Below are 111306 nucleotides of genomic sequence, written 5' to 3' on the forward strand. Positions count from 1 at the left end.
TACTCCAAGCTGTGCCTGGTGCAACTGGCGATGCCGGGAACCAGCGACGACGAGGCCGTGCTCGTCGATCCGATCGAGGGCGATCTGGACCTCGAGCCGCTCTATGCGCTGTTCCGCGATCCGGGCGTCGTCAAGGTCTTCCATGCCGCGCGGCAGGATCTGGAGATCTTCCAGACTGCCGCCGGCGTGATCCCGCAGCCGCTTTTCGACACGCAGGTCGCGGCGATGGTCTGCGGCTACGGCGAGCAGGTGGGCTACGAGACCCTCGTGCGCCGCATCGCCAAGGCCGAGGTCGACAAATCCTCGCGCTTCACCGACTGGTCGCGCCGCCCGCTGACCGATGCGCAGAAGCGCTATGCCCTGGCCGATGTCACGCATCTGCGGCAGGTCTACGAGGTGCTGTCGGAGCGTCTGAAAAGCACGGGACGCGGGGCCTGGGTGCAGGAGGAGATGGCGATCCTCTCCGATCCCGCGACCTACCACACGGAGCCCGAGGAGGCCTGGCTGCGGGTCAAGACCCGCAACACCAGCCCCCGGTTCCTTGCCGCGGTGCGCGAGCTTGCGCGCTTCCGCGAGAGCTATGCCCAGAGCCGCGACGTGCCGCGCAGCCGGATCTACAAGGATGATGCCCTGGTCGAGCTTGCCTCGACCCGGCCGACATCCGAGGCGGAACTGGGCCGCTCGCGTCTGCTGCTGCGTGAGGCGCGGCGGGGCGAGATCGCCGAGGGCATCCTGTCGGCGCTGAAGGCTGCCGCCGAACTGCCGGCCGAGGCCATGCCCAAGCTGCCGCGGGCGCGCAGCGATCAGCCGCAGGTGAACCCGGCGCTGGCCGACCTGTTGCGCGTCCTTCTCAAGGCGCGGGCCGAGGCGGAGAATGTCGCGCCCAAGCTGATCGCTAGCAGTGCCGACCTCGACAGCATCGCCGCCGGCGGCCGCGATGTCGCGGCCCTGACGGGATGGCGCCTCAAGGTCTTCGGGACCGAGGCGCTCAAGCTTTGCGAAGGCACCGTGGGCCTGGCCGTGAAGGGCACATCCGTCGTGACGGTTGATCTGGCCGAATAGAGACGGAATACAGGTCCTTAGCGGGTGATGCTAAGGCTCTGGTTCAACCCTTCGACGGTGATCTGGCGCAGGCCCGCCAGCTCGCGCCCGTTCAGGGTCAGCGCGGTTTCGATACGCCGGGTCTCCGGCGATCCAACCGGCGTCGATGCGGTCGGCGCAGCCGCGACAAAGCGGTACACCCGCGCGCCGCCCTGCGTCAGAACAGGCTTCAGTTCCGCGTCATACCAGCCCTGGCTGGCGGCCACCCCGGTCGCATGCAGGATCGCGCCGGTCGCGCTCGGCTCCAGCCTCAGGGCGGTAAGCTGCGCGATGGGCTGGCGCGGATCGGCAGCCTGCGCCCCCGCCTGCGGCACCAAGGGCTCGCGCGGGCCACCTGCGACGGGGGCGGGCGGCGCCCGGTCCAGCAGGTTCAGCGGGTTCAGCGCGGAGAGGCGGTCGCAGCCGCCCAGCGTCAGGACAAGGATCAGGGGCAGGGCGACGCGCGGCATCAGGGGTCCTTCACTCTCGGTCGATGCCCCCTCGCATAGCGGCCGGGCCCGGTCTTGGAAAGCCGCCGCTCTGGCCAAGGCGGGCGCCGGGCCCTAAGATCGCCGGCGTTCAGCGACAGGAGAGCATCATGGCCAGCCCTGCCTTCGAGGCCGTCGTCGAGGATTTCGAGTTCCTCGGTGACTGGGAAGAACGATATCGCCACGTCATCGAGATGGGCCGCGCGATGGATCCGCTGGAGGATGCGCTGAAGGTGCCGGCGACCAAGGTGCAGGGCTGTGCCAGCCAGGTCTGGCTGGTGCCGCGCGTTGATGGCGAGGGGCCTGAGGCCGTCTACCATTTCGCCGGCGACAGCGACGCCCAGATCGTGCGCGGGCTGATCGCGGTGCTGCAGGCGCTTTACGACGGGCAGCCGGCCGAGGCGGTCGTGGCCACCGATGCCCCGGTCCAGCTGGCGCGCCTCGGCCTCGATTCGCACCTCTCCTCGCAACGGTCCAACGGCCTTCGCGCCATGGTGCAGCGGATCCGCGAAACAGCGGCTGCGGCGGCCGCCGCAGCCTGAGACGGCGTTTGCGCCTGTTCTGCTAATGTTCTACCCTCGCGAATGGCGAAGCGAGGGGAGAGTCGCGATGCAGGCGGCCGAGAAGCATTATCCCGATACCCTGCCGGCGGAGCGTCGGCGTGGCCGCGGCACGGCCAGCAACGCCGCCGGGCGGTTCGAGCGTCACCAGCGCGAGGCCGTGGACGATGGCTGGGATCTGGAAGAGGATCTGCCGCCCCTGCGTACCGAGGTCGCGCTGGAGCGGCCGCGCCATGTCATCACGCGCAACACCTCGCCCGATGTCGGATTTGATCGCTCCATCAACCCCTATCGCGGCTGCGAGCACGGCTGTACCTACTGCTTCGCGCGGCCCAGCCACGCCTATCTCGGCCTCTCGCCCGGCCTCGATTTCGAGACGCGGCTGATCGCCCGCCCCGAGGCGCCGGAGGTTCTGGCGCAGGAGCTTCGCAAGAAGGGCTATGTGCCGCAGGTCATCGCGATCGGCACCAATACCGATCCCTACCAGCCGATCGAGAAGGAGCGGCGGGTGATGCGCGGGCTGCTCGAGGTGCTGGCCGACTTCGGTCATCCGGTGGCCATCGTCACCAAGGGCGCGCTGGTCGAGCGTGACATCGACATCCTCGCGCCCATGGCCGCGCGCGGGTTGGCGCGGGTCGGCATCTCGGTCACGACGCTCGATCCCAAGACCTCGCGCGCGATGGAGCCGCGGGCCCCGGCGCCGGCGCGGCGCATCGCCGCGATCCGCGCCCTCAGCGAGGCGGGGATCCCGGTGCGGGTCATGGCGGCGCCGATGGTGCCGGCGCTGACCGATCACGAGATGGAGGCGATCCTCGAGGCGGCCGCCGGAGCTGGCGCCAAGGCCGCCAGCTTCATCCCGCTGCGCCTGCCGCGCGAGGTCGCGGGGCTGTTCCGTGACTGGCTGGCCGAGGCCTTTCCGGCCCGGCACGAGCGGGTGATGAATCGGGTGCGCGAGCTGCATGGCGGGCGCGACTACGATCCCGACTGGGGCACGCGGATGACCGGGCAGGGGCAATGGGCGGAGCTCATGCAGCAGCGTTTCGCGCTGGCCTGCCGGCGGCTGGGGCTGACGCGCAGCTTGCCGCCGCTCCGCAGCGATCTTTTTCGGGTGCCGCCGCGCCGGGGCGACCAGCTGGAGCTGTTCTAGGGCGTTCCGGCGGCTGACCGGGCGAGGCGTAGCGCGAGGTGCTGCAGCAGGAGCACCGTCTTGGCGTCGCGGATCGCGCCGGTCTCGATCATGCCCAGCGCCTCGTCCAGCGGCAGCTCCAGCCGCTCGATATCCTCGCCCTCGTCCTGCAGCCCGCCGCCGGGGCCAGTCAGATCGCCAGGGGCGTAGGTGCCGATGAAGTAGCTTTGCAGCTCCGTCACCGTGCCGGGGCTGGAGTAGAGGTCGAAGAGATGGGTCATCGCCGTGACGGTGACGCCGGCCTCTTCCTCGAGCTCAGCGCGCATCCGGTCCGCCGCTGCCGCCCCCTCGAGCCGCCCGGCGGGCACCTCGATCAGCGGGCCCGCCTCGCCCTGCACGAAGGCGGGCAGGCGGAACTGGCGCACCAGCAGGACGCAGTCGCGGGCGGGGTCGTGCAGCAGGGCGCAGGCGGCATTGCCGCGATCGTAGGTCTCGCGCGTCAGACGTTGCCAGCTGCCGTCCCGGCGGCGTAGATCGAAGCTGTGCTTGGTCAGCACCGCCCAGTCGTCCGCCAGAACCTGCCGGGCGTGGGGGCGGAACAGCGCCGTCTCGCGGGCGGCGTGATCGGGCATGCTTCAGGCCCGCGCGCGGCGGCGGCCGCGGCGCAGCGGCACCGAGGGCGAGCCGTCGGTGCCGTCCCCGGCCGAGGAGAAGGCGCCCAGCGCGGCGGCGATCTCCTCGAGCGTGGGGCGCGGGCCGGGTGCAGTCTCTTCCAGCGCGGCGCGCATGGCGCGCAGATGCTCGGGCGTGGTGCCGCAGCAGCCGCCGATCAGGCGCGCGCCGGCATTGCGGGCCATCACCGCGTAATCGGCCATCAGCTCGGGCGTGCCGTCGTAGTGGATATGGCCACCCTGATACTTCGGGATGCCGGCATTGCCCTTCGCGACGAGCGGAAGCTCGGCGCCGGCGGCGGTAAAGCCCAGCACCGTGCGCAAGAGGTCCGAGGCCCCGGTGCCGCAATTGGCGCCGAAGGCGAGGGGGGGATGCTGCAGCTTGCCCACCAGCTTGACCATCGCGGCCGAGGTCACGCCCATCATGGTGCGCCCGGCGGTGTCGAAGCTCATGGTGCCGACCCAGGGCATCCCCGCCAGCATGAAGCCTTCGGCGGCGGCCTTGAACTCTTCCGGCGCGCTGATTGTCTCGAGCCAGAGGATATCGGCGCCGCCTTCCTTCAGTCCCTCGGCCTGCTCGTGGAACATCGCGACGGCGCTGTCATGGCCCAGGGTTCCCATTGGCTGCATGATCTCGCCCGTCGGGCCGACGCAGCCGGCCACGATGACCGGACGCGCCGCGGCATCGGCGACCTCCCGGCCCAGCGCGGCGGCAAGACGGTTGAGCTCGCGCACCCGGTGCGCGGCCTCGTGCAGCTTCAGCCGCGAGGCATTGCCGCCGAAGCTGTTCGTCAGGAACAGGTCCGAGCCCGCCTCGACCGCGCCGCGGTAAAGCGCGCGGATGCGGTCCGGTTCGGTCGCGTTCCACAGCTCCGGCGCCTCGCCCGAGTCGAGGCCCATGTTGAACAGGGTCGTGCCCGTGGCGCCGTCGGCCAGCAGCCAGCCCTGCTCGGCCAGCCTTCGGGTAAGCGGATCGGTCATCGCGTCGGCCCTTCCGGTCGGTTGCGCGCCTGGCGCATCGGAACGGGGCGTAGCGCCCAAGCTGCGCCGCGCTCTGGCGCCTTGTGCACGGGTGCCGGCGGGCTGTCTAGGTCGGCGGCCCCCTCGGCGAGGCCGGTGCAGGGCGGCAGGATCGGCGGTTCCCGGTGCAGCGGCGCCGGGCGGCGGACGGCGAGGGTAATCTCCAGCGCCGCCCGCAGCAGGGCCAGCCGTCCCGGCGCGGCGAGGTAGAGCGGCCGCCAGGCAGGGCCGAAGCCGCGCTTGAACTGGAGAAGGCCGGGCGCGGCCAGCGCCTCTGCCCGGGTCTGGCCCAGAAGGCGGGCGAGGGCGCGCTGGAGAAGCGGCGGCAGATTCGGCACCGCGTCGAGCGACAGCCTAGGCGCGCCGGTCCTGCCAGCCTCGGCGATGCCTGCGGCGACCAGCAGCGCCATGGTGCCGCCGGGCGCGCCGGGGGCCTGCCGCATGAGGTCCAGGGTCCAGCCGCTGGCCGAGGCATGGAAGCTGGCAAAGCCGATCAGGCGCCCCTCGCGCCGGGCCAGGAAGACCTCTTGCCGGTACAGCAGGCGCGGCTCGAACCGGCCGATGGAGAAGCCGCGCTCGCCGCCGTGGCGGGCGGCCCATCCTGCCGCGAGCGCCGTCATCTCTTCGATAGGCAGGCTGCGGGTGGGACCTTCGATGCGGACACCGGCGCCCTCGGCCTGCCGCAGCTTGCGCCTGAGCTGGCGGCAGGCGGGTGTGTCGGGGGACCAGCTGGCCGGATCGAGCACCGCCTCGCGCGCGATGCGCAGCACGCGCCAGCCGCCGCGCCGCGCCTGCGCCGCCTGCGCCTTGGGGCAGCGGTAGAGCGCGGGCGTCAGCCCGAGCCGGGCGGCAAGATCGCGCAGATCCTCCAGCCGCGGGCGCCCAGAGGCGCGGCCCAGCGCGGCGAGCGTGCCGCCGGCGCGGCGGGCCAGCCAGCCCGCGCCGCGCCCGTCGAGCAGGATCGTGGCCCCCTGATGCGCGAGGCCCCAGCCGGCCTCGGGCGCGGCCTGAAGCGCGCGCAGCCGGTCGGAGCCCTCGAGCGGCCTCAGCGCCGGGGCGGGGCCGGGCCGCCCGCCGCGCAGGAGCAGCGGCAGCACAAGGGCCGCGGGCAGCAGGTGGTGAACGAGGCGGTAGGCCAGCACCGCGCCCAGAAGCTCGGGCTCCGGGATCTGCGGCAGCAGCGCGAGCAGCGTCAGCTCGAAGGCGCCGAGGCCGCCGGGACTTTGCGACAGCAGCCCCGCGCCCAGCGCCAGCGCGTAGGCGGCGAGGAACTGGGCCGGGGCCTCGGAGGCAAAACCCGGCAGCAGCACCGCGAGGACGAGACCGGCGGCGATCATGTCGGCGGCGGTCCAGAGCAGCATCGCCCCGCCGATCCGGGGCCCCAGACCGGGCAGCGCGCCGCCCGTCAGCGCCGGGCGGAGGCGGAAGATCAGAACGCCCAGCGCCGCGGCGAAGAGCAGCGCGAGGCCGATCTGCCCGCTGCGCAGCAGGCCGGCGCCGGTGACCAGCGCCCCAAGCGCGAGGATGAAGGACAGCGAGACCATCGCCGAGAGGCGGGTCAGCGTCCAGAGCCCCAGCTCCGGCAGCAGGCGCCAGCGCACCAGCGCCCCGCTCAGCGCGCCGAACCCCACGGCCTGCGTCACCGCCGCCGCGGCCATGCCGCAGCGCTGTGCGCGGCCCGGCGCGATGCCGGTGCCAAGCGCCCGGTGCAGCGCCACGTCGTAGCGGCCGACGGCGGCAAGGCTGAGCAGCGTGAAGAGGGCCGCGCCGGCCCAGGCGGCGGCGGGCAGGGCCCTGACCGAGGACAAGACATTCGTCACCCCGGCTTCGGACAGGCGTCCGGCCAGCAGCACGAGGCCCAGCGCCAGCGCAAGGATCGGCAACAGGCGGCCAGCCTGCCGGCGCAGGCGCGCAGACAGGCCCTGGCCCCGGTGAAGCGGGGGGTTCTGGGGGGGCATCGGCATCCTCTCCGGCAGACGGAGCCGGGATACTGCCGCGGCACCTGTGTCTGTGCCGGTCATAGCCAAGGGTGCCTGAAGGGCCGGTTAAGGGGCTGCGCCGCGCGGCCCGGGATGCGGGCCGCGGGGCGTCAGGTCAGACCTCGTCGCTGAGCTGCGCCTTCGCCTGCGCCGTCATTTCACGCATCTTGGTGCGGATCTCGTCCTCGCTGGCGCGGCCGTCGAGATCGGCCTTCAGCTTGCGGAAGACATCCTCGTCTCCGGCCTCCTGGAAGTCGGACTTGATGACCTCGCGCGCGTATTCGGCCGCGGCCTCTCCGTCATGGCCCATGACGCCGGCGGCCCAGAGGCCCAGCAGCTTGTTGCGGCGCGCCTCGGCGCGGAACTGCATTTCCGCATCATGTGCGAACTTGGCCTCGAAACTTTTCTCGCGGTCGTCGAAATCGGACATGAGGGGCCCTTCTGTGGCATGGCTGTTTGCCCCGACGATATGGTCGCGCAGGGCGATCCGATCAAGGCCGGGCCGCAGGCGGGCACGGGCCCGGCAGGCGTGCTTCCATTTCTCGCACGGCGGGCGTATACGCCGCGCAACGCGCTTGCGGCCCGGCCGCCGGCGCCGGACCTCATCGCTGGCATCGGAGAGCTTCATGGCGCGGCGCAAGAAACTGTACGAGGGCAAGGCCAAGATCCTTTACGAAGGGCCTGAGCCGGGAACGCTCGTGCAGCATTTCAAGGACGACGCGACCGCCGGCAACGGCGAGAAGAAGGACGTGATCGAAGGCAAGGGCGTGCTGAACAACCGCCTGAGCGAGTTCTTCATGACCGGCCTCAACGCCATCGGCGTGCCGACGCACTTCATCCGCCGCCTGAACATGCGCGAGCAGCTGATCCGGCAGGTCGAGATGATCCCGCTCGAGGTGATCGTGCGCAACTTCGCCGCCGGCTCCATGGCCAAGCGGCTGGGCCTTGAAGAGGGCGCCTCGCTGCCGCGGCCGATCATCGAGTTCTGCTACAAGGACGACAAGCTGGGCGATCCGCTGGTCCCCGAGGAATACGTGATCGCCTTCGGCTGGGCGAGCCAGCAGGATCTGGACGACATCGTCGCGATGGGTCTGCGGGTCAACGATTTCATGTCGGGCGTCATGCATGGCGTCGGCATCAAGCTGGTCGACTTCAAGATCGAGATCGGCCGGATCTGGGACGGCGATTACCCGCGCCTCGTCGTGGCCGACGAGATCAGCCCCGACAGCTGCCGGCTCTGGGATCTGGAGACCGGGCAGAAACTGGACAAGGACGTGTTCCGCCGCGACCTGGGCAGCCTGACGGATGCCTACACCGAGGTCGCGCGGCGCCTGGGCGTGCTGCCCAGCAATGTCACCCACAGGCCCCGGCCCACGCTCATCAACTGAGCGCGGCGAGGGGCGGCACGATGAAGAGAAGGCGGCGCGCATGAAGGCCCGGGTCGAGATCATGTTGAAACAGGGCGTCCTGGACCCGCAGGGCGAGGCGGTGCGTCACGCGCTTTCGGCGCTGGGGTTCGACGGCGTCGGCGGCGTCCGTCAGGGCAAGCTGATCGAGCTGGAGCTCGAGGACGGCCTCGCCGATCCCGAGGCGCTGGTGCGCGAGATGTGCGAGCGGCTGCTGGCCAATACGGTCATCGAATCCTACCGGATCGAGATCCCGGGGCAGGAGGGCCGCGCGTGAAGGCTGCGGTCCTCGTCTTTCCCGGATCGAACTGCGACCGCGACCTTGCCGTGGCGCTGAAGGGTGCCGGGGCCGAGGTCGAGATGGTCTGGCACAAGGACACGGCCCTGCCGCGAGGCATCGACCTCGTCGCGGTGCCGGGCGGCTTTTCCTTCGGGGACTACCTGCGCTGCGGCGCCATCGCCGCCAATTCGCCGGTCATCCGGTCGGTCGTGCAGCACGCGCAGCGCGGCGGCTACGTTCTGGGCGTCTGCAACGGCTTTCAGGTGCTGACCGAAAGCGGGCTGCTTCCCGGCGCGCTTATGCGCAACGCCGGGCTGCGCTTCGTCTGCCGCGAGGCCGCCCTGCGGACCGAGACCTCTGACAGCGCCTTCACCCGCGCCTATACCGCCGGCGCCGCGCTGCGCCTGCCGGTCGCGCATCACGACGGCAACTATGTCGCCGACAGCGAGACGCTGACGCGACTGGCCGCCGAGGACCGCGTCGCCTTCACCTATGCCGAGCCGGTCAACGGCTCGATGAACGACATCGCCGGTATCCTGAGCGAGAACCGCCGCGTGCTGGGCATGATGCCGCATCCCGAGCGGGCGGTGGATCCGGTGCAGGGCGGCGTGCACGGGCAGGCCCTGTTCCGCGGCCTCACCGCGGCCTTCGAGGCTGCCTGACCGCGGCTGGCCGCGGGATCCCGCGCGCGCAGGGCGGGTGAGGCGCGGCGCGCTTGCCCCGCGCCCCGGCGCAGAGGTACTCTAGCCGCCATGACGAGGTCACCCGATGCCCCGAAGCGCGACAGGCGCCGGTCCAGGCCGCTTTGGCCGCGGCTGTCGCTGGTGCTCTTCTGCCTCGTCGCGCTGGCTGTCGTTTGGGCCACCAATGTCTGGCTGACCCAGCGCTTTACCGAGAGCACGCGCAACCGGGCCGAGGTGCGGCTGACGCTTTACGTCGGCAACCTGATGGCCGAGCTGCAGCGAAACTCCATCGTACCGCAGCTTCTGGCCCGCGACGCGGAGCTGATCGGGGCGCTCAGCTCGAACGATTACTCCCGCTCGACCGCGCGGCTGCTGTCCTTCGTCGACGAGATCGGCGCCGCCTCCCTCATGCTCTATGACCGCGAGGGGCGCATCGTCGCCGCCACCGACCGTGAGCGGCTGGGCGAGACGCATCGCCGTGCGCCCTATTTCAGCGAGGCGATCGGATCGAACGCCACCGTCTTCACCAGCTTCCGGCGCGAGGGCGGGGCCTATGCCTTTCTCTATTCCCGCCGGATCGAGAGCCAGGGCAACACGCTGGGCGTGATCTCGGTCGAGGTCGATCTGGCCAAGCTTGAGCGAAGCTGGGCGGGCACCACCGATGCGGTGATCGTGACGGATGCCGAAGGCGAGGTGATCCTTTCGACCGAGCCGCGCTGGCGGGGCTTCCCCGAGGCCGATGCCCTGCGCCGGCAATCGGCGCCCGGCGCCATCGAGCGGGCGCTGCGTGTCACGCAGGATTGGGCCGCGCTGCCGATCGACGCCTACCTCAGCGGCGAGGCCGTGCTGCGCCGCGAGATGCGGGTGCCGTTCCAGGGCTGGACGATGATCGGCTACACCGCCTATTCCAGCGTGCGCGAGAAGGTGAACGGCGTTCTGGCGCTGGAGATCATGGGCTTCGCCATCCTGCTGGCCGGCGCCTTCTGGCTGTCCTCGCGCAAAAGCGCGATGCGGCTGGTCCTCGTACGGCGTGAAAGCGACCAGCTGCGGCAGCTGAACATGCGCCTGCAACGCGAGATCGCGCAGCGCCAGAAGGTCGAGCGCAACCTCGAAAGCGCAGAGCAGACCATCGCGCAATCGAGCAAGCTGGCCGTGCTGGGCGAGATGTCGGCCGCCGTCAGCCACGAGCTGAACCAGCCGCTGGCGGCGATGAAGACCTACCTCGCCGGGGCGCGCCTGCTGCTGCAGCGCCGCCGCCACGACGAGGCGCTGTCGAGCTTCCAGCGGATCGATGACCTGATCGACCGCATGGGCGCGATCACCCGCCAGCTGAAAAGCTACGCCCGCAAGGGGCAGGAGGCCTATGCCCCGCTCGACGTGCGCAGCGCCGTCTCTTCCGCGCTTGCGATGATGGAGCCGCAGCTCAAGACCCGCTCCGTCGGGATCGAGCGGTCGCTGCCGCCCGAGCCGGTGATGATCCTCGGCGACAGGCTGCGCCTCGAGCAGGTGATCATCAACCTGCTGCGCAACGCGCTCGACGCCACCAAGGAGCAGGCCGATCCGGTCATCGGCATCGAGCTGACGGCCGGCGAACGCATGGTCTTGACGATTCGTGATAACGGCCCGGGCATCGAGGATCTGGATGCTCTCTTCGAGCCGTTCTACACCACCAAACAACCCGGCGACGGCGTCGGTCTCGGCCTAGCGATCTCTTCCGGCATCGTGACCGACCTGGGCGGGCGCCTTACGGCGCGCAACGCCCGGGCCGGCGGCGCGATCTTCGAGGTCGAACTGCCGCTGATCGAGCAGCATGCCGCCGCCGCAGAATAACAAGGAGAGGCCATGAGCAAGGCGATGAAGGTCGCGATCGTCGACGACGAGAGGGACATGCGGCAGTCCGTCAGCCAGTGGCTGTCGCTGTCGGGGTTCGACACGGAAACCTATGCCAGCGCGGAAGAGGCGCTCAAAGCGCTTGGCCCCGATTACCCGGGCATCGTCGTCTCGGACATCAAGATGCCGGGCATGGACGGCATGCAACTGCTCAAGCGGCTGAAAAGCGTGGATTCCACGCTGCCGGTCATCATGATCACCGGGCACGGCGACGTGCCCATGGCGGTCGAGGCGATGCGCGTCGGCGCTTTCGATTTCCTTGAAAAGCCCTTCAATCCCGACCGGATGACGGAGCTTGCCAAGAAGGCGACGCAGGCCCGCCGCCTACAGCTGGACAACCGCGCCCTGCGCAAGGAGCTGTCGGACGGCAGCGCCCTGATGAGCAAGCTGATCGGCACCTCGCCGGTGATGGAGCGTCTGAAGGAGGATATCCTCGATCTGGGCCAGGCCGACGGCCATGTCCTGATCGAGGGCGAGACCGGGACCGGCAAGACCCTCGTCGCGCACGCCCTTCATGCCGTCGGCAGCCGCGCGGCGAAGAAGTTCGTCCTGCTCAGCTGCGCCGCGTACGACGACGAGCGGCTGGCGCTGCGCCTCTTCGGCCCCGCCGGGGAAGGCGATCCGCTGCCCGCGCTGGAAGAGGCGCGCGGCGGCACGCTGGTGCTCGAGGACATCGAATCGCTTAGCCAGGGCCTGCAGGCGCGGCTTCTGACGGCGATCAACGAGCAGGGCACCCCGTCCGAGACGCGGATCGTCGCGATCTGCAACCTTCAGGACGAGGGCAAGACCTGCCAGGACGTGATGCGGCAGGACCTTTATTACCGCCTCGCGGCGCTGAAGATCGTCGTGCCGCCGCTGCGCCAGCGCGGCGAGGATATCCTGACCCTCTTCACCCGCCTCAGCGATCAATACGCGGATGAATACGGCTGCGACGCGCCCGAGCTTTCGGCGCAGGAGGCGGCGCAGCTTCTGCAGGCGCCCTGGCCGGGCAACGTGCGCCAGCTGAACAACGTCGCCGAGCGGGCGGTGCTGCAGAACCGCCGCGGCTCGGGCTCCATCGCCTCCCTGCTGATGACAGGCGAGGGGGAGCAGACGGAGCAGGCGATGACCACCGAGGGCAAGCCGCTCAAGGAGTTCGTCGAGGCCTTCGAGCGTATGCTCATCGACAATACCATGCGCCGCCACAAGGGCAGCATCGTCGCCGTCATGGACGAGCTGTGCCTGCCGCGCCGGACGCTGAACGAAAAGATGGCGAAATACGCCCTCCAGCGCTCTGACTACCTGTAACGGCCCAGACGGGGGCGGCGGCGCCGGGCCGCGCCCCCGCGGGCCAAGGATTGCAAGGCCAGTGCAGGCGCCTCTGCATTGGTCATTGTAACACCCCTTCAACTGTCGTTATGTAGGCAGTACCGGGAAGGCGCCGCCAGACGACGCCGCCCGACGGATTTTCCGCCCGACTGGACCCCCAGACGAGACGGACGACACCGGCCCCAGAGACGTCAGCGTCCGGTGGGCCCGGAACAACCCTGCCAGTGGCCCTGCGTCGCGGCAGGTCATCAATCGGCGGAGATGCTCCGCCAGGGAAGAACCGCGATGCAACGCGTGCGACTTACAGGCGACCGAGGTGAGGCCCCAAGGGGCCCCGGCGGCGCTGGCACGGGTATCGCCTCAATCAGACACGCCGGGATGACGCGGCCCCTTTCGGGGGCGCCGCCGTGCCTGTCGTGCGATCGGATACAATGGCAAAGAAAATGCTCATCGATGCCACCCACGCGGAAGAGACCCGCGTCGTGGTGGTCGACGGAAACAAGGTCGAGGAATTCGATTTTGAAAGCGCGGCGAAGCGTCAGCTCGCCGGCAACATCTACCTCGCGAAGGTAACGCGGGTCGAGCCGTCGCTGCAGGCGGCCTTCGTCGATTACGGCGGCAACCGGCACGGCTTCCTCGCCTTCGCCGAGATCCACCCCGACTACTACCAGATCCCCGTGGCCGACCGCGAGGCGCTGCTCGAGGAAGAGCGCGCCTATGCCGAGAGCCTCCACGAGGAGGACGAGGAAAAGGACGCCAAGCCGCGTCGCCGGTCGCGCGCGGCCAAGACGGCCGATGACGCCATCGCCCGCGACGAGGGTGAAGAGCCCGCTGGCATGGAGACCCTCGGCGACGACGACGACACCGAGGACGACGACATCGAATCCGTCGCCGACGAGGACGAGAGCGACGAGGTCCGTCCCGCCGCCCGCAAGGCCCGTCCGCGCCGCTACAAGATCCAGGAGGTCGTCAAGGTCCGGCAGATCATGCTGGTCCAGGTCGTCAAGGAAGAGCGCGGCAACAAGGGCGCGGCGCTGACCACCTACCTTTCGCTAGCCGGCCGCTACTGCGTCCTGATGCCGAACACCGCCCGTGGCGGCGGCATCAGCCGCAAGATCACCAATGCCGCCGATCGCAAGAAGCTCAAGGAAATCGCCGGCAGCCTCGAGGTGCCGAAGGGCGCCGGGCTGATCGTGCGCACCGCCGGATCGCAGCGGACCAAGTCCGAGATCAAGCGTGACTACGAGTTCCTTCAGCGCCAGTGGGAGCAGATCCGCGCCACCACGCTGGAATCCATCGCGCCGGTGCTGATCTACGAGGAGGGGGACCTGATCAAGCGCTCGATCCGCGACCTCTACAGCCGCGAGATCGACGAGGTCATCGTCGAGGGGGCCCAGGGCTACCGCACGGCCAAGGACTTCATGAAGATGATCGTCCCCAGCCATGCCCGCAACGTGAAGCCCTATGCCGATCCGATGCCGCTTTTCGCGCGGCACCAGGTCGAAAGCACGCTGACCGGCATGTTCAACCCGGTCGTGCAGCTGCCCTCCGGCGGCTACATCGTGATCGGCATCACCGAGGCGCTGGTCGCCGTCGACGTGAACTCCGGCCGGGCGACGAAAGAAGGCTCGATCGAGCAGACCGCGCTCAAGACCAACCTTGAGGCCGCCGAAGAGGTGGCCCGCCAGATGCGCCTGCGCGATCTCGCCGGTCTGGTCGTCATCGACTTCATCGACATGGACGAGCGCAAGAACAACGCCGCCGTCGAGAAGCGGATGAAGGACAAGCTGAAGTCCGACCGCGCGCGCATCCAGGTTGGCCGCATCTCGGGCTTCGGCCTGATGGAGCTCAGCCGTCAGCGCCTGCGGCCCGGCATGCTCGAGGCGACGACGCAGCCCTGCGCCCATTGCCACGGCACCGGCCTGATCCGCTCGGACGAGAACGTCGCGCTCGGCATCCTGCGCAGCCTCGAGGAAGAGGGCACGCGCGGGCGGTCGAAGGAAGTTCTGCTGAAGGTGCCCTATGGCGTCCTGAACTTCCTCATCAACTACAAGCGCGAGCATATCGCCGCGATCGAGCAGCGCTACGACATGGCGGTGCGGCTGGAAGGCGACGGTGCGCTGATCGCGCCCGACTTCTCGATCGAGAAGTTCAAGACCGCGACGCGCGTGCTGCCCGAGCTGGTGCCGGCGATGGAGCTGGCCCAGGCGATCCCGGGCGAGGACGACAACCTGCCCTACGACGAGCCCGAGGAAGAGGAAGAGGCGCCGGAACCCGCGCAGGAGGCTGCCTCCGAGGCGCGCTCCGGCGGCGAGGACTCCTCTGACGACAGCGACGAGGACGGCAAGCCGAAGAAGAAGCGTCGTCGGCGTCGGCGTCGGCGGGGCGGCAACGGTGAGAACGGCGACAACGGCGAGTCCGGGGATCAGTCCTCCGACGACGACGGCGACGATGCCGCCGCGCAGGAGGCCTCCGAGCCTGCCGCGCAGACCGAGGCCCCGGCCACGGATGAGGGCGAGCAGCCCGCGAAGAAGCCGCGCCGCAGCCGGTCGCGCCGCCGCAAGGCCGATCCGGCCCCCGAGGCCGCAGAGGCCCCCGCGGAGCAGCCGGGCGAGGCCGAGGCCGCACCCGAGGCCGCCGTGCCGAACACGCCGCTGCCCTCGACCGAGCAGCCCGAGCCGGCTGCCGCTGAGGCAGAGATGCCCGGCCCGCTCTCCGGCCCCGAGCCGGTGGTGACGGAGACCGCCGCGGCGGAAGAGCCCGCGCCGGAGCCGGCAGCCGCCGAGCCCGCGCCGGCAGCCGCCGAAGAGGCCGCCCCGGCCGAAGAGAAAAAGCCCGCGCGCCCGAAGCGGCGTGGCTGGTGGGCCCTCGGCCGCTGAGGCCAGGCGCGCTTTCGACCTTGAACGGGCGGCCCTAGGGCCGCCCGTTCTGCTTTCGGATCAGGTGAACCTGGCTGCCGCCCTCGTCGCTGGCGCCAAGGTAGTCGTGACCGGCCTCGGCGCAAAAATGCGGCATGTCGATCAGCGCCACCGGATCGTCGGCCAGCACCCGCAGCACCGCGCCTGGCGGCATCGCCCGCAGCCGCTTCTGCGCCCGCAGCACCGGCAGGGGGCAGCGCATCCCGCGTGTGTCGATCTCTTCCGGTGTCGTCATGCGCGGGGGATGTCGAAACCGGCCGGGGCCAGTTCGAAGCCGTCGAAGGTGAAGCCCGGGCTGACGGTGCAGGAGACGAGGGTCCAGGCCCCCGTGCTGCGCGCGGATTGCCAGGCCCGGGGCGGCACGATGCGTTGCGGCAGCGCGCCGCCTGCGATGTCGGGCCCGAGAGGCAGGTCCTCCGCCGGGCCGTCCTCTGTCGCGGCCAGTGACAGGATCAGCGGCGCGCCGGCGTGGTAGTGCCAGATCTCGGTCGCATCGACGCGGTGCCAATGGCTCCGCTCGCCCTCTGCCAGCAGGAAGAGGATTGCGGTGCCGGAGGGACGCTGGCCCTCTGCGGCCTCGGCCTTCCAGGTCTGGCGGTAATGCCCGCCCTCGGGATGCGGCGCGAGGTCGAGGCGGTGGATGATGTCTTCAGCGGTCAGGGTCTGTGTCATGCATCCCGGTCTAGCGCAGGCAGGCCCCGCCGGACCAGCGGTCAGAAGCGCGCCGTCAGCGCCGTCTCGTTCGCCTCGATCCGCAGCCTGCGGCCAAGCTGGGACAAGACCTGCGGCAGCAACAGGAAGTGGACATGGGACGGGGGGAGCCCATCCGCCGGGCGCGGCGGGGCTGTCAACCTGTCCCAGAGCGCGGGGTCCCGGTTCAGCCGCTTGGCGGTGACCTCGATGGTCCAGGTGTCGCCATTCTCGACCTTGATGGTGCCGCCAGCGGTCATCGCTGTCTCGCAGCACTGCATCAGCAGGAAAACGGCGCGCAGATCGGCGCGGTGATGCGCCGCCTCACTGCGCCAGTCGTACTGGATGCGGCTGCCGCGCTGCAGCTCTTCGAGCAGGGTCCGTATCTCCCGGCTGGCGATGCTCTGCCCTTCGCCCGGCGCGCCGAAGGCGATGCGGAAGAAGCGGATGCGCGCCATGGCGGCGGCGACGCTTTCGCTGACCAGCGCCAGCTCCGGCGAGGAGCCGGCCTGCAGGCCCAGAAGCTCGGCCCCGCCGGCGATGGCGCTGAGCGGATTGACAAGATCGTGGCAGATGCGCGAGCAGGCAAGGGCGACCGGGTCGAGCGTGTCATCGGCCAGCTCCTTCACCCCCTGGCTCACGAGGCGACCATGAGCGACGAGACGCGGCACCTGGGCACGAATGCGATCCTGTCGCCCGGCATGATCGTCCGGCATCCCGATCGCCCGGACTGGGGCGACGGGCAGGTGCAATCGATGATCGGCGGAAGGATCACGGTGAATTTCCGGGATGAGGGCAAGGTGACGATCGACAGTTCCCGTGTCGCTTTGATCATCCTGTCCACCTGATCCTTAACAATTGGTTATGGTCGCGCGGATACAACCCAGGGTAGCGGCGGGGGCACGCCTGTCAATGCCGGCCCTGTTGCCATCGCACCGGGCCGGTCCTAGGAGGGCGGCACCCCGTTCCTGCCGAAGACGAGGCCGATGACGCGCCCGCAGCCCCGCCAGGCCCCCGCGACGCCCCAGCCGCGCTTTTCGCTGCGCCTGGCGCGCGATGCGGCGGATCGCGCCGCGGCCGAGCGGCTGCGCTACGCCGTCTTCGTCGAGGAGCTGGGCGGGGACGGCCCGCTCGTCGATCATGCCGCCCGGCGCGAGCGGGACGCCTTCGACGATCATGCCACACAGCTTCTGCTGCTGGACGAGACGCGCGCGCCGGAAGAAGCCGTGGTCGGCCTCTACCGGCTGATGGACGATGCGGCGGCGGTCGCTGCCGGGCGCTTCTACACGGAGGCGGAGTTCGACCTTGCGCCGCTCAGGGCGAGTGGCCGCAGCCTGCTGGAGCTGGGGCGATCCTGCCTGCATCCGCAGTACCGCGGCGGGCCGGCGATGATGCATCTGTGGCAAGGGCTTAGCGCCCATGTCTCGGACCACGGATACGAGGTGCTCTTCGGCACCGCCTCCTTCCACGGCACCGACCTTGCGGCGCTGGCAGAGCCTCTGTCCCTGCTTCAGGAGGCGCATCTGGCCCCGGCGGACCTGCGCGTGTGCGCGCGCGGCGGCGCGGTTCTGCCGGCGCCGGCAGGGCCGGTCGACCGCCGCCGGGCCATGCTGGCGATGCCGGCGCTGATCAAGGCCTACCTGCGGCTTGGCGGCAAGGTCGGCGAGGGGGTCTTCGTCGACCGGGCCTTCAACACCACCGATGTCTGCATGATCCTCGACGCCGCGCAGGTCACGCCGCAGGGGCGGCGGTTTTACGAAGCGCCCCAGCCGGGATGACGGAACGGCCTGTCACGGTGCAGCAGGCGGGCCCCACCTGGCAGGGGCCGCCGCCGCCAGAGGGGGCGGCCCCGGGCCTGGCGGGCTGGCTGCGCGCGCTGCGCCGCGGTGTGCCGCTGGCCCTTCTGATGGTGACGGGCCTCGTGCTGACGCTGCTCCTGCGCCCGGCGGAGCGGCTGATCTGGGGGCTGCGGCGCCCGGTGACGCCCTGGATCACGCGGGCCGTCTGCCGCGGATCGCTCTGGCTTCTGGGCCTGCCTCTGAGGGTCGAGGGGCAGCCGATGCGGCAGGGCGGCGCCATCGTCGCCAACCATTCAAGCTGGCTCGACATCCTTGTGCTGAACGCGCCCGCGCGGGTCTATTTCGTCAGCAAAGAAGAGGTGGCCTCCTGGCCCGGCATCGGCTGGCTCGCGCGCGCGACCGGCACGCTTTTCATCCGCCGCGACCGGCGCGAGGCCTCGGCGCAGGTCGCGCTGCTCGGCGCGCGGCTGCGGGCCGGGCACCGGCTGGTGCTGTTCCCCGAGGGGACATCGACTGACGGGCGGCGGGTGCTGCCCTTCAAGCCGACGCTGCTGGCCGCCTTCGCCGCGCCGGGTGTCGAGACGCTTTGGCTGCAGCCCGCAAGCCTCGCCTATCACGCGCCCGAGGGCAGCGATCCGCGCTTCTACGGCTGGTGGGGCGAGATGAACTTTGGCGCGCATCTGCTTCAGGTGCTTGCGCAAAAGCGGCAGGGCAGGGTGGTCCTGCGCTATCACCCGCCGCAGCGGGCGGGCGATGCGCCGAACCGCAAGGTGCTGGCCCGCGCGCTTGAAGAGGCCGTGCGCTCCGGCCTGCCTCTCGCGGAGACGGATCAGGTCAGCGCGTCGTAGATCCCGCGCAGGGCCGCGGCGGGATCGGCCTCGCCCCAGATCTCCTCGCGCAGCGAGAAGAAGTCCGTCACCGGCGCCAGCGCCCTGAGCGTGACCGGATCGAGCGCGCCCTCGGCCACCACCGGCAGCTCGATCATCTCGCTCCACCAGCCGAACATCTCGGCCTCGGCGCGGGCGCCGCCGCCCAGCGCCGTCTCGCCCGCCGGGCCGAAGGCGACGTAATCGGCGCCCGCCTCGCCGGCGGTCATCCCGTCGTGCCGCGAGGTGCCGCAGAAGGCGCCGACGATGGCATCCTCGGGCAGCGCCTTGCGCGCTTTGCGGACCTGCCGCGGCCCGTCGGACAGGTGGACGCCGTCAAGGCCCAGCCGCTCGGCCAGCAGCCAGTGATCGGTGATCACCAGCGGGATGTCGCGGGCATGGGCGATCTCGCGCAGGGTATCGGCGGCGCGGGCGATCGCATCCTCGTCGCGTGTGGCCAGATCCAGCCGCAGGCAGGCCACCGGCACGGCATCGAGGCAGGCCTCGAGGCGCGGAACGAAGGTCTCGAGGTCGATCTCGGGCGGCGAGACGAGGTAAAGCTGCGGCTGATCGGTCATGGAGCCTCCTGAGCGATATCCGGCGCCTGTTACCGGCCCGCGCGGCAAAAGGCGAGGGGGCGGGTTGCCCCCCGGGCCCGGCAGCGGGTAAGACCCCGCGTCCCCATCAGGAGTGCCGCCATGCCGCCCGTCTTCGTCCTGATCCGCCCGCAGATGGGCGAGAACATCGGTGCGGCCTCGCGGGCGATGTGGAATTTCGGACTCGACCGGATGCGCCTTGTCGCGCCGCGTGACGGCTGGCCCAACCCCAAGGCCACCGCCATGGCCAGCGGCGCGGGGCGGCTGCTGGACGGCGCGATGCTGACCGAGGACACGCCCGCCGCCGTGTCCGATTGCACCTATGTCTATGCCACGACCGCGCGTCCCCGCGGCCTGACCAAGCCGGTGCTGACGCCCGAGGTCGCGATGGCCGATGCCGCCGAACGCGCGGCGCGGGGCGAGCAGACCGCCGTGCTGTTCGGCCCCGAGCGGGCGGGGATGGAGAACGACGACATCGCGCTGGCCAATGCCATCGTTTCGGTGCCGGTGAACCCCGAGTTCGCCTCGCTCAACCTCGCGCAATGCGTGCTGCTCATGGCCTATGAATGGCGGCGCGCCGAGGGCACCGCAGAGGCGCGGCGGGTCGAGATGGCGGGGGCGGACTGGGCCACACAAGGCGACGTGGCGCATCTGGCGGGCCATTGGGAAGAGCGGCTGGAAGAGGCCGGCTTCTTCTTTCCCGAGGGCAAGGCGCCGCATATGAAGATGACCCTGCGCAATCTCTTCAGCCGCATGCCGCTGACCCGGCCCGACGTGCAGATCCTGCACGGCATCATGCGCCAGATGGTCCGCTGGAAGGACCGCGGCTGACATCGTCGCGGCATGAAGGCGCGGCATCCGGACGCCTTGTGGCAAGGGGGCGGCTGGCCTAGGTTGCCCGCGCTTTGACAGGAGAGTGCCGCATGGCGAAACCGTCCCGCCCCGTGTTCCAGGATGTGACCACCGACCAGCGGGCGACCGCCACGCCGGGCGGCATCGACCGCGGCCGCCGCGACGCGCGCGGCGCGCTGCGCATCTGGCTGGCGGTGCTCTTCGTCATGGTCGTCGCGATCATCGCCGTCGGCGGCGCGACCCGCCTGACCGATTCGGGCCTGTCGATCACCGAATGGGCCCCCGTCACCGGGGCGATCCCGCCGATGAATGCCGCCGACTGGCAAAGCGAGTTCGACGCCTACCGCGCCAGCCCCCAGTACGAGCTGATGAACGAGGGCATGAGCCTGTCGCAGTTCCAGTCGATCTACTGGTGGGAATGGGGGCACCGGCAGCTTGGCCGGACCATCGGTCTCGTCTGGTTCCTCGGCTTTGCCTTCTTCGCCGCGACGCGGCGGGTGCCCGCGGGCTGGACCTCGCGCCTTCTGACGATCGGTGTGCTTGTGGGCCTGCAGGGTGCGATCGGCTGGTGGATGGTCTCCAGCGGGCTCGAGGCAGGGCAGGTCACCGTCGCATCCTACCGGCTGGCGACGCACCTTGGCCTCGCCTTCGGGATCCTCGGGCTGATCGCCTGGTACATCCTGCGTCTCGGGCGCCGCGAGGCAGAGCTTCTGCAGGCCCGCCGCGCCGGCGAGCGGCGGCTGTTCGGCGGGGCGACGGGGCTGATGCACCTGATGATGCTGCAGATCCTGCTCGGCGCTCTGGTGGCGGGCATCGACGCCGGGCGCGCCTTTCCGACCTGGCCCTCGATGAACGGGGACTTCTTCCCGGCCAATGCCTTCTATGTCCCGGACGGCGGCGCCACATGGCGCGCCTTCTTCGAGAACCCGGGCCTCGTGCAGTTCATCCACCGGATGGCAGGCTACCTGCTCGCCGCGCTTGCCGTTGTCGTCGTGCTGCGCGCGCGCCGCTCGCCGCATCCCGCGACGCGGGCGGCGGGCTGGATGATGCTCGCCATGGTCGCGCTGCAGATCGTGCTTGGCATCGTCACGGCGCTGACGGCGGCGCATCTGCATGTCGCGCTGTCGCACCAGTTCGGCGCCGTGCTGCTCTGGGTGCTGATCCTGCGGCTGCGATTCCTTGCCCGCTATCCCTATGGCACCAGCATCCGAGGTACGCGATGACCGCTTTCGACGATCTCATGGCCTTCCAGCGCGAGACCGAGGCGCTGGCGCAGGTCGCCGGCCGGCTCGGCTGGGACCAGGAGACGGTGATGCCCCGCGGCGCTGCCGAGCAGCGCGGCGAGGAGAATGCGGCGATGGAGGGCGTGCTGCACGCCCGGCGCACCGATCCGCGTATCGCGGACTGGCTGGAGGCCGCGCAGCCCGAAGGCCCCGCGCAGCAGGCGATGCTGCGCGAGATCCGCCGCGATCTGGACCGCGCGACCAAGGTGCCGGCGAAGCTGGCGGCCGAGATCGCGCGCACGACCTCCCTCGGGCACGGCATCTGGGCCGAGGCGCGCGCCGCCGAGGACGTCGCCGCCTTCCTGCCCACGCTCGAGCGGATCGTGGCGCTGCGCCGCGAAGAGGCCGCCGCCCTCTCTGAGGGTGGCGATCCCTACGACGCGCTTCTCGACAGCTACGAGCCGGGGATCACCGGCGCCCAGCTCGATGCGCTGTTCGGCGCGATGCGCCCCCGCCTCGTCGCGCTGCGCGGGGCCGTGCGCGAGGCGGCGCCGGCGCCGGCTCTGGAGGGGCACTTCGCCGAAGAGCCGCAGATGGCCCTGACGCGCGAGCTGGCGCTGGCCTTCGGCTACGACCTGTCGCGGGGCCGGATCGACAAGGCGGTGCATCCCTTCTCCTCGGGTTCGGGGCAGGATGTGCGGATCACCACGCGGACCCAGCCCGACGATCCATTCAACGCGATCTATTCGACGATCCACGAGGTCGGCCATGCCGCCTACGAGCAGGGCGTCGATCCGGCCTACCTGCTGACGCCGCTGGGTCGCGGCGCCTCCATGGGCGTGCACGAAAGCCAGAGCCGCATCTACGAGAACCAGATCGGCCGCAGCCGCGCCTTCACCGGCTGGCTCTTCGGGCGGACGCAAAGCCATTTCGGCGACCTCGGGCTGGCCGATGCCGAGGCCTTTCATGCGGCGGTCAACCGCGTGGCGGACACCTATATCCGCACCGAGTCGGATGAGCTGCAGTACAATCTGCACGTCATGCTGCGGTTCGACCTTGAGCGGGCGCTGATCTCGGGCGATCTGCCCGTGCGAGATCTCGAAGCGGCCTGGAACGACCGCTTCGAGGCGGATTTCGGCTTTGCCGTCGACCGTCCCAGCCATGGCGTGCTGCAGGATGTGCATTGGTCCGAGGGATTGTTCGGGTACTTTCCGACCTATGCCCTGGGCAATGTCTATGCCGGCTGCCTCGAGGCCGCGATGCGGCGGGATCTGCCGGATCTCGATGCGGCGCTTGCCCGGGGCGACACCGGGCCGGCGACGGGCTGGCTGCGGCAGGCGGTGCAACGGCACGGCGCGCTGCGCCTGCCGCGCGAGACCATCGAGGCCGCGACCGGAGAGGCGCCGACGCCCGAGCCGCTGCTGCGCTATCTCGAAGAGAAGTTCTCGGCCCTTTACGGGCTGTAGCGCATAAAAAAAGGCCGAAGCAAAGCTCCGGCCCAGGATCGGGAGAAGCGGGACCTAGCTTCTCCAGAATGGCTTCAGCGCCTCGCCGCGCATCTCGACGTGGTCGATGCCGATGTCGCGCATCAGGTGCGGCTCGAGCAGGGAGAGCTGGCGACGGCTGCGCGCGCGCTCGCGCCAGCGCGCCAGAAGGACGGCGAGGGGCTTGTGGGTGGCCCGGCGGTGCGGCGCATCGGGCAGGGAGATGGCAGGACGCATGACGGAAATGACACACCTATTGTATTGAAACAAGTTTCGTGATCTGATAAATCATAGATACAATCCTCGCCAGCGAAGGTCCAATACATTATTGTGACGGATACAATCTGGTTTCCTGACCCCGACCCGCGAGCCGCGACGCGTCATGGCGGCATCAATGCCGCCATTCGCGAGGCCATCGCCGAGGGGGTGCTGCCGGTAGGGCATCGGCTGCCGCCGGTCCGCGAGGTGGCCTACCGCCTTGGCGTGACGCCGGGCACCGTTGCACGGGCCTACCGCGACCTCGTGGAGGATGGCCTTCTCGCGGCGCAGGTCGGGCGCGGCACCTTCGTCGCCGATCCCGGCGAGGCAGAGGCCGGAGCCGGCCCCTCGCAGGAGGCGCCACAGGAGGAGCCGCAGGACGAGCCGGCGCCACTGCTGCCGGACCTACGGGCGGGGATGCTGAACCTCGCCACCGCGCAGGTCGCGGACGTGGGGCAGGGCGCGATGCTGCACCGGCTGATGACCTCGCTCCCGGCGCCGAAGCCGGGTGACTGGATCGGCTATCCGCAGCCGGCCGGAGATGCCGCCCTGCGCGCCGCGCTTGCCGATTGGCTGGCGCGCCCCTCCTACGGCCGGGTGGGGCCCGATGTGCTGGTGCCGACGATGGGCGCGCAGCACGGGCTGGTGGTGCTGTTCCAGATGTTGCTGCGGGGGCCGCATCCTGTCGTCGCCACCGAGGAACTGGCCTATTCCGGCATCCGCCATGCCGCCGGACTGACCCGGGCGCAGGTGGTGGGCGTTCCGATGGATGCCGAGGGGCCGCTGCCGGATGCGCTCGACCGGGTGCTGCGCGACAGCGGCGCCCAGATATTCTGCACCACCGCCGAGGCGCATAACCCGACCACCGTGCGCACCAGCCCCGAGCGGCGCCAGGCGGTGGCCGAGATCGCGCGGCGCCGGGCGGTGCAAATCGTCGATGACGATTGCTTCGGTGCCGGCGGCATGGAGGCCGGCTACCGCGTGCTCGCACCGGACCGCAGCTGGATCGTGACCTCTGTGTCCAAATCCCTCAGCCCCGAGCTGCGGCTCGGCGTGGTGCTGACGCCCGAGGGGCGGGCGACTGACCTGCGCGCCACCGTGCAGCGGCAGATCTACGGCCTGCCGCGCCCCCTGACGGAGCTGGGGACAGCCGTCCTCGCCTCGGGTGAGGCCGCGCGGGTGCGGCGGGCGGTCCATGCGACGATCGCGCAGCGCAATGCCATCGTGCAGCGCGAGTTGGGGGCCTACGGTGTGGTCACCCGCGACAAGGTGCCCTTCGCCTGGCTGCCGATGCCCAAGGGCTGGCGCGCCTCGACCTTTGTCCGCGCGGCCGAGGGGCAGGATATCCGCCTGCGCGCGGCGGATGAATTCGCACTGATCGGCGGCCTTGCCCCCAATGCGGTGCGGCTTTCGGTGACCGGCGAGGCGCAGGAGGCGCGGCTGGTGGCCGGGCTGTCGCGCCTCCTGGCGCTTCTGGAGGCGGCGCCACCGGTGCTGGAGGCCTGAATTATGGGGTATAATAATACCTTATTTTCAAGTCACTGATTTACCTATATAAATCACGAAAGCCCGCTCTTGACTGCGACAGGCGTACAGGTAAAACCCGGCTCATCGAATTTGCGCCGCGCGGGGCCGACCCACGCGGCGTTTGCAATCAAGGACGACGCAATGAAAACCTTTTCCGCGACTCCGGCGGATATCGAGAAGAAGTGGATCGTGATCGACGCCGAGGGCGTCGTTCTCGGCCGCCTCGCCTCGATCATCGCCATGCGTCTGCGCGGCAAGCACAAGCCTAGCTTCACGCCGCACATGGACATGGGCGACAACGTCATCGTCATCAACGCCGACAAGGTGCAGCTGACGGGGCGCAAGCGCGAAGAGCACCACTACTGGCACACCGGCCACCCGGGCGGCATCAAGTCGCGCACGAAGGCCGAGATCCTCGAGGGCAAGCACCCCGAGCGGGTCGTCGAGCTGGCCGTCAAGCGCATGCTGCCCGGCGGTCGCCTGAGCCGTCAGCAGATGACCCATCTGCGCATCTTCGCCGGCACCGAGCACGGCATGGACTCGCAGAAGCCCGAGGTTCTGGACGTGAAGTCCATGAGCAAGAAGAACACGAGGACTCTGTAATGGCCGAACAAGTCAACTCTCTGGAAGAGCTCGGCGAGGCGGTCACCGCCGAGGCCGGCGGCGTTCTGGGCACCGAAGCTGCGGACGAAACCCCGCGCGAGCCCGTGCGCGACGAGCAGGGCCGCTCCTATGCCACCGGCAAGCGGAAGGACGCGGTCGCCCGCGTCTGGATCAAGCCGGGCAACGGCACGGTCACCGTCAACGGCAAGCCGATCGACACCTACTTCGCCCGTCCGGTGCTGCAGATGATCCTGCGCCAGCCGTTCCAGGTGGCCGGTGTCGAGGGTGAGTTCGACGTCTATGCCACCGTCAAAGGCGGTGGCCTCTCGGGCCAGGCCGGTGCGGTCAAGCATGGCGTCTCGCGCGCCCTGCAGCTGTACAACCCCAGCCTGCGCGGCGCGCTCAAGGCCGCCGGCTTCCTGACCCGCGACAGCCGCGTGGTCGAGCGGAAGAAGTACGGCCGTGCGAAAGCTCGCCGGAGCTTCCAGTTCTCCAAGCGCTGATCTGCCGCGCTTTGTCCAAGCTTTGCGGGCCGCCCATCGGGCGGCCCGTTTGCGTTCCGGGCCGCAGTGCCGATCTGCCGCAGGAACGCGATTTTCTTTGCCGCCACCCATTCCAGAAGGGGCCTGCCGGGGTACACTCGCTGCGATCCCGGAGAAGTGATCACTTCGACGGGACCCATGACGACGCAGCACAGGAGGAGCTCGCCCTTGTCGAACAGGATCCCACAGGACCGTTTCTGGATATTCCCGAAGGTCAACAGACCGGTCTTCATCGTCTCGGCGGGGCTGATCATCAGTTTCATTATCTTCGGCGCGCTGTTCAACGATCTGGCGAACGAGGTCTTCGTCGGCACGCAGAACTTCCTCGCGGGGGAATTCGGCTGGGCGATGATCATCATCGTCAACCTGATGGTGCTGCTGGTACTTTTTCTCGGCCTCGGGCCCTTCGGGGACGTCCGGCTGGGCCGGATGGACGAGGAGCCGGAGTATTCGGTCTTCTCCTGGACCGCGATGCTGTTCAGCGCCGGCATCGGCATCGGCCTGATCTACTGGGGCGTCTCGGAGCCGCTGTACCACTTCTTCGCCGCCCCGCTGGCAGATAGCGAGACGGTCGAGGCGGCGCAGGAGGCCATGGCCATCAGCTTCATGCACTGGGGCTTCCACGCATGGGCCATCTACGCGGTGGTTGGTCTGGCGCTGGCCTACTACCACTTCCGCAAGGGGCTGCCGCTGTCGATCCGCTCGACGCTCTACCCGCTGATCGGCGACCGCATTTACGGGTTCTGGGGCAATGTCGTCGACATCGTCGCGGTCTTCGGCACGATGTTCGGCATCGTCACCTCGCTGGGGCTTGGCGCCACGCAGGTCAATGCGGGTCTGACCGACCTCTTCGGTGTGCCCGATGCGGCCTGGGTGCAGATCCTGATCATCGCCTTCATCACCGGCCTTGCGACCATCTCGGTGCTGGCCGGCCTCGACGGCGGGATCAAGCGGCTCAGCAGCATCAACATCGTGCTGACGCTGATCTTCCTGGCCTTCATGGTGATCGTCGGGCCGACGCTGTTCATCTTCGACAGCTTCGTCGAGAACTACGGCTATTACCTGTCGCGCTTCGTTCAGCTGGGCACTTGGTCCGAAGGCTGGGTCGGCGGCAACGAGAGCAACGACTGGCAGGTCGGCTGGACCGTGTTCTACTGGGCCTGGTGGGTCAGCTGGGCCCCCTTCGTCGGCGTGTTCATCGCGCGGATCAGCCGCGGCCGCACGGTGCGCGAGTTCATGGTCGGCGTCATGCTGATTCCCTGCACGATCATGTTCTTCTGGTTCACGGCCTTCGGCGGCACGGCGATCGACATCTCGCTCTCCGGCGATCCGACCCTGATCGAGGCGACGCGCGAGAATTACGCCAACACCATGTTCGCGCTTCTCGAATACTTCCCGCTGTCGAGCGTGACCTCGCTTTTCGCGACGGTTCTGATCGTCATGTGGTTCGTCACCAGCTCCGACTCGGGCAGCTTCGTCATCGACATGCTGACGGCGGGCGGCGATCCCAACCCGCCGAAGATCCAGCGCGTGTTCTGGGCGGTCTCCGAAGGTGCCGTCGCCTCCGTCCTGCTGCTGGCGGGCGGGCTTGGTGCGCTTCAGGCTGCTGCGGTGGTTGCGGGGTTCCCCTTTGCCATCGTCCTGGTGCTTATCGGCTGGGGTCTGGTGCGGGCGCTGCGCTGGGATGACCTGATGGTGCACCGCCACCGGATGCGGTTCCGCAGTGACAGCGAGGCCGAGCACAACATGGCCAGCGACGTGCACGACGAGTACATGAACCTTGGCCCCAACCCGGCGGCAGACCCCTCGAAGCGGGGCGAGCCGCTGCCGACCGAAGGCTCTGCTCCGGCAGAATGACCGAAAGGGGCGGCTCCTCGGGGCCGCCCCTTATCGACCGTCAGGCGCCGCGCGGGGTGGGACGGTCGAAGACCCGCCGTCCCATCAGCGAGGCGCAGAGATCGACCATCAGCGAGGCCGTCCGCCCCCGCTCGTCGAGCGAGGGGTTCAGCTCCACCAGGTCGAGGCTGCAGACCCGCCCGGAATCGCTGAGCATTTCCATCGCCAGATGCGCCTCGCGCACCGTGGCGCCGCCGGGCACCGTGGTGCCGACCGCCGGCGCCACCGCCGGGTCGAGGAAGTCGACGTCGAGCGAGACGTGCAGGAGCCCGTCCACCGCCGCGACCTTGTCGAGGAAGGTACCCAAAGGCCTCGCGATGCCGACCTCGTCGATCATCCGCATGTCGACCAGCATCGCCTCGCCATCCTCGAGCGCCGCGCGCTCCTCGGGATCGACGCTGCGCAGCCCGATCAGGCCCACCCGCTCCACCGGGATCACGCTTGGCAGCGGCGGGAAGGGGTCGAAGCCCTTTTGCCCGGTGACATAGGCCAAGGGCGTGCCATGCAGGTTGCCGCTGGTCGTCGTCTCGAGCGTGTGGAAATCGGTATGCGCATCCAGCCAGAGCACGAAAAGCGGCCGGTCCAGCTGGGCGGCATGGGCCGCCATGCCGGCGACACTGCCCAGCGACAGCGCGTGATCGCCGCCCATGAAGATGGGAAAGCCCTCCTTCGCCGCCTCCTGCGCCGCGCGCATCAGCGAGAGCGTCCAGCCAACGGTCTGCGGCAGGTGGTGGACCGCCTTGTTCGCCACGGGCGGCGGATCGGCGGGATCGGGCGTCATGTTGCCGCGGTCCATGACGCTATGGCCCAGCCCCTGCAGGGCTTCGACAAGGCCGGCGGTGCGATAGGCATCGGGCCCCATGAGACAGCCCCGGCGCTGCTTGCCGCAGTCGACCGGGGCGCCGATCAGGATACAATCTGTCATGGGGCGAAGGATGCCGCGCCCGGCGCGGAAGGGAAAGGCCCTAGCTGCGCTGGATGGCGCGGATCCAGAAGGCCAGCAGCACCAGCGAGGCCAGCATGTTCCAGGAGGCCATCGACAGGCCCAGCATCTCCCAGCTGACCTGGTCGCACATGATCACGCGCGGCGCGGCTGTCGTCGACAGAAGATCCGAACCCGAGAGGGAGCCGAGGCTCTGGCCGGTGCCGGTGCAGCTTGCCGGGCCCTCCCACCAGCCGCGCTCGACCCCGGTGTGGAAAAGGCCGACGCCCGCGGTCGTGACCATGGCCAACGCGCCCAGCGCCGGCAGCCAGCGCCCGCCGATCCCGAGGGCCAGCAGCCCGATCGCGATGGCCGCGAAATGCGGATAGCGCTGCCACCAGCACAGGTGGCAGGGCGGGTAGCCCATGAACTGGAAGCCGTAGGCGGCGGCCAGCAGAAAGAGGGACCCCAGGGTGGCGATCAGGATCGGAAAACGGCGCGACATGGAGGGTCCTTCTGGGCAGCGATCTCGCCGCGATCAGAACCATGCGGCGCCGGGGCAGGCAAGCCTTCGGCACGGCACGCCTGCGTCATCGACCCGCGGCAGGAGTCTTGAGACGCCACGGGGCGCAGGCGGAGGCCGCACCCTGTTGGCTGGTACCGGTGGCCGGACTCGAACCGGCATGCCTTGCGGCGGCGGATTTTGAATCCGCTGCGTCTACCATTCCGCCACACCGGCCAACGGGCGCAGCACTAGCCGCGGCGGCGCGGGCGGTCAATCGCGCGATTGGGGGACGGACCCGAGGCAGAGGCCGCGGCTCGCGCCGCTGGAATCGTCCGGGCTGGGTGCTCGGTCTTCCGATCATTCTTAGATTGTTTCCCTCGGCGGCAGGCCTGTTGGGCTCGGTCGCCAGAAAATTGTCATAAAGCGGGCGGGGCGAGATTGTCCCCCGTATAGGTGGTAATCCTCGCTCGTATCGGCTCGACCTCAGGCCGAGGCCCGCTGATATGCGACAAAACGGAAACGATAACCGGGCCTGGGGCTGTTCCGCGTGACGGGGATTGCCCCTTCGTCGCCAAGTTCGGCCCACCTAAAGCCCCAATTGGGCTTTCGCCGCCGTATTCCGGACATTATTCCGAAGCGGTCGCCAGTGCGCTGGCGGCATCAGAGCGGCAGCGTGCCCTGGGCTTCGCCGGGTTGCGCAGAGGTGGAAGGTCGAAGCGCAGGTGCCTAGTTTCACGCCAGGAATCATGATCGCGACGCCGCGCGGCGAGGTGCCGGTCGAGCAGTTGCGGCCCGGGGACCGGGTCATCACGCGCGACAACGGCATTCAGGAGATCCGCTGGGCCGGGCGCCGCGACATGGGCGCGGCGGCCTTTTCCAAGCGCCCGGCGCTGCGTCCGGTGATGATCGCGGCCGGGGCGCTGGGGAACGGGCTGCCGGAACAGCCGATGATGGTGGCGCCGGGGCACCGGGTCCTGATCGCCAACCCGCAGCTTCACCTCTACTTCGCCGAGAGCGAGGTCCTCGTGGCGGCGCGCCACCTGCTGGGCCGGCGCGGGGTGCACGAGGTGTCGCTGCTGAGCACGACCTACCTGCACATGACCTTCGACGATCACGAGGTGGTGCTGTCGAACGGCGCCTGGACGGAGTGCTTCCAGCCGGGCGACCACAGCGTCATCGGCAGTGTTCAGCGCCGCGATCTGCTGGAGCTCTATCCCGCTCTCGAGACCGGCAGCCAAAGCGAGTGCCCGGCGGCGGCGCGGCGGGCGCTGGACCAGAACGAGGCGCGGCTCTTCGTCGTCTGAGGGGCGGCTCGCGTGCTGGTTTTGCCGTTCTGTTTTCTAGAGACCTGACAATGATCTGAGTGAGGTGCTTCAGCCGTTGCCTGAAGTCTGCCGCCACTGCGCCCAGGCCTCGGGCGTGTCGAGATCGCGGATCGCCCGTTCTTCCGGCAGGGGGAGCAGGTAGAGCCGGTCGTGCTGCGCCCGCACGATCGCCGCGGCGCCCTCGTCGCCACGAAGCTCTTGGAACTGAGGGCGCAGACTGGCGTCAAAGAGCACCGGGTGCCCGGGCCGCCCGTCCTGCGAGGTCCCGCGCCAGATCAACGCTTGCGGTGCGATAGCAGGCGCTTGCAGGACGTAGCGAATGTCATCGGGCAGAAGCTCCGGCAGGTCCGCTGGCAGGACCGCGATTTGCGCGGCCGGCGGCAGCGCCGCGACGCCGGCGCGCAGCGTGCCGCCCATCCCCTCGGCCGAGGCCGGCAGGAAGAGCGGCGTGACCGACAGCCCCTCCAGAAGCCGGCGGCGTGGGTGGTCCGCATCGGGCAAGGCGACGTGGACCTCGGCCCCCGCCTCGATGCAGTGGCGGGCGATGCGCCTGAGCAGCGGCTCCCCCTCGACCACCTCGGCAAGCTTGTCGCGCCCGCGCATCCGGCTGGACCGTCCGGCGGCCAGCAGAAGAAGGGGAACGGGCGTGGCAGGCATGCTAGGCATCGGCTCTCCTGAGGCGGCGCAGGACTGAATGGCAGGCGAACTTCGCCCTTGTCCAGAGGCGGCTTTGCCCGGAGAAGGGCGCATGTTTTCGACCGCCCTGCGCAAGCTCCATCGCCTGTCCCGCCGCCTCTGGGTGCGGGTCGCCGCCATTTCCGTCATGGGGGTCCTCGGCGTGGCCCTTGCCAAGCTGCTGGGGCCGCTGATCCCCGAGGGCATGGCCGAGGCGATCGGTGCGGATGCGCTGAACCGCCTTCTCGACATCATCTCGACCTCAATGCTCTCGGTCACGACCTTTTCGCTTTCGGTGATGATCGCGGTCTACCAGTGGTCCTCGTCGCAATGGACGCCGCGGGCGCACCGGATGCTGCTGGCGGATACGACGATGCAGACGGTGCTGGCGACCTTCGTCGGCGCCTGGATCTATTCGCTCAGCGCGATCATCATCCTCTCGACCCCCTTCTACGGGGAACGCGAGATCGTCATGCTCTACCTGACCACGCTGCTGGTCATGGTGCTGATCGTGGTGATGATCCTGCGCTGGATCCTCAAGCTCCAGTCGCTGGGCAGCCTGATCGACACGACGGCCCGTGTGGAGCGCGAGGCGACGCAGGCCTTCGAGATGCGGATGAAGCAGCCCTGTCTCGGCGGCAACGCGCTACGTGAGGTGCCGGAGGGGCTGAGGCCCATCAGGTCGGGCAAGACCGGCTATATCCAGGCAATCTACCAGGAGAGCCTGCAGGAGCATTGCGAAGAGGCTGATCTGCGCCTCTGGGTCGTCGCGCCGGTGGGCCGCTTCGTGCACCGCGAGGAGATCATCGCCCATGCCAGCGGCGGCGATGAGGCCTTTGACGAGAAGGTGCTCGCCTCCATCCACATGGGCGCCCTGCGCACGGTGGAGCAGGACCCGCGCTTCGGCCTCGTCATGCTGGCCGAGATTGGCAGCAAGGCGCTATCGCCGGGGATGAACGATACCGGCACCGCGCTCGACGTGATCGGCCGCATCGGCCGGATCATCGAAAGCTGGCGCGACGAGATCGAGGTACCCGGAGAGGTCGCAAACGACCGGCTCTGGATCCCGCCGCTCGATCCGCTGGACCTGCTGATCGACGGCTTCGCGATGATCGCCCGCGACGGGCAGGGCCAGGCCGAGGTGCAGATCGCGCTGCAGAAACGCCTCTCGGCCCTCGCGCGCCATCCCGATCCGGGGATCGCTGCCGCCGCGCGCGAGATGGCGCGCGAGGCCTGGGCCCGGGCGCAGGAGGGGATCGGCTTTTCTCCCGACCTCGAGCGGGTGCGGACCTCTGTGCCGCCCGCGATCCAGCGCAGCGTCAGCGGGTAGGATCAGGGGATGATGCGGGTGTATTTCACGCCCTCGAGCGTGGCGCCCAGGCGCAGCCCGCTTTGGGCGAAGATCACCGCGATCACCGGCGAGAGCGAGGTGGTGGAATCGGCGCGCAGCGTCTCGCCCCGGTCCGAGATCGCGTAATCGACATCCGCCCCGGCGACCCAGCCATAGGAGCGGCGGAAGCCCGAGAGCGCCTCTTCGGTCATGAAGAACAGCACGTGACTGAACTGCTGCGCGCCGATCTGCAGGCCAGCGCTGGCCGAGGCGGCGGAGTAGTAATCGACGATCGATTCGCCCACCAGCAGCGCGCCGCGCCCGTAGGAGCCGCCGAGGCCGAGGCCGGCCTCTGTCACCAGCGGCATCACCAGCATGCCGCGCGCGCTTTGCGACAGCTCGCGCGTGCCGGGGTATTCGCGGTACATGTAGTCCAGCGTGCTTTGCACCCGCGCGTCGATCCGCGCGGCCCCGTCCGAGCCTACGCCGTTGCCGCAGCCCGCGAGCCCCGCCGTCAGGGTTGCCGCGCCGCCCGCGATGACGGCGCGCCGGCCGATCCTGCGATGATCCATGTCTCTGCCCTCATGTGCCCTGCGCGCCCTCTGCCGGGGCGCCTTTTGGCCAGCATAGGCGGGCAGGGGCGCGGTGTCATCAGCAAGAGAGGCCCCGGCGGGTTCGCGCCGGCAGGCCGCGGAGCCTCCGGCGGGGATATTTGCAAAGAGAAGAGGTGGATTACCCCAAGGCCCGCGCGGCCTCGGGGGCGAAGTAGGTCAGGATGCCGTCGCAGCCGGCGCGCTTGAAGGCCAGCAGGCTTTCCATCATCACCGCCTCGCCCTGCAGCCAGCCGTTCTGGATGGCGGCCTGCATCATCGCGTATTCACCCGAGACCTGGTAGGCGAAGGTCGGCACCTCGAAGCGGTCCTTCACGGCGGCGCAGAGGTCGAGATAGGGCATGCCGGGCTTGACCATGACCATGTCGGCCCCTTCGGCAAGGTCGCGCGCGACCATGCGCAGCGCCTCGTCGCGGTTGGCCGGGTCGATCTGGTAGGTCGTCTTGTCGCCCTTGAGCGCGGAGGAGGCGCCGACCGCATCGCGGAAGGGGCCGTAGAAGCCGGAGGCGAACTTGGCTGCATAGCTCATGATCGCGACATGGCCGTGCCCCTCGGCCTCGAGCGCGGCGCGGATCGCGCCGATCCGGCCGTCCATCATGTCCGAGGGGCCGAGGATATCGGCCCCGGCCTCGGCCTGCGCCAGCGCCATGCGGACCAGCGCCTCGACCGTGCGGTCGTTCACGACGTAGCCATCCTCGACGTAGCCGTCCTGGCCGTTGATGTTGTAGGGGTCGAGCGCGATGTCGGTCATCACCGCGATCTCGGGCACCGCTTGTTTGATCGCGCGGATCGCGCGGTTTGTCAGGTTCTCGGGGCTCCAGGCTTCGGCGCAATCCTCGGTCCGCGCCTCGGCGGCGGTATAGGGAAAGAGGCAGATCGCCGGGATGCCGAGATCGGCGGCCTCGCGCGCGGCGGGGACGATGCGGTCCACGGTGCGCCGCGAGACGCCGGGCATCGAGGCGACGGGCGCCTCGGCATCCTCGCCCTCCATCAGGAAGACCGGCCAGATCAGGTCTGCGGGCGTCAGCGCCGTCTGCCGCACCATCGCGCGCAGCGCCGGGCTGCGGCGCAGGCGGCGCGGGCGGTGGGCCGGAAAGGCGGGGGCTGGGGCAGAGGGGCTGGTCATCGGCGGTCTCCGGGAAGTGTGGCCACGGGGTGGCACGGGCCGAGATGCGCCGCAAGGCCGCAGCGGTGCGGCTGCTCTGGGCATTGCGCGCGCGGATCGCTAGGGTCCGGCCGATTCACTCCAAGAAGGCCCAAGCGTGGATTTGACCAAGGCGCTCCTGCAGGTGATCGACACCCGCTCCTTCTCGAGCCTGTGGTACTGGTTGATGCTGGCCCTCGCCTGGTCGATGGCGAGCCACTGGGTGCTGGGCGTGCCCTACGACATGATCGTGCGGGCGCGCCGGCAGGGCGGAGAGGCGATGCAGGACCTGCGCGACCTGGTGCGGGTGCAGGTGCTGCGCACGACGGCCATCAGCCGGCGCATGGGGCCCTGGCTGGTCGGTGCGGCGGGCTTCGCGGGGTCCGCGCTTCTGGTGCTGGGGTTCTGGCATTGGATCGAGATCGCGCAGGCGTTGGCCTTCCTGCTGCTGCCGCTGATCGGCGTTGCCGCGATGGGCGTGGCGCTGGCGCGGCGGATGGAGGCCGAGGATCCCGACAACGAGCTGATGGTGCAGCGTCTGCTGCGCCACCGCTTCTGGACGCAGGCGATCGGCATGGTGACGATCTTCGTTACCGCGCTCTTCGGCATGTACCAGAACCTGCTGCTCATCGGCCTTTGATGCAGCCCGAACTTGACACCGGCCCCGCTGATCGTAGGTGAGCAGGAATGGCAGCTTCCCCCAATAGACTGACGGTCGCCGGCGCGCCCGAAGGGCATGACGCGCAGCTCGTCCTGGCCGAGATCGCGCGCGCGACTGGCCCCGTGATCCACGTCGCGCGCGACGACAAGCGGCTGGCCGAGATGCGCGCCGCGCTGGCCTTCTTCGCGCCGTCGATGCCGGTGGTGCATTTCCCGGCCTGGGATTGCCTGCCCTATGACCGCATCTCGCCCAATGCCGAGATCTCGGCGGCCCGCATGGCGGTGCTCGCTGGCCTCGTGCATGGCATGCCGGAGCGCTTCGTGCTGCTGACGACGCTGAACGCGGCGACGCAGAAGCTGCCCGCGCGCGAGACGGTGAGGGGTGCCGCCTTCGCCGCCAGCACCGGCTCCCGCGTCGATCAGGAGGCGCTGCGCGCCTTCCTCGTGCGGATGGGCTTTACCCAGGCGCCGACGGTGACCGAGCCGGGCGATTACGCGATCCGGGGCGGCATCATCGACATCTTCCCGCCGGGACAGGAGGGGCCGGTCCGCCTCGACTTCTTCGGCGACGATCTGGACGGGGCCCGCCGCTTCGATCCCGGAACCCAGCGCACGACGGAAAAGCTCGACCGGGTCGAGCTGGCGCCGGTGAGCGAGGTGATCCTCGACGAGCCGGCGATCACCCGGTTCCGGCAGAATTACCGCATCGAATTCGGCGCCGCCGGCACCGACGATCCGCTCTACGAGGCGGTCAGCGCCGGGCGCAAGCAGGCGGGCATGGAGCATTGGCTGGGTCTCTTCCACGAGCGGCTGGAGACGATCTTCGACTACCTGCCGGGTGCCCCCGTCACGCTGGACGATCAGGTTCACGCAATGCGTGAGGCGCGCTGGACAGCCATCGAGGATGCCTACGAAACTCGCCGCCACGCGATGAGCGTCAAGGGCCGGATGGATTCGGTCTACAAGCCGGCGCCGCCGAAGCTGCTCTACCTCGACGACGCTGCCTGGGACGAAGCCATCGGCGGGCGACGCGTGCTGCGGTTCGCGCCGCTGGCGCAGGCCACCGGGCCCGGAGTCATCGATGCCGGGGGCCGGATCGGCCGCGACTTCGCGCCCGAACGGCAGCAGGAAAAGGTCAGTCTTTTCGCGGCGCTCGCCGATCATGTTCGCGCGAAGCTGCAGGATGGCCCGGTGGTCATCGCCAGCTACTCCGACGGTGCGCGAGAGCGGCTGTCGGGGCTGATCGAGGACGAGGGGCTGGTCGAGACGATCCCGGTCCCCGACTTCTCTCGCGTCGGCAAACACGGGCTGCATCTGGCCGTCTGGCCGCTGGAGCATGGCTTCACCGCGCCGGGGCTGACGGTGATTTCGGAGCAGGATGTGCTGGGCGACCGCCTCGTGCGCAACCGTCCGAAGAAGCGCCGGGCCGACAACTTCCTGACCGAGGCGCAGAGCCTGAAGCCCGGCGATCTGGTGGTGCATGTCGATCACGGCGTCGGCCGCTACCTCGGGCTCGAGGTGGTGACGGCCGCCGGCGCCGCGCATGAGTGCCTTCTTCTGGAATATGCTGAAAGCTCAAAGCTTTACCTGCCGGTCGAGAACATCGAGCTGCTCAGCCGCTTCGGCCATGAAGAGGGGCTGCTGGACAAGCTGGGCGGCGGCGCCTGGCAGGCCAAGAAGGCGAAACTGAAGGAGCGCATCCGCGAGATGGCGGATCGCCTGATCCGCATCGCCGCCGAGCGCGCCTTGCGCAAGGCGCCCGAGCTCGAGCCGCAGCAGGGCATCTGGGAGCAGTTCCTCGCGCGTTTCCCCTACGACGAGACCGAGGATCAGCTGCAGGCGATCGAGGATGTGCTGGGCGACATGGCCTCGGGCAATCCGATGGACCGGCTGATCTGCGGCGACGTCGGCTTCGGCAAGACCGAGGTGGCGATCCGCGCCGCCTTCGTCGCGGCGATGCAGGGCGTTCAGGTCGCGGTGATCGCCCCGACGACGCTGCTGGCGCGCCAGCACTACAAGGCCTTCGCCGAACGCTTCCGCGGCTTCCCGTTGAACGTCAGGCCCTTGTCGCGCTTCGTTAGCGCCAAGGATGCAGCGGCGACGCGGGCGGGCCTTGCCGATGGGACCGTCGATATCGTCGTCGGCACCCATGCGCTTCTGGCCAAGGGGGTCCGGTTCAAGGACCTTGGCCTCTTGATCATCGACGAGGAGCAGCACTTCGGCGTCTCGCACAAGGAGCGGCTGAAGGCGCTGCGCACCGATGTGCACGTCCTCACGCTGACCGCGACGCCGATCCCGCGGACGCTGCAGCTTTCGCTATCGGGGGTGCGGGACCTCTCGATCATCGGCACGCCGCCGGTCGACCGCCTTGCGATCCGGACCTATGTCTCGGAATTCGACACCGTCACCATCCGCGAGGCCCTCCTGCGCGAGCGCTATCGCGGCGGGCAGAGCTTCATCGTCGTACCGAGGATCAGCGATCTGGCCGAGATGGAGGAGTGGCTCAAGCGCGAGGTGCCCGAGGCAACCTATGTTGTGGCGCATGGGCAGATGGCGGCGGGCGACCTCGACGAGCGGATGAACGCCTTCTACGACGGCAAGTACGACGTGCTTCTGGCCACGACCATTGTCGAATCCGGCCTCGATATCCCGACGGCGAACACGATGATCGTCCATCGCGCCGATATGTTCGGCCTGTCGCAGCTCTACCAGATCCGGGGCCGCGTCGGCCGGTCGAAGACCCGCGCCTATGCCTACATGACGACGAAGCCGCGGATGAAGCTGACCGGCGGCGCCGAGAAGCGGCTGCGCGTTCTCAGCAGCCTCGACAGCCTTGGCGCCGGCTTCACGCTCGCGAGCCAGGACCTCGATATCCGCGGCGCCGGCAACCTGCTGGGCGAAGAGCAGTCGGGCCAGGTGCGCGAGGTCGGCTATGAGCTCTATCAGCAGATGCTGGAAGAGCAGATCCAGAAGCTGCGCTCGGGCGAGGGCGAGGGGCTGTCGCAGGACGAAGGGCAATGGGCGCCGCAGATCAACCTTGGCGTTCCGGTCCTGATCCCCGAGGATTACGTGTCGGACCTCGACGTGCGGCTGGGCCTCTACCGGCGCCTGTCCGAGCTGTCGAGCAAGGTCGAGATGGAGGGCTTCGCTGCCGAGCTGATCGACCGCTTCGGCCCGATCCCGCGCGAGGTGAACAGCCTGATGCTGGTTGTGCGGATCAAGGCCATGTGCCTGAAGGCCGGCATCGCCAAGCTGGACGGCGGCCCCAAGGGCGCCACGCTGCAGTTCCACAACGACAAGTTCGCCTCGCCCGAGGGGCTGGTGGAGTTCATCCAGGCGCAGAAGGGCGCGGCCAAGGTCAAGGACAACAAGATCGTCGTGATGCGGGACTGGCCGAAGGAGGCCGACCGCATCAAGGGATCCTTCTCCATCGCCAAGGAGTTGGCCGAGAAAGTTCAGGCTGTGAAGAAGGCCCGCAAGGCCGCGCGCGAGTCCGCCGCGGCGGAATAGGGTGCGGGACGCCTAGTCGGCGTCCTGCTCGCGCTTGATCCGGCCTGTCAGCACCACGCCCAGCAGCGCGCAGATCAGCGCCCCCGCGGCGATCGGCACCGGCGATCCGCTGAACGACAGGCCGATCGGGATCGCGATCAGCGCCGCGCCCATGGAGCCGATGGCCTGCGCGAAGGAGGCGGCGAAGCCCGCGATATGGCCCATCGGCTCAAGCGCGAGTGCGTTGAGGTTGCCCAGCGTCATGCCGTTCTGGAACATGATGAACTGGATCCAGAGCAGGAACATCACGAAGGCCACCGTGCCGCCCGAGGGCGCGAGGAGCGAGACAAGGATCATCAACGCCGACATGCCCACCTGGATCGTGAGGACTGCCTTGACCAGCGGGCGCATCCCCGTCTTCCCGACCAGCCGCGCGTTCAGCGCCGATCCGGAGGAGCCGAGCAGGGCCATGCCGGCGAAGAAATAGGGAAAGGCCCAGGCGAGGTCGAAGGTCACGTCGAACATCGGCTGGATCGAGGACAGCAGCGCGAAGAGCATCGCCATGCAGAGCGTCTGCACAGCGATGGCCAGCATGGTATTGGTGTTGGAGGTCACCTCGCGCAGCGCCGAGAGCAGGCCGCGCAGGCTGATCCGGGTCCGCCGCTCGGGCGGCAGCGTCTCGGGCTGGCGCAGCATCAGCCAGGCGCAGGCGGTGCAGGCGAAGAGGCAATAGGCCAGGAAGGTCGCGCGCCAGCCGAAGGCGGCGATGATGCCGGTGCCGATCAGCGGCGCCATGGCCGGAACCACGGCGAAGATCATCATCACGAAGGACATGATGCGCGCCATGTCGCGGCCGCCGTGAACATCGCGCACCAGCGCCAGGGCGACGACGCGCGGCGCGGCGGCGCCCAGCCCCTGCAGCATGCGGGCGGCCAGAACCAGCTCGAGCGTCGGGGCGTGCCAGGCCAGCAGCGCGCCGGCGCAGTAGATCACCACGCCGCCGCAGATCGTCGGCTTTCGCCCCACGGCATCGGCGATGGGCCCGACGAAGAAGGTGCCGATCCCCATGCCAAGGATGAAGCTGGTCAGGATCAGCTGCGCCCGGTTGGGATCGGCGGGGGTCAGCTCCTCGGCGATCTCGGGCATCGCGGGAAGCATCGAGTCGATGGAGAAGGCGACCACGGCGGTCAGCATCGCCAGCAGCAGGATGAATTCCGTCTGGCTCAGCGCGGGGCGGGGCTGCCCGGCGCGCGCGGTCATTGCTGCGGCTCCGTTCCGGGCGCCTCGGCCTGGCCGGCCAGCTCGTCGATGACCTGCTCCCACAGCGCCGCGGGCTGCGCGCCGGGCACGGCATGCCGCTCGGCCACGATGAAGGTCGGGACGGCCTGCACGCCCATCTTCCGGCTATGCGCCTCGCGGGTAAGGATCGCCTCGCGGTCCTCTTCGGTCGAGAGCAGGCGGCGCAGCAGCTCCGGCTCGAGGCCGGCATCGGTGCCGATCCGGACCAGCACCTCGGCATCGCCGATGTCGAGACCTTCGGTGAAATGCGCGCGGAACAGGGCCGAGACGACGAGCGTCTGCCGCATCTCGATCCCCGCCCAATGGATCAGGCGGTGGGCGTCGAGCGTGTTGGGCAGACGCTTTACCCGGGTTGGCTCGTAGCTCAGGCCAGCCTCCTCGGCGGCGCGCACGACCTGATCTTCGGCGGCGCGGGCGGCCTGTGCATCGCCGAAGCGCTTCGCGAGGAAGGCCTCGCGGTCCATGCCGCCGGCGGGCATGTCGGGGAACAGCTGGAAGGGGTGCCATTCCAGAACGAAGGGGTGCAGCGGGCGCGCGGAGAGCGCGCGGTCAAGCTGTGCCTTACCGATCCAGCACCAGGGGCAGATCGGGTCGGAGAGGATATCAAGCTTTGCCATGATACCCCTCACGAGGGCCGGGTCGGGTGCGGCCCTCGCCGCAATCGGGGTACTGTCGCATGGGCCCACCGCTACGCTCCGGGCGGGCGGGGCGCAAGGGTCGCGCCTCAGTCGTCGTCGGTCCGGCCCACCGGGTTTTCGTCCTTGTCGTCATCGCCGAACTCGCCGTCATCGTCGAAGGGATCCTCACCGGGATGGATATCGCGGGACGAGGCGATGATGCGCTCGTTGTCGCGGCTCTCGTCCATGACGGCATCGGCGGGATCAGTACCTTGCAGCCATTCCGACAGCTCGTCGCGGGCATCCTCGCGCGTCATGCCGGTGGCATCGACGAAATGGTCGAGAAAGCTGGACAGATCGCCCTCGGTTGCCTGCACCTCGTCCTCATCGAGTTGCGGCCATTCCTCGAGGATATTGGGAACGAAGGCCGTCCAATGCTCGGCGACGTGCTTCCATTTCATCGGGCTTCTCCTTGACTTCGGATCGGCCTCGGGGGCCGCAGGGATCGGGCTGCAAACCAAAAGCGGGCAGGGCCGGTTCCGACCCCACCCGCCTGTTTGGCCCTGACCCGCGGTCAGCGGGGGAAGATCAGTCTTCTTCCCACCACCAGACGTCGGGCTGCCAGCCGTTCCAGTCGCCGAAGATCGGCATCTCCTCGGGGTGATGCAGGTGACGGTCGTAGGCGATGCGGCTGATGTTCCACTGGTAGATCGGGATCGCGTAGCGTTCGGCGGTCAGGACCCGGTCCAGCGCCTTGGTGGCGGCGAGGAAATCCTCGCGGCTTTCCGAGGTCAGCAGGATGTCGATCAGCCCGTCGATGGCGGGGCTGGTGGCGCCCATCAGGTTCCGGCCGCCCGGCTCCTCGGCGTAGTCCGTGCCCCAGTAGAGGTACTGCTCGGTTCCCGGCGAAAGCGACAGACCCCGCTGGAAGTAGGTCATGTCGAAGTCGTAGACGTCGGTCCGCTCCTTGAACTGGGCGGCGTCGACGGTGGTGACGCTGGGGCGGATGCCCAGCCGCTCGAGGCTTTGGCCGTACATGTCGATGATCGAGGCGTTCTCGCTGCTGCCGCTTTCCAGCACGATCTCGAAGGTGAAGGGATCGCCGGCCTCGTTGCGCATCACGCCGTCCTCGGCGACGCTCCAGCCGGCCTCGTTCAGCAGATCGAGCGCGCGGCGGGTGCCGGCGCGGTTGCGCTCCGACCCGTCGGAGACGGGCAGGGAATACCCCTCGAGCGCGCCCTCGGGCAGGTCATCCTCGAAGCGCATCAGGAACTCGCGCACGCGGCCCTCGGCGGGGCCGTGATCCATCGCCAGCGGGCTGTTCGAGAAGTAGGAGGTGATGCGCGGCTGCTCGCCCCCGGTGAGCGCGTCGTTGATGAATTCGAAGTTGAAGGCCTCGATCATCGCCTGCCGCACGCGCCAGTCGTCGAAGGGCGGCTGCCGGGTGTTCATCACGAAGCCGGTCATCCCCGAGGGCCGCTCGTGGCCCAGCACCTCGAGCACGACATCGCCGGATTGCACGGCGGGGAAGTCGTAGCGGCTTTCCCAGCGGCCGACGTTGAACTCGCGGGTGAAAGTGATCTGGCCGGAGGTGAAGGCCTCGAAGGCCGTGGTCTCGTCGCCGAAGAACTCCAGCCGCAGCTCGTCGAGGACGTTGGTGCCGACGCGGAAGGGCACCTCCTGTCCCCAGTAGTCGGGATTGCGTGCGAAGGTGATCGAGCGGCCGGGCTGCACGTCCTCGATGACATAGGGGGCCGAGGTGATCGGCACGGTGTCGAGGCCGCTTTCGGTGAAGTCGGTCTCCTCCCACTGCGCCTTCTTCAGGATCGGCCGCAGCCCCGACAGCAGCGCCAGCTCGCGGTTGTCCTGGTTGAAGGTCAAGCGCACGGTCCGCTCATCCGTCTGCTCGATGCTCTCGACCGCCTGCCAGAAACCGGCGTAGCGCGGGTGGCCTTGCGTCCCCAGCGTCTCGAAGGACCAGATCACGTCCTCGGCGGTGACAGGGCTGCCGTCCGAGAACGCCGCCTCGGGGCGCAGGGTATATTCGACCCAGGACCGGTCCTCGGCCGTCTCGACCGTCTCGCACAGCAGGCAGTAAAGGGTGAAGGGCTCGTCCAGGGTGCGGCCCATCAGGCTCTCGCCCACGAGGAACCGCAGCTGCCAGGGGACCGTGCCCTTGAGGATGAAGGGGTTGAGGCTGTCGAAGGTCCCGACCTCGGCCGTCACCATCGCGCCGCCGAAGGGCGCGTCGGGATTGGCATAGGGCAGGTGGTCGAAACCGGCCGGAAGGGCGGGCTCTCCGTACATCGCCAGGCCGTGCGACGGCTCCGCCCCGGCGGGCCCGGCAAGCGCGAGCGCGGCGGCGAGGCCGGTCAGGCCGATGCGAAGGGAATGGGTGCTTGCGCGGGGGGTCATGGCTGCTCCTGCCTTGGACATGGCTCGTGCCGTCCGAGGAAAGGCCTTTAGCGCTTGATGGGCAATAACAAAGTTTCCGCTTGGAACCCCTTCGCGCAAAGCTTATAAGGAAGGCACTGCTCGATAGGTTTCTTGCCTGTATGAAACCTGCCTCATAACTTCGCCCGCCTCGTGCGGGCGTTTTTTTTGGCCTGGCAGAGCCCTTAAGGTGGGCGGCAAAAGAATGGCGAAAATGCGTCAGAACCGCCGTAATTGCCTTATATTGCAGGCCATACAATCGCTTCGCGAGGATCGGCGCCGGATCGGCTGTTAAGCGCCGGGGCCGCCCGCCCGGCCGGCCAGCGGGGGGCAAGAGGCGCGGGAATCGCTGCCAGAATCGCCCCCGGGACTCACGGAAAAGGGGGCCGTCCCGAGTCTACGCCTCCGCACCATGGTCGGGCGGCGTGACCAACCCGGCCGAGATCACCAGCTTGGCCGCATCCTCGACCGACATGTCGAGCTCGCGCACATCCTCGATCGGCAGGTACAGCAGGAAGCCCGAGGTCGGGTTGGGCGTGGTCGGCAGGAAGACCGCCACCACCTCGCCGGGGCCGAGCCTGCGGGCGATCTCGCCCTTGGCATCGGTCGAGACGAAGCCAAGCGCCCAGGCGCCGCGGCGCGGATACTCGATCAGGCAGGCCCGGTCGAAGCTGCTCTCGGTCTGGGCGAAGACGGTTTCGGCGATCTGCTTGAGGCCGGAGTAGACGGAGCGGACCACCGGCATCCGCGCGATCAGCCCTTCGCCCAGCCGCAAAAGCGAGCGCCCTACGAGGCCCTTGGCCACCCAGCCGGCAAGCACCGTGAAGACCAGGAAGAAGATGACGCCGACGCCGCGCAGGTTGATCCCGATGTAATCCTCGGGATTGAAGCGGTCCGGCACGAAGGGCAGCACCCAGCCGTCGATCCAGCCGATCACCGTCCAGATCAGCCAGACGGTCAGGCCGATGGGCGCGATGACCACTACCCCGGCGATGAAGTTGTTGCGCAGCCATGTCAGCGGCCCGCGGCGGCGCAGCGGCGGCTCGGGTTTGCGGCGTCTGCGGCGCGGGCTCGGGGGCGTGGGGGTCACGGGGGGCGTCGATCCGGAAAAAGGGGCGGGAGTCAGGCTAGCCGCAGCCCCGCCGCGGCGGCAAGGACGTGCCCTGCCGCCGCCCGGGACCCGCGATCAGGCGGCGAGGGCGCGGGCGATATCCGCGGCCAGGCGCGCATTGTTGAGCACCAGCGCGATATTGGCGGTCAGCGACCGGCCCTCGGTCAGCTCGTAGATGCGCTGCAGCAGGAAGGGGGTCACGTCCTTGGCGGCGATGCCCTGGGCCTCGGCCTCCTCCAGCGCCTGCGCGATGACGGGGGCCAGCACATCGGCCGGGATCTCGTCCGCCTCGGGGATCGGGTTGGTCACCAGCTGCCCGCCCGGCAGGCCAAGCGCGGTGCGCATCTCATGGGCGGCGGCGATCTGCGCCGGATCGTCGATCCGCAGCGGGGCCGGCAGGTTCGACGCGCGCGACCAGAAGGTCGGGATGCTGTCCTGCCCGCGCACGATGACCGGAACGCCCAGAGTTTCGAGCACCTCGTAGGTCTTCTTCAGGTCGAGGATCGCCTTGGCGCCGGCGGCGACGACGGTCACCGGCGTCTGCGCCAGCTCCTGCAGGTCGGCCGAGACGTCCCAGCTGGTCTCGGCGCCCTGGTGCACGCCGCCGATGCCGCCGGTGGCGAAGACCTTGATGCCGGCCGCATGGGCGCAGATCATCGTCGCCGCCACGGTCGTCGCGCCGTTGCCGCCGCGCACGAGGCAGGCGGCAAGGTCGGCGCGGCTGAGCTTGGCGACATCCTTCATCTGCCCCAGCGCATCCAGCGTCTCGGGGGAGAGGCCGATCTGGATGCGCCCTTTCACGATGGCGATGGTCGCGGGCACCGCGCCGGCCTCGCGCACCGTCTCCTCGACCCGGCGGGCCGTCTCGACGTTCTGCGGGAAGGGCATGCCATGGGTGATGATGGTGCTTTCCAGCGCCACGATGGCGCGCCCCTCGGCGCGGGCCTTGGCGACCTCGGGCGAGATATCGAAGGGCAGGGCGGTCAGATCGGTCATTGCGGCATGTCTCCCGAGACGTAGCGCGCGGCGGCTTTCACCGCGCGGGTAAGGGCGGCCTCGGGCGTCATGCCCGCGGCCTCTGAGGCGACGTGGGCCGCCATGAAGGTATCGCCCGCCCCGGTCACGCGCGCGGCCATGACCTCGGGCGGGTGCTGCGTATAGGTGCCCTCTGGGCCGGCCAGCGTCACCGCGCGGGCGCCGTCGGTGACGAGCACACGCCGCGCGCCGCGCGCCAGGAGGCCCTGGGCCCCGGCTTCGGAGGTGTCGAATTCCGATTGGCAGAGGATGCCGGCCTCTTCGAGGTTGACGTAAAGCGTGGCGGCCGGATGCTCGAGCAGGGCCAGAAGCCGCTCGGCCTTGCCGGGGCTGGCCGGGGCGACGCGCAGGTCGGCGCGCGCGAAAAGCGGCGAGGCGGCGATCTCGTGCAGCAGCTCGACCGTCAGGTTGCCATCCAGCGCGACGGGGCCGTGCCAGGGCTGCGCCTCGCTCCCCAGACGCCCGTCCGATAGCGGCGCGAGAATCTTGGCGCCGGCCCGTTCCAGCGAATGGGCGTCTGCAATGGCGGCGATCAGCCCGTTCGCCCCCTCGATCGCCATGTAGACGTCGGTCGGCAGATCGGTGGAGCGGTAGAGCGTGTCCGAGATCAGGCCAAGCTGCCCGGCCTCTTCGATCAGGGCGTCGCCCTCGCTGTCGCGGCCGACGACCCCCAGCAGCGCGGGTGTCATGCCAAAGCGCGCGAGGGTCATCGCGATGTTCATCGCGACGCCGCCGGGCAGGCGGGCGATCCGCCCCGGCACATCGGAGCCAAGGCGCATGACGGCGGGGCTGCGGCCGATCACGTCCCACAGGACGGCGCCGATGCACAGGATGTCGGGCTTACGGGTCATGCCGGCCCCTCTGCCGCAGGGCGGCGGGCCGGTCAATATGGCCGCGTGGCGCCCCGGCGGCAGCACGCCCTTGCACCCCGGGCCGCGCTGCAGTAAGGGCAGCGGACATTCGCAGGCGAGGGCGGGCCATCCGGACAGACATCCCGGATCGGTCCACCGGTTGAGAGCACCCGCTCTTCAAATCCCTCGCCGAGGCCAAACCGGAAAGGAAAAGGCATGGCTCTTCCCGAGTTCACCATGCGCCAGCTGCTTGAGTCTGGCGTTCACTTCGGTCACCAGACCGCGCGCTGGAATCCCCGCATGGGCGAGTTCATCTACGGCGCCCGCAACGGCATCCACATTCTCGACCTGACGCAGACCGTCCCGATGCTGGACAAGGCTCTGCAGGTCATCCGCGACACCGTCGCCCGTGGCGGCCGCGTCCTCTTCGTCGGCACCAAGCGTCAGGCCGCCGGCCCGATCGCCGAAGCCGCCGAGAAGTCGGCCCAGTTCTACATGAACCACCGCTGGCTGGGCGGCACACTCACCAACTGGCAGACCGTCAGCCACTCGATCAACCGCCTGCGCGCGATCGACGAGGCCGCGGCCAACGGCTTCGAGGGCCTGACCAAGAAAGAGCGTCTCGGCATGGAGCGCGAGCAGGCCAAGCTGCAGGCCAGCCTCGGCGGTATCCGCGAGATGGGCGGCGTTCCGGACCTGATGTTCGTGATCGACGTCAACAAGGAAGACCTGGCCATCAACGAGGCCAAGAAGCTGGGCATCCCGGTCGTCGCCGTCGTCGACACCAACTGCTCGCCTTCCGGCGTCGACTACATCATCCCCGGCAACGATGACGCCGCGCGCGCCATCTCGCTCTACTGCGACCTGGCCGCCCGCGCCGCCCTCGACGGCATGAGCGCGCAGCTCGGCGCCGCCGGCGTCGACATGGGTGCGATGGAGCAGCAGTACGCGGAAGAGGGTCTTGCCGAGCAGGCCGCCGCTGACGCCGCCGCCGAGACCGCCGAAGCGCCCGCCGCCGACGAGACCGCGGCCCAGTAAGGCCAAGGCTGAAAAACTGTTACGGACACGGGGGATGACCCCCGTGTCCAGACCGATTCATCAAGGAGACCCGTGATGGCTATCACTGCGAGCATGGTGAAGGAGCTCCGCGAGAGCACCGGCGCCGGCATGATGGATGCCAAGAAGGCGCTGACCGAGACCGATGGCGACATGACCGCCGCCGTCGACTGGCTGCGCACCAAGGGCCTGGCCAAGGCCGCCAAGAAATCCGGCCGCACGGCCGCCGAGGGCCTTGTCGCCGTCGCGAGCGAGGCCGGCCGCGGCGTCGCCGTCGAGGTGAACTCGGAAACCGACTTCGTCGGCAAGAACGCTGAGTTCCAGGCGATGGTCGGCAAGATCGCCGATGCCGCCCTGACCGTCGACAACGTCGAGGCGCTGAAGACCGCGCAGGTCGATGGCAAGCCCGTCGAGACGGTCGTGACCGAGGCCATCGCCCGCATCGGCGAGAACATGAGCCTGCGCCGCATGGCCAGCGTCACCGGCGACAAGGTCACGGTCTACGTGCACAACCAGGTCACCGAGGGCATGGGCAAGATCGGCGTTCTCGTCGGCTATTCCGGCGGCGACGACGCCTTCGCCCGTCAGGTCGCGATGCATATCGCCGCCTCGAACCCGGCCTCGCTGAGCGAGGCGGATCTCGACCCCGAGATCCTCGCCAAGGAGCGGCAGGTCCAGATGGACATCGCCCGCGAGAGCGGCAAGCCCGAGCAGGTCATCGAGAAGATGATCGAAGGCCGGATGAAGAAATTCACCGCCGAATCGACGCTGCTGGGCCAGGCCTTCGTCGTGAACCCCGACCTGACGGTCGAGGCCGCGGCCGCCGAAGCCGGCGTGACGATCCAGGGCTTCGCCCGCCTCGCCGTCGGCGAAGGCATCGAGCGCGAGCAGGAAGACTTCGCCGCCGAGGTCGCCAAGACCCGCGGCGCCTGATCGCCCCAACGCGTCAGACGTTTTGCGCCGCCCCTGTCAAAGGGGGCGGCGTTTTCCGTTTCAAAGTAAGGGCCTGAAGGCCGATGCTCACGGGTTACAGGAACCGGCCCGCCGGCCGAAATTACCGGCAGACCGATTTACGGCCATCCCGCAGGGGCCTGATATCGCAGGCATCCGGGGACCGGGTTCCAGGCCAGAAAAGACCGCTGCACGGAACCCAGGTAGGGTAACCTAGCGGTAGCGTGATTTTAAGTCAGGTTTTACGGACTATGCGAGGGCAGGGGGCTTCACCCCTCGGCCTCAAGCACGAAGATCTGATTCGAATAGGCCGCTTTGAGAAGCGCCTGCGCGGTGGTCTCCGCATCCAGCGCCTCGCGCGCCAGCCGCAGGTGCTTTTCGATCGTCGCCGGCGTCAGCGCCATCAGCGCGGCGATGTCCTGCGTCGTCTTGCCGTCGCCGACCCATTCCAGCACTTCGCGCTGGCGCGCCGTCAGGCGGCGCGAGCCATGGGGCAGGGTCAGCAGCTTGAGATGCACGACGGTGTTCAGCACCATGAGCGTCTCGCCATGTCGCTCCCAGACCGCGTCGACCTCGGCTTGGGTAATTTCGGGGCGGGCCGTCAGGGCGATCGCGCCCTTGGACCGCTGCGACCAGGGCGCGAAGCTGATCGTGTAGCCGGCCGAGACGCCCATGCGGCGGTTGAATTCCAGCACCTTCCGCTCCTCCGCCGAGAGGCTGCCGTCTTGCTCCCACTGCGCGAGGCGGCTCCAGCTGCAGGCGCCGTCGTTGGCCATTGCCCAATGTACCATTGGCGCCTGGCGGTAGAGCTCGTTGCGAAGAAAGCCATCGACATAGCCCGGCTCATGGGTGGTCAGCACGACCCAGTCGTCGGGATTGCCGAGAGAGGCATCCATCCTGTAGCGCGTAAAGCCGTAGAGCAGTCGATCGAAGCCGTAGCGCTTCATGCAGGCGGCATGCAGGTCCCAGACCTCGGCGGTGCGGCGGGCCTGGGTCAGCGCATGGAGGTGCCGCGTCAGCCCGGCTTCGTCGAGGCCGGTCACGGCGGATCGAGATGCGACGCGAGGGCGCGCAGGCCCAACAGGTAGACATCCGTGCCGAAGCCCGCGATCTGCCCGAGCGCGACCGGTGCGATGAGCGAGGTGTGGCGAAACGCCTCGCGCGCGTGGATATTCGACAGGTGCACCTCGATCACCGGCAGCGCCACGCCGGCGATGGCGTCGCGCAGCGCGACCGAGGTATGGGTATAGGCGCCGGCATTCAGGACGATCCCGGCATGCCGTCCACGTGCCTCGTGGATCGCGTCGATCAGCGCGCCTTCGTGGTTCGACTGCAGGAAGGCCAACTCGAGCCCGAGCGTCCCGGCAAGCGCGCGACACTGCGCCTCGACATCGGCGAGGGTCGCGCTGCCGTAGATCTCGGGCTGGCGCGTGCCGAGCAGATTGAGGTTCGGCCCATTGAGGACGAGGATCGAATGCATGTCTGTCATCATGCAACTGTGACCGGTTTTAGTCGCCGCGCCAAGGTAGGATGGATCCGTACATTACATAATACAGATTATACGACTAACGCGTACTATGGAACGGGTGCCCATGATGCCTTATGCCGCCCCCATTCCCCCGACACCGCGCGGGGCAGCATGAGCGACGAGACCATTTATTCCGGCCTGACGCAGCTTGGGCAAACCACGCATACTCCTTGACAGCCCCGAGACCGCGGTGCTGGAGCGCGTGCCCAACCCGCAGCCCGAGGCGCGCTATGCCGTGCGCTTCACCGCGCCGGAGTTCACCTCGCTCTGCCCGATGACCGGCCAGCCGGACTTCGCCCACCTGGTGATCGACTACGTGCCGCAGGACTGGCTGGTCGAGAGCAAGTCGCTGAAGCTGTACCTGACCAGCTTCCGCAATCACGGCGCCTTCCACGAGGATTGCACCGTCGCCATCGGCCTGCGCCTGCGAGAGCTGCTGGATCCGCATTGGCTGCGCATCGGCGGCTACTGGTATCCGCGCGGCGGCATCCCGATCGATGTCTTCTACCAGACCGGTGCCACCCCGCAGGATGTCTGGATCCCCGACCAGGGTGTGCCCCCCTACCGCGGTCGCGGCTGACCCTAGGGTCAGCCGAGCGCGTAGCCCGATCCGCGCACCGTGCGCACCGGATCGGCGCCGCCGTTCTTGGTCAGGATCTTGCGTAGCCGTCCGACATGGACGTCGACGGTGCGCGTGTCGACGTAGATGTCGCGCCCCCAGACCCGGTCGAGCAATTGCTCGCGGCTCCAGACGCGGCCGGGCTTTTCCATGAAGGTGGCCAGCAGCCGGAATTCCGTCGGGCCCAGCTTCAGCAGGTCCTCGGCGCGGTGGACGCGGTGCGTCTCGGCATCGAGCGTGATGTCCTCGAAGGTCAGCATCTGCCCGACCGAGGCCGGCCGCGACCGGCGTAGCTGCGTCCGCACGCGGGCCATCAGCTCTGACACGGAATAAGGCTTGGTCACGTAATCGTCGGCGCCGGTCTCCAGCCCGCGCACGAGATCCGTCTCCTCGGACCGGGCCGAAAGCATGATGATCGGCACCTGCCGCGTCTCGGCCCGCGTCTTGAGCCGGCGGCAGATCTCGATCCCCGAAACCGAGGGTAGCATCCAGTCGAGGACGATGACGTCCGGCGTCTCTTCCGAGACCATGACAAGCGCCTCTTCGCCATCGCCTGCCTCGGAGGTGCGGAACCCCTCGGACTGCAGGTTGTAGCTGAGGACCTCGCGCTGCGAGGGCTCGTCCTCGATGATCAGGACATGCGGTTGCACGCTGCGCATGGTCTACTCCGCCTCGGTGGCGTAGGCCGTCTTGTCGGCCTTGGGCCGGGTGTCGTCGGGCATGGAGCCGGTGGCGATATAGACCACCTGCTCGGCCATGTTGGTGACCAGATCGCCCATCCGCTCGATGTTCTTGGCCACGAAGTGAAGATGCATGCAGGCAGTGATGCTGCGCGGATCCTCCATCATGTAGGTCAGGAACTCGCGGAACAGCGCGTTGTACATCTGGTCGATGTCGTGGTCGCGGTGGATCACGTCCATCGCCAGATCGACGTCGCGCTGGGTGAAGGCATCCAGCGCATCCTTGAGCATGATCTCGACCTCGCGCGCCATTCGGCGCAGCGTGGCATCGGCGCCGGTGATCGGCCGCATCTCGACCAGCACCGTGGTGCGCTTGGCGATGTTCTTGGCGTAGTCCCCGACCCGCTCGAGGCTGGCGGCCAGCTTGAGCACCGAGAGGATGACCCGCAGATCGCGCGAGACCGGCGCCCGGATCGCGATGACGCGGGCGGCCTCCTCGTTCACGCGCTCCTCGATCTCGTCGATGGCGCGGTCGCCGCGGCGCACCTTCTCGGCCAGCTCGACGTCCCGCGATTCAAGGCTGCGCGCCCCGTCGAGGATGGCCGCCTCGACGAGGCCGCCCATCTTCAGGATCATCGCCTGGATCGCTTCGAGGTCGCGGTCGTAGGCGGATGCGATGTGTTGGTCCTGGTCCTGCATGGCTGGCCCCTATCCGATGCGGCCCGAGATGTAGCTCTCGGTCCGGCTGTCCTCGGGATTGGTGAAGATGGTTCCGGTCTCGCCGTATTCGACGAGATCGCCCAGATGGAAGAAGGCGGTCCGCTGGCTGACTCGCGCGGCCTGCTGCATGGAGTGCGTGACGATCACCACCGAGAAGTTCTGCCGCAGCTCGTCGATCAGCTCCTCGACCTGGGCCGTGGCGATGGGATCGAGCGCCGAGCAGGGCTCGTCCATCAGCAGTACCTCGGGTTCGGTCGCAACCGCGCGCGCGATGCAGATACGCTGCTGCTGCCCGCCCGACAGGCCCGTGGCGGGCGCATGCAGGCGATCCTTGACCTCGTTCCAGATGGCCCCGCGGCGCAGGGCACGCTCGACGATCTCGTCCATCTCCTTGCGGTTCTTTGCGAGGCCGTGGATGCGCGGGCCATAGGCCACGTTGTCGTAGATCGACTTCGGGAATGGGTTCGGCTTCTGGAACACCATGCCGACCTTGGCGCGCAGCTGCACGGGATCGACGCGGCTGTCGTAGATGTTCTGGTCGTCGATCTTGATCTCGCCGGTGATTTTGCAGGCCGAGATGGTGTCGTTCATCCGGTTCAGGCAGCGCAGGAAGGTCGATTTGCCGCAGCCCGAGGGGCCGATGAAGGCGGTGACCATCCGGTCCGCGATATCGACGTCGACGTCCTTGATCGCGTGGTTGTCGCCGTAGAAGACGTTCACCCCGCGCGCCCGGATCTTCGTATCGTCCATCTGTTTCGCCCTGTCGCCCAGTCGCATGTCGTTCATAGTGAAGCCCCCTACCCTGCGTTACCAGCGCCGTTCGAACCGGCGCCGCAGCAGGACCGCGACGATGTTCATCAAAAGAAGGAAGGCCAGCAGGACGATGATGCCGCCCCAGGCCCGCTCGTAATAGGCCGGATCGGCCCGCTTGGCCCATTCGTAGATCTGCGCCGGCATGGCCGAGTTGGGATCGGTGAAGCCGCTCGTGAAGCTGTCCGGGTATTCGGAGGCGATGAAGCCGACCATGCCGATCAGCAAGAGCGGCGCCGTCTCGCCAAGCGCCTGTGCCAGCCCGAGGATGGTGCCGGTCAGGATGCCGGGCATCGCCAGCGGCAGCACGTGGTGCATCGTGGCCTGCATCTTCGAGGCGCCGACGCCGAGCGCGGCATCGCGGATCGAGGGCGGCACGGCGCGCAGCGAGGCGCGGGTCGAGATGATGATTGTCGGCAGCGTCATCAGTGTCAGCACCAGCCCGCCGACCAGCGGCGCCGAGGCCGGCAGATGCGCGAACTGGATGAAGGCCGCGAGGCCGAGGATACCGAAGACAATTGAAGGCACCGCCGCGAGGTTCGAGATGTTCACCTCGATCAGGTCGGTGAAGCGGTTCTCGGGCGCAAATTCCTCGAGGTAGATCGAGGCCGCGACGCCGATCGGTAGCGCGAGCAGAAGCACCACCAGCATCATGTAGAAGCTGCCCAAAACGGAGGCGCCGAGGCCGGCCTCCTCGGGGCGGGAATCGGAGGCATCCGTTCCGGTGATGAAATCGAGGTTGAAGCGCCGCTCGACCGAGCCCTCGGCCTTCAGCGCATCGATGATCTCGAGATGCGCGGCATCGAGGTTGGGATCGCGGGCCAGCGCCTCGCGGGTGACGCGGCCCTTCATGTAGCCATCGACGCGGGACGAGGCCAGCAGGTCGAACTCGACCGTCTCGCCCACGACCTCGGGGTTGGCCAGCACGTGGTTGCGCAGCTGCGCCGCCGCGCCAGAGGACAGGATGCGCGCCAGCCGGTCCGGGGTAACCTCGGTCTCGATGCCGGACTGCGCCAGCCGGTCCACCAGCGCCGCTTGGATTAGCGGCGCGTAGCTGAAGGTCGTCTTCTGCGCGATCACGGCGGGATCGCCCGTCGCATCGGGATCCAGCACCTCCTGGTCCAGCGTCACATCGACCTGGATGTAGGTCTGGGTGAAGGCCGGAAGCCCGTTCTTCACGATCGAGAAGAGCAGCACGCAGAGAAAGGCCATCGCGATCGAGATTGCCGCGATGCCATAGGCCCTGAAGCGCTTCTCGGCGCGGTTGCGGGCCTTGATGCGCGGGTTCTCCGCGAAAAGGGAGCCGCGGCGGGGCCCGTCCTGCTGCGGATGGGCCCCGCCCTCGGGGATGTCGGTCATTCGTACTGCTCCCGGTAGCGGCGCACGATCCAGAGTGCGAAGACGTTGAGGATCAGGGTGATGACGAAGAGCGTCATTCCCAGAGCGAAGGCGACGAGCGCCTCGGGGCTGGAGAAATCCGCGTCACCCGTCAACTGGCTGACGATCTTGGCGGTGACGGTGGTCATCGCCTCGAAGGGGTTGAGGTCGAGGCGCGCAGCGGCGCCGGCCCCCAGCACGACGATCATCGTCTCGCCGATGGCGCGGCTCGCGGCCAGAAGGACCGCACCGACGATGCCCGGCAGCGCCGCCGGAAGGATCACCTGCTTGACCGTCTCCGACTGCGTCGCGCCAAGGCCGAGGCTGCCGTCGCGCATGCTTTGCGGCACGGCGTTGATGATGTCGTCCGACAGCGAGCTGACGAAGGGAATGAGCATGATGCCCATGACCAGCCCCGCCGTCATCACCGAGGTGCCGCCGCCCATCCAGCGCACGCCGAGCGCGCCGCCGGGGCCGAAGACATCCATCAGCAGCGGGCCGACGGTCAGCAGCGCGAAAAGGCCGTAGACGATGGTCGGAATGCCGGCCAGAACCTCGAGCATGGGCTTGGCCCAGGCCCGCACGGTGCGATGGGCGTATTCCGACAGGTAGATCGCTGCCAAGAGGCCGATCGGCACCGCCACGAGCAGCGCGATCAGGCTGATGTAGAGCGTGCCCCAGAGCAGCGGCAGGATCCCCAGAGAGGAGCCGCCGCCGAAGCTGGGCGCCCAGGTCGTCCCGAACAGGAAATCTGCAGCCGGATAGAGGCCGAAGAACTTGATCGTGTTGAAGATCAGCGACAGCACGATGCCGATCGTGGTGCCGATGGCAACGCAGGCCGCGGCGATCAGCGCGCCTAGGATCGCCCGTTCGACCGAGGTGCGGGCGCGGAAACCGGGCGCAACGCGCCAGAGCGCGAAGGCCCCGAGGCCGACCGCAAGGCCGATGGTCAGGATGCTGCGCAGAAGCGCGCCGCGCCCCTCGATCGTGCGATAGCGCTGCGCCGCCTCGAGCACGCCGGGCGACACCTCGGAGGCCAGAGCCGTGCCGAAGTCGGACAGGCGGTCGCGCAGGCCGTCAGCCGTCAGGCCGCGCGCCTCCTGCGCCGTCAGCCCGCCCATCGCGATGGCGCGGTCGATGCCGCCGGCAAGGCGGGTCACGTCGCTCATCACCAGCGCGGCGTTGCGGTCTTCTTCCAGGACCAGCGGCCGCACCGACCTGTCGACGACCAGCGGCTGCAGCGCCAGCCAGAGGGCCAGCACGATCAGCGCCGGCCCCGCGGCCCAGAGCGCCGCGGAAAATCCGTAGTAGTTCGGGCGCGAATGCAGGTGGCGCTGATCGCCGTCCACGGCGCTCAGGGCGCGGCGGCGTGCGAGCACGAAGCACAGCGCCGCCACGGCCAGAACAACGAGGACGATCCAGAAAGTCGACATGAATGCGGGCCTTCGGTGTGGGGACGGCCGGGCGTGGATCGCCCGGCCGGATCGTGGGGCGACGCCGGGCGCCGCCCCTGATGAACCTGGATTATTCTTGGTCCATCGTGGTCATGTTGGCCACCTTTTCCTGGGTCGCGGCCAGCTCAGGGTCCGGCACCAGGCCGTAGTTCGCGAGCGGGCCGCCGGTGCCGGCCAGCTCGTCGGAGACGAAGAAGGAGGCGAACTCCTGCAGGCCGGGGATGACGCCGACATGGGCGGCCTTGACGTAGAAGAACAGCGGACGCGAGACCGGGTAGTCGCCCGAGGCGATGGTCTCGGTCGAGGGCTCGACACCGGACATGGTGGCGACCTTCAGCGTGTCGGTGTTGTTCTCGTAGAAGGCCAGGCCGAAGACGCCGATGCCGTCCGGGTTGGAGCCGATGCGGGCCAGGGTCTCGGTGTAGTCGCCGTCGATGTCGACCGAGGTGCCGTCGGTGCGGATCGACATGCAGGCCTCTTCGGTCGCATCCTCGTCCATGCCCATGTCCATCATGGCCTGCATGGCGCCGGAATCTTCGCAGCCCTGCAGGATGACGTTCTCTTCGAAGACTTCGCGGGTGCCGTGACGGGTGCCCGGGATGAAGGCCAGGATCTCGGCGTCGGGCAGCGCGGGAAGGTCGGCCTCGGTCATGCCCCAGGCGGCCAGCTCTTCGTTGATGGCGTTCCAGTTGGCGGCATCGTTGGCGACCATCTCGCCGTCCATCGGCACTTCGGCGGCCAGGGCGGCGTACCACTGGGCGGGGACGAAGGCGTCGAAGGCCGGGCCGTCGATCTGGCTGGCGAAGACGATGCCGTCGTAGCCGATGCGGACTTCGACGATCTCGTCGACGCCGTTGGCGGCGCAGGTCTCGATCTCGCCTTCGCGGATCGGACGGCTGGCATTGGCGATGTCGATCTGGTTCTCGCCGACGCCTTCACAGAAGCGCGCGAGGCCGGCCGAGGAGCCGCCCGATTCCACGACCGGGGTCGGGAAGTCGAAGTTCTCGCCGAAGGCCTCGGCCACGATGGAGGCATAGGGCAGAACGGTCGAGGAACCGGCGATCTGGACGTTGTCGCGCGACTGGGCGGCGGCGCCGGTGGCGACGGCAGCGATGGCCAGCGCCGAGGCGCCGATTTTCGTGAAGGACATGAAGGTCTCCTGTCGGTGTGCCTAGGAGGCGCCGCATCCCGGCCCCTCCGCTGCCGTACCGCTATGGACCGGCGATTGAGCTTTTGTGACGAATACGTAATGGTTTTATGACAGTCGGCGGATCGCCCCGGCTTCCGTGGCGTCGGGCGGCGCGGGATTGCCGGTAAAGGTCCCCTGTCCCGCAATGAAGCCGGAGAAAACGCCACGCTGGCCTGTCTTTTGCGATGGTTCGTGACAGCGCCCGTCGCCAAGGCCCGGGCCGATGGACAAGGCGCCGGGCCTAGCTGAGCGGCAGGATGACGCTGAAGCGGCTGCCCTGCCCCAGCGCGCTGTCCACGCGCAGCCGCCCGCGGTGGCGGTTGACGATATGCTTGACGATGGCGAGGCCGAGGCCCGTGCCGCCGACCTCGCGGCTGCGGTGCTTGTCGACGCGGTAGAAGCGTTCGGTCAGGCGCGGGATGTGATGCGCGGCGATGCCCTCGCCGTGGTCGATGACGGTCAGCCGCACACCCTCGCCGCGCAGGCTCGGCTCGGGCTTCGGCTCGCCCAGCACGATCTCGACCGGCTTGCCGGGGCCGCCGTATTTCATCGCGTTCTCGATCAGGTTGGTCAGCACCTGCCGCAGCTGGTACTCGTCCCCCGGCACCACGATCTGCTGCTCGGGCGCCTCGACTGCCAGGGTGATCCCCTGCCCCTGCGCCGTCGGCCCGACCACGGCGACGACGCCCTCGATCAACCCCCGAAGGTCGACCGGCGCCATCGGGCGGAGCCTCTCGTCCTGCTCCACCCGGCTGAGCGACAGCAGGTCCGAAACCAGCTGCGCCATGCGCCCCGTCTCCCGCTCCATGATCCCCAGAAAGCGGTCGCGCGCCACGGCGTCGTCCCGCGCCGGGCCGCGCAGCGTCTCGACAAAGCCCAGAAGCGCGGTCAGCGGCGTGCGCAGCTCGTGGCTGACGTTGGCGACGAAATCGCGGCGGATCTGCCCCGCCTCCTCGACCTCCGTCACGTCCTGGAAACTGAGGCAGGCGCCGCGCCCGAGCGGAAGCTGCACGGCGCCGGCGGTCATCGCCCAAGTCGTCTCGCGCCGCCCCTCGGTGCCGAGGTAGCGGCCGGTGCGCGCCTCGCCGTCGCGCAGCGTCTGCTCCACCACGTCGAGGACCGCGGGCTGGCGCAGCGCGGTGATGTAGTGCCGGCCGATCCCGCCCTCGCCGAACAGGCGGACGGCTGCGGGATTGGCGGCCTCGATACGCTCCGTCGGGCCGATCACGAGGATCGGATAGGGCAGCGCAGTGATGAGCGAATCGATCAGGTGCGGAGGCATGGCTTTCGTTACCGCCCCGCCGCCCCCTCCGGTAGCCCGCAAGCAGGCGCTTGGCGCAGGGCCGCGATGCGACTATATAGGGACACAGCCCATAATTGTATACGGTTTGCTCATGTTCACGGGTTCGTTGTTCCCATGGTGTCACTCGAAAAGGCGCGGTCCCGCGATCGGGATCGGCTTCTGATCGTCGTCGACGGGGAGGAGGCGGAGGTCCCGGTGCCGGGCCTCCTCCCCGGCGAAGAGTTCAAGGCCTGCAGCTTTGCCCAGTTGGACAGCGCTCTGATCGAGCGGCTGGACCCCTCTGTCGTCGTGTCATTGCTGGTGCTGGACAAGACGGACGCCGTGGAGATCGCCGCGCGGCTGCACAGCATCGGCTACAGGGGGCGCTACAGGATCCTCATGGGCGGCGTCCCCGACCGCAGCCTGATCCGCGCAGAGCTTGCAGCCGTGGCGCCTGGCTTGACGATAGAGTTGCTCGATCTCGGCCCCGAGGCGGGCTAGGCCGGCCCGTCCAGCGGCGTCAGCCCCGCGCGGAAGCGGGCGGCATTCGCGCGGTAGCGCCCTGCCGAGAGGCGCAGCTCCTCGATCGCCGCGGCATCGAGGGGGCGTATAACCCGCGCCGGGGCGCCGATCACGAGGCTCCCGTCCGGGATCTCCTTGCCCTCCGTCACCAGCGCGCCGGCGCCGATCAGGCAGCCCGCGCCGATCCGCGCGCCGTTCAGCACCGTCGCGCCCATGCCGATCAGGCTGCCGTCGCCGATGGTGCAGCCGTGCAGGATCGCCTTGTGGCCGATGGTGCACAGGGCGCCGACCGTCAGCGGGTGGCCAATGTCGGTATGCAGCACCGCGTTGTCCTGCACGTTGCTGCCTTCGCCGATCACGATCGGCTCGTTGTCGCCCCGCAGCACGGCGCCGAACCAGACGGAGTTGCCTTCGGCCAGCACGACGCGCCCCATGACATGCGCGCCCGGCGCGACCCAGGCGTCCTGCGCCACCTCCGGCTCTAGACCCTTCAGCGCGTAAAGCATGTCAGTCCTCTCCGCCCGAAAGCGGCCTTGCCCCCTCGGCCGAGAGGTCCCGCACGAAGCCGTTCAGCCAGGGCTGCCGGCCGCGCCGCAGACGCTCTGCCGTCAGGATCGTGCGCAGCGACTGCTCGCAGGCATCGACATCGCGATTGACCAGGACGTAGTCGTATTCGGCCCAGTGGCTGATCTCGGCCAGGCTCTTGCCCATGCGCGCCGCGATCACGGCCTCGCTGTCGTGGGCCCGCGCCGTGAGCCGCCGCTCGAGCTCTGCCATCGAGGGCGGCAGGATGAAGATCGAAACGACGTCCTGCCCGAGGGCCGAATTCCTGATCTGCTGGCCGCCCTGCCAGTCGATGTCGAAGAGCGTGTCCTCGCCCCGCGTCAGCGCCTGCTCCACGGGGGCCGCGGGCGTGCCGTAGAGGTTTCCGAAGACCTCGGCATGCTCGAGCATCGCCCCCTGCTCCACCATCGCGGCGAAGCGGTCCTTGTCCACGAAGTGGTACTCGCGCCCGTCGACCTCTCCCGGTCGGGGCGCCCGCGTGGTCGCCGAGACCGAGAAGCGGATCGTCGGATCCCAGTCGCGCAAGCGGCGCGCAAGCGTGGATTTTCCCGCGCCCGAGGGCGAGGACAGGATGATGAGTAGGCCGCGTCTGGTCATGCTTTCCCGGTGGTCTGGCCCCGCCGCGCAGCGGGCGCATCGCTTGGCGGCAGCTAAGGCATAGCGCCACCGCGCGGCAACCCCCCGGGGACCACCGCGCCCCGCGGTTACTCGGCGTTTACCCGTTTACGGTTTGTTAAAAGGAATGCGGCCATTTTGTGGCTATACATCAGAAACGCAATCCCAGCCGATGGAGAGACGGATGTACGGTGACATAGGACAGGGGGACCGCCACGGGCCGAACGGTGCCGTCATCGACGGTCCGGCCAGGGTCCCGGGCGCGGCCCATCCGTCCCTGCCGGAGGCGGGACAGGGCGCGCCGATGCTGGCGCTGCTGGAAGGCTACTGGAACAGCCTGCGCCGCGGGCCCAGCCTGCCCTATCGCCACCAGATCGACCCTGCCCGGATCGACGACGTTCTGCCGCGGGCCTTCGTGATCGACCATATCGCACCCGGACAGGGACGCTTCCGAGTCGCGGGTCAGGAGCTTTCGGCCCTGATGGGGCGGGCGCCGCGCGGCCAGCTGCTCTCGACGATGTTCCGTTCGGAATCGCGGGAGGTGCTGACCACCTGGATCGCCCGCGCCTTCGCCGATCCCGCCGTGGTCGAGCTGCCGCTGCTGGCCCCGCGCCGCCTGGGCCGCCCGGCGATCACAGGGCGGCTGCTGCTTCTGCCGCTGGCCGATGCCGACGGGGTCACCAGCCGCGCCCTCGGCGCCATGGTCATGGATGCCCCGATCCGCGCGCCCCGCTGGCTGCAGATCGATCCCGCGCGCGAGGTGCGCTACGAGACGCTGGAGGCCGGGACGCCGACGAGGCAGGCCGGCCTTGCGGCGGCCCCTGCCAGCCATGACCGCTCCCTCCACCTGATCAATGGCGGTTTGACCGCCGCGCGGAGGGAGACGGACCGCCGCGACGGGCCCGGCGCCGCCCTGCGGCTGGTCGTCAGCAACGCCTGACGGCGGCCGCTGAAGAGGACCGGGGTCCGTCATGCAGGGCGCTGTGGCTAGTGGGCGAGGCCCGGATGGCGCCCGCCGATGCGCCAGGCATCCCAACGCGGCATCGCGACCTTGCTGGAATGGCTTGCCCAGATCCGTGCCGCAGTCCCTATCCTGCGCTGGAGTCGCTGCGCCGCGCAGACCGCGTGCAGACCAGGCGCAGCAGCATGATCGCAAGAGACGCCTGCGGCAGAGGCGCCACCGCCGTGGCGGTCAGCGGCGGCAAGGGGCCCGAGGACCTGCCTGCCGCCGCCGCGCAGTCTCAGACGGCCTCTGCCGCCTCCTCGAGGGCCACCCGCCGCTGCTGCAGTTCCTCGGCGACGAGGAAGGCCAGCTCAAGGCTTTGCGAGGCGTTGAGGCGCGGATCGCAGGCGGTGTGGTAGCGGTCCGAGAGATCCTCGTCCGTCACCGCCCGGACGCCGCCGGTGCATTCGGTCACGTCGCGGCCCGTCATCTCGAAGTGCACGCCGCCCGGCACCGTCTCTTCTGCGCGGTGCACGGCGAAGAATTCCTCGACCTCGCGCATCACGCTGTCGAAGGGCCGGGTCTTGTAGCCCGTGCTCGACTTGATCGTGTTGCCGTGCATCGGATCGCAGACCCAGGTGACATGCGCCCCCTCTTCCTGCACGGCCTTGATCAGGCGCGGCAGGTGGTCGGCCACGCTGCCGGCGCCGAAGCGGGCGATCAGCGTCAGACGCCCCTCTTCGTTGCGGGGGTTCAGCTTGGCGATCAGCGCCTTGAGGTCGCTCGCCGTCATGCTCGGCCCGCATTTCATGCCGATCGGGTTCTGCACGCCGCGCGCGAATTCGACATGGGCGCCATCCGGCTGCCGCGTCCGGTCGCCGATCCAGATCATGTGCCCGGATCCGGCCAGCCACTTGCCCGAGGTGGAATCGAGCCGGCACAGCGCCTCCTCGTATTCCAGCAGCAGCGCCTCGTGGCTGGTGTAAAGCTCCACCGATTCCATCGCGTGGCGCGCCTCTTCGCCGATGCCGGCGGCATCCATGAAGTCGAGCGTGTCGCTGATGCGGCTCGCCATGGCGCGGTACTTCTCGGCCTCGGGGCTGGCGGTGAAACCCAGCGTCCAGGCATGGACCTTGCGCAGGTCGGCAAAGCCGCCCGTGGAAAAGGCGCGCAGCAGGTTCAGCGTGGCGGCCGATTGCAGGTAGGCCTGCAGCATCCGCTCGGGGTCGGGGATGCGGGCGCCCTCTTCGAAGGGAAAGCCGTTGATGATGTCGCCCTTGTAGGACGGCAGGTCGAGGCCGTCGCGGTTCTCCATCGCGGAAGACCGCGGCTTGGCGAACTGCCCGGCCATCCGGCCGACCTTCACCACCGGCACCTTCGCGCCGAAGGTCAGCACCATCGCCATCTGCAGCATCACCTTGAAGGTATCGCGAATGCCGTCGGCGCTGAACTCGGCAAAGCTCTCGGCGCAGTCGCCGCCCTGCAGCAGGAAGGCCTCGCCGCGCCCGGCCTTGGCCAGGTGCCCCTTCAGGCGCCGCGCCTCGCCGGCGAAGACAAGCGGCGGATAACTGGACAGGCGGCGCTCCACGGTGCCCAGATGTTCGGCATCCGGATAATCCGGCATCTGCACGCGCGGCAGACTGCGCCAGTCGGTCTTTGTCCAGTCGCTCATCGTATCGCCTCCTGTCGGCGGGCCCGTCGGATCGCAAACCTTATAGCTACAAGAGCCTCCGCCGCCAATCCGAAACGGCCCGGCGGGCGCGGCCACTTGAAATGGGCTGATGAGCGGAGGTTCACCGAGGGCAATCCGGCCCTTGCGAGCGTGACCCAAACCTGTTTCCTTCGCCCTAACCTTACGCCACGACACCCCCGAGCCGGAGGACCCCTTGCCACCTGAAAGCGCCACCCGGGGTTCCGGGACCGTCGTCCCCCTCCGCAGCCGCGGCCCGCAAAGCCAGCGTTTCGTCTTCGCGCTGCTGCCCGGCTTCACCATGCTCGCCTTCTCCTGCGCGATCGAGGCGTTGCGCGTCGCGAACCGCATGGCCGGGCACGAGATCTATCGCTGGGAGATCGCTGCCGAGAGCGACGAGGTGGCCTGCTCGAACGGGGTGACGATCCGGGCGACCTGCGATCTGGACGAGCTGGAGCGTGACGATACCGTCCTCGTCTGCGGCGGTCTCGACGTACAGAGGGGCAGCACCCGGCGCATGGTCAACTGGCTGCGGCGCGAGGCGCGGCGCGGCGCCGCGATGGGCGGGCTCTGCACCGGCAGCTACACGCTCGCCCGCGCCGGCCTTCTGGACGGCAAGCGCGCGACGATCCACTGGGAGTATCACGACAGCTTCGCCGAGGAATTCGAGGAGGTGCTGCTGACCAAGGGCATCTTCGCCGTCGACGGCGGAAGGATGACCACGGCGGGCGGCACATCGAGCCTCGATCTGATGCTGCAGCTGATCGCCGATGCCCATGGCGAGGATCTGGCCAATGCCGTGGCCGACCAGCTGATCTACTCCTCGATCCGCACCGATCAGGACACGCAGCGGCTGTCCACCCCGACCCGGATCGGCGTGCGCCATCCCAAGCTCAGCTCTGTCATCAAGGCGATGGAGCAGGCGATCGAGGATCCGATCAGCCCCGCCGTTCTGGCGCAGGATGCCGGCATGTCCACCCGCCAGCTAGAGCGGCTGTTCCGCCGCTACCTCAACCGCAGCCCCAAGCGCTACTACATGGAGCTGCGGCTGGGCCGGGCGCGCAACCTGCTGATGCAGACCGAGATGAGCGTGATCAACGTCGCCCTCGCCTGCGGTTTCACCAGCCCCTCGCATTTTTCCAAGTGCTACCGCTCGCATTACGGCACCACGCCCTACCGCGAACGCGGCAGCCACGGCGCCCGCGCGGCCCTCTAACCCGCCGGAGGATCGGGCATTTGCCCCCGTTCGGGGCAGATGCCCCAGCGTCAGACCTCTCTACCACCTTTACGAAGGTTGCGTCCCCCACTAGCGTTTCGATCAGAACAAGAAAGATCACAACAGGGAGACGATCATGAGAAAGCTTCTGACCGCCACCGCCACCCTCGCCCTCACCGCCGGCGCCGCCGGCGCGCAGGAGGATCCGGTCCGCATCGGCATCCTGCTGGGCTTCACCGGCCCGCTGGAATCGCTGGCGCCCGACATGGCCGCCGGCGCCGAGCTGGCGATCGCCGAGGTGAACGAGGCCGGCGGCATCCTCGACGGCCGCATGGTCGAGGGCGTGCGCGCCGACGACACCTGCATCGACAGCGCCGCCGCAACCAGCGCCGCCGAGCGGCTGGTCAACGACGGTGTCGCCGGGATCATCGGCGGCGACTGCTCGGGCGTGACCGGCGCGGTGCTGCAGAACGTCGCCCGGCCGAACGGGCTGGCGATGATCTCGCCCTCCGCGACCTCGCCCGCGCTGTCCACCGCCGAGGATGACGACCTCTTCTTCCGCACCGCCCCCTCGGACGCCCGTCAGGGCCAGATCATGTCCGACATCCTGATGGAGCGCGGCATCCAGGAAGTCGCGGTCACCTATACCAACAACGACTACGGCCAGGGCCTGGCCGATGCCTTCGTCTCCAGCTTCGAGGAGGCCGGCGGCACGGTCACGATCAACGCCAGCCACGAGGACGGCAAGGCCGACTACTCCTCCGAAGTGGCGGCGCTTGCCTCGGGCGGCGGCGAGATGCTGGTCGTCGCGGGCTACCTCGATCAGGGCGGCAAGGGCATCATCCAGAGCTCGCTCGACACTGGCGCCTTCGACGCCTTCTACCTGCCAGACGGCATGGTGGGTCAGGCGATCGTCGACGAGCTGGGCGACGACCTGCAGTATTCGGTCGGCGACTACCCCGGCACCGACAGCGAGGGCGCCGAGCTCTTCCAGACCATGGCGAGCGAAGGCGACTTCGACGGCACCTCGGCCTTCTCGGGCGAAAGCTACGATGCCGCCGCGCTGATGATGCTGGCCATGGCCAAGGCCGGCAGCACCGACTCCGCCGACTACGCGCCGATGGTCATGGACATTGCCAATGGTCCGGGCACCGAGGTCTTTCCCGGTGATCTTGCCAGCGCGCTCGAGATGATCGCGAACGGCGAAGAGATCGACTACGTCGGCGCTACCGCCGTCGAGCTGATCGAGCCGGGTGAAAGCGCGGGCAATTACCGCGAGGTGGAGTTCACCGACGGCGATATCGTCACCGTCAACTTCCGCTGATCCCGATCCGGGGCCGGCTTCGCGCCGGCCCCGCCAGAGACGCGAGCGCGGGAGAAACCCGCGCCGGAGGGACCGCCATGATCACCGTCGAGAACCTGCACCGCCATTTCGGCGGATTTCATGCCGTGGACGGCGCATCGCTGACCATCGCCGAAGGCTCCATCACCGGGCTTATCGGCCCCAACGGTGCTGGCAAGTCCACGCTGTTCAACGTCATCGCCGGGCGGCTGCCGCCGACCTCGGGCCGGGTGCTGATGGATGGCGAGGATGTGACCGGCCTGCCCCCGCATGAGCTGTTCAAGAAGGGCCTGCTGCGCACCTTCCAGATCGCACATGAGTTTCCGTCGATGACCGTGCGCGAGAACCTGATGATGGTTCCGCCCGCGCAATCGGGCGAGACGCTGTGGAACGCCTGGTTCGGCCGCCGCGCGATCCGCGACGAAGAGGCAAAGCTGCTGGCCCGCGCCGACGAGGTGCTGGACTTCCTGACCATCAGCCACCTGCGCGACGAGAAGGCTGGAAACCTATCCGGCGGGCAGAAGAAGCTGCTCGAGTTGGGGCGCACGATGATGGTCGATGCGAAGATCGTCTTTCTCGACGAAGTCGGCGCTGGGGTTAACCGAACCTTGCTGAATACCATTGGCGACGCCATCACCCGGCTTAACAAGGAGCGGGGCTACACCTTCTGCGTGATCGAGCACGACATGGATTTCATCGGCAAGCTCTGCGATCCGGTCATCGTCATGGCCGAGGGCAAGGTCCTCGCCGAGGGCGAGGCCGCCCATATCATGGAGAACGAGGCCGTGATCGAGGCCTATCTCGGCACCGGCCTCAAGAACAAGGGAGCCGCCTGATGCCCGACAGCTACTCGGGGCGCGGCAACAAGGACCGCAGCATCGCCCGGCCCGGCGGCGCCACGCTCGAAGCCGGGGACAACCGGCTGGCGCGGCCTGTGCATACCTCCGACGCCTTTCTCGTCGGCGACGGGATGACCGGCGGCTATGGCCGCGGCGCCGATATCCTGCACGGCTGCACCATCGCCGTGCAGAAGGGGCAGATCGCGGTCATCGTCGGCCCGAACGGCGCCGGCAAGTCCACCGCGATGAAGGCCGTCTTCGGCATGCTGTCGCTGCGCGAGGGATCGGTGCGGCTGGACGGGCAGGACATCACCCAGCTCAGCCCACAGGACCGGGTGGCGCAGGGCATGGCCTTCGTGCCGCAGACCTCGAACATCTTCACCTCGATGACCGTCGAGGAGAACCTCGAGATGGGCGCCTTCCTGCGCCGCGACGACATCCGGCCCACGATGGAGCAGGTCTACGAGCTGTTTCCCATCCTGCGCGACAAGCGCCGCCAGCCTGCCGGAGAGCTGTCGGGTGGCCAGCGCCAGCAGGTCGCCGTCGGCCGCGCACTGATGACCCAGCCCAAGGTCCTGATGCTGGACGAGCCGACCGCCGGCGTCAGCCCGATTGTGATGGACGAGCTCTTCGACCGCATCATCGAGGTCGCGCGGGCCGGCATCACCATCCTGATGGTCGAACAGAACGCCCGGCAGGCCCTCGATATCGCCGATACCGGCTATGTGCTGGTGCAGGGGGCGAATGCCTATACCGGAACCGGGGAAGAGCTTCTGGCCGACCCCGAGGTCCGGCGCACCTTTCTGGGAGGATGACGATGACACGGCTCGTTCTGCTGGCGCTGCTCGCCCTGCCCTCCCTCGCCTCGGCGCAGGCGCTCGACTGCCGGATGACGCTGGCCTGCAACGGCGGGCCAGAGACCTGCCGCCCCGCGCAGGACTGGCTGCGGCTCGAGACAGGCCCTGCCGGCGGGGCGCTGCTGCGCGCGGCCAGCGGCGAGGTCTCGGTGACACCGCAGGTCGTCGGCCCCGATCTCGTCTATGCCGGCGGGCCGATGGCGGGCGCCGCGCAGCATGTGCTGGCGCTCAGCCCGGTGGGCGAGGTCGCCCGCTACAGCCTGCACTATCCCGGCGGCGCCATCCTCACCCGCTTCGGGCGCTGCGCCCCGACCTCCTGATCCTTCGACCAGCCGGAGACGCCATGACCCTTGCCAAAGCCGCCCTTCTCGCCGCCCTGGCAGCCCCCCTGCCCGCCGCCGCGCTGGCCGTGACCTGCGAGGTCGCGCAGCAGTGCCGCGCGGGCGAGTGCACCGCGACGCCCGGCCTGACCTTGGAGATCGACGAGGGGCCGGAGATGCTGTCCTACGTCACGCCGAACGACGTGCGGGTCGAGATGCAGCAGGGCAGCGCGCCCGGGGAACGGCCGCTGATCGGCTTCGTCCAGCGCAACTCCGGCGGGCTGATGACCATGGGCCTGGCCGAGGACGGGACGCTGGCGATGCAGGCGCTCGAGCCCATCGACGGCGGCCTCGAGGTCTTCACCTTCCACGGAAGCTGCGGCGTATGAAGGCAGCCGCGCTGATCCTGACCTCTCTCGCGGCATCTCCGGCGCTGGCCGAAGGCGCGCGCCTGACCCTGACCTGCAGCACCGCCACGGTCTGCACCGGCCCCTCGGCCTGCCGTCCGGGGGGCGGCCCAATCGAGATCGTTCTGGCGCCGCAAGACACAGATGCCGCCGGAGCCGGAACCTATACAGCCCGGACTGCCGCAGGCGAGGCCGAGGCGCAGGCTGCCGGCCACCTCGGCCCCTTCGCCTGGCAGGAGGACGCCGCGCGCGTCAGCCTGGTTCTGGCGAGCGAGGCGCAGGCCGTCCTGGTGCGCAGCGACGGCGGCGCCGCCCAAACATCCCTCCTGACCTGCGACGTGACGCAATGACCGATATCCTCAACGCCATAGTCGCGCTTCTGAACTTCGTCGTGATCCCCGGCGCGGCCTATGGCGCGCAGCTGGCGCTCGGCGCGCTCGGCGTGACGCTGATCTACGGCATCCTGCGCTTTTCGAATTTCGCCCATGGCGACACCATGGCCTTTGGCACCATGGCGACGATCCTCTTCACCTGGGGGCTTCAGGCGCTGGGGGTCAGCTTCGGCCCGCTGCCGACAGCCCTTCTTGCCCTGCCCCTCGGCATCGCCGCGACCGCGCTGCTGACGCTGGGAACCGACAGGCTGATCTACCGCTTCTACCGCCGGGCCAAGGCGGCGCCTGTGGTGCTGGTCATCGTCTCGATCGGGGTGATGTTCGTCCTGAACGGCATCGTGCGCTTCATCATCGGAGTCGGCGACATCGGCTTCGACGACGGGGCGCGCTTCGTGATCAACGCCCGCGACTTTCGCGAGGCGACGGGCCTGCGCGAGGGGCTGGCCCTGCGCACGACGCAGGTCATCACGCTGGTCACCGCGGCCATCTGCGTGGCGCTGCTGTTCTGGTTCCTGAACCGGACCCGCACCGGCAAATCCATGCGCGCCTTCTCCGACAACGAGGATCTGGCCCTGCTCTCGGGCATCAACCCCGAGAAGGTCGTGCGCGTGACCTGGATCATCGTCGCCGCCCTCGCCACCGTGGCGGGCGTGCTCTACGGCCTCGACAAGTCCTTCAAGGCCTTCACCTACTTCCAGCTTCTGCTGCCGATCTTCGCCGCCGCCATCGTCGGCGGTCTCGGCAGCCCGCTGGGGGCCATCGCCGGCGGCTTCGTCATCGCCTTCTCCGAGGTCTTCGTGACCTATGCCTGGAAGAAGGTGGCCGGCTACGTCCTGCCCGATGCGCTGGAGCCGGGCGGCCTCGTGCAGCTGCTGTCGACCGACTACAAGTTCGCCGTCAGCTTCTCGATCCTGATCCTGGTGCTGCTGTTCAAGCCGACCGGGCTGTTCAAGGGGAAATCCGTATGACCCGCCGCACGGTCGTCCTTTACGCGCTGATGGCGCTGCTGATCATCGGCACCGGCCTGCTGCAAAGCTGGAACCTCGCGCTGAGCATCCTGAACATGGGCCTGATCTCGGCGATCATGGCGCTGGGGGTGAACCTGCAGTGGGGCTACGCGGGCCTCTTCAACGTCGGCGTCATGGGCTTTGTCGCGCTTGGCGGGCTGGCGGCGGTGCTGACCGCCATGCCGCCCGTGGGCGCTGCCTGGTCGGCGGGCGGGCCGCGTATCCTGTTGGGCCTAGCCATCGGCGCCGCGATCCTCGTCGGGGCGGTGCAGCTGTGGCAGCGGATGCGGCCCGGCAAGACGCGGGTCCTCGCCCTCCTCGCCCTGCTGATCGCGGGCTTCATCCTTTACCGCTTCGTCTTCGACGCGGGCGTCGTGGCGGTAGAGGCCGTCGACAGCGCCTCAACCGGATATCTCGGCGGGCTCGGCCTGCCGGTGCTGCTGGCCTGGCCGGCGGGCGGCCTTCTGGCAGCAGGCGCGGCCTGGATCATCGGCAAAGCCGCGCTCGGCCTGCGGTCCGACTACCTTGCCATCGCGACTCTGGGCATCGCCGAGATCATCCTCGCCATCATGAAGAACGAGGATTGGCTGGCGCGCGGCGTGAAGAACGTCAACGCGATCCCCCGGCCCGTCCCCTACGAGGTCGACCTGCAGCAATCCGCCGGCTTCGTGGAGCGTGCGGCCGGCTTCGGCCTCGATCCCGTCACTGCCTCCACCCTCTGGGTGAAGGTGCTCTACGGCGGGCTCTTCGCGGTGGTGCTGGCGGTGGTTCTGGTGCTGGCCCAGCTGGCGCTGAATTCGCCCTGGGGCCGGATGATGCGCGCGATCCGCGACAACGAGGTCGCCGCCGAGGCCATGGGCAAGGACGTCACCCGCCGCCACCTGCAGATCTTCATCCTCGGCTCCGCCGTATGCGGCATGGCCGGTGCGATGATGACGACGATGGACGGGCAGCTGACGCCGACCTCCTACCAGCCGCTGCGCTATACCTTCCTGATCTGGGTCATGGTGATCGTCGGCGGGTCCGGCAACAACCTTGGCGCGGCGCTGGGGGGCATGCTGGTCTGGTGGCTCTGGGTCATGGTGGAGCCGCTGGGGCTCTGGCTGATGCAGACGATCACCGCGCCGATGCCCGAAGGCAGCGCCCTGCGCGATCACCTGCTGGATTCGGCGGCGCATATGCGGCTGATGACGATGGGGATCGTCCTGCTGCTGGTTCTCAGGTTCAGTCCAAGGGGCCTGCTGCCGGAACGCTGACGCAAAAGGGGCGCCCCGCGGGGCGCCCCTTCTTCGTTTACTCGGCGGCTTGCCGCTTCGGCAGCACCCAGTCGGGGCGCGGGAAGTGGCAGGTATAGCCGTTCGGGATCCGCTCAAGGTAATCCTGGTGCTCGGGCTCGGCCTCCCAGAAGTCGCCCACCGGCTCGACCTCGGTCACGACCTTGCCGGGCCAGAGGCCCGAGGCCTCGACATCGCGGATCGTCTCGAGCGCCATCTCGTGCTGCGCCTCATCGACGTAGTAGATGGCGGAGCGGTAGGACATGCCGCGGTCGTTCCCCTGCCGGTTCGGCGTCGTGGGGTCGTGGATCTGGAAGAAGAACTCCAGAATCTCGCGGTAGCTGATGCGCGCGGGATCGAACATGATCTCGATCGCCTCGGCATGGGTGCCGTGGTTGCGGTAGGTGGCATTGGGAACATCGCCGCCGGAATAGCCGACGCGGGTCGCCTCGACCCCCGGCTTCTTGCGGATCAGGTCCTGCATGCCCCAGAAGCAGCCCCCGGCGAGAACGGCGCGCTCGGTCATTGGACTTCCTCCACTTGGTTCAGGTAGTCGCCGTAGCCCTCGGCCTCCATGTCGTCGCGGTGCACGAAGCGCAGGCTGGCAGAGTTGATGCAGTAGCGCAGCCCGCCGCGATCCACGGGGCCATCCGGGAAGACATGCCCGAGGTGGCTGTCGCCATGGGTCGACCGCACCTCGGTCCGGCGCATGCCGAGGCTGTCGTCGTTCAGCTCCTGCACATGGGCCGTCTCGATCGGCTTGGTGAAGCTGGGCCAGCCGCAGCCGCTTTCGTACTTGTCCGCCGAGGCAAAGAGCGGCTCGCCCGAGACGATGTCGACGTAGATGCCCGGTTCCTTGTTGCCCAGCAGCTTGCCGGTGCCCGGCCGTTCCGTCCCGCTTTGCTGCGTGACGCGGTATTCTTCGGGGCTGAGACGGGCAATCGCCTCGTCACTCTTGGAATAGGTCAAGCGCGCCTCCTTCAGGATCGTTTCGCATTGATCCCGATATGGGGCGGCAGGCGCGCTTCGCCAAGCCTTACCGCTGGTCCGGCGGCCGCCGCACGAAGAAGCCGGCGACGATCAGCAGCAGCGAGATGACCGCCGCGCAGAAGAAGCCCGCCCTTGCGCCCGCCGCCGTGGCGGTGACCAGATCCGCGCCCTGCCCCATCTCGGCGCCGATGCGCACCGACATGACCGAGACGAACAGCGCGATGCCCGTCGCCCCGGCGACCTGCTGGACCGTGCCCAGCACGGCGCTGCCGTAGGAATAGAGATGCGCCGGAAGCGAGCCCAGACTCGAGCTGAAGAGCGGCGTGAAGAGCAGCGCGAGCCCGATGCTGAGAAGCACGTGGCAGGCCAGCACCATCCAGACCGCCGAGGCGACGCCCAGCGTCGTCATCAGCCAGAGCGTGGCGCTGACGCAGAGGGCCCCGGGGATCACCAGCTTGCGCGCGCCGATCCGGTCGAAGGCGCGGCCGACCAGCGGCGCCATGAGGCCCATGACCAGCCCGCCCGGCAGCAGCAGCAGGCCCGCCTGCAGCGGCTCCCACCCAAGGACGTTCTGCATGTAGATCGGCAGCAGGATGATCATCCCGAAGAGCGACATCATCGCCAGACCCATCATCACCACCGAGACGGTGAAGACCCGCACCCGGAAGGTGCGCAGGTCCAGCAGCGCGCGTTCCTGCGGCGCGAGCTTCAGCTGGCGCCAGACGAAAAGTGCCAACACCAGGGCGCCCACGACAAGCGGCAGCCAGACCGGGATCGCCCCGCCCTCTCCATGCCCCTCGCCGATGGTCGAGAGGCCATAGACCACGCCGCCAAAGCCGATGGCCGAGAGCGGCACGGAAGGCAGGTCCAGCGGCACCTTGCGCGGCGTCGTGACATTGACGAGGCGCGAATACCCAAGCGCCAGCGCGCCGAGGCCGATGGGCAGCACCAGCCAGAACATCCAGCGCCAGTCCAGCACGTTCAGGATCAGGCCCGAAAGCGTCGGCCCGATGGCCGGGGCGACCGAGATGACGATCGAGATATTGCCCATGGTCTTGCCGCGGCTCTCGGGCGGGACCAGCGACATCGCCGTGGTCATCAGAAGCGGCAGCATGATCGCCGTGCCCGAGGCCTGGACGATCCGCCCGCCGATCAGCGGCGCGAGGCTGGGCGAGATCGCGCAGAGAAAGGTGCCGAGCGAGAACAGCGACATCGCGGCGATGAAGACGCTGCGCGTGTGGAAGCGTTGCAGCAGGAAGCCGGTGATCGGGATCACCACGGCCATGGTCAGCAGGAAGGCCGTGGTCAGCCACTGCGCCGCATTGGCGGTGACGTTCAGATCCGTCATCAGCCGCGGCAGCGCGACGCTCATGATCGTCTCGTTCAGGATCACCGTGAAGGCCGAGACGAGCAGGAGGCCGATGACCAGCCGGTTGCGGGCCGCGACATCCTCGCCCCCGCTCGCGAAGTCATTTTCTGGCGCGGTGGCGGCAGGCTGCATGGGAAGTCCCCGGTCGTTCAAAACGGAAAATGGCCGGTCGCGCCGGCCATGGTCCTTGGGGTCGCTCTATCCGCCCCGGGTGTCAAGATGCCGCACCGCGGCAGTCTCAGCGGTAGTGCAGCGACCGCCCATTGTGGAAAATCTGCACCTTGTCCGGGGCGGCGCCCATGGCGACGGTATTGCCGCGCAGATTGGGGTGGATGCCGGCCAGCTTGGCGATGACCTGCTCCTGCTCGCCCTGCCGCTCGAAGTAGAGGATCGTCACCTCGCCCAGGGCCTCGATGATCTCGACCTTGCCGGTGAAGATCGCCTCACCCGAGGTTTCGATCAGGTCCTCGGGGCGGACGCCGACATTGACCTCGAGCCCCTCGTCCGAGGCGCGGCTGGCGATCGCCGCCGTGGCCACGCCGCCGCCGTCGAGCTGCACGGTGGTGCGCGCGCCGGTGGCGACGATTTTGCCGGGCATCAGGTTCATCGCGGGGCTGCCGATGAACTGGGCCACGAACTCGTTCTCGGGACGCTCGTACAGCTCCAGCGGGCTGCCGACCTGCGCAATGCCCTTATTGGCTAGCACCACGATGCGGTCGGCCAGCGTCATCGCCTCGACCTGATCATGGGTGACGTAGATCATCGTCGAATCCGGCATGGATTCCTTGAGCTGCGCGATCTCGAGGCGGGTCGCCACCCGCAGCGCGGCATCGAGGTTCGAGAGCGGCTCATCGAAGAGGTAGACCTTCGGGTCGCGCACGATGGCCCGCCCGATGGCGACGCGCTGTCGCTGCCCGCCGGACAGCGCCTTGGGCAGGCGGTCCAGCAGCGGCTCGAGCTGCAGGATACGCGCGGCGTTCTTCACCGCGTCGTCGATCTCCTGCTTGGACTGGCCGGCGATCTTCAGCGCGAAGGCCATGTTGTCGTAGACGGTCATATGCGGATAGAGCGCGTAGCTCTGGAACACCATGGCGATGCCGCGCTGCGCGGGGGGCACGTCGTTCACGCGCTGCCCGTCGATCTCGAGCGTGCCGCCGCTGATCCGCTCCAGCCCCGCGATCATCCGCAGCAAGGTCGATTTGCCGCAGCCCGAGGGGCCGACGAAGACGATCAGCTCGCCGTCCTCGATGTCGAGGTCGATGTTCTTGAGAACATCGACGGTGCCGCCGTATGTCTTCGCGACGTCCCGAAGCTTCAGGTTGGCCATAGCGTCCTCCTGCAGGCGATCATGCCCGTCATTGCTTTTTTACTCAAGCGGCGCGGCGGGCCAGGCAGCATTGCCAGGGCGCCAGGTGCACGCTGCCGGTCCCATCGGGCTCGGCCCCGCTGATGGACTGGGCGACCGAGACCCAGTTCCCCTGCGGCAGGCTCATGTCCGACCCCGTCTCGCCGAGGTTGAAGGCGCAGAACAGCGCCTCGTCGCTGTCGAAGCGGGTGAAGTAGACGATATCGCCGACCGCATGGACGCCGTCGTGATGCCCGTCGGCCAGAACCGGGTGCCGCTGCCGCAGCGCGATGGCGCGGCGGTAGTGGTTCAGCATCGAAGCGGGATCCTCCTCCTGCGCCGCGACCGCCTTGGGCAGATGCTCCGCCCCGATCGGCAGCCAGGGCTTGCCCTCGCTGAAGCCGCCGTTCGGCGCATCCGGGTCCCAGACCATCGGCGTGCGGCAGCCGTCGCGGCCCTTGTACTCGGGCCAGAACTGCAGGCCGTAGGGATCGCGGATATCCTCGAAGGCCAGATCGACATCCGCCAGCCCCAGCTCCTCGCCCTGATAAAGGCAGACCGAGCCGCGCAGGCAGAGCGTCAGAACCGTATAGGTGCGTGCGGCGGCCTGGCTTAGGTTCCAGCGGGTTACGTGTCGTTCCACATCGTGGTTCGACAGCGCCCAGCAGGGCCAGGCATCGGGCGCGGCATGGCCAAGGCGGCGGAACACTGCCGCCGTCTGCTGCGCGGTGATCCTGTGCGGCTGCAACAGCTCGAAGGGGTAGCACATCTGCACCTTGTCCCCGCCCGAGGTATACTCGGCCATGATCTCGAGACCCTTTTGGGCATCGCCGACCTCGCCAACCGCGGCGGCCTCGTAAGGGACCATCTCAGCGCGGAAACGCTTCAGGAATTCAAGGTTTTCCGGCTGGTTCTTCGAGTAGAGGTGTTCCTGCCAATTATAGGGGTTCACCCCCGGCGCGATGGAATCGTTGCGCCGCTCGGGCGGCAGCGCAGGATTGTCCCGCAGGTACTTGTCGGCAAAGTAGAAGTTCACGACATCGAGGCGGAAGCCATCGACCCCCCGCTTCAGCCAGAAACGCTCCACGTCCAGCAGCGCCTCCTGGACGTCGGGGTTGTGGAAGTTCAGGTCCGGCTGCGTGGTCAGGAAGTTGTGCAGGAAGTACTGCATCCTGCGCCCGTCCCACTCCCAGGCGCTGCCACCGAAGAGCGACATCCAGTTGTTGGGCGGCGTGCCGTCGGGCTTGGCATCGGCCCAGACGTACCAGTCGCTCTTGGGATTGTCGCGGCTTTGCCGGCTTTCCTTGAACCAGGGATGCTGGTCGGAGCTATGCGACAGCACGAGGTCAATCATCACCCGCAGGCCAAGGCCATGGGCCGTGGCGATGACGGTGTCGAAATCGGCCAGTGTGCCGAACATCGGATCGACGTCGCAGTAATCGGCGACATCATAGCCGAAATCCCGCATCGGCGAGGTGAAGAAGGGGCTGATCCAGACGGCATCCACCCCGAGCGAGGCGATATGCGGCAGCCGCCGGGCAATGCCTGCAAGATCGCCGACGCCGTCGCCCGCGCTGTCCTGGTAGCTGCGCGGGTAGATCTGGTAGATCACCGCCCCGCGCCACCAATCCGGCCCCTCGCGCCGGAAGACCGGCCGCGACCCGCTTTCGCTTGTGCTCATGGATGCCGTTCCCTTCGTCTTACTTCACGGAGCCGGCGAGCAGCCCGCGGACGAGGTACTTCTGCATCAGGAAGAAGACCGCAAGTGGCACGGCCATCGAGACGAAGGCTGCCGTTGCGAGAATCTCCCAGTCGCCGCCCCGCGTGCCCAGAAGCTCGATGATCTGGCGCGTCATCACGGTGGTCTTTCCCGAGCTGTCGATCAGGAAGACGAGGGCCACCAGAAGGTCGTTCCAGGTCCAGAGGAACTGGAAGATCGCGAAGGCCGCTAGCGCCGGGAAGGACAGCGGCAGGATGATCCGCATGAAGATCTGGAAATCGGTCGCCCCGTCGACGCGCGCATTCTCGATGATGTCGCGTGGCAGACCGACCATGTAGTTGCGCAGGATGTAGATCGCCAATGGCAGTCCGAAGGCCGTATGGGCCAGCCATACCCCCATGTAGCCCTTGCCGATCCCGATCGCGTTATGCAGCCGCAGAAGCGGGATCAGCGCCAGCTGCAACGGCACCACGAGAAAGCCGACCACCGCGGCGATCAGCAGCGCCCTGCCCGGAAACTCCATCCAGGCCAGCGCATAGGCGGCGAAGGCGGCGACGACGATGGGGATGATCGTCGCCGGGATCGAAACCGTGAGCGTGTTGAAGAAGGCCTGGCTCATGCCCTGCACGTTCGAGGGGTCGAAGAGCATCCGCTGGTAGTTGCCGAAGGTGAACTCCGGCGCGACGAGGGCCGAGCCGAAGAAGCGTTCGCCCCGGCGCGAGGGTTCCTCGGTGCTGGTATAGGTGTAATCGCCGTTCTCGAGGACGGTCCAGCTTTCGCCGTCATCCTCGACCATCTCGCCCGCCTCGTAGGCGTTGGGCGTGCGCGACGAGGTCCCCCAGGCCGAGATTGTCAGCGGATCGGTGCCCGAGCCGTCGAAGACGTTGCCCGTGAGGGTCCAGACGCCGTCCTCTTCGATCGCCTCATCGGCGCCGGCAGTGCGGAACTGCATCGTCTGCTCCGTCGGGAAGGCAGCGCGCCACCAGCCCGAGGTGCTGATCTGGTCGCCCGTCCGGAAGGACGAGACGAGCAGCCCCACGGTCGGAAAGACCCAGAGCGCGACCAGCAGCACGACGGTGATGTGCACCGCCCAGGTCAGCGAGGATTTGGTACCGGCAATGTTGTCCATGCGTCTTCTTTCCCCGCAGGCCTCAGCGCATCTCGCGCCGGGCGTTGTAGATGTTCCAGACCAGGATCGGCGTCACCAGCAGCATGATGACGATGGCCGCGGCCGAGCCGACGCCCCAGTCGTTCGACCGGAACAGCTTGTCGTACATGTAGTTCGCCAGCACCTGCGTCTCCCACTGGCCGTTGGTCATCGCGTAGACGATGTCGAAGACCTTGAGCACGGTGACGGTGATAGTCGTCCAGACCACCGCGATGGTGCCGGCGATCTGCGGCACCTTGATGCGGAAGAAAATCTGGAACGGACCGGCGCCATCAACGATCGCGGCCTCGACCGTCTCGTCGGGGATGCCGCGCAGCGCCGCCGAAAGCAGCACCATGGCGAAGCCGGTCTGGATCCAGATCAGCACCACCATCAAGAAGAAGTTGTTCCAGAAGGGAATGGTCAGCCAGGTCTGCGGCTGCCCGTAGGGCAGATCAACCAGCGCCAGCCCGATGATCGAGGTAACGGCGCGCCAGATCAGGAACAGCGCCCCGAGGCTGAGCGCGGCGCGCAGAAGGATCGAGAGGGCGCCCTGCTTGCGGCGGCCCAGCAGCACAGGCTCGAGCATGGCCCAGATCAGCCAGGCGGCGGCGGCGATGAAGCCCGCCAGCAGCAGCCCCGGTACCACCCGCAGCACCAGAACCGAGGCCAGGCCGCCGTCGAACTGCAGCCAGACGGCGTTGAGGACGCCAATCTGCTCCTGACTGGCGGGGCGGTAGTCGTAGATCAGCTTGAAGATGACAGAGGCGCCGACGAAGGAGATCGCCATCGGCATGAAGATCAGCGATTTCGCGACATTGCCCCAGGAAATGCGGTCGGTAAGCTGGGCGACAAGCAGGCCCAGGGCCGTCGAGACGGCGGGCACCACGATCAGCCACAGCAGGTTGTTGCGGAAGGCCTCCCAGAACTTCGACTCGCGGCTCATCTGCGCGTAGTTGTCGAAGCCGGCCCAGACGAAGCCGCCGGGAACGCGGTCGGTGACCGACAGCCGCAGCGTCTCGATGACCGGGTAGCCGAGGTAGAGCGCGAGGAAGAGGATCGCCGGGGCGAGGAACAGCCAGGGCCGGATGGCATTGGCGCGGTTCACGTTGCGCCCAGGATCGCGTCCGGTCGGCGGGTAAAGCACCCGGTCTAGAAAGAGGTTCGACAGGTAGAAATAGGCGCCGCATCCCGCGACAGCGACGGCAATGGCGAGAACGCCCTGAAAGACCGGATTCATTCCTGCTCCCCCCTTCTTAGGTGACGGAGCCGCGCCAGACGAGGCGCGGCTCCCGTGGGTCGGTGGGGCGGCAAGGCGCCCCTGCCGGTGCCCTTACTGGTCGATGGCCGCCCAGGCGTCCTCGATCTCGTCCGCGGCCTCTTGCGCGCTGGCGCCGCCGGCGAAGTCGACCATGCCGGTCCAGAAGGCGCCCGCGCCGATGGCGCCGGGCATCAGGTCCGAGCCGTCGAAGCGGAAGGTCGTGGCGTCCAGCAGGATCTCGTTCATCCGGCCCAGCGTCGGGTCACCGAAGAGATCGGTGTTGACCGTGGTCAGCGGGGTCAGGAAGCCCGACTGCGCCATCCAGATCTCATGCGCGATGGGCGTCTGCAGGAACTGCATGAAGGCGTTGGCGGCCTCGTTCTCGTCGGTGATCGCGAAGACCGTGCCGGCGCCGAGCACCGGCTGGCCGAGATCCTCTTCCTCGTAGGCGGGGAAGTAGAAGAAATCGGCGTCCTCGCCCACGACCGTCCCCTCGGGGAAGAAGGAGGGGATGAAGCTGGCCATGTGGTGCATGTAGCACTGCGGCGGGAAGCTGAAGAGACCCTGCGGGCTGTCGCGGAAGTCGGTCGAGGCGACGGCCTGGCTGCCGCCGGCGACGAAGTCGTCCTGCAGGAAGTAGCCGAACTCCGAGATCGCGTTCACGATGCGCTCGTCGTTGAAGGGGATCTCGTGGCTGACCCATTGGTCATAGACCTCGGGCGGCTGGGTGCGCAGGACCATGTCCTCGACCCAGTCGGTCGCCGGCCAGCCGGTCGCGCCGCCGGACCCCAGACCGATGCACCAGGGCGTCTCGCCATCCTCGACGATCTGCTCGGTCAGGGCCTTGAGGTCTTCCATCGTCTCGGGGATCTCGTAGCCGGCATCCTCGAAGTTCTCGGGGATGTACCACACGAGGCTCTTGACGTCAGCCTTGTAGAACAGGCCGTAGAGGTCCTCTTCGCCTTCCGGGCCTTCGAAGGTCGCGAGATCGACCCAGGACTGGCCGGCGGCGTAGTTCTCGGCGATCCACTCCTCGGTGCCCTCGGGCATCGGCGTGACCAGCCCGCGGTTCGCCAGCGTGTTCAGCAGGCCGGGCTGCGGGAAGACGCCGATGTTCGGGGCCGAGCCGGCCTCCACGTCGATGACGATCTGCTGCTCGAAGCTGTCGGAGCCGACGTAGGACACATCCGCGCCGGTCGCCTCTTCGAAGTAGGCCAGGACGCTTTCGAACAGCTCCTGGTCAACGCTCAGCCAGGGGCCCGAGATCGTCAGGCTCTGGCCCGAGAGGTCGGTGGCATCGGCAAACTCGTGGTAGCTGTCCCAGTTGAAGTCGCCTTCGTCGATCGGGAACATCAGGCTCTGCGCGCCTGCCGTGCCGGCCATGAGGGCCAGCGCGGCAACGCCGGCGCCGAGACGGGCTGTAATGGTACGGGTCATAAGGTCTCCCTCCCTAGGTGCGCCGTTGCGCCGGCGCGACTGTTCAGCAAGCGCCGGGTTCCGCATCGGACACCAAAGCGCTTTGGGCTGCGCCAAAGGTCGCGCAGCTTCGTCTCCCTGTCAATTGCTTGCCGGCACCTCCAGACAATCCTCCGGGCTTTGACTGCGCCGCCTCCGGGCCCTACAGTGCCGCCAATTGAAAGCGCTTTGGGCCAGATGAAAGCCATGAACCTCAAGGAGTTGTCGCGCGTTCTTGGCCTAAGCCAGACCACGGTTAGCCGGGCGTTGAACGGCTATCCGGAGGTCAGCGAGGCGACGCGACGCCGCGTCCGCGAGGCGGCCCTGCGCCATGACTACAGCCCGAACACCCGCGCCAAGGGCCTTGCCACCGGGCGCACGATGACCATCGGCCAGGTCGTGCCGCTGAGTACGGCGCACCAGATGATGAACCCGATCTTCGCCGATTTCGCCGTCGGCTTCGGCGAGGCGCTGGCCCGCAAGGGCTACGAGCTGGTCACAGCCATCGTCCCCGAAGAGCAGGAGGCGCAGGTCTACCGCAGCTTCCGCGCCCGCGGCTCGGTCGACGGGGTCATCGTGCACGGCCCCCGCGTCCACGACCCGCGCCTTGCCCTGCTCGATGAGCTCGGGCTGCCTTACGTCGTGCATGGCCGCGCGACGGAGCACGGTGCCCCCTATGCTTGGGTCGATGTCGACAACCGCACCGCCTTCGCCCGCGCCACGGATCACCTAATGGACCTGGGACATGCGCGCATCGCACTGATCAACGGCCCAGAGCATCTGGATTTCGCCCACCGGCGCCGCGACGGCTATGCCCGCGCCCTCGCCGCCCGCGGGATCGCGGTGGATCCCGCGCAGATGCATGCCGTCGAGATGACGGAGCTGAACGGCCATGCCGCAATGCAGGAGCTTCTGGCGCTGCCGCAGCGGCCGACGGCGGTTCTGGCCGCCTCGATCATTCTGGCCCTCGGCATCCGCCGCGCGATCGAGGAGGCAGGCCTCGTCATGGGGCGCGACGTCAGCGTCGCGATCCACGACGACGTGCTGTCCTTCCTGCAGAACGCCGGGGACAGGCCCGTCTTCACCGCCACCCGCTCCTCGATCCGCGATGCCGGCGCGCTGCTCTGCGGCATGCTGCTCGAGCGGATCGACGCGCCCGCCACCCCGCCGCCCAGCCGCCTGCTGCAGGCGGAGCTGATCCTGGGGCAGTCCACCGGACCTGCCCCGACCCTGACCCCGCAAGGATGACACGATGATACCCGGACGCTCCAGCTTTCCCGAGGGCTTTGTCTTCGGCGCCGCCACCGCCGCCTACCAGATCGAGGGGCACCGCTTCGGCGGCGCCGGTCCGACCCATTGGGACAGCTTCGCCGCGACGCCCGGCAACGTCGTGCGGGCCGAGGACGGCGCCACCGCCTGCGACCACTACCACCGCTACGAGGAAGACCTCGACCTGCTGAAGGACGGCGGCTTCGACGCCTACCGCTTCTCGACCTCCTGGGCGCGGGTCCTGCCCGAGGGGCGCGGCACCCCCAACGCCGAGGGGCTGGATTACTACGACCGCCTCGTCGACGCGATGCTCGAACGCGGGCTGACGCCCTTTCAGACCCTCTACCATTGGGAGATGCCCTCTGCCCTCGCCGACCTCGGCGGCTGGACGAACCCCGATGTCGCTCATTGGTTCGCGGACTACGCCGAGGTCATCACCCGCCGCCTCGGCGACCGCGTCGCCTCAATCGCGACGATCAACGAGCCCTGGTGCGTCGCCTTCCTGTCGCATTTCCTCGGCCATCACGCGCCCGGGCTGCGCGACATCCGCGCCGCCGCCCGCGCCATGCACCATGTCCTCAAGGCGCATGGCACGGCGGTAGAGCGTCTGCGCGGCATGGGTCAGGACACGCTCGGCATCGTCCTGAACTTCGAGGCGGCGGAACCGGCCGATGACAGCGCCGGCGCGGCAAGGGCCGCCGCGGTGCAGGACGCCATCTACAACCGCTGGTTCATCGAGGCGATTTCCAAGGGCCAGTACCCCGCTGAGGCGCTGGAGGGGCTGGAGCCGCATATGCCCAAGGGCTGGCAGGACGACATGGCCCTGATCTCGCAGCCGATCGATTTCCTCGGGGTGAACTACTACACCCGCAGCCTGCTGCGCGCCGCGCCCGACCAGCCCTGGCCCTCTGTCGCACCGGTCGAAGGACCGCTGCCAAAGACCCAGATGGGCTGGGAAATCTATCCCGAGGGGCTGAAGATCATCCTGACCCGCCTGTCGCGCGACTACGTCGGCGAGCTGCCGCTTTACGTCACCGAGAACGGCATGGCCTGGGATGACCACCTGACGGACGGCGCCGTCACCGATGCCGAGCGCGAGGCCTACATGGCCGCCCATCTGGGCGCCGTTCAGCAGGCCCGGGCCGAGGGCGCGAACATGAAGGGATTCTTCTACTGGTCGCTGCTCGACAACTACGAATGGGCCTTCGGCTACGAGAAGCGCTTCGGCATGGTGCATGTGGATTTCGACAGCTTGAAGCGGACGCCCAAGGCGTCCTATCACGCGCTGTCCGCGGCGCTGGCGCGCTGAACCGAACGGAGAGGCCCATGACCAAGCATCCCGCCAATCTCTACTCCATCGTCGCCGATGTCGGCGGCACCAACACGCGGGTCGCCCTGTACCACGGGCTCGATCCCGTGCCCGAGACGACGCGCCGCTACGCCAATGCCGAGTTTCCGGGGCTGGAATCGGTTCTGCGCCGCTACATAGCGGACGAAGGTGATGTCGATTGCCTCGCCGCCTGCGTCGCCGTGGCAGGCCCCGTCCGGGACGAGAAGGCCAGCCTGACCAACCTCGACTGGACCATCGACAAGCCGATGCTGGCCCGCGCCACACAGGCCGAGACTGTCGCCATTCTCAATGACTTGCAGGCGCAAGGTCACGCACTGGGGCATGTCGCGGAGGACAACCTGCGGGAAATCCTGCCCAGCCCCTCGAAGAACCCGCATGCCGCCAAGATGGTCATCGGCATCGGCACCGGCTTCAACGCCGCGCCGGTGTTCGAGACCGAGGTCGGGCGCCTCGTCACCCCCTCCGAAAGCGGCCACCAGAACCTGCCGGTGCGCAGCGATGCCGACATGCGGCTGGCGAATTACGTCGCCACGGCGCATGGCTTCCCGGCGGTCGAGGACGTGCTCTCGGGCCGCGGGCTGGAGCATGTCTATGCCTGGCTCGGCGTCGAGGCTGGCGATCCGGTCGAGAAAAGCGCGCACCAGGTCATGACCGCCTTCCAGGAGGGCAGCGACGACCGCGCGACAGAGGCCGTGCGCGTTTTTGCCCGCTTCCTCGGCACCGTTGCGGGCAACCTTGCGCTGATCAACCTGCCTTTCGGCGGCGTCTACCTCGCCGGTGGCATGGCGCAGGCCATGGCGCCCTACCTCGCGCAATACGGCTTCATCGACGCCTTCCGCGACAAGGGGCGCTTCGCCGGCTTCATGTCGAACTTCGGCGTCTCGGTGATCGAGGACGACTATGCCGCGCTGATCGGCAGTGCCGCGCACCTCAAGGCGCTGCGCACCACGACGCTGGGCGCCGAAGGCGGCGCGCGCCCGGGGATCTAGCCCCGGGTGCTGCCCTTGCCGCTGACCAGATACTGAAAGCTGGTCAGCTGCTCGGCCCCCACGGGGCCGCGCGCATGCATCTTGCCGGTGGCGATCCCGATCTCGGCGCCCATCCCGAACTCTCCGCCATCGGCGAACTGGGTTGAGGCGTTGTGCATCAGGATCGCGCTATCGAGCTCCTTGAAGAATGTCTCTGCCGTATCAGCGTCTTGCGTGACGATCCCGTCGGTATGGTTCGATCCGTAGCGGCGGATATGGTCAATGGCGCCCTCGACGCCTTGAACCAGACGCGCGGCGCAGATCATGTCGAGGAATTCCCTTCCGAAATCATCCTCTTGCGCGGCGATGCTGCCACCAAGACCGGCAAGCGCGCCCTCGGCTCGTACCTCGACCCCGGCCTGCACCAGCGCCTCGATCAGGATCGGGCCGTGCTGGGCGTGAAAGGCCTCGTCGATCAGCAGGCATTCCATCGCGCCGCAGATGCCCGTGCGCCGCGTCTTGGCGTTCAGCACGATCTCCAACGCCATGGCAGGATCGGCGGCGCCGTCGACGTAGGTGTGGCAGATGCCTTCGAGATGGGCGAAGACCGGCACCCGCGCCTCGCGCTGGACGAGGCCGACGAGCCCCTTGCCGCCGCGCGGCACAATGACGTCGATATGCTCCACCGCCGTCAGCATGGCACTCACCGCCGCGCGGTCCTGCGTCGGCACAAGCTGGACCGCGTCCTGCGGCAGGCCCGCGCGATCCAGCCCCTCGGCGAGGCAGGCATGCAGCGCGCGGCTGGAGTGGAAGCTTTCGGAGCCGCCGCGCAGGATCACGGCATTGCCCGACTTCAGGCACAGGGCGCCCGCGTCCGCCGTGACGTTGGGCCGGCTCTCGTAGATCACGCCGACGACGCCCAAAGGGGTGCGCACGCGGCGGATGTGGATGCCCGAGGGCATGTCCCACTCTGCGATGACCGCGCCGACAGGATCGGGCTGCGCGGCCACACTTTCGAGGCTGCGGGCGATGGCCTCGAGCCGCGTATCGTCAAGGGCGAGACGATCCAGCATGGCGGGGCTCAGCTCCTTTTCCCGAGCGAGGGCAATGTCTTCCGCGTTGGACTTCAGGATTTTAGCGGCCCGATCCCGCAGCACCTGCGCCGCGCCGGTGAGGGCCGTGGCCTTCTGCTCGGCCGGGGCGCTGGCGAGCGCTCGCGCTGCAATGCGCGCGCGGGCGCCGATGTCCTGCATCAGCGCGGCGGTATCGGTGATGTCCTTCATGGCGCGGCCCTCCTGCTCGGGCGAAAGGCTAGCACCTGCAGGATCAGGTGACCATATCGTCGCGATGGACGAGCGCGGCGCGACCGCGATACCCGAGGATCGCCTCGATTTCCACGCTGCGGCGCCCCTGGATCGCGGCGGCCTCCTCGGCGGTGTAGCGCGTCAGCCCGAGGCCGAGCCGCGCCCCGCCGGGCCCGAGGATCGCCACGGGATCGCCACGGCCGAAGGGGCCTTGGACCGCGGTCACCCCGGCGGGCAGCAGGCTCTTGCCCTCGGCTAGCGCGGCGGCGGCGCCGGCATCGACGCTGATCTCGCCCTTCGGCTTCATCGCCGCAATCCAGCGCTTGCGCGCGGCCTGCGGGTCAGTCTGCGCCGTGAACCAGGTCGCCGGCGCACCCTCTTGCAGCAGTCTCAACGGGTTGTTGGGCGCGCCCAATGTGATCGCCATGGCGCAGCCGGCCTCTGTCGCGACACGGGCCGCCATCAGCTTGGTGATCATGCCGCCCTTCGACAGGCCCGATACGCCAAGAGAGGCCATGGCCTCGATCTCGGGCGTGATCCGCTCCACCACCTCGAAGCGGTGGGCGGCTGGATCGACCTGCGGATTGGCGCTGTAGAAGCCGTCGATGTCCGACAGCAGGATCAGCCGGTCGGCGCCTACGGTCACGGCGACCTGCGCGGCAAGCCGGTCGTTGTCGCCGTAGCGGATCTCGTCCGTGGCGATGGTGTCGTTCTCGTTGACGATCGGGATCGCGCCGAGGCCCAGCAGCGTGTGCAGTGTCGCCCGGCTGTTCAGGTAACGCCGCCTGTCCCGGGAATCGTCAAGCGTCACAAGGACCTGCGCCGCAATCCTGTCGTGCTGCGCGAAGGCTTCCTCGTAGGCGCGGGCAAGGCGGATCTGCCCGGCGGCGGCGGCGGCCTGGCTGTGCTCGACCGTCAGTTCTCCCGCGGGCAGCTTCAGAAGCCGCCGGCCCAGGGCGATGGAGCCGGAAGAGACGAGCACCACCTCGGCGCCCGATTGCACAAGCGCTTCAACATCCTGCGCGAGGTTCTTAAGCCAGTCGGCGCGCAGGGCGCCGCTTTCCCGGTCGACCAGCAGCGCCGATCCGATCTTGACGACGATGCGCCTTGCGCCGGTCAGTCCTAGGGCTGCCACGTCCCCTCCTCGGTTCCGCCTTCGGGCAGATCGGCGGCCTCGTCGGCGGCCTTGCGGCGCAGGCGGCCATCGTCGATCTGGCGCCTGAGCGCGCGCAGCACCTCCTGCGTGCCTTCGCCGGTGACGCCGGACATCAGCATGACCTCGCCCCCCGCCGCGGCGCGCATCTCCTCCAGCAGGAAGGCGCGCTCCTCGTCGTCCATGGTGTCGCATTTGTTCAGCACCGTCACCCTCGGCTTGTCGGCGAGGCCCGCGCCGTAGCTTTCGAGTTCTGCGGTGATGGTGCGGTAATCCGCCATCGGATCGCCCGAGGTGCCGTCGACGAGGTGCAGGAGCACGGCGCAGCGCTCGATATGCCCGAGGAACATGTCGCCAAGGCCGCGCCCCTCGGAGGCGCCCTCGATCAGCCCGGGAATATCCGCGACCACGAATTCCACGTCATCGACGCCGACGACGCCGAGGTTCGGCGCGAGCGTGGTGAAGGGGTAATCCGCGATCTTCGGCCGGGCGTTGGAGGTGGCGGCAAGGAAGGTCGACTTGCCGGCGTTCGGCAGCCCCACCAGACCGGCATCGGCGATCAGCTTCAGCCGCAGCCAGATCGTCCGCTCCACCCCCGGCTGGCCGGCGTTGGCGCGGCGTGGGGCCTGGTTGGTTGCGCTCTTGAAGTGCAGGTTGCCCCAGCCGCCATTGCCGCCCTCGGCCAGCACGACGCGGTCGCCCGGCGCCGTCAGGTCGGCGATCAGCGTCTCCTCGTCCTCGTCGAGGATCTCGGTGCCGACGGGGACGCGCAGCACGATGTCGTCGCCCGTGGCGCCGGTGCGCTGCGAGCCCTGCCCGGCCTTGCCGTTCTGGGCGAAGAAGTGCTGCTGGTAGCGAAAGTCGATCAGCGTGTTCAGCCCCTCGACGGCCTCGGCGATGACATTGCCGCCATTGCCGCCGTCGCCGCCGTTCGGCCCGCCGTATTCGATGAATTTTTCGCGCCGGAAGCTGATGCAGCCGTTGCCGCCCGAGCCGGAGCGGATCTGGACCTTGGCGAGATCGAGGAATTTCATGTGCGGCTTTCCGTTCTGTTATCCACCGCGATAGTCCAGCGAGGATCGGGTCTCAACCCGCGCCAGTCGCGCGCGGGAAGGGCAAAGTCGATGCAGGCCGTTTCTTCGCCCCTGGCGCGGGCGAGTTCGCGCCCCGCGCCGATGCGGCGAAAGCCGAGTTTTTCGAGCACCCTGATCGAGGCCGCGTTGTCAGCCCAGGCGCCGGCGCGGATCTCGGGCGTGCCGGCGGCGAAGGCGTGGTCCACCGCCCGCGACACCACCGCTGTCGCCAGCCCCTGCCCCGCAAGCGCGAGGCGGAAGCTGTAGCCAAGCCCGCCATCCGTCACGCCGACAGTGCCCAGCAGGCGGCCCTCGCCGAAGGCGCCCCAGACGAAGCCGTCGCCGGTGAAGGGCCGCGCGCGGCTGGCTGTGTAGGCCGGGTCCGGCGGCCATGGCCAGGAGCCGAGCTGCCGCGCGACCTGCCAGTCCGAGACGATCTCGTGCAGCTGATCCGCGTCGCCGGGTGTCAGCGGGCGCAGGCGGATGTCAGGCACGGCTGGCCCGCCAGTCGTCCGCGGTAAGCCGCATCCGCTGCACCGTGACGTCCTGCCCCAGCGGGCGGGCGAAGGTCACCTCGGGCGCGGTGTCGCGAAACCCCAGCTTCGTCAGCACGCGGCGCGAGGCGGCGTTGCCTTCGAAGTGGCCCGAGACCAGCGGCTCCTGCGTCGTCTCGAAGTAGGCTTGGACGGCGGCCTCGGCGGCCTCGCTCATCAGGCCTCGCCCGTGATGGTCGCGCCGCAGCCAGTACCCGAGGTCCGGCTTGACCGAGATGACGCCGATCAGGCCCTCGCCGGCGTCGATGGCGTAGTGCTGCCCCTCGGCCTCATGGATGAACCAATCGGCATCCTCGCGGCCATAGGGCCAAGGCGGGGCCGATAGCCAGCGCGCGACCTCCCAGTCGCTCAGCCCCTCTTGGATCGCCGGGGCATCCCGGGCCTCGAGGCCGCGCAGGACCAGCCGCGCCGTGGTCAGCCGGGGCGTCATCGCTTCAGCTTCAGCGCGTAGGTCCAGGTCGGCACGGTGGTATCGCGGGCAACGGAATAGGCCTCGGCATCGCCGAGGTACTCGAAGCCGCAGTTCGTCAGCACGCGGGCCGAGACGGCATTGTCTTGGAACACCTCGGCAAAAAGCTCGTCGTCGGCATGGGGGTTCGCCTCGATCAGCGCGCGCAGCGCCTCCTGCGCGAAACCCGCGTTCCAGAAGGCGGGCGCGACCCAGTAGCCGACCTCGCTTTGCTGGCGGCCGCGGATCGGCTCCAGCCGCGCAAGGCTGACGAGGCCCAGCACCTCGCCGATGCCGGCAGCGCTGCCGTCGATCGCCCAGATGTCCTCACTCCGGCCCTCGCGTGTGGCGCGGTCGATCATCTGCGAGATCGAGCCGGGCGGCAACGGATGCGGAATCGTCCGGGTGCCCCGGGCCACGCGCGGATCGGCGGCATAATGCTCGATCAGCCCGAGGTCCGAGCGGCGCAGGGGCCGCAGCGTCACGCGCTCTGCCCTGATCTCCGGCTGTGTCATCGCGGTCTGGATAGTCATCAAGCACCTCCCTGGGATGCCCTCGCACGATTGGCTTTGTATTTCGTGACCCGCCGCGCCTCCTCGCGCGGCCTTGCGGCGAAACGAAAAAGACGGGAGACCGGCCTGCCGCCGATCCCCCGCCCGTCAAAGCGTTATGAGGCTCAGCCTATTCCGCGGCTTCGGCCACCGGCAGCACCGAGATGAAGGTGCGACCCTTGAAGCCCTTGCGGAAGGACACGGTGCCCTCGGCGGTGGCGAAGATCGTGTGATCCTTGCCCATGCCGACACCTTCACCCGGCCACATCTTCGTGCCGCGCTGGCGCATGATGATGTTGCCCGGGATCACGACTTCGCCGCCGTACTTCTTGACGCCAAGACGGCGTCCAGCGGAATCGCGACCGTTGCGGGAGGAACCGCCTGCCTTTTTGTGTGCCATGCGTCTTTCTCCTTAAGCCTGCAGGGACTTGGCCTGCTCGACCCAGCCCTCTTTCTCGATCTTGCCCTTGAGCGACAGCTCCTCGTCGACGCGGGCGATATCCGCCTCGGTCCAGGAGGCGATCTGCGCAAAGCTCGTCACGCCGCCTTCGAGCAGCTTCTTCTCGAGCGCCGGGCCAACGCCCGACAGCTGCTTGAGATCGTCGGAGCCCTCGGCCTTCTTCGGCGCGGCGGCCTTCTTGGCAGCGGGCTTCTTCGCGGCGGGCGCACCCTCGGTGGCCACGGCAGAGCCGGAGCCGACGGCAGCCTTGACGCCGGACTTGTCGGCACCCTCGCTCAGCAGGTCGGTGATCCGCAGCAGCGTCAGCTGCTGGCGGTGGCCCTTCGTCCGCTTGGACGAGTGCTTCCGCCGGCGGCGAACGTAGTGGATGACCTTCTCGCCCTTGATCTGCTCGATCACCTCGGCCTGCACCGCAGCGCCGCTGACCAGCGGGGCACCGATGGTGTCGCCGATCATCAGGATCTCGTTGAACTGGACGGTTTCGCCGGCATCGGCTGCCAGCTTCTCGACGCGCAGCACATCGCCAGAGGCGACCTTGTACTGCTTTCCGCCGGTCTTCAGAACCGCAAACATCTGTCTTTCCTTCGTATCTCGCGCCCTGCGGTCCCCCTTGCGGGGCGTTGCGGCCTGGGCCACCATCGGGCTGCGTGCCCGTCTTGCGGGCAGTCCTGGTATTGGGCGCCCCGCCAGCGATGACCCTCAGGGTCGGCGGCGGGAGCCCGCGCATCGACAGCCCCTTCGTCAATGGGGACTTGCCGAGATGCGGGCGTATCTGCGCATCTGGCCCCGAAGTCAAGCCCGAAAGGCCGCACCGTGACCCACGCCCCCCGCAAGATCGCCCTCCCGCGCCTGGCTCTCTGCGCCCTTCTCGGCGCGGTGGCCCTTGCATCGGCCTGCACGCCCCTGCCCGGCCTGCGCGGCACCCTCGCCGGCGCCGCCCCCGAAGAGCGCGCCCGCCGCGGCGAGGTCGAGCTGGCGGTCAAGGGCCGCTTCCCGCAGGTGCTGGAGGCGATCGAAAGCGGCGGCGGCCCGGCGCTGACCGCGGCCTTCGATGCCGCCAACGTGCCGCAGCAGGACCGGCCTGCGCGCATCCTGCAGCTGCAGGGGGACTACGGCCTTTACGCCGAAAGCCCCGGCAGCCTCGTCACCTCGCTGCTGCTCTGGGGGCCCAGCCCGGCGGCGCCGGGGCTCTAGCCCCTCAGATCTCCTGCCCGCCGATCCGCTCGGCCAGCGCCAGCCCCAGCGCGCGGCTGATCTGGGTCGACATCGCGTCATAGGCCTCGAAGCTGGCCTGGTTCAGCGCGCGCCCGGCGTCCGAGCGGTAGAAGACCTCGTATTGCTCGAGCGCCTCGTCCTCGATCGGGGCATAGGCGTAGTCGAGAAAGGCATAGGCCCAGGTGGTCGTGGCCTGCCGCAGCACCGGCTCCTGCGCCCAGGCTTGTGACAGGATCGCGCCCTCGTCCACGACACCGCCGCTGCTGCCGGCGCCGCCCTGCATCAGCCCGGTGAAGAAGGCGACATTGGCATTGAGGCCGCCCGCGACGTTCTGCTCGATGATGTCGCCGGCCTCGATCAGGCTGTCGATCAGCGCCATCCGCGGCGCCTCGTCGGCCAGCGCCAGCGCGGCCTCTTCCTTGGCGCGGGCCTCGACCTCGGGGTCCAGAAAATCGCGCCGCGCCTCGAGCTCGCACTCCGCAAGGCTTTGCCCCGGCTCACTGGTGAAGAACTCCGCCGCCGCCTGCGCCTGCGCCTCGTCCAGCGCGGCGCGCATGCCGGTCCGCATCGCCTCCTCGAGGCGCTCGATCTCGTAGATCTCTGAGACCTGGGCAGCCCAGCCCGCGTCGGCGCCGCCGGGCAGCATCTCTTCGGCCATGGTCTCGCCGTAGACCAGCCCCTCCTCGCGCATGACCGCCAGCATCTGGGGCATCAGGAGCGCCTCGTAGAGCCGGTCGAAGCTTTCGTCTGTGGCCGGCGCCTCCTGCTGCTGCGCGCTGGCCTGCAGCGCCCCCAAGGGCGCAAGGGCCGCAGCCGAAAGCGAGACAAGCGCCGCGGCGCCGGCGGTGCGAAGAAGGTGGCGCATCTGGCAGGATCCTTGCTGCTGCATCGCCCCTTCGATACGCGGCGCGCCCGCCCACGCCAAGCGTCCAGCCGTCCCGGTGACGCCATTGTCAGTGCCCGTGCGGCAGCTGCGAGAAACCTCCTTGCGCCCCGCCGCCGTCCCCGCTAAATCGCCCCCCAGACCGCGGAGAGGTGCCGGAGTGGTCGAACGGGGCGGTCTCGAAAACCGTTGAGCCTTTACGGGTTCCCAGGGTTCGAATCCCTGTCTCTCCGCCATCAGCCCCGGGCCGCTCCGCCCCGGGCGGGTCGGCAGGCCGGATATGATGCGGGACCTCAAGATCACTCTCACGATGGCGGCCCTCTGCCTTCTGGCAGCCGTCGCCTGGTTCGGATGGCGGACGAACCGTCCCCCCGCCTGGTCTGACACCACCATCAGCTCTTGCGGTGGCATCCTGCGTGGCAAGTACGGCCTGATGGTTGCGGTCCGCGATTGCCCGGGCGATCCGGACGTGGATGACGCGGCGAGGCCCTAGCCGATCATCTGCCCATGCGGGCTCTCGTCGTAGTGCCGCCTGAGGCGTTGTAGCGCGATGCGCAGCACGATCTTGCCGGATCGCGCCGACCAGCCCATGCGTTTTTCAAGGCTCTCCATCCCTTCAAGATAGCAGCAGCAGCGCAGCGCCACGTCGCCCAGGCCCGGCCCGAGATCGCTGAGCGCCGCGGCGACACGGTCACGCGCGCCCAGGCCCGAGGGCGTCTTGCCGCCGCGGCCCGTGGCCGGGCTGCCGCTGAGAAAGCGGTCCCAGTCCTGCGTCACCCGTGGCCCGATCTGCGCCAGCTCGAAATCCTCGCGCAGGCGCTCTCCGGCAGCGACCAGATCGCGGGACAGGAAGGGCTTGCCGTCCTTGTCGCGCCGCCGCGCGAGGCCGGCCAGGGGGCTTTCGCCCAGGGCGCTGCGCATGTGGCGCAGCCGGCCATCGGCCTCCGCCGCCTCATCCTCGCGCGCCTCTGCGCCGAAGGGCCGCTGCGCCTCGGCAAAGCCGTCGGCGCCGGCTGGCGCCTCTGCCAGCGCGCGCAGCGCCGCCCTGCCCGGCCCGGTGATCCGGTAGCGCAGGATCCGCGCGGCGGGATCCTCGGCCGCGATCCAGTCCTTGAGCGCCATGGCCTCTGCGATGCTGCGGGACACGGTGGCAAGGCGCTGCGGCGCGGCGCCCTCCTCGTCGCGCAGGACGAGGCCGGTCTCCATCTCGCGCGCCACCGCCAGCACGGCGCGCGGCTCGGCCAGGCGGCGCAGGACGCGCAGCCCCTCGCGCGCGAGGTCGCCTTCCGCCGGGCAGCTACGGTCGATCTTCATCGCTCTCTCCTTTGACGGTGGGCGGGCGCGGGGCAGGCACAGCGACAGCTGGCGCAGCGCGCCATCGACGAGCGGATCGTCGCGCCGGCCCTCGAGCCGGCGCACCTGCCGCAGGATGGTCGAGGCATGGACATCCGCCCCCCGGGCAAGCGCCCGGATGGAGCGCCCCGCCTCGACATGGGCCAGGTAGTGCCGGGCAGCCTCCGGCACCCAGGCGGGCAGCGGATCCGCCGTCTCTCCCGAATATGGCACAGGCATCTTTCTTCCCCCGGCGCCGCAGCGCCCTCGCCCCGCCGGGGGCGAAGCGGGCATGACAACAAGACTTCTGGGCAACCCTTTCCCGCCGATTAACGGGACCCGGTGCTCCTTCATCTTCCTTGCCAAATCGTAAGCAAGGCTGAAGCGGACGTGCGGCCAAGACCGTTTCGCGCAACGCCGCCCCGAAGCATGCAAGACCTCTCCCCCGCCAATCCGGCCAGTCATGAGGGGGACCCTTCCATGCACGACATCCAGACCCGCATCGCCGACCTGCGGCGGCCGCCGCTTCTCGTTCAGGCCGCCTGCTTCGGCCTCGGCGCCTACGACCGCGAGCGGCACTTGCCGCGCCTGCTGGCGGGGCCTATGGCGCCCGCCCTGGCGGCCCCCCGCCTGCTCGAAGAGGAGGCGGAGGCCGAGCGGATGCGCCGCGCCGGCAGCCAGGCCTACAGCCTGCGGCAGCATGTCGCCCTGCTCACCGCGCTTCTGGGCGAGGCGCGCGAGATCCGCGAGCGAAACGCCGGGGAGGCCGCGGATATCGCCGCCGAATAGCCTGCCGCCCGCCGTTAGGCAGATGTTAAGCATGCTGCCCTAATCACGCGGCATGCCATGGCGATGGGAGGCGGCGATGACCGACACGGAGATCGATCAGGGCGCGGTCCTGGACCGGGCACGGGACGCGGGGCTGGACGCCGGCCCGGCGGCCTTCGACAGGATCACCACGCCAGCCAGCTTGGGCCGCGATGCCTTCTTCGCCAGCGTGATCGGCTCGCTGGCGGCCAGTCTGGAACAGACCGTGGGGCTCGAGGATGCCTCGGCCTTCGTCACCATGGTTGGCAATCGGCTGGGCGAGGATCTGAGCATCGCCTATGGCCACGACATCGCCTCGGCCGGGACGCTGGCGCAGGGTCTCGCGGCGGCGCTGGTCGATCTGAAGGCCCGGATCGGCGGCGGATTCTCGGTCGAGAGCATCGCCGAGAACCGCATCACCTTCGTGAACTCCAGCTGCCCTTTCGCCCGCCAGGTCGAGGGGCGGCCCTCGCTGTGCATGATGACGACCAATGTCTTCGGCCGGATCGCGGCCGATGCCGCAGGCTATGCCCGTGTCGAGATCAACGAGGCGATCGCTCTGGGGCATGGCCGCTGCCGCGTCACCGTCGACCTCGATCCGCTGGCTGCCGGCAATGGTTTCACCTTCACCCGCTGAGGCGATGCCGCTGCCGCCGGGCATCGCCCTGGCGATCGAGAGGCTCAGTCCCTGCCTTCTGGTGGTCGACGCCACGGGGATCGTGCGGGCCGCCAATGCCGCGGCGCGCAGGGCTTTCGACCTCGCCCCCGGAGAGCCGCTGCCAAACCCCGGGAGCTTCGCCGAAAAGTGCCGGCAGGTCTTGCGCCAGGGCGGCCAGGGACTTGTCCGCCTGCCGCTCGGCGAAGGCTGCCTGGCGCGGGCGCATCACCTTCGGCCCCTCGATCCCGCCGCAGCGGAGGATGCGCAGGAGCCGGCAGTGCCGCTCCTGATGCTCGAGATCGACCGCCGCCTGGGCGCCTCCCTCGGCAGCCATGCCGCCGCGAACCGGGACGAGCTGCAGTCCCTTCGCGCCGAAGCGGCGCGCCTGCGCCGCCTCAGCGAGATCGATCCGATGACCGGCCTGCTGAACGGTGTCGTCTTCGCGGCGCGCGCCCAGGCGCTGCTGGAGGATCTGCTGCAGCGGGGTGCGGCGGCCACGATGATCTACCTCGACCTGAACGGCTTCAAGCAGCTCAACGACACGCTCGGTCATGATGCCGGCGACGCCGTGATCCGCGCGACCGGCCAGCGGCTGAGGCTGGGGACGCGGGACGACGATCTCGTCGCGCGGGTCGGCGGCGACGAGTTCTGCCTGCTGCTGCCCGGCGTCGATGCCGAGGCCGCCGGCCCGCTGGCCGACCGCCTTGGCGAGGCGGTGCATGGCCCGCTTGAGTGGCAGCCGCCCGGCGGCGGATCGGTCGCCGTGCTGACCCCCTCGGCCGCCGCCGGGCTGGCCACCGCGCCCGAGGATGGCGACAGCCTCGCCGTCCTGCGCCGCGCGGCAGAGGCCGCGATGTATGCCGAAAAGCGCGCGCGCAAGCTTTGCCGATCCGGCTGATGCCGCGCTGCCGCACGCGCGCCCGCGGGACCCGCGGCCTCAGGCTGCGCAGGATGCTGCCGAAACGGCGGAAACAGGCAGGTTGATGCTCATTTCAGTGGCAGATGCCCCGATGACGCCACTAGCCCATTGCAAGCATGCTGCGGCTGCATCCAAGTAGATCGCGAACCGCGCGGACAGCGCTCTGATTCGACGACACTTTTCTGACCGGATGCCTATGCCCCGCTCCTACAAGCCGCTGCCCGTCGCGGGACGCGGCACCCCCCATGATGCCGCCGTGTCGCGCCGCAGGCTTCTGCAAGTCGCCGTGGCCGCCGGCCTGACCGCCCGCGCGGGCTGGCCCGCCGCCGCCCTCGCGCAGGAGCAGGCCGCCCCCACCGAAGGCCGTCTGGCGCAGGAGGCGCAGCCCTTCTCCTTCGACGCGCTGAGCGAGGAGATGCGTCTGCTCGCGCAAGAGCCTTACCGAGAGCCGGAGACGCCGGGCGATTTCCCGCGTCCCGACAGCTACGACGCCTATCGCCGCATCCGCTTCCGGCAAGAGGCCGCCCGCTGGGCCACGCCCGAGCCCGAGGATGCCGGAGCGCGCGCCGAGACCCCGCACGAGATGATCCCGCCGGGGCGCGAGGATTCGGACCAGTGGCGCCCGATCGACTCCTTCCAGTTGCACGCCTTCCCGCTCGGCTGGCTCTTCGAGGAGCCGGTGCGGCTTTACGAGGTCGAGGGCGATCAGGCGCGCGAGATGCTCTTCAGCACCGCCGATTTCGACTACGACGACATGGAGGCCGAGGTCGCCGATGATGCCGTCCTGCCCGGCATCGCCGGCTTCCGCATCAACGCGCCGCTGAACCGCCCCGACAAGATGGACGAGCTGATCGCATTCCTCGGCGCCAGCTACTTCCGCGCGTTGGGTCGCGGCAGCGTCTATGGCGCCAGCGCCCGCGGCGTTGCCATCGACACCGCCACCTCGCGCGCCGAGGAGTTTCCCCGCTTCACCCGCTTCTGGCTGCAGCGCCCCACGGGCGACGGCCCGCTGGTGATCCATGCCGCGCTCGACGGGCCGAGCCTTGCGGGGGCCTTCCGCTTTACCGTCGATCCCGGCGAGGAGACGGTGATGGACGTCACCGCCCGCCTCTACCCGCGCGAGGATATCGGCCAGCTCGGCATCGCGCCGCTGACCTCGATGTTCCTGTTCTCCGAGAAGAACCGCGCCGAATTCGACGATTACCGCGACGCGGTCCATGACAGCGACGGGCTGCGCATCGTGCGGGCCAGCGGCGATGTGGTCTGGCGCCCGCTGAACAACCCGCCGCGCCTGGCCGGCAGCTACCTGTCCGAAACCTCGCCTGTCAGCTTCGGTCTGTGCCAGCGCGACCGCGATTTCGACAACTACCAGGACCTTGGCGCGCGCTACGAAAAGCGGCCCTCGCTGATCGTGGAGCCCGAGGGGGACTGGGGTCAGGGCATCGTCCGGCTGGTCGAGATCCCGACCGATCTCGAGGCGAACGACAACATCGTCGCCTTCTGGATCCCCGAGCAAGAGGCGCGGGCCGGCGACAGCCTCGAATTCCGCTATCGCCTGCACTGGGGCAATTTGTCGCAGGACGAGCCCACGGAGCTTGCTCGCGTCGGCGAGACGCGCGCCGGTGCCGGCGGCGTCTCGGGGGTCGAGGCGCAGGAAAATTCTCGTAAGTTTGTCATAGACTTCGAGGGCGGTCTTCTGGGCGGCATGCCTGCCGATGCCGCCGTTGAGCTGGTGCATTCTAGCCATGGCGGCGAGGTCACTGTGGCCACGCTGGACCGTCTCGAGGGGCGTGATATCTGGCGCGCGGTGCTCGACGTGACGGCAGAAGATGGCGGTCTGGTCGAACTCTCGGCCCACATCGCGGGTTACGGGCGGAAGCTTACTGAAATCTGGGTATGCCAGTGGATCAACGCCTGACCTCCGACCTGACCGCAACGCCGGCGCCGCGCAGGGGCATCCTGCCCGACGCGCCGCTCGCCATGCCGCAGCAGCGGCTTGGGCATGGCCCCGCGCTCGGGGCCGGAAAGCCGCGCCTGCGGCTGGCCCTGCGGCGCCTGCTCTGGCCCCAGGCCCGGCAGGGAAGCTAAATGGATCAAGGCCAGGCTTACCGCCGCCCGGACCGAGCCCGCGAGGATCACAGCGCCTATCTCTGCCGCACCGTGGCGATCGCGGGCGCGACGGTTCTGGCCGGCTTTGCGGCCGTGATGTCCCTCGAAGGCGGGCAGCCTTGGTGGATCGCGCTTTTGCGCGCCCTCCTGCTTTTCGCGACCACCTTCTGGCTGGCATGGGGCGCCGCGCAGGCGCTGCTGGGTCTTTTCGCGCCGCGCCGCCCGGCCCCGCCGCGGGCCGCGGATGTCAGCGGCGCGACCTGCGCGATCCTCGTTCCGATCTACAACGAGGATCCCCCAGAGACCTTCAGCCGCATCGCCGCGATGTACCAGGCGCTGCAGGCGCACCCCGAGGGGCGCTGCTTCAGCTTCGCGATCCTGTCGGACACCCGCGACGCGGCGCGCGGGGACGAGGAAGAGCGCTGGTTCCACTACCTCCTCGACCAGACGGGCGGCGCGGGGCGCATCTTCTACCGTCGCCGCACCAGCAATGCCGGTCGGAAGGCCGGGAACATCCAGGATTTCATCGAGACGTCCGGCGCGGCCTTCGATCACGTCATGATCCTTGATGCCGACAGCATCATGGCCCCGGGCACGATGATCGAGATGCTGCGCCGGATCGAGGGCGACCCGCAGCTCGGCCTGCTGCAGAGCCTGCCCTTCACCGTCTTCGCGCACAGCCGTTTCGCCCGCGCCATGCAGTTCACCACCTGGATGCACTCGCCTGCCTTCGCGCGGGGGCTGGCCGTCATGCAGGGGCGCACCGGGCCCTTCTGGGGCCATAACGCCATCGTCCGCACCCGCGCCTTTGCCGAGTGCTGCGGCCTGCCGGAGCTTCCGGGCCGCGCGCCCTTCGGTGGCCATATCCTGAGCCACGACTACGTCGAGGCGGCCTTGCTGGCGCGCGGCGGCTGGACCGTGCGCCTTGACGAGGATCTCACCGGCTCCTTCGAAGAAGGCCCCGAGAATGTGCTCGATCATGCCAAGCGCGACCGCCGCTGGTGCCAGGGCAACCTTCAGCACGTGAAGCTTCTGGGCGCGCAGGGCCTGCGCCCCTGGAGCCGCTATGTCTTCGTGCAGGGCATCCTGTCCTACATCGCGCCGCTGTTCTGGATCGGCTTCCTGCTGGCGAGCATCGCAGCCACGGCGACAGTGCGCGCGCCCGATTACTTCCCGGACGAGAACTGGCCCTTCCCCGAGTTTCCCGCCACGCCGGCCTCGCGCACCGCCGAGATCGCGATCGGCGTCATCGGCCTTCTGGTGTTGCCCAAGCTGCTGGTCGTGCTCGATGCCTGCCTGCGCGGCCGCGCGCGCGGCTTCGGCGGCAGCCTCAGCGCTGTCGCCTCCACCCTGTCGGAGCTTCTGCTCTCGGCCCTGTTGGCCCCCGTACTGCTGATGTTCCAGACCCGCTCCGTGCTGCAGGTTCTCTTCGGCGCCGACGGCGGCTGGCCCGCCAGCAGCCGCGGCGACGGAACGCTGGACCTGCGGACCGCTTGGCAGGCGAGCAACTGGATCACCCTCTGGGGGGTGGCCGTGCTCTGCGCCGCGGCTTTCCTCGCGCCGGGCCTCGTGCCCTGGATGCTGCCGGTGGCCCTGCCGATGATCGCGGCGCCCATGCTGATCGCCTGGAGCTCGCGCCGCTCGGCGAGCGCGCTGTTCCTCGTCCCGCCCGAGCGGGACCCGGATGGCGTCATCCTCGCGCGTGCGGGCATCCTTGCCGACTGGCTGGGCGAGGCGCCGCTGCACCGCGGCCCCGACCTGCCGGCCGACCGCGCGCCCGGCATGATCCCCCCTGCGCCGCATCGCCACCATGCCTGATATCGCCGTCAAACCGCCCGCCTCCGCGCGCGATCCACGTCTCGACGTGTTCCGCGGCTTGGCGCTGATCACGATCTTCATCGACCATGTGCCCGGCAACCTCTACGAGCACTTCACCCTGCGAAACATCGGTTTTTCCGATGCCGCCGAGGCCTTCGTGCTGATGTCAGGCATCTCGTCCGGGATCGCCTATTCCACCGCCATGCGGACCGGCGGTGCGCCGCGCTGGCAGGGCTGGGGGCGGGCCTGGACGCGGGGCTGGACGCTGTACCTCGTGCACCTGCTGATCACCCTCTGCGCCCTTGGCATCGGGGCGATCTGCGCCCGCTACCTCGGGGCGCCCGAACTGATCTGGCGGCACGGCATGGGCCTGTTGTTCAGCGACCCGCTGGGCTTCCTGATCGGCGTGCCGACGCTGGGCCACCAGATCGGCTACGCCAATATCCTGCCGCTTTACGCCGTGCTGATGCTCGCGGTGCCGCCGCTGCTGATCGCCGCCATCGCCCGGCCCTGGGCCCTGCTGGCGGGGTCCGCCGTGGTCTGGTTCCTGGCCGCGCAGTTCCGGGTGAACCTGCCACTTTATCCCTACGACGGCGGCTGGTTCCTGAACCCCTTCAGTTGGCAGCTGGTCTTTGTGATCGGGATGCTGACCGGTATCCGGATGCGCGAGGGGCGCGCCCTCGTGCCCTCCAACCCGGTGCTGCGCGGGATCGCCCTTGGCCTGCTGATCCTGATCGCGCTCTGGCGCCTCTGGCCCGAATTCGGGGCGGCCGGCAATCACACGCTCTGGCTCGTCAGCCAGGCGGGGGTGCCGGGCGTCTTCACGGCCTTCAACAAGACCTACCTCTACCTGCCGCGCCTGCTGAACGTCCTGCTCCTGCTCTACCTCGTCAGCAGCATCCCGGCGATCCGCAGCGCCTGCCACAGCCGGGTTCTGGCGCCCATCGGCATGCTCGGGCGTCATTCGCTGCCGGTTTTCGCGCTCGGCTCCGTCCTCGCCTACCTCGTTCAGGGTCTCAAGGAGCATACCGGCGAGGATGTCGCTTGGGACAGCCTGCTGCTGGGCACTGGTCTCGCTCTGCAGTTCGGGCTGGCCTGGATCCGCGACAGCTGGCCCAAGGCGAAGAAGCCCGCCGCGGCGCAGACGCCAGCACAGGCCCCGTCGCAGCCCCTGCACCTCGCCCCCGCGGCGGAATGAGCGGCGCGCACGCATGATCTGGCTCGACACTCACCTCGTCACGGTCGTCATCTCGGCCGCGGCGCTCCTCGCTACGCTCTTCGTGCTGCAGCAGCGCCGCACGCCGCAATCGGCTGCGGCCTGGCTCCTGTTCATCGTGGTGGTGCCCTGGCTGGCGCTGCCGCTGTTCCTGATGCTCGGCTTCCGCAAGCAGGGCTCGCGCTACCCTGCGATCCCCTTCACGGGTACCGCCGCCAGCCGCGCCGATCCCGCCGGCGGCCCGGCCGAGGCGCTGCGCGCCTTCGGCATCCCCGCCGCCTGCACGGGGAGCGCGCTGCACCTGCACCGCGACGGGCAAGAGGCCTGGGAGGCGCTGCTCGCCCTTGTCGACAGCGCTACCAGCCGCATCGACGTGACGCTCTACCTGATCGAGAACGACGCGGTCGGGCGCGATTTGCTCGCCCGTCTCGAGGCCCGCGCCGCCGAGGGCATCGCCGTGCGGCTTCTGGTCGACGAGCTGGGCGGCTTCCTGCGCCCGCGCGGTGCGCTGCGCGCGCTTTCCCGCGCGGGGGGCGAGGTGCGTACCTTCTCGCCGCTGCTGCGCCTGCCGTCGAAAGGCCACTTCAACCTGCGCAACCACCGCAAGACTGTGATCGCCGACAACACCCGCGTCTGGGCCGGTGGCCGCAACGCCGGCGCCAGCTACCTCGGCCCCGAGGCCGATCCCACGCGCTGGGACGACATCTCCTACACCCTCGAGGGGGGCGCGGCGGTGCGCACCATCGACGAGGTCTTCCGCTCGGACTGGGCCACCGCAGGCGGCAACCCGCCCGAGCCCGCCCCCGAGGTGCCGCCAGCGCCCGGCGCCACGGCCTGCGTGCAGCCCGTGCCCTCGGGGCCGGACGTGCGGGGCGATCCCTTCCACGACGTGCTGGTGCAGATGATCCATGCCGCGACCTCCCGCGTCTGGATCCACACGCCCTACTTCCTGCCGACGGAAGGGCTGGGCGCGGCCCTCGCCACGGCGGCCCGGCGCGGCGTCGACGTGCGCATCACGGTTCCCGACCGCTCGAACCACCGTGTCACCGATTTCGCCCGCGGCGGCTACCTGCGCGCGCTCGAGGATGCAGGCGCCACGATCCTGCGCCGCCCAACCATGAGCCACGCGAAGATGGCGGTGATCGACGCGGCCGCCTGGACCGGATCGCCGAACGTCGATATCCGCTCGATGCTGCTGAACTTCGAACTGGCGCTCTTCGTCTACGACGCGCCCAGCGTCGCCTGGCTTGCGAACTGGTACGAGGCTTCGGGCACGGGCGCGCAGCGCGGCCTTCCGCCCGCCTCCTTCTGGCGGCGCCTGGCCGAAGGGGTCTTTCGCCTCGGCGCGCCTCTGCTGTAGGGGCTGGCCCATGACTCTCCGCCTCGCCAGCTACAACATCCGCAAGGCCCTCGGCACCGACCGGCGCCGCGACCCGCGCCGGACCTGCACCGTCATCGCTGCACTGGATGCGGATGCCGTGGTGCTGCAGGAGGCCGACCTGCGCCTCGGCCCGCGCCCCACCGCCCTGCCCGCCGCCGAGATCGCCGGCCTGACCGGCCTCGTCCCGGCAGAGCTGGGACAATCCGCGCGAAGCCTCGGCTGGCACGGCAATGCCATCCTGCTGCGCCCCGGGATCCCGGTGACGGCTCTGCACCGTCATCACCTGCCGGGGCTGGAGCCGCGTGGCTGCGTTGCCGCCGATCTTCAGACCGCGATCGGCCCGCTGCGCGTCGTCGGCGCCCATCTCGGCCTGTTGCGCGCCTCGCGCCGCCTGCAACTCGTCGCGATACTCGAGATGCTGTCGCGGCTGCCGCCGATGCCGACCGTCATCGCGGGCGATTTCAACGAATGGTCGCGCCGCACCGGACTGGGGCGTCTCACGCATGGCGCCTTCACCGTCCATGCCCCCGGACGCAGCTTCCATAGCCGCCGCCCGGTCGCGGCGCTGGACAGGATCGCCACCTCCGAAGGCCTCCGGCTCACGCAAAGCGGCGTCTGGGCCGCGCCCCCGGCGCCCCATGCCTCGGACCACCTGCCGATCTGGGCCGAACTCGCAGGCGCCTGACGGCAAGGGGGCGCGCCCTCACGGCCGCGCCCCCTTCATGTTTCTGAAAATACTCCGCGGGGGTCCGGGGGCGCGAAGCCCCCGGCGCTTTCCGCCCGCGATGCCGCCTCAGACGAAGCGGTTGATCAGGTTCTCCAGCCGCTCCTGGCGGCCCGAGCGGGGCTGCGGGTCGATGCCGCCCTTGGCGACCTGGTCGTAGATCGACGATAGGTCGGACTGCAGCAGGTCCTTGCCGAAGCTCTCGTTCCAGCCCGCGTAACGCGCCTCGCGCGCCGCTTCGAAGCCGCCGTCCTCAAGGATCGCGGCCGCGGCCTTCAGGCCGCGTGCACAGACATCCATGCCGCCGACATGGCCGAGGATCAGGTCCTCGGGATCGAGCGACTGGCGCCGCAGCTTGCTGTCGAAGTTGGTGCCGCCGGTCTTGAAGCCGCCCGCCTTCAGCACCTCGAGATAGGCCATGGCCGTCTCGGGGACGTTGTTCGGGAACTGGTCGGTATCCCAGCCGGACTGGTAGTCGTTCCGGTTCATGTCGATCGAGCCGAAGATGCCAAGCGCCGAGGCCAGCGCCAGCTCGTGCTCGAAGCTGTGGCCGGCGAGGATCGCGTGGCCCTGCTCGATGTTCACCTTTACATCGTTCTCGAGGCCGAACTCCTTGAGGAAGCCGTAGACCGTCGCGACGTCGTAGTCGTACTGGTGCTTCGTCGGCTCCTGCGGCTTGGGCTCGATCAGGATCTGGCCGTCGTAGCCGATCTTCTTGGCATAATCGACGACCATGCTCAGCATGCGGCCGGCCTGCTGACGCTCGCGCTTGAGGTCGGTGTTCAGCAGCGTCTCGTAGCCCTCGCGCCCGCCCCAGAGGACGTAGTTCGCGCCGCCCAGCTTGTGGGTGGCATCCATGCAGGTCTTGATCGTCGCGGCCGAGAAGGCAAAGACCTCCGGGTCGGGGTTCGTGGCCGCGCCGGACATGAAGCGGCGGTGCGAGAAGAGGTTCGCCGTGCCCCAAAGGAGCTTGGTCTTCGCGCTCTCCATGTGGGTGCCGATGTGATCGACGATCTCTTCGAGGTTGCGCGTCGTCTCGGCGAAAGTCGCGCCCTCGGGGCGCACGTCGACGTCATGGAAGCAGAAGAACGGCACGTCGAGGATGCGGAACATGTCGAAGGCGACGTCGGCCTTCAGCTTGGCCGAGGCCATGCTGTCGTCGAACCAGGGCCGGTCGAAGGTGCGCCCGCCGAAGGGATCGCCGCCCTCCCAGGCAAAGCTGTGCCACCAGGCGGCGGCGAAGCGCAGATGCTCTTCCATCCGCTTGCCCATCACCATCTCGTCGGGGTTGTAGTGCCGGAAGGCGAACTCGTTGTCGCTGTCCGGGCCCTCGTAACGGATCTCGGGGATCCCCTTGAAGAAATCGGTCAAAGTCTCACTCCCTAAAGGTCTCGGTCCGGCCGGTCAGGCCAGGGGTTTCAGCGCCTGATAGGCAGCGCGGTAACGGGCATGCGCCTCGGAGAAGGCGCCTGTCAGGCTGCGATCGGGCTCGATCGTGCGGGCGATATGCGGGGTGCTGGCGATCTCGGGCCCGGCATCAGTCCCGGCCATGATCGCCAGACGCGCCGCGCCGAAGGCGCCGCCGTAATCGCCGGAGACCGGCAGATCGACGGCGCAGTCCAGAGCCGTGGCAATCGCCTTGACCCAGTAGTCCGAGCGCGTGCCACCGCCGACGGCCAGCAGCCGGTCGATCTTGGTCCCGGTCCCTTCCAGCGCGTCGAAGCTGTCGCGGATCGCGAAGGTCACGCCCTCGAGAACGCTGCGCACCATCGCAGGCCGGTCGGTCGCGTGATCGAGGTAGAGGAAGGCGCCGCGCACGGCGGAATCGTTGTGCGGCGTGCGCTCCCCGCCGAGGTAGGGCAGGAACAGCGGCCGTCCCGGCGTCTCGAGCGGGCCGAGGTCCTGCGTCAGCGCGGCAGCGGGGCTGCCCAGCACGCGGGCGAACCAGTTCATCGCATCGGCGGCGGCCAGGATCACGCCCATCTGGTGCCATGTGCCCGGCAGGGCGTGGCAGAAGGTATGCACGGCGCTCGCGGCATCGGGCTGGTAGGCATCCGAGGCGGCGAAGAGCACGCCCGAGGTGCCGAGGCTGACGAAGGCCTGCCCCGGCTTGACCACGCCGACGCCGACGGCGCTGGCGGCATTATCGCCGCCGCCGCCCGCGATCACGACATTGGCGCCGAGGCCCCAACGCGAGGCGAGCTCTGCCCGCAGCTTGCCCGAGGGCTCGGAGCCTTCGACGAGGCGCGGCATCTGCTCGCGGCTCAGATCCGTGGCGGCCAGCAGATCGTCCGACCAGTCGCGCTTCGCGACGTCGAGCCAGGCGGTGCCGGCGGCATCCGACATCTCGGCCACGGCCTCGCCGGTCAGCCAGAGGCGCAGGTAATCCTTCGGCAGCAGCACCTTGGCGACCTGCCCGAAGATCTTCGGCTCGTTCTTCTTGACCCAGGAAAGCTTGGGCGCGGTGAAGCCGGGAAAGACGATATTGCCGGTGATCTCGCGAAAGCGCGGATCGGCGTCGAGTGCGGCAGCCTCTTCATGGCTGCGGGTGTCGTTCCACAGGATGCAGGGGCGCAGCACCTCGCCGGCGCTGTCCAGCAGCGTCGCGCCGTGCATGTGGCCCGAGAGGCCGATGGCCTTCACGCGCGACAGATCGACTGCGGCGCGCAGCGCGTCCATCACCTCTTCGGCGGCGGTCAGCCAGTCTGCCGGCTTCTGCTCGGACCAGCCGTCCTGCGGACGCTGCACCTCGAGCGGGGCGACGGCCTCCGCCAGGATCGCCTGGGCGTCGTCGATCACGACCCCCTTCAGCCCGGAGGTCCCGAGATCGAGTCCGATGAACATGGTGGTGTCTCCTCACAGCCCCTTACGGGGCCTGTCGTGCGGTCTGCGGGCGGGGGCGTCAAGCCGCCTCCGCCCGCCGCAGGCGCGAGGCCAGCCCTCAGGCCGCTTCGCGCTTGGGGTTCTTGCCCATGATGATCATCGACAGGATGTCATCCTCGGTCACGTCCTCGACCCGCTCGTTGCCGATGAGCTGGCCGTTCTTCATCACGCTGACGCGGTCGCAGAGCGCCATCATCTCGCGCGTGTCGTGGCTGATCAGGAAGATGCCGAGGCCCTGTGCCTTCAGCTCCTTGATCAGGTCGGCGACCATCTCGCTTTCATGCACGCCGAGCGCGGCGGTCGGCTCGTCCATGATCAGGATCTGGGCGTTGAAGTAGACCGCCCGCGCGATGGCGACCGACTGCCTCTGCCCGCCCGACAGCGCCGAGACCGGCACCGAGAGCTTTTTGAAGTTGGGGTTGAGGCGAGCCATGATCTTCTTGGTCTCGGCCTCCATCTTCGCATCGTCGACGAAGCCCAGCGGCGTCGTCAGCTCGCGCCCCAGGAACAGGTTCTGGCTGGAGTTCAGGTTATCGGCCAGCGCGAGCGTCTGGTAGATCGTCTCGATGTTGTAGCGCCGGGCGTCGCGGGGCGAATGGATCGTCGCCACCTCGCCGTTGATCCGGATCTCGCCCGAATCCTGCCGGTAGGCGCCCGAGAGGATCTTGATCAGCGTCGATTTGCCGGCGCCGTTGTGGCCGAGCAGGCCGACCACCTCGCCGGGGTGGAGGTCGATGGAAACCCCATCGACCGCCTGCACCCCGCCGAAGGCGATACGGATGTCGCGCATCTCGACCAGCGGCGTTCCGCTGCGGTTCACTTCGGCCATGATCACTGCCCTCCCAGACGGCGGCGGTAGACGATGTCGATCCAGACGGCGAGGACGAGGACGCCGCCGACGACGATGTTCTGCAGCGGCGCATCGACGCCGACCATCGCCATGCCCGATTGCAGCGACTGCATGATCAGCGCGCCGAGGATGGCGCCGTAGATCGTGCCGAGACCGCCGGCGAGCGCGGTGCCGCCGATGACGGCGGCGGCGATCACCCGCAGCTCGTCGAGCGTGCCGATGTCGTTCGAGTGGTAGGTCGCACGGGCCGAGGCGACGACGGCGGCCAGCGCCACCAGCGCGCCCATGATCGCGAAGACCTTGACGGTCAGCAGGCGGGTGTTGATGCCCGACAGCTCTGCCGCGTCGGGATTGCCCCCGGTCGCGAAGATGTAGCGGCCCAGCCGCGTCTTGCGGGCGACGGCGGTCATCACGATCGCCACGCCGATCAGCAGCAGCACCGAGACAGGCAGGCCGTAGCCGGTGGAGAAGCCTTCGGGCATGGTCTCGCCGCGGGCGGCGAAGCTACGCTCGAGCACGCGCGAGGGAATGGTGTAGGAGTTCAGCACCCAGATCAGGCCCATGATCGCGGCGACGCAGACGGCGCCCACGACGACCTCGGCCCAGAGCGGCTTGACCGGGAAGTCGTGGCGCGTCTTGTTGCGCCGTCCCGAGATCAGCATCAGCACCGCCAAGACGCTGCAGACCGCGCCGACGATCCAGCTCCAGGTCACACCCAGCGTGCCGTTGATGCCGCCGAAGAGCTGGAAGGTGTCGTTGAGCGGGCCGATGGTCTGGCCGTTGGTGATGTACCAGCCGACGTTGCGCCAGACGAGCAGGCCGCCGAGCGTGACGATGAAGGCCGGGATGCCCTGGTAGCCCACGAGCCAGCCCTGCGCGGCACCGATGCCGGCGCCGACGGCGATGCCGCCGAGGATCGCGATCCAGGCCAGCATCGGCGTGTTCAGCCCCATGCCGGCAAAGCCCACGAGCCAGTCGGTCTGCAGCATGGCCATCACGGCCGAGCAGGTCGCCAGCAGCGCGCCGACCGACAGGTCGATATGGCGGGTGACGATCACGAAGACCATGCCGGTGGCCATGATCGCCACGCTGACCGTCTGGATCGTCAGGTTGAAGATGTTGCGCGGCGTCAGGAAACGCCCGTCGGTCAGCACGTTGAAGACGATGCAGACGACGATGAAGGCGCCCAGCATGCCCAGCAGGCGCAGGTCGATCTCGAGCTGGTTGATGAAGCTGCGCGATGGCGCCTGGGAGTTCGGCTTGCCGCCGCCCGTTCCATCGTCGGTCGAAGTGTCGGTCATGGGGAGGATCTCGGGGTTGGGGCAGCCCCGCACCGAGCAATCGGGCGGGGCTGCGATAGGGTCAGGCGGGGCCCTGCGGCCCCCGCCCGTGTATCAGTTGCAGGGCGAGGGGCCGTCCGTGACGCCCTGGCACAGCTCTTCCTGGGTGATCCAGCCGGCATCGACGATGGTGTCGAGGTTGTCCTGCGTGATCGCCACCGGCTCAAGGAACTCGGCCCAGAGCGTGGTGCCGGAGGGCGAGGTCCATTCCTCGGCGCCTTCCAGATCGCTCATCGCGGTGCCGTCGGACAGCTCGAGCGCGATCTCGCCGGCGCGGGCGCCCAGGTCGCGGCTGTCCTTCCAGACGCTGACGGTCTGGGTGCCGAGCGCGATGCGGTTCAGCGCGGCGAAGTCGGCGTCCTGGCCCGAGACCGGGATCCCGTCGAGGCCCTGCGCGGTCAGCGCGGCCACGGCGCCACCGGCGGTGCCGTCGTTCGAGGCGACGACGGCATCGACCGCGTTGCCTTCGGCCGTCAGGATCTGCTCCATGTTGCGCTGCGCGTTGGCGGGCAGCCACTGGTCGGTATAGGCCTCGCCGACGATGGTGATGTCACCGGCGTCGATCGCGTCCTGCAGCACTTCCTGCTGGCCGCCGCGCAGGAAGTCGGCGTTCGGATCGGTGGGCGAGCCCTTGATCATCACGTAGTTGCCGGTCGGCTGCACATCGAGGATGTTCTGCGCCTGGATCCGGCCGACTTCGATGTTGTCGAAGGTCAGGTAGAAGGCGTCGGGGCTTTCGATCAGGCGGTCGTAGGCGATGACCGGGATGCCCTCGTTCGTCGCGGACTGGACGGCGGGCAGGATGGCCTGCGTGTCCTGCGCGAGGATGATCAGCACGTCGGCGCCCTGGGCGATCAGGCTTTCGACGTCCGACAGCTGCTTGGAGGACGAGGACTGCGCGTCGGTCGAGATGTACTCGGCCCCGGCTTCGTCCAGCGCGCCGCGGATCGCCCGCTCGTCGGTGGCCCAGCGCTCTTCCTGGAAGTTGGACCAGCTGACGCCGACGGTGACGTCGCTGTCCTGGGCAATGGCTGCGGTCGATGTCAGGCCGGCCGTCAGTGCGACGGCGGCCACGAGTGTATGGCGCATGGGGACCTCCCTGTATTTAGCGCTCCGCCCGGCTTGCCGCGACTCTCGTCCCGGCTCCGGTTCTCCCAGTGCCAAGACACTCGAATATTTGTTCGCTTGTCAAATTATATTTTGCCTGAAAACCGACAAAAAGCGCGAAAGCCCCTGTCACAGCGGCGCATGTTTCGCCAGACTGTGTCCATCGCCGGGTAGGAGCGGCGATATACTTCGGGGGGTGAATTATGAAAAAGCCGCGACTCGACGCGTCGCAGAGGGCCGCGAAGGGCCCTGCCCCGTCCGCGGGCCTCGAGGCGCTGGCCGAGGGGCCGCCGGGCTGCGGCCCGCTTCTGTGCGGCGGCGGGCGCGACGGGCGCCCCCTGCGCCAGCAAATCTTCGACTATGTCCGCGGCACCGGGCGCGCCGCCCGCGCCGATGTCACCCGCGCCCTGTCGATCAGCGCCGGCTCGGTGACCACCCTCACCTCGGAGCTGATCGCCCTAGGCCTCCTGCGCGAGGTGCAGGGCGCGGGCCGCAGCGAGGGGCGCGGCCGTCCCCCCGTCGCGCTCGAGGTGGTGCCCGAGGGGCGCCTCGTGGTGGGCATCAAGCTGTCCGATGAACGCCATTCCGCCGTCCTCGTCGACTTCGCCGGCACGGTCCTCGCCGAGGCGAGCCTGCCGACCGCGCCCATTCGCAAGACGCTGGCGCAGACCTGCGACGAGGCCGAGGGGCTGGTCGAGGAGCTGATGCAGGGCCGCGACCGCTCGGCCCTCGGCGCCGTCGGCCTCGGCGTCGCGGGGCCTGCCGACCACGAGACCGGCATCGTGCCATGGTCCCCGCTTCTCGACGGGCGCGACGTGCCGCTGAAGGCGGCGATGGAGGAGCGGCTGGGCGTGACGGTGCTGGTCGAGAACGATTCCAACGTGCTGGCCCTTGCGGAGCTGTGGTTCGGCGCCGGCCGCGCGCTGTCGGATTTCGTCGTCGTGACCATCGAGAACGGCGTCGGCATGGGCCTCGTCCTCGGCAACCGGCTCTGGCGCGGGACCCGCGGCATGGGGCTGGAGCTGGGGCACATGAAGGTGCACCTCGACGGCGCGCTTTGCCGCTGCGGCAAGCGCGGCTGCCTTGAGGCCTATGTCGCGGACTATGCCCTCGCGCGCGAGGCCGGCATCGCCCTCGGGCGGTCCAGCCGCAACCTGCAAAGCCCCCTCGCCATGCTCGAGGCGCTCTATGCCGAGGCGAAGGGCGGTAACGAGACCGCGCGCACCATCTTCGAACGCGCGGGCCGCTACCTCGCGCTGGGGCTGTCGAACGTCGTGCAGCTTTACGACCCGGCGCTGATCATCCTCTCGGGAGAACGCATGAGATACGACTACCTCTACGCCGAGGAGGTGCTGGCCGAGATGGCCTCGCTGGGGATGCCGAACAGCCGGCCGCCCTGCCCGGTCGAGATCCACGCCTGGGGCGATATGGCCTGGGCGCGGGGCGCCAGCGCGCTCGCCCTTTCGGCGGTCACCGAGGCCGCCCTGGCAGACCGCTTCGAGGCCCGGGCATGAGGGGGCTGGCGCTGGCGCTCTGCGCCCTGCCCGCCGCCGCCATTGCGCAGCCGCGGTTCGAGCCTGTCTCGGTGCCCGAGCACCAGTACACCGGCGGGTGGGAGCATTTCGTCGGCGGCGGCGTGGCCGTCTTCGACTGCGACGGCGATGCCCTTCCGGAGGTTTTCCTCGCCGGCGGCGACAGCCCGGCGCTGCTGCTGCACAACGACGGCGAGATGCGCTTTTCCGCCGCGTCTTTCCCCGAGATGACGGGCGTCACCGGCGCCTACCCCATCGACATCGATGCGGACGGGCATCTCGACCTTTTCGTCCTGCGCGCCGGAGAAAACCGGGTGCTGCGCGGCCAGCCCCGCTGCGGCTTCGAGGAGGCCTTCTCTATTCCCGGCGGCGCGGCCTGGTCCACGGCCTTTACCGCATGGTGGCAGGACGAGGGGCGCCCGCATATGGCCGTCGGCAATTACGTCGACCGCGACGACCCCGAGGGGCCCTTCTTCGCCTGCGACGACAATACCCTGATCGAGCCGGCAGAGGACGGCTGGACCGCCAGCGCTCTATCCCCCGGCTTCTGCCCGCTCTCGCTTTTGGCGGCCCGCGATGCGCGAGGTCGCCAGACCCTGCGCCTATCGAACGACCGGCAATACTACGTGCGCGGCGGCTACGAGCAGATGTGGGACATCGCTGACCGGCGTTTCCTCACCGAGGCGGATGGCTGGGCGCCGATCTCGATCTGGGGCATGGGCATCGCCAGCGCCGACCTGACGGGCGACGGGCGGGACGAGGTCATGCTGACCTCGATGGGCGACCAGCTGCTGCAGATCGCGCAGCCCGACGGCAGCTATGCCGCCGCCCCCTACGAGATCGGCTCCTACGCGCAGCGGCCCTATCGCGGCGACGATGGGCGCCCCTCGACCGGCTGGCACGCGCAGTTCGAGGATATCGACAACGACGGGCTGCTCGATCTCTTCATCGCCAAGGGCAATGTCGACCAGATGCCCTCTAACGCGATCCGCGATCCCAACAACCTGCTGATGCAGCAGCCTGATGGCAGCTTCGTCGAGGCAGCGATGGAGGCCGGGATCGACAGCGACGCCCGTGCCCGCGGCGGCGCACTGGCCGATCTCGATGGCGACGGGCGGGTCGATCTGGTGGTGAACAACCGCCGCGCGCCCTTCGAGGTCTGGCGCAACGTGACAGAGGGCGCCGGCCATTGGCTGGGCCTGGACCTGCGCCAGCCCGGCGGCAACCGCGACGCCATCGGCGCCCGTGTGACGGTGACCGCCAGGGACCGCAGCCAGTCGCGGCAAAGGGTGATCGGCGGCGGCCATGCCGGCGGGCAGCTCCTGCCGCTGCATTTCGGCCTTGGGGCCGAGGAAGAGGTATCGGTGCGCGTGGAGTGGCCGGATGGCACCGTCACGGGGCCGCATCCTGCCGAAGCCGGTGCCGTTCTTCTGCTGGATCGCTCTGCTCTGCCTTGATCTGCCAATGGATTGGCAGCCGTAGCGGCGGCATCGGATCAGCGTCGCGCTGCAACCTGCTGTAAAGGAACGCGCGGAAGCGCTCCGCCTTGCTACGGCGCGGGCACCGGCAAGCCGCTGGGGACAGTCTCGGGGATGCCCAGCCGACCGGCCTCCGCCACCGGGTCGGTCAGTGCATCGAGGAAGGCCAGAAGCGCCTGCATATCCGCCTCGTCCAGCGTCACGGGCGGCGCGGTGACGGAGCTTGCGATGGCCTCGAGTTCTGCGGGATCGTCCAGCTCGGCCCAATCCTCGACCGCAAGCGCGGGCAGCACCACCTGCGCGCGGTCGTAGCGCGCCAGCGCCGCCACGGGATCGGCATGATCGCGCAGGAACGCGCCCAGCGTCGCATGGCCGCCGGCATGGCCATAGGGCGCGGTCAGCGCCACGTTGCGCAGAGAGGGCGTGCGGAAGGCATAAAGATCCTCCGGATCGCCGGTCACACGGAACCGCCCCTCGTCCTTCGCGCCGATCTCGAAGCGGGCGCCCTTGCCCGGCCCCAGCTGCGGCGCGCCCATGGCATGATAGCCGTGGTCGGTGAGGAAGGGCCCGGCGTGGCAGGCCGAACAGCCGGCCTCGCCGTAGAACAGCGCCATGCCCCGCTCGGCCAACGGATCGAGCCGCCCATCGCCCCGCAGCACCGCGTCGAAGGGGCTGTCGTCCGAGCGGAACTCGAAATTGATGAAGGCGGCCAAGGCGTTGGAGATATCGGTGAAAGCGATCTCCTCCGGCGCGCGACCATAGACCGCGGCAAAGCGCTCGGCGTACTCCGGCACCCCCGCGACGCGGCGAGCGATCAGGTCCCAGGCGCCGCCGGGCCCCGTAAGGATGCCCAGCCGTACCGCCTGCGCGACCTCGTTCTCCGAATAATGCCCGGCCATCTCATCGGCGGATAGCACCGGGAACATGGTCTGCGCCGAGAGGATCGAGTCGAAGCCTTGGGTCATCTCCTCCTCCAGCGGCGTGCGCATGCCCGTGGGCCGCGTCGCATCGGCCTCGACCCGGCCGTCGTGGAACATCGAGACGTAGTCATGCGCCGAGGTGTTCCACAGCGCCTGGCTGTTGCGCGGCACCCGCTGCTCGGGAAGGTTCGCGGCATCCGCAACCCGCGCGGGGCCGAGGCCATGCCCGCCGTCGCCAAGCGGCAGCGACAGCCCGTCGGAGGTGCCGAAAGCCGGATGGTGGCAGGTGACGCAGGCGACCTCGCGGTTA

The 111306-nt window shown here is 68.9% G+C and carries 109 protein-coding genes, 2 tRNA genes and 1 pseudogene (2 of these 112 running past the window's edge); 53 read left to right on the top strand and 59 right to left on the bottom strand.

The genetic code is table 11. The annotated features are described in order from the left end of the window. Positions 1-1062, top strand: the 3' portion of a protein-coding gene (gene rnd / locus DFP88_RS03610; protein ID WP_110813051.1) for a ribonuclease D. It extends 105 nt beyond the left edge of the window; 1062 of the gene's 1167 nt are visible here — the last part of the coding sequence; its start codon lies beyond the left edge, outside the window; it ends in the stop codon at positions 1060-1062. Between the two features lie 17 nt (positions 1063-1079). Here the strand turns inward: rnd and DFP88_RS03615 are convergent, their stop codons facing one another. After that, positions 1080-1550, bottom strand: coding sequence for a hypothetical protein (locus DFP88_RS03615; protein ID WP_110813052.1), 471 nt, complete (start codon positions 1548-1550; stop codon positions 1080-1082). A 128-nt stretch (positions 1551-1678) separates the two neighbouring features. Between DFP88_RS03615 and DFP88_RS03620 the strand changes: the two genes are divergently transcribed. Together DFP88_RS03620 and DFP88_RS03625 are read left to right on the top strand one after the other, a co-directional pair. Beyond that, positions 1679-2110, top strand: a complete 432-nt coding sequence (locus DFP88_RS03620; RefSeq protein WP_110813053.1) for a SufE family protein — start codon at positions 1679-1681, stop codon at positions 2108-2110. A 67-nt stretch (positions 2111-2177) separates the two neighbouring features. Continuing rightward, on the top strand, positions 2178-3275 hold the full coding sequence (locus DFP88_RS03625; protein ID WP_110813054.1) for a PA0069 family radical SAM protein: 1098 nt from the start codon (positions 2178-2180) through the stop codon (positions 3273-3275). Here DFP88_RS03625 and DFP88_RS03630 read toward each other — a convergent pair. The 4 genes from DFP88_RS03630 to DFP88_RS03645 all read right to left on the bottom strand — a co-directional run bounded on the left by DFP88_RS03630 (position 3272) and on the right by DFP88_RS03645 (position 7354). Continuing rightward, positions 3272-3886: an NUDIX domain-containing protein gene (locus DFP88_RS03630; RefSeq protein ID WP_110813055.1), complete on the bottom strand. Its 615-nt coding sequence runs from the start codon at positions 3884-3886 to the stop codon at positions 3272-3274. The two genes, DFP88_RS03625 and DFP88_RS03630, sit on opposite strands and share 4 nt — an antisense overlap. 3 nt (positions 3887-3889) lie before the next feature. Then, positions 3890-4906, bottom strand: coding sequence for a betaine--homocysteine S-methyltransferase (gene bmt, locus DFP88_RS03635; protein WP_110813056.1), 1017 nt, complete (start codon positions 4904-4906; stop codon positions 3890-3892). Then, a complete protein-coding gene (locus DFP88_RS03640) occupies positions 4903-6828 on the bottom strand; it encodes a DUF2156 domain-containing protein (protein ID WP_181418548.1) in 1926 nt (641 codons plus the stop codon). The genes bmt and DFP88_RS03640 overlap by 4 nt, the downstream gene beginning before the upstream one ends. Positions 6829-7039: 211 nt before the next feature. Next, positions 7040-7354, bottom strand: a complete 315-nt coding sequence (locus DFP88_RS03645; RefSeq protein WP_110813058.1) for a DUF1476 domain-containing protein — start codon at positions 7352-7354, stop codon at positions 7040-7042. A gap of 196 nt (positions 7355-7550) precedes the next feature. Here DFP88_RS03645 and purC point away from each other — a divergent pair, with 196 nt between their 5' ends. From purC to DFP88_RS03675, 6 genes are all read left to right on the top strand, one after another. Next, positions 7551-8312 (top strand): phosphoribosylaminoimidazolesuccinocarboxamide synthase, encoded by a 762-nt coding sequence (gene purC, locus DFP88_RS03650; protein ID WP_110813059.1) that lies wholly within the window; start codon positions 7551-7553, stop codon positions 8310-8312. Positions 8313-8352: 40 nt separating this feature from the next. Further along, complete coding sequence (purS, locus tag DFP88_RS03655) at positions 8353-8607, top strand: phosphoribosylformylglycinamidine synthase subunit PurS (RefSeq protein WP_110813060.1); 255 nt, start codon at positions 8353-8355, stop codon at positions 8605-8607. Beyond that, a complete protein-coding gene (gene purQ / locus DFP88_RS03660) occupies positions 8604-9272 on the top strand; it encodes a phosphoribosylformylglycinamidine synthase subunit PurQ (protein WP_110813061.1) in 669 nt (222 codons plus the stop codon). Before purS ends, purQ begins: the two co-directional genes overlap by 4 nt. Before the next feature lie 90 nt (positions 9273-9362). After that, a complete protein-coding gene (locus DFP88_RS03665) occupies positions 9363-11123 on the top strand; it encodes a sensor histidine kinase (protein ID WP_110813062.1) in 1761 nt (586 codons plus the stop codon). Between the two features lie 12 nt (positions 11124-11135). After that, positions 11136-12470, top strand: a complete 1335-nt coding sequence (locus tag DFP88_RS03670) for a sigma-54-dependent transcriptional regulator (RefSeq protein WP_110813063.1) — start codon at positions 11136-11138, stop codon at positions 12468-12470. A gap of 452 nt (positions 12471-12922) precedes the next feature. Continuing rightward, positions 12923-15370, top strand: coding sequence for an Rne/Rng family ribonuclease (locus DFP88_RS03675; RefSeq protein ID WP_110813064.1), 2448 nt, complete (start codon positions 12923-12925; stop codon positions 15368-15370). A gap of 34 nt (positions 15371-15404) precedes the next feature. Here DFP88_RS03675 and DFP88_RS03680 read toward each other — a convergent pair whose 3' ends face one another. The 3 genes from DFP88_RS03680 to DFP88_RS03690 are packed head-to-tail and all read right to left on the bottom strand — an operon-like array spanning position 15405 to position 16740. Next, positions 15405-15644, bottom strand: a complete 240-nt coding sequence (locus tag DFP88_RS03680; protein WP_110813065.1) for a sulfurtransferase TusA family protein — start codon at positions 15642-15644, stop codon at positions 15405-15407. Next, entirely contained in the window at positions 15641-16069 is a 429-nt protein-coding gene (locus tag DFP88_RS03685; protein ID WP_181418561.1) for a cupin domain-containing protein, read from the bottom strand. Before DFP88_RS03685 ends, DFP88_RS03680 begins: the two co-directional genes overlap by 4 nt. A 53-nt stretch (positions 16070-16122) precedes the next feature. Next, the gene (locus tag DFP88_RS03690; RefSeq protein ID WP_181418549.1) at positions 16123-16740 is read right to left on the bottom strand and encodes a histidine phosphotransferase family protein; all 618 of its coding nucleotides are present in this window, start codon (positions 16738-16740) and stop codon (positions 16123-16125) included. A 9-nt stretch (positions 16741-16749) separates the two neighbouring features. Here DFP88_RS03690 and DFP88_RS03695 point away from each other — a divergent pair, with 9 nt between their 5' ends. From DFP88_RS03695 to olsA, 3 genes are all read left to right on the top strand, one after another. Next, positions 16750-16947: a DUF3553 domain-containing protein gene (locus tag DFP88_RS03695; RefSeq protein ID WP_110813068.1), complete on the top strand. Its 198-nt coding sequence runs from the start codon at positions 16750-16752 to the stop codon at positions 16945-16947. Positions 16948-17085: 138 nt separating this feature from the next. Then, positions 17086-17877 (top strand): L-ornithine N(alpha)-acyltransferase, encoded by a 792-nt coding sequence (gene olsB, locus DFP88_RS03700; protein WP_110813069.1) that lies wholly within the window; start codon positions 17086-17088, stop codon positions 17875-17877. Continuing rightward, on the top strand, positions 17874-18746 hold the full coding sequence (olsA, locus tag DFP88_RS03705) for a lyso-ornithine lipid O-acyltransferase (protein ID WP_110813070.1): 873 nt from the start codon (positions 17874-17876) through the stop codon (positions 18744-18746). The genes olsB and olsA overlap by 4 nt, the downstream gene beginning before the upstream one ends. Here the strand turns inward: olsA and DFP88_RS03710 are convergent. Continuing rightward, positions 18728-19342: a thiamine phosphate synthase gene (locus DFP88_RS03710; RefSeq protein WP_110813071.1), complete on the bottom strand. Its 615-nt coding sequence runs from the start codon at positions 19340-19342 to the stop codon at positions 18728-18730. The genes olsA and DFP88_RS03710 overlap by 19 nt on opposite strands. Before the next feature lie 120 nt (positions 19343-19462). Here DFP88_RS03710 and DFP88_RS03715 point away from each other — a divergent pair, with 120 nt between their 5' ends. The 3 genes from DFP88_RS03715 to DFP88_RS03725 all read left to right on the top strand — a co-directional run bounded on the left by DFP88_RS03715 (position 19463) and on the right by DFP88_RS03725 (position 22901). Beyond that, on the top strand, positions 19463-20191 hold the full coding sequence (locus DFP88_RS03715; RefSeq protein ID WP_110813072.1) for an RNA methyltransferase: 729 nt from the start codon (positions 19463-19465) through the stop codon (positions 20189-20191). A 92-nt stretch (positions 20192-20283) separates the two neighbouring features. Next, positions 20284-21435: a heme A synthase gene (ctaA, locus tag DFP88_RS03720; RefSeq protein WP_110813073.1), complete on the top strand. Its 1152-nt coding sequence runs from the start codon at positions 20284-20286 to the stop codon at positions 21433-21435. Continuing rightward, positions 21432-22901, top strand: coding sequence for a carboxypeptidase M32 (locus DFP88_RS03725; protein ID WP_110813074.1), 1470 nt, complete (start codon positions 21432-21434; stop codon positions 22899-22901). The genes ctaA and DFP88_RS03725 overlap by 4 nt, the downstream gene beginning before the upstream one ends. Positions 22902-22955: 54 nt before the next feature. Here the strand turns inward: DFP88_RS03725 and DFP88_RS03730 are convergent, their stop codons facing one another. Beyond that, the gene (locus tag DFP88_RS03730) at positions 22956-23156 is read right to left on the bottom strand and encodes a YjiS-like domain-containing protein (RefSeq protein ID WP_110813075.1); all 201 of its coding nucleotides are present in this window, start codon (positions 23154-23156) and stop codon (positions 22956-22958) included. A gap of 93 nt (positions 23157-23249) precedes the next feature. Here DFP88_RS03730 and DFP88_RS03735 point away from each other — a divergent pair, with 93 nt between their 5' ends. From DFP88_RS03735 to DFP88_RS03750, 4 genes are all read left to right on the top strand, one after another. Next, positions 23250-24683 carry an aminotransferase-like domain-containing protein gene (locus DFP88_RS03735; RefSeq protein ID WP_110813076.1) on the top strand — a complete coding sequence of 478 codons (1434 nt, stop codon included), beginning with the start codon at positions 23250-23252 and terminating at the stop codon, positions 24681-24683. A gap of 162 nt (positions 24684-24845) precedes the next feature. Then, positions 24846-25307, top strand: a complete 462-nt coding sequence (gene rplM, locus DFP88_RS03740; RefSeq protein WP_110813077.1) for a 50S ribosomal protein L13 — start codon at positions 24846-24848, stop codon at positions 25305-25307. Further along, positions 25307-25810 (top strand): 30S ribosomal protein S9, encoded by a 504-nt coding sequence (gene rpsI, locus DFP88_RS03745; RefSeq protein WP_110813078.1) that lies wholly within the window; start codon positions 25307-25309, stop codon positions 25808-25810. Before rplM ends, rpsI begins: the two co-directional genes overlap by 1 nt. A 207-nt stretch (positions 25811-26017) precedes the next feature. Beyond that, positions 26018-27706: a BCCT family transporter gene (locus DFP88_RS03750; protein ID WP_245904662.1), complete on the top strand. Its 1689-nt coding sequence runs from the start codon at positions 26018-26020 to the stop codon at positions 27704-27706. A gap of 40 nt (positions 27707-27746) precedes the next feature. On the opposite strand, the gene rocF is transcribed toward DFP88_RS03750, so the two are convergent. From rocF to DFP88_RS03765, 3 genes are all read right to left on the bottom strand, one after another. Continuing rightward, positions 27747-28670, bottom strand: a complete 924-nt coding sequence (rocF, locus tag DFP88_RS03755) for an arginase (protein ID WP_110813080.1) — start codon at positions 28668-28670, stop codon at positions 27747-27749. 40 nt (positions 28671-28710) lie between these two features. Further along, on the bottom strand, positions 28711-29172 hold the full coding sequence (locus DFP88_RS03760; RefSeq protein WP_110813081.1) for a disulfide bond formation protein B: 462 nt from the start codon (positions 29170-29172) through the stop codon (positions 28711-28713). A 150-nt stretch (positions 29173-29322) separates the two neighbouring features. After that, positions 29323-29406, bottom strand: a tRNA-Leu gene (locus DFP88_RS03765). A gap of 425 nt (positions 29407-29831) precedes the next feature. Here DFP88_RS03765 and DFP88_RS03770 point away from each other — a divergent pair. After that, positions 29832-30476 (top strand): Hint domain-containing protein, encoded by a 645-nt coding sequence (locus DFP88_RS03770; protein WP_425450807.1) that lies wholly within the window; start codon positions 29832-29834, stop codon positions 30474-30476. Positions 30477-30545: 69 nt separating this feature from the next. Here the strand turns inward: DFP88_RS03770 and DFP88_RS03775 are convergent, their stop codons facing one another. Further along, positions 30546-31154: a nucleotidyltransferase family protein gene (locus DFP88_RS03775; protein WP_110813083.1), complete on the bottom strand. Its 609-nt coding sequence runs from the start codon at positions 31152-31154 to the stop codon at positions 30546-30548. 91 nt (positions 31155-31245) lie between these two features. On the opposite strand from DFP88_RS03775, the gene DFP88_RS03780 reads away from it, so the two are divergent. Next, positions 31246-32502: a DUF2254 domain-containing protein gene (locus DFP88_RS03780; protein WP_181418550.1), complete on the top strand. Its 1257-nt coding sequence runs from the start codon at positions 31246-31248 to the stop codon at positions 32500-32502. A 2-nt stretch (positions 32503-32504) separates the two neighbouring features. Here the strand turns inward: DFP88_RS03780 and DFP88_RS03785 are convergent, their stop codons facing one another. Together DFP88_RS03785 and hemB are read right to left on the bottom strand one after the other, a co-directional pair. Then, positions 32505-33074, bottom strand: coding sequence for a lipid-binding SYLF domain-containing protein (locus DFP88_RS03785; protein ID WP_110813085.1), 570 nt, complete (start codon positions 33072-33074; stop codon positions 32505-32507). A 160-nt stretch (positions 33075-33234) separates the two neighbouring features. Then, positions 33235-34239 (bottom strand): porphobilinogen synthase, encoded by a 1005-nt coding sequence (hemB, locus tag DFP88_RS03790; RefSeq protein WP_110813086.1) that lies wholly within the window; start codon positions 34237-34239, stop codon positions 33235-33237. A 136-nt stretch (positions 34240-34375) separates the two neighbouring features. Between hemB and DFP88_RS03795 the strand changes: the two genes are divergently transcribed. Both DFP88_RS03795 and mfd read left to right on the top strand, forming a co-directional pair. Then, positions 34376-34897, top strand: a complete 522-nt coding sequence (locus tag DFP88_RS03795) for a component of SufBCD complex (protein ID WP_110813087.1) — start codon at positions 34376-34378, stop codon at positions 34895-34897. Between the two features lie 47 nt (positions 34898-34944). Beyond that, a complete protein-coding gene (mfd, locus tag DFP88_RS03800; RefSeq protein ID WP_110813088.1) occupies positions 34945-38427 on the top strand; it encodes a transcription-repair coupling factor in 3483 nt (1160 codons plus the stop codon). A 12-nt stretch (positions 38428-38439) separates the two neighbouring features. Here mfd and DFP88_RS03805 read toward each other — a convergent pair whose 3' ends face one another. The 7 genes from DFP88_RS03805 to DFP88_RS03835 all read right to left on the bottom strand — a co-directional run bounded on the left by DFP88_RS03805 (position 38440) and on the right by DFP88_RS03835 (position 45752). Then, on the bottom strand, positions 38440-39666 hold the full coding sequence (locus DFP88_RS03805) for a multidrug effflux MFS transporter (RefSeq protein ID WP_110813089.1): 1227 nt from the start codon (positions 39664-39666) through the stop codon (positions 38440-38442). Then, positions 39663-40322 carry a DsbA family oxidoreductase gene (locus DFP88_RS03810; RefSeq protein ID WP_110813090.1) on the bottom strand — a complete coding sequence of 220 codons (660 nt, stop codon included), beginning with the start codon at positions 40320-40322 and terminating at the stop codon, positions 39663-39665. The genes DFP88_RS03805 and DFP88_RS03810 overlap by 4 nt, the downstream gene beginning before the upstream one ends. A 107-nt stretch (positions 40323-40429) precedes the next feature. Then, on the bottom strand, positions 40430-40783 hold the full coding sequence (locus tag DFP88_RS03815; RefSeq protein ID WP_110813091.1) for a hypothetical protein: 354 nt from the start codon (positions 40781-40783) through the stop codon (positions 40430-40432). Between the two features lie 127 nt (positions 40784-40910). Then, a complete protein-coding gene (locus DFP88_RS03820; protein ID WP_245904663.1) occupies positions 40911-42737 on the bottom strand; it encodes an extracellular solute-binding protein in 1827 nt (608 codons plus the stop codon). Between the two features lie 415 nt (positions 42738-43152). Then, complete coding sequence (locus DFP88_RS03825) at positions 43153-43845, bottom strand: DUF502 domain-containing protein (protein WP_425450802.1); 693 nt, start codon at positions 43843-43845, stop codon at positions 43153-43155. Between the two features lie 96 nt (positions 43846-43941). Continuing rightward, the gene (locus DFP88_RS03830) at positions 43942-44862 is read right to left on the bottom strand and encodes a pseudouridine-5'-phosphate glycosidase (protein ID WP_110813092.1); all 921 of its coding nucleotides are present in this window, start codon (positions 44860-44862) and stop codon (positions 43942-43944) included. Next, positions 44859-45752, bottom strand: a complete 894-nt coding sequence (locus tag DFP88_RS03835; protein WP_110813093.1) for a PfkB family carbohydrate kinase — start codon at positions 45750-45752, stop codon at positions 44859-44861. The genes DFP88_RS03830 and DFP88_RS03835 overlap by 4 nt, the downstream gene beginning before the upstream one ends. A 216-nt stretch (positions 45753-45968) precedes the next feature. Here DFP88_RS03835 and rpsB point away from each other — a divergent pair, with 216 nt between their 5' ends. Both rpsB and tsf read left to right on the top strand, forming a co-directional pair. Continuing rightward, positions 45969-46790, top strand: coding sequence for a 30S ribosomal protein S2 (gene rpsB, locus DFP88_RS03840; protein WP_110813094.1), 822 nt, complete (start codon positions 45969-45971; stop codon positions 46788-46790). A gap of 75 nt (positions 46791-46865) precedes the next feature. Next, the gene (gene tsf, locus DFP88_RS03845) at positions 46866-47741 is read left to right on the top strand and encodes a translation elongation factor Ts (RefSeq protein WP_110813095.1); all 876 of its coding nucleotides are present in this window, start codon (positions 46866-46868) and stop codon (positions 47739-47741) included. A 287-nt stretch (positions 47742-48028) separates the two neighbouring features. Here tsf and DFP88_RS03850 read toward each other — a convergent pair whose 3' ends face one another. Then, positions 48029-48802 (bottom strand): LuxR family transcriptional regulator, encoded by a 774-nt coding sequence (locus tag DFP88_RS03850; RefSeq protein ID WP_245904665.1) that lies wholly within the window; start codon positions 48800-48802, stop codon positions 48029-48031. After that, entirely contained in the window at positions 48799-49239 is a 441-nt protein-coding gene (gene aroQ, locus DFP88_RS03855) for a type II 3-dehydroquinate dehydratase (RefSeq protein WP_110813096.1), read from the bottom strand. The genes DFP88_RS03850 and aroQ overlap by 4 nt, the downstream gene beginning before the upstream one ends. A 159-nt stretch (positions 49240-49398) precedes the next feature. Between aroQ and queF the strand changes: the two are divergent. Next, positions 49399-49867, top strand: a pseudogene (queF, locus tag DFP88_RS03860) (preQ(1) synthase). An 8-nt stretch (positions 49868-49875) separates the two neighbouring features. Here the strand turns inward: queF and phoB are convergent. The 7 genes from phoB to DFP88_RS03895 form a co-directional block, all read right to left on the bottom strand. Next, positions 49876-50565: a phosphate regulon transcriptional regulator PhoB gene (gene phoB, locus DFP88_RS03865; protein ID WP_110813097.1), complete on the bottom strand. Its 690-nt coding sequence runs from the start codon at positions 50563-50565 to the stop codon at positions 49876-49878. A gap of 3 nt (positions 50566-50568) precedes the next feature. Further along, positions 50569-51285 (bottom strand): phosphate signaling complex protein PhoU, encoded by a 717-nt coding sequence (gene phoU, locus DFP88_RS03870; protein WP_110813098.1) that lies wholly within the window; start codon positions 51283-51285, stop codon positions 50569-50571. A 9-nt stretch (positions 51286-51294) separates the two neighbouring features. Next, positions 51295-52092 (bottom strand): phosphate ABC transporter ATP-binding protein PstB, encoded by a 798-nt coding sequence (gene pstB, locus DFP88_RS03875; protein ID WP_110813099.1) that lies wholly within the window; start codon positions 52090-52092, stop codon positions 51295-51297. Positions 52093-52113: 21 nt separating this feature from the next. Continuing rightward, the gene (pstA, locus tag DFP88_RS03880) at positions 52114-53475 is read right to left on the bottom strand and encodes a phosphate ABC transporter permease PstA (RefSeq protein WP_110813100.1); all 1362 of its coding nucleotides are present in this window, start codon (positions 53473-53475) and stop codon (positions 52114-52116) included. Further along, entirely contained in the window at positions 53472-54926 is a 1455-nt protein-coding gene (pstC, locus tag DFP88_RS03885) for a phosphate ABC transporter permease subunit PstC (RefSeq protein ID WP_110813101.1), read from the bottom strand. Before pstC ends, pstA begins: the two co-directional genes overlap by 4 nt. A gap of 91 nt (positions 54927-55017) precedes the next feature. Continuing rightward, a complete protein-coding gene (locus DFP88_RS03890) occupies positions 55018-56097 on the bottom strand; it encodes a PstS family phosphate ABC transporter substrate-binding protein (RefSeq protein ID WP_110813102.1) in 1080 nt (359 codons plus the stop codon). A gap of 280 nt (positions 56098-56377) precedes the next feature. Beyond that, on the bottom strand, positions 56378-57418 hold the full coding sequence (locus DFP88_RS03895) for a sensor histidine kinase (RefSeq protein WP_110813103.1): 1041 nt from the start codon (positions 57416-57418) through the stop codon (positions 56378-56380). 135 nt (positions 57419-57553) lie between these two features. Between DFP88_RS03895 and DFP88_RS03900 the strand changes: the two genes are divergently transcribed. Further along, positions 57554-57919 (top strand): hypothetical protein, encoded by a 366-nt coding sequence (locus DFP88_RS03900; protein WP_110813104.1) that lies wholly within the window; start codon positions 57554-57556, stop codon positions 57917-57919. Here the strand turns inward: DFP88_RS03900 and DFP88_RS03905 are convergent. Both DFP88_RS03905 and gmk read right to left on the bottom strand, forming a co-directional pair. Then, on the bottom strand, positions 57916-58446 hold the full coding sequence (locus tag DFP88_RS03905; RefSeq protein WP_110813105.1) for a gamma carbonic anhydrase family protein: 531 nt from the start codon (positions 58444-58446) through the stop codon (positions 57916-57918). The genes DFP88_RS03900 and DFP88_RS03905 overlap by 4 nt on opposite strands. A 1-nt stretch (position 58447) precedes the next feature. Next, positions 58448-59101, bottom strand: a complete 654-nt coding sequence (gene gmk / locus DFP88_RS03910; RefSeq protein ID WP_110813106.1) for a guanylate kinase — start codon at positions 59099-59101, stop codon at positions 58448-58450. Positions 59102-59303: 202 nt separating this feature from the next. Between gmk and DFP88_RS03915 the strand changes: the two genes are divergently transcribed. Further along, complete coding sequence (locus DFP88_RS03915; protein WP_181418551.1) at positions 59304-60059, top strand: PAS domain-containing protein; 756 nt, start codon at positions 59304-59306, stop codon at positions 60057-60059. A gap of 301 nt (positions 60060-60360) precedes the next feature. Here DFP88_RS03915 and DFP88_RS03920 read toward each other — a convergent pair whose 3' ends face one another. Continuing rightward, the gene (locus tag DFP88_RS03920) at positions 60361-61734 is read right to left on the bottom strand and encodes a class II 3-deoxy-7-phosphoheptulonate synthase (protein ID WP_110813108.1); all 1374 of its coding nucleotides are present in this window, start codon (positions 61732-61734) and stop codon (positions 60361-60363) included. A gap of 301 nt (positions 61735-62035) precedes the next feature. Between DFP88_RS03920 and DFP88_RS03925 the strand changes: the two genes are divergently transcribed. The 9 genes from DFP88_RS03925 (at position 62036) to DFP88_RS03965 (ending at position 69388) form a co-directional block, all read left to right on the top strand. Next, positions 62036-62968 (top strand): GlxA family transcriptional regulator, encoded by a 933-nt coding sequence (locus DFP88_RS03925; RefSeq protein WP_281268149.1) that lies wholly within the window; start codon positions 62036-62038, stop codon positions 62966-62968. 136 nt (positions 62969-63104) lie between these two features. Beyond that, positions 63105-64292 carry an ABC transporter substrate-binding protein gene (locus tag DFP88_RS03930; RefSeq protein ID WP_110813110.1) on the top strand — a complete coding sequence of 396 codons (1188 nt, stop codon included), beginning with the start codon at positions 63105-63107 and terminating at the stop codon, positions 64290-64292. 77 nt (positions 64293-64369) lie between these two features. After that, a complete protein-coding gene (locus DFP88_RS03935; RefSeq protein ID WP_110813111.1) occupies positions 64370-65146 on the top strand; it encodes an ABC transporter ATP-binding protein in 777 nt (258 codons plus the stop codon). A 134-nt stretch (positions 65147-65280) separates the two neighbouring features. Beyond that, positions 65281-65964 (top strand): ABC transporter ATP-binding protein, encoded by a 684-nt coding sequence (locus tag DFP88_RS03940; protein WP_425450808.1) that lies wholly within the window; start codon positions 65281-65283, stop codon positions 65962-65964. A gap of 2 nt (positions 65965-65966) precedes the next feature. Then, complete coding sequence (locus tag DFP88_RS03945; protein ID WP_110813113.1) at positions 65967-66326, top strand: hypothetical protein; 360 nt, start codon at positions 65967-65969, stop codon at positions 66324-66326. 23 nt (positions 66327-66349) lie between these two features. Further along, positions 66350-66715, top strand: a complete 366-nt coding sequence (locus tag DFP88_RS03950) for a hypothetical protein (RefSeq protein ID WP_110813114.1) — start codon at positions 66350-66352, stop codon at positions 66713-66715. Beyond that, positions 66712-67083: a hypothetical protein gene (locus DFP88_RS03955; RefSeq protein ID WP_110813115.1), complete on the top strand. Its 372-nt coding sequence runs from the start codon at positions 66712-66714 to the stop codon at positions 67081-67083. The genes DFP88_RS03950 and DFP88_RS03955 overlap by 4 nt, the downstream gene beginning before the upstream one ends. Continuing rightward, positions 67080-68093: a branched-chain amino acid ABC transporter permease gene (locus tag DFP88_RS03960; protein WP_110813116.1), complete on the top strand. Its 1014-nt coding sequence runs from the start codon at positions 67080-67082 to the stop codon at positions 68091-68093. The genes DFP88_RS03955 and DFP88_RS03960 overlap by 4 nt, the downstream gene beginning before the upstream one ends. Continuing rightward, positions 68090-69388, top strand: coding sequence for a branched-chain amino acid ABC transporter permease (locus DFP88_RS03965; RefSeq protein ID WP_110813117.1), 1299 nt, complete (start codon positions 68090-68092; stop codon positions 69386-69388). The genes DFP88_RS03960 and DFP88_RS03965 overlap by 4 nt, the downstream gene beginning before the upstream one ends. Positions 69389-69425: 37 nt before the next feature. On the opposite strand, the gene msrA is transcribed toward DFP88_RS03965, so the two are convergent. From msrA to DFP88_RS04005, 8 genes are all read right to left on the bottom strand, one after another. Then, on the bottom strand, positions 69426-69932 hold the full coding sequence (msrA, locus tag DFP88_RS03970; RefSeq protein WP_110813118.1) for a peptide-methionine (S)-S-oxide reductase MsrA: 507 nt from the start codon (positions 69930-69932) through the stop codon (positions 69426-69428). Next, positions 69929-70375: a peptide-methionine (R)-S-oxide reductase MsrB gene (gene msrB / locus DFP88_RS03975; RefSeq protein WP_110813119.1), complete on the bottom strand. Its 447-nt coding sequence runs from the start codon at positions 70373-70375 to the stop codon at positions 69929-69931. The genes msrA and msrB overlap by 4 nt, the downstream gene beginning before the upstream one ends. A gap of 67 nt (positions 70376-70442) precedes the next feature. After that, the gene (locus DFP88_RS03980) at positions 70443-71897 is read right to left on the bottom strand and encodes an MDR family MFS transporter (protein WP_110813120.1); all 1455 of its coding nucleotides are present in this window, start codon (positions 71895-71897) and stop codon (positions 70443-70445) included. A 106-nt stretch (positions 71898-72003) separates the two neighbouring features. Then, the gene (locus DFP88_RS03985) at positions 72004-73092 is read right to left on the bottom strand and encodes an ABC transporter ATP-binding protein (RefSeq protein ID WP_110813121.1); all 1089 of its coding nucleotides are present in this window, start codon (positions 73090-73092) and stop codon (positions 72004-72006) included. Positions 73093-73135: 43 nt separating this feature from the next. After that, positions 73136-74791: an alpha-amylase family glycosyl hydrolase gene (locus DFP88_RS03990; RefSeq protein ID WP_110813122.1), complete on the bottom strand. Its 1656-nt coding sequence runs from the start codon at positions 74789-74791 to the stop codon at positions 73136-73138. 19 nt (positions 74792-74810) lie between these two features. Next, on the bottom strand, positions 74811-75959 hold the full coding sequence (locus DFP88_RS03995; protein WP_110813123.1) for a carbohydrate ABC transporter permease: 1149 nt from the start codon (positions 75957-75959) through the stop codon (positions 74811-74813). A 22-nt stretch (positions 75960-75981) separates the two neighbouring features. Next, complete coding sequence (locus DFP88_RS04000) at positions 75982-77217, bottom strand: carbohydrate ABC transporter permease (RefSeq protein WP_110813124.1); 1236 nt, start codon at positions 77215-77217, stop codon at positions 75982-75984. A gap of 93 nt (positions 77218-77310) precedes the next feature. After that, entirely contained in the window at positions 77311-78663 is a 1353-nt protein-coding gene (locus DFP88_RS04005) for an ABC transporter substrate-binding protein (protein WP_425450809.1), read from the bottom strand. 237 nt (positions 78664-78900) lie between these two features. Between DFP88_RS04005 and DFP88_RS04010 the strand changes: the two genes are divergently transcribed. From DFP88_RS04010 to DFP88_RS04020, 3 genes are read left to right on the top strand one after another with little or no spacing between them, the layout of a single operon-like run. Next, a complete protein-coding gene (locus DFP88_RS04010) occupies positions 78901-79941 on the top strand; it encodes a LacI family DNA-binding transcriptional regulator (protein ID WP_110813126.1) in 1041 nt (346 codons plus the stop codon). A 4-nt stretch (positions 79942-79945) separates the two neighbouring features. Further along, entirely contained in the window at positions 79946-81271 is a 1326-nt protein-coding gene (locus DFP88_RS04015) for a GH1 family beta-glucosidase (RefSeq protein WP_110813127.1), read from the top strand. A gap of 17 nt (positions 81272-81288) precedes the next feature. After that, positions 81289-82302 (top strand): glucokinase, encoded by a 1014-nt coding sequence (locus DFP88_RS04020; protein ID WP_110813128.1) that lies wholly within the window; start codon positions 81289-81291, stop codon positions 82300-82302. Here the strand turns inward: DFP88_RS04020 and DFP88_RS04025 are convergent. The 8 genes from DFP88_RS04025 to DFP88_RS04060 form a co-directional block, all read right to left on the bottom strand. Further along, on the bottom strand, positions 82299-83564 hold the full coding sequence (locus tag DFP88_RS04025) for a glutamate-5-semialdehyde dehydrogenase (RefSeq protein WP_110813129.1): 1266 nt from the start codon (positions 83562-83564) through the stop codon (positions 82299-82301). The genes DFP88_RS04020 and DFP88_RS04025 overlap by 4 nt on opposite strands. A gap of 43 nt (positions 83565-83607) precedes the next feature. Next, positions 83608-84720, bottom strand: coding sequence for a glutamate 5-kinase (gene proB, locus DFP88_RS04030; protein ID WP_110813130.1), 1113 nt, complete (start codon positions 84718-84720; stop codon positions 83608-83610). Beyond that, the gene (obgE, locus tag DFP88_RS04035; protein WP_110813131.1) at positions 84708-85772 is read right to left on the bottom strand and encodes a GTPase ObgE; all 1065 of its coding nucleotides are present in this window, start codon (positions 85770-85772) and stop codon (positions 84708-84710) included. Before obgE ends, proB begins: the two co-directional genes overlap by 13 nt. Next, a complete protein-coding gene (locus DFP88_RS04040) occupies positions 85769-86305 on the bottom strand; it encodes a GNAT family N-acetyltransferase (protein ID WP_110813132.1) in 537 nt (178 codons plus the stop codon). The genes obgE and DFP88_RS04040 overlap by 4 nt, the downstream gene beginning before the upstream one ends. Then, positions 86298-86795: a GNAT family N-acetyltransferase gene (locus DFP88_RS04045; protein WP_110813133.1), complete on the bottom strand. Its 498-nt coding sequence runs from the start codon at positions 86793-86795 to the stop codon at positions 86298-86300. Before DFP88_RS04045 ends, DFP88_RS04040 begins: the two co-directional genes overlap by 8 nt. Then, positions 86792-87346 (bottom strand): GNAT family N-acetyltransferase, encoded by a 555-nt coding sequence (locus DFP88_RS04050; protein ID WP_110813134.1) that lies wholly within the window; start codon positions 87344-87346, stop codon positions 86792-86794. The genes DFP88_RS04045 and DFP88_RS04050 overlap by 4 nt, the downstream gene beginning before the upstream one ends. Positions 87347-87494: 148 nt before the next feature. Then, positions 87495-87764: a 50S ribosomal protein L27 gene (gene rpmA / locus DFP88_RS04055; RefSeq protein WP_110813135.1), complete on the bottom strand. Its 270-nt coding sequence runs from the start codon at positions 87762-87764 to the stop codon at positions 87495-87497. A gap of 12 nt (positions 87765-87776) precedes the next feature. Further along, positions 87777-88397 carry a 50S ribosomal protein L21 gene (locus tag DFP88_RS04060; RefSeq protein WP_110813136.1) on the bottom strand — a complete coding sequence of 207 codons (621 nt, stop codon included), beginning with the start codon at positions 88395-88397 and terminating at the stop codon, positions 87777-87779. A gap of 240 nt (positions 88398-88637) precedes the next feature. On the opposite strand from DFP88_RS04060, the gene DFP88_RS04065 reads away from it, so the two are divergent. Next, complete coding sequence (locus DFP88_RS04065) at positions 88638-89018, top strand: hypothetical protein (RefSeq protein ID WP_110813137.1); 381 nt, start codon at positions 88638-88640, stop codon at positions 89016-89018. A gap of 4 nt (positions 89019-89022) precedes the next feature. Here the strand turns inward: DFP88_RS04065 and DFP88_RS04070 are convergent, their stop codons facing one another. After that, the gene (locus DFP88_RS04070; protein WP_110813138.1) at positions 89023-89904 is read right to left on the bottom strand and encodes a DUF2059 domain-containing protein; all 882 of its coding nucleotides are present in this window, start codon (positions 89902-89904) and stop codon (positions 89023-89025) included. A gap of 164 nt (positions 89905-90068) precedes the next feature. Here DFP88_RS04070 and DFP88_RS04075 point away from each other — a divergent pair. Then, positions 90069-90158, top strand: a tRNA-Ser gene (locus tag DFP88_RS04075). A 253-nt stretch (positions 90159-90411) separates the two neighbouring features. Here the strand turns inward: DFP88_RS04075 and DFP88_RS04085 are convergent. Beyond that, on the bottom strand, positions 90412-91494 hold the full coding sequence (locus tag DFP88_RS04085; RefSeq protein ID WP_110813140.1) for a DUF6456 domain-containing protein: 1083 nt from the start codon (positions 91492-91494) through the stop codon (positions 90412-90414). Positions 91495-91734: 240 nt separating this feature from the next. Between DFP88_RS04085 and DFP88_RS04090 the strand changes: the two genes are divergently transcribed. The 9 genes from DFP88_RS04090 to DFP88_RS04130 all read left to right on the top strand — a co-directional run bounded on the left by DFP88_RS04090 (position 91735) and on the right by DFP88_RS04130 (position 100847). Then, positions 91735-92043: a DUF6477 family protein gene (locus DFP88_RS04090; RefSeq protein ID WP_110813141.1), complete on the top strand. Its 309-nt coding sequence runs from the start codon at positions 91735-91737 to the stop codon at positions 92041-92043. A 76-nt stretch (positions 92044-92119) separates the two neighbouring features. Continuing rightward, positions 92120-92698, top strand: coding sequence for a methanogen output domain 1-containing protein (locus DFP88_RS16980; RefSeq protein ID WP_110813142.1), 579 nt, complete (start codon positions 92120-92122; stop codon positions 92696-92698). A gap of 4 nt (positions 92699-92702) precedes the next feature. Next, positions 92703-93617: a GGDEF domain-containing protein gene (locus DFP88_RS04100; RefSeq protein ID WP_110813143.1), complete on the top strand. Its 915-nt coding sequence runs from the start codon at positions 92703-92705 to the stop codon at positions 93615-93617. Between the two features lie 217 nt (positions 93618-93834). After that, positions 93835-95556 (top strand): OpgD/OpgG family glucan biosynthesis protein, encoded by a 1722-nt coding sequence (locus DFP88_RS04105; protein ID WP_245904668.1) that lies wholly within the window; start codon positions 93835-93837, stop codon positions 95554-95556. Beyond that, positions 95535-95726, top strand: a complete 192-nt coding sequence (locus tag DFP88_RS04110) for a hypothetical protein (protein WP_146227409.1) — start codon at positions 95535-95537, stop codon at positions 95724-95726. Before DFP88_RS04105 ends, DFP88_RS04110 begins: the two co-directional genes overlap by 22 nt. Continuing rightward, positions 95727-97565: a glucans biosynthesis glucosyltransferase MdoH gene (gene mdoH, locus DFP88_RS04115; protein WP_110813146.1), complete on the top strand. Its 1839-nt coding sequence runs from the start codon at positions 95727-95729 to the stop codon at positions 97563-97565. Beyond that, a complete protein-coding gene (locus tag DFP88_RS04120; RefSeq protein WP_110813147.1) occupies positions 97558-98763 on the top strand; it encodes an OpgC family protein in 1206 nt (401 codons plus the stop codon). Before mdoH ends, DFP88_RS04120 begins: the two co-directional genes overlap by 8 nt. A gap of 13 nt (positions 98764-98776) precedes the next feature. Beyond that, positions 98777-100141: a phospholipase D-like domain-containing protein gene (locus DFP88_RS04125; protein ID WP_110813148.1), complete on the top strand. Its 1365-nt coding sequence runs from the start codon at positions 98777-98779 to the stop codon at positions 100139-100141. Between the two features lie 10 nt (positions 100142-100151). Further along, a complete protein-coding gene (locus tag DFP88_RS04130; protein ID WP_110813149.1) occupies positions 100152-100847 on the top strand; it encodes an endonuclease/exonuclease/phosphatase family protein in 696 nt (231 codons plus the stop codon). 108 nt (positions 100848-100955) lie between these two features. Here the strand turns inward: DFP88_RS04130 and xylA are convergent, their stop codons facing one another. From xylA to xylF, 5 genes are all read right to left on the bottom strand, one after another. Next, positions 100956-102257, bottom strand: a complete 1302-nt coding sequence (gene xylA, locus DFP88_RS04135) for a xylose isomerase (protein ID WP_110813150.1) — start codon at positions 102255-102257, stop codon at positions 100956-100958. Positions 102258-102290: 33 nt separating this feature from the next. After that, positions 102291-103730: a xylulokinase gene (xylB, locus tag DFP88_RS04140; RefSeq protein ID WP_110813151.1), complete on the bottom strand. Its 1440-nt coding sequence runs from the start codon at positions 103728-103730 to the stop codon at positions 102291-102293. A gap of 97 nt (positions 103731-103827) precedes the next feature. Next, positions 103828-104598, bottom strand: a complete 771-nt coding sequence (locus DFP88_RS04145) for an ATP-binding cassette domain-containing protein (RefSeq protein ID WP_110813152.1) — start codon at positions 104596-104598, stop codon at positions 103828-103830. A 2-nt stretch (positions 104599-104600) separates the two neighbouring features. Continuing rightward, complete coding sequence (locus tag DFP88_RS04150; protein ID WP_110813153.1) at positions 104601-105920, bottom strand: sugar ABC transporter permease; 1320 nt, start codon at positions 105918-105920, stop codon at positions 104601-104603. Between the two features lie 93 nt (positions 105921-106013). Next, entirely contained in the window at positions 106014-107048 is a 1035-nt protein-coding gene (gene xylF / locus DFP88_RS04155) for a D-xylose ABC transporter substrate-binding protein (protein WP_110813154.1), read from the bottom strand. Between the two features lie 221 nt (positions 107049-107269). On the opposite strand from xylF, the gene DFP88_RS04160 reads away from it, so the two are divergent. Continuing rightward, a complete protein-coding gene (locus DFP88_RS04160; RefSeq protein WP_110813155.1) occupies positions 107270-108580 on the top strand; it encodes an ROK family protein in 1311 nt (436 codons plus the stop codon). Next, complete coding sequence (locus tag DFP88_RS04165; RefSeq protein ID WP_110813156.1) at positions 108577-110055, top strand: CRTAC1 family protein; 1479 nt, start codon at positions 108577-108579, stop codon at positions 110053-110055. Before DFP88_RS04160 ends, DFP88_RS04165 begins: the two co-directional genes overlap by 4 nt. 92 nt (positions 110056-110147) lie before the next feature. Here the strand turns inward: DFP88_RS04165 and DFP88_RS04170 are convergent, their stop codons facing one another. Then, a protein-coding gene (locus tag DFP88_RS04170; protein ID WP_425450803.1) for a cytochrome-c peroxidase crosses the window boundary here: on the bottom strand, positions 110148-111306 show its 3' portion. 197 nt of this gene lie beyond the right edge of the window; the window shows 1159 of its 1356 coding nt (coding positions 198-1356); its start codon lies beyond the right edge, outside the window — the gene reads right to left on this strand; it ends in the stop codon at positions 110148-110150.

This window comes from Pseudoroseicyclus aestuarii (assembly GCF_003217255.1).
GTDB lineage: Bacteria > Pseudomonadota > Alphaproteobacteria > Rhodobacterales > Rhodobacteraceae > Pseudoroseicyclus > Pseudoroseicyclus aestuarii.

Coding starts and splice junctions, on each gene's coding strand:
- pstC (WP_110813101.1), bottom strand. CDS start 54,926: ATGTCGACTTTCTGGATCGTCCTCGTTGTTCTGGCCGTGGCGGCGCTG.
- DFP88_RS03620 (WP_110813053.1), top strand. CDS start 1,679: ATGGCCAGCCCTGCCTTCGAGGCCGTCGTCGAGGATTTCGAGTTCCTC.
- mdoH (WP_110813146.1), top strand. CDS start 95,727: ATGGATCAAGGCCAGGCTTACCGCCGCCCGGACCGAGCCCGCGAGGAT.
- gmk (WP_110813106.1), bottom strand. CDS start 59,101: ATGACCAGACGCGGCCTACTCATCATCCTGTCCTCGCCCTCGGGCGCG.
- DFP88_RS04000 (WP_110813124.1), bottom strand. CDS start 77,217: ATGAATCCGGTCTTTCAGGGCGTTCTCGCCATTGCCGTCGCTGTCGCG.
- DFP88_RS03835 (WP_110813093.1), bottom strand. CDS start 45,752: ATGACCCGTAAGCCCGACATCCTGTGCATCGGCGCCGTCCTGTGGGAC.
- DFP88_RS03665 (WP_110813062.1), top strand. CDS start 9,363: ATGACGAGGTCACCCGATGCCCCGAAGCGCGACAGGCGCCGGTCCAGG.
- DFP88_RS04110 (WP_146227409.1), top strand. CDS start 95,535: ATGCCAGTGGATCAACGCCTGACCTCCGACCTGACCGCAACGCCGGCG.
- DFP88_RS03715 (WP_110813072.1), top strand. CDS start 19,463: ATGCCGCCCGTCTTCGTCCTGATCCGCCCGCAGATGGGCGAGAACATC.
- DFP88_RS03930 (WP_110813110.1), top strand. CDS start 63,105: ATGAGAAAGCTTCTGACCGCCACCGCCACCCTCGCCCTCACCGCCGGC.
- DFP88_RS16980 (WP_110813142.1), top strand. CDS start 92,120: ATGACCGACACGGAGATCGATCAGGGCGCGGTCCTGGACCGGGCACGG.
- DFP88_RS04160 (WP_110813155.1), top strand. CDS start 107,270: ATGAAAAAGCCGCGACTCGACGCGTCGCAGAGGGCCGCGAAGGGCCCT.
- DFP88_RS04125 (WP_110813148.1), top strand. CDS start 98,777: ATGATCTGGCTCGACACTCACCTCGTCACGGTCGTCATCTCGGCCGCG.
- DFP88_RS03680 (WP_110813065.1), bottom strand. CDS start 15,644: ATGACGACACCGGAAGAGATCGACACACGCGGGATGCGCTGCCCCCTG.
- olsA (WP_110813070.1), top strand. CDS start 17,874: ATGACGGAACGGCCTGTCACGGTGCAGCAGGCGGGCCCCACCTGGCAG.
- DFP88_RS04120 (WP_110813147.1), top strand. CDS start 97,558: ATGCCTGATATCGCCGTCAAACCGCCCGCCTCCGCGCGCGATCCACGT.
- DFP88_RS03890 (WP_110813102.1), bottom strand. CDS start 56,097: ATGTCCTTCACGAAAATCGGCGCCTCGGCGCTGGCCATCGCTGCCGTC.
- DFP88_RS04020 (WP_110813128.1), top strand. CDS start 81,289: ATGACCAAGCATCCCGCCAATCTCTACTCCATCGTCGCCGATGTCGGC.
- DFP88_RS03905 (WP_110813105.1), bottom strand. CDS start 58,446: ATGCTTTACGCGCTGAAGGGTCTAGAGCCGGAGGTGGCGCAGGACGCC.
- DFP88_RS04045 (WP_110813133.1), bottom strand. CDS start 86,795: ATGACGCCCCGGCTGACCACGGCGCGGCTGGTCCTGCGCGGCCTCGAG.
- rpmA (WP_110813135.1), bottom strand. CDS start 87,764: ATGGCACACAAAAAGGCAGGCGGTTCCTCCCGCAACGGTCGCGATTCC.
- DFP88_RS03780 (WP_181418550.1), top strand. CDS start 31,246: ATGTTTTCGACCGCCCTGCGCAAGCTCCATCGCCTGTCCCGCCGCCTC.
- DFP88_RS03985 (WP_110813121.1), bottom strand. CDS start 73,092: ATGGCCAACCTGAAGCTTCGGGACGTCGCGAAGACATACGGCGGCACC.
- ctaA (WP_110813073.1), top strand. CDS start 20,284: ATGGCGAAACCGTCCCGCCCCGTGTTCCAGGATGTGACCACCGACCAG.
- DFP88_RS04070 (WP_110813138.1), bottom strand. CDS start 89,904: ATGCGCCACCTTCTTCGCACCGCCGGCGCCGCGGCGCTTGTCTCGCTT.
- purS (WP_110813060.1), top strand. CDS start 8,353: ATGAAGGCCCGGGTCGAGATCATGTTGAAACAGGGCGTCCTGGACCCG.
- DFP88_RS03775 (WP_110813083.1), bottom strand. CDS start 31,154: ATGCCTGCCACGCCCGTTCCCCTTCTTCTGCTGGCCGCCGGACGGTCC.
- rocF (WP_110813080.1), bottom strand. CDS start 28,670: ATGACAGATTGTATCCTGATCGGCGCCCCGGTCGACTGCGGCAAGCAG.
- DFP88_RS04165 (WP_110813156.1), top strand. CDS start 108,577: ATGAGGGGGCTGGCGCTGGCGCTCTGCGCCCTGCCCGCCGCCGCCATT.
- DFP88_RS03960 (WP_110813116.1), top strand. CDS start 67,080: ATGACCGATATCCTCAACGCCATAGTCGCGCTTCTGAACTTCGTCGTG.
- olsB (WP_110813069.1), top strand. CDS start 17,086: ATGACGCGCCCGCAGCCCCGCCAGGCCCCCGCGACGCCCCAGCCGCGC.
- DFP88_RS03915 (WP_181418551.1), top strand. CDS start 59,304: ATGTACGGTGACATAGGACAGGGGGACCGCCACGGGCCGAACGGTGCC.
- DFP88_RS04010 (WP_110813126.1), top strand. CDS start 78,901: ATGAACCTCAAGGAGTTGTCGCGCGTTCTTGGCCTAAGCCAGACCACG.
- rplM (WP_110813077.1), top strand. CDS start 24,846: ATGAAAACCTTTTCCGCGACTCCGGCGGATATCGAGAAGAAGTGGATC.
- DFP88_RS03810 (WP_110813090.1), bottom strand. CDS start 40,322: ATGGCAAAGCTTGATATCCTCTCCGACCCGATCTGCCCCTGGTGCTGG.
- DFP88_RS03670 (WP_110813063.1), top strand. CDS start 11,136: ATGAGCAAGGCGATGAAGGTCGCGATCGTCGACGACGAGAGGGACATG.
- DFP88_RS04090 (WP_110813141.1), top strand. CDS start 91,735: ATGCACGACATCCAGACCCGCATCGCCGACCTGCGGCGGCCGCCGCTT.
- DFP88_RS03820 (WP_245904663.1), bottom strand. CDS start 42,737: ATGACCCCCCGCGCAAGCACCCATTCCCTTCGCATCGGCCTGACCGGC.
- DFP88_RS03945 (WP_110813113.1), top strand. CDS start 65,967: ATGACACGGCTCGTTCTGCTGGCGCTGCTCGCCCTGCCCTCCCTCGCC.
- DFP88_RS04085 (WP_110813140.1), bottom strand. CDS start 91,494: ATGCCTGTGCCATATTCGGGAGAGACGGCGGATCCGCTGCCCGCCTGG.
- DFP88_RS04060 (WP_110813136.1), bottom strand. CDS start 88,397: ATGTTTGCGGTTCTGAAGACCGGCGGAAAGCAGTACAAGGTCGCCTCT.
- DFP88_RS04150 (WP_110813153.1), bottom strand. CDS start 105,920: ATGACCGACACTTCGACCGACGATGGAACGGGCGGCGGCAAGCCGAAC.
- DFP88_RS03815 (WP_110813091.1), bottom strand. CDS start 40,783: ATGAAATGGAAGCACGTCGCCGAGCATTGGACGGCCTTCGTTCCCAAT.
- DFP88_RS03940 (WP_425450808.1), top strand. CDS start 65,281: ATGACCGGCGGCTATGGCCGCGGCGCCGATATCCTGCACGGCTGCACC.
- DFP88_RS04015 (WP_110813127.1), top strand. CDS start 79,946: ATGATACCCGGACGCTCCAGCTTTCCCGAGGGCTTTGTCTTCGGCGCC.
- DFP88_RS03730 (WP_110813075.1), bottom strand. CDS start 23,156: ATGCGTCCTGCCATCTCCCTGCCCGATGCGCCGCACCGCCGGGCCACC.
- bmt (WP_110813056.1), bottom strand. CDS start 4,906: ATGACCGATCCGCTTACCCGAAGGCTGGCCGAGCAGGGCTGGCTGCTG.
- DFP88_RS03995 (WP_110813123.1), bottom strand. CDS start 75,959: ATGGACAACATTGCCGGTACCAAATCCTCGCTGACCTGGGCGGTGCAC.
- DFP88_RS03695 (WP_110813068.1), top strand. CDS start 16,750: ATGAGCGACGAGACGCGGCACCTGGGCACGAATGCGATCCTGTCGCCC.
- obgE (WP_110813131.1), bottom strand. CDS start 85,772: ATGAAATTCCTCGATCTCGCCAAGGTCCAGATCCGCTCCGGCTCGGGC.
- xylF (WP_110813154.1), bottom strand. CDS start 107,048: ATGCGCCATACACTCGTGGCCGCCGTCGCACTGACGGCCGGCCTGACA.
- hemB (WP_110813086.1), bottom strand. CDS start 34,239: ATGACCAGCCCCTCTGCCCCAGCCCCCGCCTTTCCGGCCCACCGCCCG.
- xylB (WP_110813151.1), bottom strand. CDS start 103,730: ATGTTCATCGGACTCGATCTCGGGACCTCCGGGCTGAAGGGGGTCGTG.
- DFP88_RS03615 (WP_110813052.1), bottom strand. CDS start 1,550: ATGCCGCGCGTCGCCCTGCCCCTGATCCTTGTCCTGACGCTGGGCGGC.
- DFP88_RS03785 (WP_110813085.1), bottom strand. CDS start 33,074: ATGGATCATCGCAGGATCGGCCGGCGCGCCGTCATCGCGGGCGGCGCG.
- mfd (WP_110813088.1), top strand. CDS start 34,945: ATGGCAGCTTCCCCCAATAGACTGACGGTCGCCGGCGCGCCCGAAGGG.
- DFP88_RS04145 (WP_110813152.1), bottom strand. CDS start 104,598: ATGGCCGAAGTGAACCGCAGCGGAACGCCGCTGGTCGAGATGCGCGAC.
- DFP88_RS03895 (WP_110813103.1), bottom strand. CDS start 57,418: ATGCCTCCGCACCTGATCGATTCGCTCATCACTGCGCTGCCCTATCCG.
- DFP88_RS03955 (WP_110813115.1), top strand. CDS start 66,712: ATGAAGGCAGCCGCGCTGATCCTGACCTCTCTCGCGGCATCTCCGGCG.
- msrA (WP_110813118.1), bottom strand. CDS start 69,932: ATGACCGAGCGCGCCGTTCTCGCCGGGGGCTGCTTCTGGGGCATGCAG.
- pstB (WP_110813099.1), bottom strand. CDS start 52,092: ATGAACGACATGCGACTGGGCGACAGGGCGAAACAGATGGACGATACG.
- DFP88_RS03935 (WP_110813111.1), top strand. CDS start 64,370: ATGATCACCGTCGAGAACCTGCACCGCCATTTCGGCGGATTTCATGCC.
- DFP88_RS03760 (WP_110813081.1), bottom strand. CDS start 29,172: ATGTCGCGCCGTTTTCCGATCCTGATCGCCACCCTGGGGTCCCTCTTT.
- tsf (WP_110813095.1), top strand. CDS start 46,866: ATGGCTATCACTGCGAGCATGGTGAAGGAGCTCCGCGAGAGCACCGGC.
- rpsB (WP_110813094.1), top strand. CDS start 45,969: ATGGCTCTTCCCGAGTTCACCATGCGCCAGCTGCTTGAGTCTGGCGTT.
- purC (WP_110813059.1), top strand. CDS start 7,551: ATGGCGCGGCGCAAGAAACTGTACGAGGGCAAGGCCAAGATCCTTTAC.
- DFP88_RS03710 (WP_110813071.1), bottom strand. CDS start 19,342: ATGACCGATCAGCCGCAGCTTTACCTCGTCTCGCCGCCCGAGATCGAC.
- DFP88_RS04100 (WP_110813143.1), top strand. CDS start 92,703: ATGCCGCTGCCGCCGGGCATCGCCCTGGCGATCGAGAGGCTCAGTCCC.
- DFP88_RS03950 (WP_110813114.1), top strand. CDS start 66,350: ATGACCCTTGCCAAAGCCGCCCTTCTCGCCGCCCTGGCAGCCCCCCTG.
- DFP88_RS03920 (WP_110813108.1), bottom strand. CDS start 61,734: ATGAGCGACTGGACAAAGACCGACTGGCGCAGTCTGCCGCGCGTGCAG.
- DFP88_RS04105 (WP_245904668.1), top strand. CDS start 93,835: ATGCCCCGCTCCTACAAGCCGCTGCCCGTCGCGGGACGCGGCACCCCC.
- DFP88_RS03805 (WP_110813089.1), bottom strand. CDS start 39,666: ATGACCGCGCGCGCCGGGCAGCCCCGCCCCGCGCTGAGCCAGACGGAA.
- DFP88_RS03965 (WP_110813117.1), top strand. CDS start 68,090: ATGACCCGCCGCACGGTCGTCCTTTACGCGCTGATGGCGCTGCTGATC.
- DFP88_RS03980 (WP_110813120.1), bottom strand. CDS start 71,897: ATGCAGCCTGCCGCCACCGCGCCAGAAAATGACTTCGCGAGCGGGGGC.
- DFP88_RS03900 (WP_110813104.1), top strand. CDS start 57,554: ATGGTGTCACTCGAAAAGGCGCGGTCCCGCGATCGGGATCGGCTTCTG.
- pstA (WP_110813100.1), bottom strand. CDS start 53,475: ATGACCGACATCCCCGAGGGCGGGGCCCATCCGCAGCAGGACGGGCCC.
- DFP88_RS03630 (WP_110813055.1), bottom strand. CDS start 3,886: ATGCCCGATCACGCCGCCCGCGAGACGGCGCTGTTCCGCCCCCACGCC.
- DFP88_RS03990 (WP_110813122.1), bottom strand. CDS start 74,791: ATGAGCACAAGCGAAAGCGGGTCGCGGCCGGTCTTCCGGCGCGAGGGG.
- DFP88_RS03645 (WP_110813058.1), bottom strand. CDS start 7,354: ATGTCCGATTTCGACGACCGCGAGAAAAGTTTCGAGGCCAAGTTCGCA.
- phoB (WP_110813097.1), bottom strand. CDS start 50,565: ATGCGCAGCGTGCAACCGCATGTCCTGATCATCGAGGACGAGCCCTCG.
- DFP88_RS04050 (WP_110813134.1), bottom strand. CDS start 87,346: ATGACTATCCAGACCGCGATGACACAGCCGGAGATCAGGGCAGAGCGC.
- DFP88_RS03675 (WP_110813064.1), top strand. CDS start 12,923: ATGGCAAAGAAAATGCTCATCGATGCCACCCACGCGGAAGAGACCCGC.
- DFP88_RS04130 (WP_110813149.1), top strand. CDS start 100,152: ATGACTCTCCGCCTCGCCAGCTACAACATCCGCAAGGCCCTCGGCACC.
- aroQ (WP_110813096.1), bottom strand. CDS start 49,239: ATGCATTCGATCCTCGTCCTCAATGGGCCGAACCTCAATCTGCTCGGC.
- DFP88_RS03830 (WP_110813092.1), bottom strand. CDS start 44,862: ATGACCGATCTGACCGCCCTGCCCTTCGATATCTCGCCCGAGGTCGCC.
- DFP88_RS03625 (WP_110813054.1), top strand. CDS start 2,178: ATGCAGGCGGCCGAGAAGCATTATCCCGATACCCTGCCGGCGGAGCGT.
- DFP88_RS03725 (WP_110813074.1), top strand. CDS start 21,432: ATGACCGCTTTCGACGATCTCATGGCCTTCCAGCGCGAGACCGAGGCG.
- phoU (WP_110813098.1), bottom strand. CDS start 51,285: ATGCAGGACCAGGACCAACACATCGCATCCGCCTACGACCGCGACCTC.
- DFP88_RS04025 (WP_110813129.1), bottom strand. CDS start 83,564: ATGAAGGACATCACCGATACCGCCGCGCTGATGCAGGACATCGGCGCC.
- rpsI (WP_110813078.1), top strand. CDS start 25,307: ATGGCCGAACAAGTCAACTCTCTGGAAGAGCTCGGCGAGGCGGTCACC.